Consider the following 112748-nt stretch of genomic DNA (forward strand, 5'->3'; position numbering starts at 1 on the left):
TCAGCAGGCGCACGCTCGCGTGCCCGTCCGCGTAGTACGCGACCTCCGACACCCCCGCCGGCGACAGCTCCATCCGGTACAGCGACTCCGGCGGCGCGCCCAGCGCCAGCCGGACCAGCGTCTTGATCGGCGTCACATGCGACACGAGGAGCACCGTGCGGCCCGCGTACCGCGCGAGGAGCTTGTCGCGCGCGACCGCGACGCGGCGGCTGACCTCGGCGAAGGACTCCCCGCCGCCGCTCGGCGCGGCCTTCGTGGAACGCAGCCAGGCGGCGAGGTCGTCGGGGTGGCGCTCCCGTACCTCCGCGAACGTCAGCCCCTCCCAGGCGCCGAAGTCCGCCTCGCGCAGTCCGTCCTCGACCCTGATCTCCAGCCCGAGCCGCACGGCCGCCGCCTCCGCGGTCTCGCGGCAGCGGCGCAGCGGGGAGCTGACCACGGCCCGGACGGTGCCGCGGGCGGCGAGGAGCCCGGCGGCGGCCGCGGCCTGGCCGCGGCCGGTGGCGGAGAGCGCGGGGTCGCCGCCGCCGGTGCCGGAGAACCGTTTCTGGGGGGTGAGGGCGGTCTCGCCGTGCCGGAGGAGGAGGAACGTGGTGGGCGCCCCGAGGTCGGTGCCCCAACCCACCGCCGGGGTCGCGGTCCTGCCGGCCTCCCCGGCCCGTACGCCGCCCTCGGCCCGCGTGCCGGAACCCTCGCCCCGCGCCTCCGAGCCCTCCCGCGACCCGGCGGCGCCGGTCCCCGCGCCCAGTTCCGCCCGCGACGCCTCCGCGCTCCACCGTTCGCCGCGCCTGCCCGCGTCCATCGCCTCGTTCGCGAGCCGGTCCGCGTGCTTGTTCTGCTCCCGCGGAATCCACTCGTACGACACCCGCCCCGGCGGGAAGACCTCGCGCGCCTCCGCGGCCAGTTCGCGCATCCCGGGGTGCTTGATCTTCCAGCGCCCCGACATCTGCTCGACGACGAGCTTGGAGTCCATCCGCACCCGGACCTCCGCGTCCGGGTCGAGCCCGCGCGCCGCCCGCAGCCCGGCGATCAGCCCGCGGTACTCGGCGACGTTGTTGCTCGCCACCCCCACGTACGCCGCGTCCTCCGCCAGCACCCCGCCGTCCGCATCGCGCACCACGGCGCCGTACCCCGCGGGCCCCGGATTCCCCCGCGAGCCGCCGTCCGCCTCGACGGTGAACACGCGCCGGGCCGGTCCTGCCATCAGACGCCGGATTCGGGTGTACGGACCAGGATCCGGCGGCAGTTCTCGCACCGTACGACGGTGTCGGGGGCCGCGGCCCGTACCTCGTTGATCTCCGTGATGTTCAGCTCCAGCCGGCAGCCCTCGCAGCGCCGCTGGTACAGCCGGGCCGCGCCGACGCCGCCCTGCTGCTCGCGCAGCTTGTCGTACAGCTTCAGCAGGTCCGCCGGGATCTCGCCCGCGGCGGCCGCGCGCTCCTTGGCGACCGCGCCGGCCTCGGCGTCGATCTCGCCGACCGTCGCGTCGCGCCGCGCCGTGGCGTCCGCGATCTTGGCCTGAACCGACTCGACCCGGCCGGTCAGCTCCGCCACCCGCTCCTGCACGGTCTCGCGGCGCTCCATGACCTCCAGGACCACGTCCTCCAGGTCGCTCTGCCGCCGGGCCAGCGAGGCGATCTCGCTCTGCAGGTTCTCCAGGTCCTTCGGCGAGGTCACCGCGCCGGAGTCCAGCCGCTGCTGGTCGCGCGCGGCGCGCTGGCGCACCTGGTCGACGTCCTTCTCGGCCTTGACCTGCTCGCGTTCGGTGTCGCTCTCCTCGGTCTGCGCGGCGACGAGCAGGTCGCGGTGCTGCGCGAGGTCGGCCTCCAGTCCCGCGACCTCCTCGTGTTCCGGGAGGGTGCGGCGGCGGTGCTGGAGCTGGGTGAGGCGGACGTCGAGGGCCTGGACGTCCAGCAGGCGGATCTGGTCGGCGGGCGCTGCGTTCAAGCTGGCTGCTCCGGGCTCGTAGGGGCAAGGCTGGCGTGGGATGCGGGGGATCCCGCGGTGCCCGCGGACGGTGCGGCAGAGGTGGATCGTGCCGCAGGTGCGGGCGCGTGCGTGGTCCAGGGGTCGGTCACGATACGCGACACGCGCGTGCGCAGACCCCATGCGTTCCGGTCCGAGATCGCGTCCAACTGCGCGGCGGCCTGCTCGCACCAGGGCCACTCGCTGGCCCAGTGGCCCGCGTCGATCAGGTACGGGCGGCCGCCGGCGGCGAGCGCGGCGTGCTGCTGCGCCTCGGAGACCGGGTGGTGGCGCAGGTCGGCGGTGACGTAGACGTCGACGCCCGCGGCGCGCACCGCGTCGAAGAGCCCGTCGCCGGAGCCGCCGCAGACGGCGGCCGTACGGACCTCGCCCTCCGGGTCGCCGGCGACGCGCAGTCCGGTGGCGGTACGGGGCAGGGCCGCGGCGGCGCGGTCGGCGAACTCCCGCAGCGGCACCGGGGCGTCCAGCTCGCCGAGGCGGCCGAGGCCGCGGCGGCCCGCGGGGTCGTCGGCGTCGGGCACCAGGGGCCCGGTGACGCGCAGGCCGAGGGCGCCGGCGAGGGCGTCGGAGACGCCGGGGTCGGCGCGGTCGGCGTTGGTGTGAGCGACGTGCAGCGCGACGTCGTTCTTGATGAGGGTGTGCACGACGCGGCCCTTGAACGTGCCGGCCGAGACGGTCGACGTACCGCGCAGGTAGAGGGGGTGGTGCGTGACGAGCAGGTCGGCGCTCCACTCGACGGCCTCGTCGACGACCTCGCGGACCGGGTCGACGGCGAACAGCACGCGCTCCACGCGGGCGTCCGGGTCGCCGCACACCGTGCCGACCGCGTCCCACGGCTCGGCGCGGCCGGCGGGCCAGAGGGCTTCGAGCGCGGCGACGACGTCGGCAAGTGCAGGCACGGGGCAAGGCTACCTCCGCCGGCAGGGCCCCGGTGCGGCGCCCACCGGCAAGCACAGGGGGCGGCGCGGCGAAGCGGAACGGCGGATCCGCCACCCGTATGTGTGAAGTGACCGGCGCCGCGCCGATTGCTGTGACGTGCGAAAACTACCTTCACGTGCGGAGGTGAGGGAACCGGATGAGGCCCATTGCAGAATCGATTCCTTCAGTGACGACGGGGACGGCGGCGACGCCCGCCCCGACGACGGCCCCGACGACAGCGGCGGCGGACGCGACGCGGGCGCCGGATGCGGTACCGGGTCGGGACGCGGCGGCCGCGGGTGCGGAGACGGGCGCGGCGGCCGCCGGGGCGGCGGCGGACCAGGGACCGCCGACGCCTGCGGGAGCGCGGGCCGTTGCGCGCCGGCCCGGCGCCGCGGACCCGGCACCCCGAGCGGGGACGGGACCCGCCGCGGGAGCGGGGACCGCCGCACCGGCCACTGCGGGGAACGCCGCCGCTATGGTCGCGGTCACCGCGACGTCGCCCCCGCGACTCCCCGCATCCCCCGGGCGCCACGCCGCCCCGCCGACCGCCGCTCCCCCGGCCGCCGCCCCCGGCCGCCCCGTGGGACGGGCCGGATTCACCCTCACCGCCGACGGCACGTACGGCGCCTGCCTCGCCGCCGACGCGGACGGCAACTGGTTCCCCGAACGGTGGACCCTGCACGGCCCGGAGGCGTATACGGTTCCCCTCCCCTGCGCGCAGCCGGAGGAGCCGGGGACCACGGTCCTGCCGCTGGCCGACGGCCGCGTGCTGGTCCGCCGGCTCGTCGGCGGCGCCGACCACACGTTCTCCCTTCTGCACCCCTCCGGGCCCGACACCACCGAGCAGACCCTCGGCTCGGTGACGGCGCCCCGGCTCGCGCTCGTGCCGCCCGCGCCGGAGAGCGCGGAGGTGTACGCGCTGGCGCCCCCGGAGCCCGGCGGCGAGACCACCGCCGTGTGGCGGGTGTACGGGGGCGGGTTCGCCGGCGCCGGCACGGCGCACCCGGAGCGGGTCGGCGAACTCCCCGGCCGGTGCGCGGGCCGCGGCTGGCTGGACCGTACCGGCCGGGCGCTCGCCGTCGACCAGGAACGTGACGGGCGGACGAAGGCCGTGACGGTCGGGCTGCACGGCGGGGTGGAGGTCAGCCCGCTGCTGATGCTCACCGAGGAGAGCAACGACCGTCTGCTGCTCGCCGATCCCGACAGCGGGCTGCTGCTCCTGCGCTCCGACGCCCCGGGCCGCGACCGGCTGGGGTGGGGGGTGCTGGGCAGCGGACGCCCGGTGCGGTTCCCGGACGCGCTGTGCCCGCGGGACACGGCGGTGACGCCGTTCGCGGTGCAGCCGGGGCAGGTGCTGACGCCGGAGCACTGCGGGGTGGCGCTGCGGCTCGAAGGACCGGGCGGCTGCCGGCTCGGCGTGTGGCGGCCGGCGGCGCGGCGGCTGGTCCAACTGCCGCCGCTGCCGGGGTGGATCACCGGCAGCGGGCTGTGGACGCAGTGGGGCGAGCTGCGGCTGCCGTACGCGACCCCCGCCCACCCCTGCGGCCTGGCCCGCCTGGCGATCCCCGACCCGTCGGCGGCCGAGTTGCTGAACGCACCGCCCCTGAGCGACCCGCCCCCCGACCGCGCACCGGACGAGACCGGCGAGCCGCCCCCCGAGGAGGACGCCCCCACCCGCCCCGTCCCCCTCCGGCACGCGCCGCTCTGAAGCCCCTTCCCCGCCCCGGCGGCGCATCCCCCGGGGCGGGGAAGGCTCAGTCGTGCTCGATGAGCGCGTCCGCCAGCACCGGGGACTCGTCCCGCTCCACGGCGCTCGCGGTCAGCCGGATCCGCCCGGTCCCCGCGGGCGCGCCCGCCTCCGGCCACAGCCGGATCCGCAGCGTCTCGCCCGGGTACACCACCCCCGCGAACCGCGTCGCGTACGACCGCACCCGCCCGGGGTCGCCGGCCAGGACCGTGTCCACCGCCGCCTTCAGCGCCATGCCGTACGAGCACAGCCCGTGCAGGATCGGCCGGTCGAAGCCGGCGAGGGCGGCGAACTCCGGGTCGGCGTGGAGCGGGTTCCAGTCGCCCGAGAGGCGGTAGAGCAGCGCCTGGTCCTCGCGGATGCCGCGGTCGGCGACGTGCGCCGGGGGGCCCTCGGGGGCGGGCAGGCGGGGCGACGGACCGCGGTCGCCGCCGAAGCCGCCTTCGCCGCGGACGTAGAGCTGGGTGTCGGAGGTCCACAGCGGGCCGTCCGCGTCGGCGGCCTCGGTACGCAGCACCAGCACGGCGGCCTTGCCCTTGTCGTGGACGGCGGCGATGCGCGAGGTGCGGGTCGCCTCGCCGGCGGGCGGCAGCGGGCGGTGGAGTCCGATGCGCTGGGCGCCGTGGAGTACGGCGGTGAGGTCGACGTCGACGCCGGGGGCACCGAGCCCCGCGCCCTCGCCGGCCACGCCGCCGTCGCCGGCGACGGTGACGAAGGCGGGCAGCACGCGCAGCCGGTCCTCCAGGACGTAGCGCAGTTCGGCCGGGTCGGTGGCGGGGCGTCCCGCGCCGATGCCGAGGTGGTAGAGGAGGACGTCCTTGCGGGTCCAGGCGATCCTGGTCTCGCGGGGTGCGGCGGCGAGGGCCCGGGCGGCGTCGATGGGCATGGTGGCACTGGCTCCTTCACCGGCCGCGGGGGCGCCCGCGGCCCGAGGTGTCGGCAAGGGGCCGCGGGCCCGGCGCGGCCGTGCGGACGGGGGTGCATGGGTACGCGGGCACGGCGGCCGAGAGCGCGAGAAGACCCCGGCGTGCCGTCCGCACCAGTCGGCACGCCGGGGTCGCTCTCGGGGCGCGGCCGGAACCGTGCAACAAGAACACGTTCTCGCCGCCGGATACATGTATAACGCAGTCCCCGGCGGTTGGGAAGACCGTAAAGCCCCTTTGCTGATACTCCGTCAGCATTCGAGCACACGGGCAGTCGACGAGGCATGCGCGCGATCCCGGGCGGCCGTTCGGGGGACAGCTCCGGCAAGGCTTCTTGTATGCCTTATCCCGCTCCTGTGCATTCGACACATGCGCGGATATAAAAGGACTAGTACGACCGCTACGGCACTGGCGCTCGGCGCCGCCCTGCTCGCCACCGCCTGTGCCCGCGGTCCCGTCGGCACCACGTCCGACGACGGCAAGACCACCGGCAAGGAGGCGCGGGCGCCCTTCACCCTCGTCGCCACGGGCGACATCCTGCCGCACGACTCGGTGATCCAGCAGGCGAACCGGGACGCCGGCGGCAAGGGCCACGACTTCCGCCCCATGCTCGCCGGCGTGAAGCCCGTCATCTCCGCCGCCGACCTGGCGATCTGCCACATGGAGACGGTCTACGGTCCGGCCGGCGGCCCGTTCAGCGGCTACCCCTCCTTCGTCTCCCCGCCGCAACTCGCCGCCGCGGCCGGCGACACCGGCTACGACTCCTGCTCCACCGCCTCCAACCACACCCTCGACGCCGGCTCCCAGGGCATCGGCCACACCCTCGACGCCCTCGACGCCGCCGGCGTCGCCCACACCGGGTCGGCCCGCACCCCCGCCGAGGCGCACCGGCCCGCGCTGCTGGAGGCGGGCGGCGCGACGGTGGCCCAACTCGCGTACACCTACGGCACGAACGGCGTCGAGCCGCCGCAGGACCAGCCGTGGGCGGTCAACATCACCGACCCCGAGCGGATCGTCTCGGACGCGCGCCGGGCCCGCCGGGCGGGCGCCGACATCGTCGTGGTCAGCCTGCACTGGGGCACGGAATGGCAGGACGCGCCGGACGCGACGCAGCGGCAGCTCGCCCGCGCGCTGACCGGCTCGCGCTCGGCCGGGGCGCCGGACGTCGACCTGATCCTCGGCACGCACGCACACGTGCCGCAGGCGTACGAGAAGGTGAACGGCACCTGGGTGGTCTACGGTATGGGCGACCAGATCGCCGGCCGCATGATCAACAACGCCGGGGCCCGCGACCCGCGCGGCAACCAGGGCACCATCGCCCGCTTCACCTTCTCCCCGCCCGCGCCGGACAGCGCGCGCTGGCGGGTGACCAAGGCGGAGTACCTGCCGCAGCTCATGGACCACGACCGCGCGGGCCCGCCGCGGGTCGTCGACCTGAACGCCGAACTCGCCGCCGGCGACGCCCCGGAGCGCTACCAGCGCGTACGCGACCGCATCAGCGACGTCGTCCTCAGCCGCGGCGCGGCCGCGGACGGGCTGACCACACCCCGCTGACCCCCCGCCGCACACCCGCCGCCGGAAAGCCCCCGGCCGGCGCCCCCGCCGGAAACCCCGCCCGGCAGCGCCGTACACACACCCCTCGCCCCGCCCGGATCACGCCTTCGCCGGCCCCGGCACGGCGGCCGGGCGGGGCAGGGCTATGAGCATCAGCGCCGCGCAGCCCAGCAGGATCCCGACGCCCGTCTGGAACGCCAGCGAGTACCCCGAGGCCAGTGCCTCGGGCCCGGACCCGCCGCCGATGCGCGTGGCGGCCACCGTCGACAGCACCGCGAGGCCCAGCGAACCGCCCATCGTCCGCGACGTGTTCATCACCCCCGACACCACGCCCGCGTCCCCCGCGGGCGCCCCCGAGGTCGCCAGGTGGGCCAGCGGCGTGGCCATGAAGCCCACCCCGGCCATCATCAGGATCCCGGGCCCGGCGATGTCCGTGACGTACGTGCCGCCCGCGTCCGCCGTGCTCTGCCACAGATAGCCGCCGGCGGCCATCATCACGCCCGCGATCGCCAGCGCCTTCGCGCCCGTACGGGCCAGCACCCGCGGCGCCAGCTTGGACGCGGCCACGATCGTCAGCGAGTGCGGCACGAAGGCGAAGCCGGCCTCGATCGGCGAGTAGTCCAGGACGTTCTGCATGTAGAGCGAGAGGAAGTACCAGGACGAGAACATCGCCGCGCCGGTCACGAACATCGCCGTGTTGGCCGCCGACACCGACCGCAGCCGGAACAGCCCCAGCGGCATCAGCGGCGCCCGCGTCCTCGCCTCCACCACCAGGAACGCCCCGACCAGCGCCAGCCCGCCGCAGAGCGGCAGCAGCACTGCGGCCGCCGTCCACCCGTGGCTCTCGGTCTGCACGATCCCGTACGACACGGCGCCGATCCCGGCGGTGACCAGGGCCGCGCCCGGGATGTCGAGCCGCCGCCGCGGCCCGCCGCGGCTCTCCGCCAGCCACAGGGCCGCGCAGGTGAGGACCACGGCGCCGACCGGCACGTTGATCAGCAGCACCCAGCGCCACGACAGTGCGTCCGTGAGCACCCCGCCGACGAGCGAACCGGCCGCCCCGCCGCCCGCGCCGGCCGCCGTCCACGTCCCGATCGCGCGCACCCGCACCGGGCCCTCGGGCACGGACGAGGTGAGCAGCGTCAGCGTCGAGGGCGCCAGCACCGCGGCGCCGACGCCCTGCACGGCCCGCGCGACGAGCAGGTGCCACGGCTCCTGCGCGAGTCCCCCGGCGAGGCTGGCGGCGGTGAACACCGCGAGGCCCACGAGGAAGACGCGCTTGCGGCCGAAGATGTCCCCGGCCCGGCCGCCGAGCAGCATCAGGCCGGCGAAGGCCAGCGTGTACAGGTTCACCACCCACTGCAGTCCCGACGCGCTCATCCCCAGGTCCTCACGCATGGACGGCAGCGCGACATTGACGACGGAGACGTCGAGCACGACGAGGAACTGGCCCGCGCACGCCGTGAGCACGACGACCCACAGCGGTGCGGCGGAACGGCGCCCGGCCGCCTCGGGCAGCCGGGTACCGGGTGGTGACTGGTGCATGCCGCCATGGTCGCACCAGCCTCCGACACCGCGCACGGGCATATCGGTGTACGGACCATGCGACCGGGGTCCTACGCCCATGAGGCAGGATTCCGGCGGGTACGCGGCACCGGTGGCGCCTACCCGCCCGTACGCGGCACCGGTGGCGCCGCGCAGGACACGTCGCCCGCCGGCCGAGGAAAGGCACCGCCGATGGAGCTGCCCCCGCCCGCCCCCGCCCTGCTGTCCCCACCCGCCCCCGCCGTACTGGCCGCGTTCGAGGCCGCCCCCGGCTTCATGCCCCGCGACGAGGGCCTGGCGCTCCACGCCGCCGCAGCCGAAGCCGCCGGCCTCGGGCTCCCCCTGCTGGAGGTCGGCACGTACTGCGGCCGCTCCACGATCCTGCTCGCCGCCGCCGCCCGCGCGGCCGCCCGCCCCGGCGTCGTGGCCGTCACCGTCGACCACCACCGCGGCAGCGAGGAGCAGCAGCCCGGCTGGGAGTACCACGACCCCGCGCTCGTCGACCCCGCCACCGGCCTGATGGACACCCTGCCGGCGTTCCGCCGCACGCTGTACGCGGCCGGCCTCGAAGACCACGTCGTCGCGGTCGTCGGCCGGTCGCCGCAGATCGCCGCGCTCTGGAACCGGCCGCTCGGGCTGGCCTTCGTCGACGGCGGCCACACCGACGAGCACGCCACGGCCGACTACGAGGGCTGGGCCCCGCACGTCGCGCCGGGCGGGCTGCTGGCCGTGCACGACGTGTTCGCCGACCCGGCCGAGGGCGGGCAGGCACCGTACCGTATCTACCGGCGCGCGCTGGACTCCGGGGCGTTCACGGAGAGCGCCGCGCAAGGAAGCCTTAAGGTACTGCGCCGTACCGGCACCGGAATTTGACCGTCGGATTCTTCTGCTACGGTCGCACGGATGTCCAGCCAGAACCGGCGGCCTCTCCGCGCCTATCTCCTGCTCGCACCCGTGGCACCGCTGGCCTTCGCCGGCGTACTCGTGTGGCAGTCGGCGGACGGCGACGGTTCCGGCGGGAACGGGCGGGAACCCGGCGGGGCTCCGCCTGCGTCCTCCTCCCCGACCCGGCCCACCGCCGAGGATCCCGAGGATTCGAGCGACTCGAAGAATGCGAAGGACGCGAAGGACCCGGAGGTGGGCGTGATGCCGCTGGCCGGAAAGGTGATCGTGCTGGACCCCGGGCACAACCCGAACAACCGCGACCACGCTGCCGAAATCAACCGCCAAGTCGACATAGGCACCGTGCGCAAGGAGTGCGACACCACCGGCACCGCCACCAACGGCGGTTATGCCGAGGCGGACTTCACCCTGGACGTGGCCCGGCGCGCCCGCACCCTGCTGCGCGCACAGGGCGCGGAGGTGCGGCTCACGCAGGACGGCAAGCGGGAGTTCGGGCCGTGCATCGACGAACGCGCCGAGGCCGGCAACAAGGCCGGGGCCGACGCGGTCGTCTCCATCCACGCCGACGGCGGCGGACCGGGTTCGCGCGGGTTCCACGTGATCCTGCCGGGCGAGGTGAACGAGGGAAAGGCGGACACCACCGCCATCGTGAAGCCCTCGCGGAAGCTGGGCAAAGAGTTGAAGTCACACTTCGCGGAGGAAACCGGAAGTAAGCCCTCCAACTATGTGGGCAACGACACAGGCTTCACGGTCCGCACCGATCTGGGCGGACTGAACCTCTCGACTGTGCCCAAAGTCTTCATCGAATGCGGCAACATGCGGGACGCTAAGGACGCCGACCGGCTGACGGACGCCGCATGGCGGCAGCGGGCGGCGCACGGAATCACGAACGGCATCGGGGCTTTCCTGGCAGGGTAGGCGCAAGCCGTCGACAGACCGGGAAATGCACACCGGGGGAACAAGGGGGACTCGTGGCCAGGGGGCCCGATGTGGCCAAACTGCGGACCCGTACGATGGGGCCTCATTTCGCGCTCCGCAGCGTGGGGATCTGCACCAGCAACAGCGTCAACGACCAATACGTAAGGGACATTTCGTGAACATCCGCTCACTCACTCGGGGCGACGGCGTAGTGATCGGAGCAGCGCTGCTGCTGATTATCGCCTCGTTCCTCGGCAGCATCTCGGTGGACTGCCCCGGCGGGGCCGACTGCGGCGGGGACGTGCCGAATGGCTGGGACTCCGACCAGTTCCCCCTGCTGCCGTCCGTCTTCCTGACCGGCATCTTCGCAGCCGCGCTCATCTTCCTGGGCCGGGTGAAGACCGGCGACCGCGAGTTCGGCGGTCTCCGGCTCGACCAGTGGGGCACCGCGCTGTCGGCCGCCGCACTCCTCAGCTCGCTCTTCATGCTCTTCGGCGGCGCGCGCAACATGGCCAACGAAGCCGTGGGCCAGGACATCTTCGGCATGGGCGTCGGCCTGATCCTCGGGCTCATCGCCAACCTCGCGATGGCCGCGGGCGCGATCCTCGGGCAGACCGTCCCGGCGCTCAAGGCGAACCTGCTGAGCAGCCCCGGTGCCCCGGCGCCCGCCGCCCCGTACGGCGGCGGCCAGCCGCAGCCCGGCTACGGCTACCCCGGCGGCCAGCCCGGTCCCGGCGGCCCCGGCGGCCCGCAGGGCGGCGCCCCGTTCGGCGGCGGTCAGCAGGCTCCCTTCGGCGGCGGTCCCGGCGCGGGCGGCCCGCAGCCGGGCGGCCCGCAGGCCGGTGGACCGGCGGGCGCCAGGCCGCAGGCGCAGGCCGCGCCGCAGCCGGCGGCCGGCGGCTCGTTCGCGCCGTTCTGGTTCGCGGTGCCGGCGGCCCGGCCGCTGTTCGCGGAGGACGGCTCGTCGGCGCAGATCGCCGAGCTGACCCCGGGCATCTGGTACCTGGCGGTGGACCAGCGCGGTGCCGCGCTGGTCGCGCAGACCCAGGACGGCCGCCGCGGCGTGCTGCAGGACACCACGGGTATCCAGCGCGGCGCCTGACGCCCGCGCCTGGCGCATCCCCGACGGCCCCCGTCCGACGCTTCGGGCGGGGGCCGTCGCGTGCGCGCGGTGGAGCGACGGCCGCACGCGGTACGTCCCGCCAGCGCACTCGCCCCCAGGCCGTCGCCGCCAGCCAGGTGTCCAGCACCCCCGCCCCGCCCAGCACCTCCACCCGGCCGCTGTCCGGCGGCAGCCGCCGGCAGAAGACCCGGAGCACGTCCGCCAGCGGCCCGCGCAGCGCCACCGCCGCCTTCGCATGCGCCCTGCGACGAATGTGGGGGTAGCCACTCGCTCGGATCAGTCCACGCTCGCACGCCGTCGGTCAGAGACTCCCGGGAGCGGCGACCCATACAGCCTTCAGGTCAGTCGCATCCGCGACAGCCTCGAAGTCACGGTCGTAGTGCAGCAGGATCAGACCGGATAGCTCGGCGACGGCAGCCAGGGCCAGATCCACGGCGCCGGCGCTGCGATGCGTGCCCTTCTCCGTGAGCCTGAGCTGGACAGCGTGCGCACGGCCGAAGGTGGCATCCGGCGTCGGGGCCCCGTTGAACAGGGTGCGGATCTGCTCGTGCATGTGGAGCCGGTCAGCGAGGGAGCGCGCGGAATACAGCAGCTCAAGCTGGGTGATGTCACACATGGCGATGACGCCCTGAGCGAGGTGATCACGCCATCGTTGCCGTACGCCGGAGTCGGTCAGGATGCGCACCGCTGCTGAGGTATCGATCAGGTGGGTGACGGTCACCGGTAGTTCTTCTTGTCAAGGAGCAGCTCGATGTCGTAGGCACCGTCCTCGCCCATCTCGACCAGCCGGTCGAGGGCGCGCAGTCGGCTTCGGCGCTGGGTGATCTCCAGCAGCGCCGCGTTCACGGTGTCCTTCTTGGTCTTCGTGCCGAGAAGCTCGCCGGCTTCGGCGAGTATGGCGTCATCGACCTCTACAAGCAGCTTGGACATTGCCCGCCTCCAGCGATAGCCAATATATCCACTGCAACTATCTCACATATACCGAGCAGGTGGGGCGTGCCCTCGCGGCGGTCGTCATGGATGCCCGCCGACCGCCACTCAGGCATCAGGTCACCCAGCCGGCACGGGCGTCCGTTCCGGTGCCGTCGACCAGCCGGCAGACCGTCTCGATGTCGGTCCGCACCTGCGCGCTCGACGCGCGCCCCGACAGCCAGGTGATGAGCGCCGCGTGCCACGTGTGCTCGATCACCCGCGCCACCGACAACTGCTCCGGCGCCGGCCGGCCCTCGGCGCCCATCGCGTCCAGGATGATCGCCGACGTCAGCCGGGAGGCGACCTCGACCTCCGGGCTCGCCGACCGGTCGGCGAAGATCAGGGCACGCACCATCGCGTCCGCGAGCTGCGGCTCGCGCTGGAGCGCTCGGAAGGCGCGCAGCAGCGTCTGCGCCACCCGGGCGCCCGGCTCGGTGGCGGTCGGCGGGCGCTTGCGCAGCGTCTCGTGCAACTGCCGCAACTGGTCCTGGAGGGTGGCGACGAGCAGGTGCACCTTGGACGGGAAGTACCGGTACAGCGTGCCGAGCGCGACGCCCGCCCGCTCCGCGACCTCGCGCATCTGCACCGCGTCGAACCCGCCGCGGCCGGCCAGCTCCGCGGTGGCCTGGAGGATGCGGCGGCGGCGCGCCTCCTGCCGCTCGGTGAGCTGCGCCCTGCCCGCCCTCGATGTTGTCGTCATGTGTCCCGATCTGTGCCGTGCTTCCCCCGACGGCAGCTCCGGCGGGCAGCTCTCGCTACCAACCGGTAGATTCGAAGCCGCCGAACGTCTGCCTGAAACTTGTTCTAGATTAGCGCGAGCGGTTACGCTCCGGCGAAACTGCAGTGAGAAGGGGGCCGTACGTGACCGCCGAGGTGCCACTGCGCATCGCCCTGCTCAGCTACAAGGGCAACCCCTTCTGCGGCGGACAGGGTGTCTACGTCCGCCACCTCTCGCGTGAGCTGGCCCGCCTCGGCCACCGGGTCGAGGTGATCGGCGCCCAGCCCTACCCCGTGCTCGACCCCGGCGTCACCCTGACGGAGCTGCCCAGCCTCGACCTCTACCGGCAGCCCGACCCCTTCCGCACCCCCGCGCGCGGCGAGTACCGCGACTGGATCGACCTGCTCGAGGTCGGCACGATGTGGACCGGCGGCTTCCCCGAGCCGCTGACGTTCAGCCTCCGCGCCCGCCGCCATCTGGCCGCCCGCCGCGGCGAGTTCGACGTCGTCCACGACAACCAGACCCTGGGCTACGGCCTCCTCGGCGGCGCCCGCGCCCTCGGCGCCCCGCTCGTGACCACCGTGCACCACCCGATCACCGTCGACCGGGACCTGGAGCTGGCCGCCGCGCCCGACTGGCGGCGGCGCTACTCGGTGCGCCGCTGGTACGGGTTCACGCGCATGCAGCGCCGCGTCGCCCGCCGGCTGCCCGCGGTGCTGACGGTCTCCGGCTCGTCGCGTACACAGATAACGGCCCAGCTCGGGGCGCGCCCCGAGCGGGTGCACGTGGTGCCGATCGGCGCGGACACCGAGCTGTTCACACCCGACCCTTCCGTGCCGCGGGTGCCGGGCCGGATCGTCACGACGGCGAGCGCGGACGTGCCGCTGAAGGGTCTCGTGCACCTCGTCGAGGCGCTGGCCAAGATCCGTACGGAGCAGCCGGACGCGCACGTGGTCGTGGTCGGCAAGCGCGCGGAGGACGGGCCGGTCGCGCAGGCCGTCGAGCGCTTCGGGCTCGGCGGGGCGATCAGGTTCGTCACCGGCATCAGCGACGAGGAGTTGGTCGGCCTGCTGCGCAGCGCGCAGGTCGCGTGCGTGCCTTCGCTGTACGAGGGCTTCTCGCTGCCGGCCGCCGAGGCGATGGCGACGGGCACGCCCCTGGTCGCCACGACGGGCGGCGCGATCCCCGAGGTGGCGGGCCCGGACAACGAGACGAGCCTGGCGGTCCCCCCGGGAGACGCCGGCGCCCTGGCCGGCGCCCTCACCCGCCTGCTCGCCGACGCCCCGCTGCGGGCCCGTCTGGGCGCGGCGGGCCGCGAGCGGGTACTGGCCCGCTTCACCTGGGCCCAGGCGGCGAAGCAGACCGCGGAGCGCTACCGGGAGGCGATCGCGGCCGACGCGGCGACGGCCGCCCGCCCCCGGCCGAGGGGCGGCCCGGCGACGGCAAGGATGCGCGCGGCAGGCGGTGACCGCTGATGCCCCGCGGGGAGGGGGAGCGTGCCGACGCCTGCCCCACCCGCCGTCGCGAGCGGCCGCGCGCCGCGGCGCCGCACCGCCGCGCCCTCTTCCCCGCTCCCCCGCCCCGTGGCAACGACGCCCCGGACGCCCGCGCCCTCGCGCACTCCTCTCCCCCGCCCCTCCCCGCCCCCGTACGCCTCCCGCCCACCCCTCCGGAGGAGATTTGCTGACCGTCGACTTCACCCGCTTTCCGCTCGCGCCCGGCGACCGCGTGCTCGACCTCGGTTGCGGCGCCGGGCGGCACGCCTTCGAGTGCTACCGGCGCGGCGCCCGCGTCGTCGCCCTCGACCGCGACGGCGACGAGATCCGCGAAGTCGCCCGCTGGTTCGCGGCGATGAAGGAGGCGGGCGAGGCCCCGGCGGGTGCCGCCGCCACGGCCGTCGAAGGCGACGCCCTCGCGCTGCCGTTCCCCGACGACAGTTTCGACGTCGTCATCGTCTCCGAGGTGATGGAGCACATCCACGACGACAAGGGCGTGCTCGCCGAAATGGTGCGCGTGCTGCGCCCCGGCGGCCGGATCGCGGTCACGGTGCCGCGCTACGGCCCCGAGAAGGTCTGCTGGGCGCTCTCGGACGCGTACCACGAGGTCGAGGGCGGCCACATCCGCATCTACAAGGCGGACGAACTGGTCGGCAGGATCCGCGAGTCGGGCCTCAAGCCGTACGGACTGCACCACGCGCACGCGCTGCACTCGCCGTACTGGTGGATCAAGTGCGCCGTCGGCGTCGACAACGACACGTCGCCCGCGGTCCGCGCGTACCACAAGCTGCTGGTCTGGGACATCATGAAGAAGCCGCTCGCGACCCGCCTCGCCGAGCGGCTGCTCAACCCGGTCATGGGCAAGAGCGTCGTCGTCTACGCGACCAAGCCCCACGAGGGCGGCCGGTGACCAGCTCCGAGCGGACCGAGCACCTCGTCCTGCCCGGCGTGCTGGACGCCGCCGAGGTGGCGCAGACCGTCGCCGGGATCGCCGCGGTGCAGCGGGACGACGGGGCGATCCCGTGGTTCCGGGGGCACCACCTCGACCCGTGGGACCACACCGAGGCGGCGATGGCCCTGGACGCCGCGGGCGAGCACGCGCGCGCGGAGGCGGCGTACGAGTGGCTGCGCCGGCACCAGCTCGCGGACGGCTCCTGGTACGCGGCGTACGCGGACGGGGACGCCGCCCGGCCCACCGACCGCGGCCGGGAGACGAACTTCTGCGCGTACCCCGCGGTCGGCGTCTGGCACCACTATCTGGCCACCGGGGACGAGGCGTTCCTGCGCCGGATGTGGCCGGTGGTGCGGGGCGCGGTGGAGTTCGTGCTGCGGCTCCAGCAACCCGGCGGCCAGGTGGGCTGGAAGCGGGAGGCGGCGGACGGCGAGGTGCTCACCGACGCCCTGCTGACCGGCTCCTCGTCCGTGCACCAGGCGCTGCGCTGCGCGCTGGCCGCCGCCGAGCGGCTCGGCGAGCAGCAGCCCGGCTGGGAGCTGGCACTCGGCCGGCTCGGGCACGCGATCCGGCGGCATCCGGAGCGGTTCCTGGACAAGGACCGCTTCTCGATGGACTGGTACTACCCGGTGCTCGGCGGCGCGGTCACCGGCCCCGCGGCCACCGCGCGCATCGAGCGCGAGTGGGACCGCTTCGTCGTCCCGGGGCTCGGCGTGCGCTGCGTCGGCGACCGGCCGTGGGTGACCGGCGGCGAGAGCGCGGAGCTGGTGCTCGCGCTCTGGGCGGCGGGCGACGGCGACCGGGCGCTGGAGGTGCTGCGCTGGCTGAAGCACCTGCGGGCGGAGGACGGCATGTACTGGACCGGGTACGTCTTCGAGGACGACGCGATCTGGCCCGCGGAGCGCACGTCGTGGACGGCGGGGGCGCTGCTGCTCGCGCTGGCGGCGGTCGGCGGCGAGGAGGCGACGGGCGCGGTGTTCGGCGGGGCGGGGCTGCCGCGGGGGCTGGACCCGGACTGCTGCTGAGGGATACGGGACGGGGCGTTCGTACGGGCCCCGAAGGCCCGGTCCGTACGGGATCCGCACCGCAACCGCCCTCGTCAGCCGCCTCCCGGCCGGGACCGGCGCTGACCTCCGCGGGTACGGGCGGTAAGGTGAGCGGCGACAACTTCAACTGCGCCCCGCAGGGGAAGCCGGTGCGAAACCGGCGCTGACCCGCAACCGTGAGCGCGGCCGCCATGGCCGTGCGAGCCGGAGCACCCGCGGGGCGCGGCAGGCTCAAAGGGGCCCCGCCGGTACCGATGCCGGCCCGGGCCCCGTCCGTCGCGGTATGCGGAGCTGAGCCCGGTCCCCCGGCGCGCGTCGAGCGCGGACGGGCGGCCGCGGCCGGCTGTGCCGGCCGCCCCGTCCCGAAAGGCCCCCGCTCCGTCATGGCTCCGATAGGCCGGACCGCCGCCGCCCGCGGCACGCGCGCCGCACTCGCCGCCGCAGTGCTGCTGCCCCTCACCGTCGCCGGCCCGGCGTCGGCGGCCTCGGCCGCCACCGCGCCGCAGGCGGCACCGCGGGTCGCCGCGCAGGGCGCGCCCGCGCAGGCCGTACCCGCACAGAAGAAGCTGCCCGAGGGGCTTTACGGCACCGCGGACCCCGAGTTCGACGGCGTCTGGCGGCAGTCGCTGGCCCTTCTCGCCCAGCGCTCGCAGCAGTTGCGCCCGGCTCCGGCCGCGGTCGCCTTCCTCACCGGGCAGCAGTGCGCGGACGGCGGCTTCGCCGCGTACCGCGCGGATGTCGCGAAGCCCTGCGACGAGGCGGCCGAGGACACCAACGCGACCGCCGCCGCGGTGCAGGCGCTGAGCGCAGTGGGCGGGGAGCGCAAGGCCGTGGCCGAGGGCGTGGCCTGGCTGAAGGAGATCCAGAACGAGGACGGCGGCTGGGGCTTCAACCCCGGCGGCCCGACGGACGCCAACTCGACCGCGGTCGTGGTCGGTGCGCTCGCCGCGGTCGGCGAGGAGCCGGAGAAGACGACGGCGGGCGGCGGCAGCCCGTACGACGCGCTCGCGACGCTCCAACTCGGCTGCGACGCGAAGAAGGCGGAGCGGGGGGCGTACGCGTACCAGCCGGAGGACGACGGTGCGCTCTTCCCCAACGACTACGCGACCGCGGCGGCCGTGCTCGCGGGGACGGGCAGCGGCCTCGGTGCCGGCCTGGCGAAGGGGGGCGGCAAGGACGAGCCGGTCGAGGCGGGCGCCTGCACGGACGACCCGTCCCCCGCGGAGGCGGCGGACGCGGGTGCGGCATACCTGGCGCAGAAGCTGGCGGCCGGCGACGGGCACCTCCCGATGGTGACCGGCGAGGGCCCCGACCACAACGCGACCGCCGTCGCCGTGCTGGCGCTGGCCGCGGGCGGCCACGGCAGCGCGGCGCGCGAGCCGTACGGCTGGCTGGAGCGCGACAAGAGCACCCTGTCCTGGTCGAAGGAGAACCCGGCGGCCCTGGCCACCCTCATCCTCGCCGCCGACGCGGTGGACGCCGACCCGAGCGCCTTCGCGGGCGGTACGGACCTGGTGGCGAGCCTCAACGCCACGGGCCCGCAGCCGACGGCGGAGAAGCCGGCGACGGACCCGGCGGCGTCGGAGGAGTCGTCGGACGACGACGGCGGCGGCCCGGGTGTGGCGGTCTGGTCGCTGCTGGCGGTGGGCCTGGCGGCGGGCGCGGGCATCGGCCTGCTGGCGAGCGCCCGCAGAAAGAAGCGCGCATGACGAGCGGCGGGCAACCGCGCCGCGGGCGGAGGACGATACGGCAGGCGATACCACGGGTGCTCGTTGCCGTGGTCGGGGGTGCCCTGCTGGTGCTCGGGGCGGGTGCGCCGGGGGCGCAGGCCGCGGAGGGATACCGGTACTGGTCCTTCTGGGACCGGGACGGGGACTCCTGGGTCTACGCCACCAAGGGCCCCGGGCTCGAACGGCCCGCGGACGGGGACGTGCACGGCGTGCGGTTCGCCGTCAGCGAGGAGTCCGGCGGCGGCCCGCGCCCCCGCGGGGCCGCCGGCTTCGACGCCATCTGCGGCGGCACCCCGCCCGGCGACGGCGGCAAACGCGTCGCCCTCGTCCTGGACTTCGGCACCGCCGCGGACGCCCCCGGCGGCCGGACCCCGCCCCCGGCCCGTACGGAATGCGCCTCGGTCGCCGAGGACGCCACCCTCGGCGACGCGCTCGCCGCCGTCGCGGAGCCGCTGCGCTACGACTCCAACGGCCTGCTCTGCGCCATCGACGGATACCCGCGCAGCGGCTGCGCCGAGCCGGCGGCGTCCGACGACGGCGCCGGCGCCGGCGAGGCGCGCGACAAGGTCGACATCTCCACCGTCCCGGCGGACGAAGCCGACGACGGCGACTCCGGCCCGTCCACCGGCACGGTCGGCGGCCTCGTCATGGTCGCGGTCCTCGCCGGCCTCACGGTCTGGCAGTTGCGCCGCCGCCGCACATGACGCCCGAGGTTCCCCACCGCCCCGGCTCCCCGCGCACCGCCGAGGGGCGGAGCGCGCCCGTGCAGGCCGTGCGCGGGGGCGGCGTCCTCCGGCCGCCCCTCGCCGACCGGGCCAACGCCCTGCACGCCGGGGCCTGGTGGCTCTGGGCGCTCGGCCTCGCCACCGCCGCCTCCCGCACCACCAACCCCCTCCTCCTCGCCCTCCTGGTCGCCGTCGCCGGCTACGTCGTCGCCGCCCGCCGCACCGACGCGCCGTGGGCCCGCTCGTACGCCCTCTTCCTCAAGCTCGGCCTCCTCGTCATCGCCGTCCGGCTCCTCTTCGCCACCTTCCTCGGCTCCCCCATCCCCGGCACCCACACGCTCTTCACCCTCCCCGAGGTCCCCCTCCCCGAGTGGGCGCAGGGGGTGCGCCTCGGCGGCCGGGTCACCGCCGAGCAACTGACGTTCGCCTTCTACGACGGCATGAAGCTGGCCACCCTTCTCATCTGCGTCGGCGCCGCCAACGCCCTCGCCAACCCCGCCCGTCTGCTGAAGTCCCTGCCCGCCGCGCTGTACGAACTCGGCGTCGCCGTCGTCGTCGCGATGACCTTCGCCCCGCACTTCGTCGCCGATGTCGCCCGGCTGCGCCGCGCCCGCCGGCTGCGCGGCCGCGACGACCGCGGCCCGCGGGCCCTCGTCCAGGTCGGACTCCCGGTGCTGGAGGGCGCGTTGGAGCGTTCGGTGGCGCTGGCCGCGGCGATGGACGCGCGCGGCTACGGCCGTACGGCCCGGCTCCCCCGCGCCGTCAGGATCACCACCGCCGCGCTCACCCTCGGCGGGCTCCTCGGCATCTGCGCCGGCACATACGGGCTGCTCGCCGCTTCCGGCGCCGGCTACGGCCTGCCGGTGCTGGCGCTCGGCGCCGCCGCCGCGGCCTGCGGGCTGTGGCTCGGCGGACGCCGCGCGGTGCGCAGCCGCTACCGCCCCGACCGCTTCGGCCCGCGCGCCTGGCTCGTCGCCGCCTCCGGCGCGGCCGTCGGCGGTCTGATGATCTACGCCAACTCCTACGGACCCGACGCCCTGCACCCCACCGCCGTACCCCTGACCGCGCCGGAACTGCCGCTGTGGCCGGCCGCGAGCTGCCTGCTCGGCCTGCTGCCGGCGCTCGTCGCCCCCGTACCGCCGCGGCCGCGCGAACCACGCGCCCCGAGAACCACCGAGGAGACCGCCCAGTGATCCGTTTCGAGGACGTGTCCGTCGTCTACGACGGCGCCGCGAAGCCCGCGATCCGGGGCGTGGACCTCACCGTCCCCGAGGGCGAACTCGCCCTGCTCGTCGGCCCCTCCGGGGTCGGCAAGTCGACGCTGCTGAACGCCGTCTGCGGGCTCGTGCCGCACTTCACCGGCGGCACCCTGCGCGGCCGCGTCACCGTCGACGGCCGCGACACCCGTACGCACCCGCCGCGCGAACTGGCCGACGTCGTCGGCACGGTGGGCCAGGACCCGCTGGCGCACTTCGTCACGGACACGGTCGAGGACGAACTCGCCTACGGCATGGAGTCCCTGGGCCTGCCCCGCGACACGATGCGGCGGCGGGTGGAGGAGACGCTCGACCTGCTGGGCCTCGCCGAGCTGCGCGACCGGCCGATCGCCTCGCTCTCCGGCGGCCAGCAGCAGCGTGTGGCGATCGGCTCGGTGCTGACGCCGCACCCGCGGGTGCTGGTCCTGGACGAGCCGACGTCGGCGCTGGATCCGGCGGCGGCGGAGGAGGTGCTGGCGGTGCTCCAGCGGCTGGTGCACGACCTGGGCACGACGGTGCTGCTGGCGGAGCACCGGCTGGAGCGGGTGGTGCAGTACGCGGACCAGGTCATCGTCCTGCCGTCCCCGGGCGCGGCACCGGAGACGGGCGCGCCGGCGGAGATGATGGCGGTCTCGCCGGTACGCCCCCCGGTGGTCGCGCTGGGCCGGCTGGCGGGCTGGTCGCCGCTGCCGCTGACGGTACGGGACGCGCGCAGGCGCGCGGCGCCGCTGCGGGAACGGCTGGCGGGGCTGGCTCCGGGCGGCGGCGAGGGCGGACCGGACGGGCGGGCCGCCGGGCCCGTCGCCGTCGCGGAGCGGTTCACCGTGCGCCGCGGGCGGGCGGAGGTGCTGCGCGGGGTGTCGCTCTCCGTCGCCGCGGGCGAGACCGTCGCGGTCATGGGGCGCAACGGCGCGGGGAAGTCCACGCTGCTGGCCGGTTTCGTCGGCATGCACCGGCCGGCCGCCGGTTCCGTACGGCTCGGGGACCTCGCCCCGCACCGCACCCGCCCGGCCGAACTCCTGCGGCACGCCGGGCTCGTACCGCAGGATCCGCGGGATCTGCTGTACGCGGACACCGTCGCCGCGGAGTGCGCAGCCGCCGACGGCGACGCGGGGGCCGCGGCCGGCACCTGCCGGGCCCTGGTCGCCGGGCTGCTGCCCGGCGTACCGGACGAGGCGCACCCCCGCGACCTGTCGGAGGGTCAGCGGCTCGCGCTCGCCCTGGCCGTGATCCTCACCGCCCGCCCCCGGCTGCTGCTGCTCGACGAGCCGACCCGCGGCCTCGACTACGCCGCGAAGGCGCGGCTCGTCGGCGTGCTGCGCGGGCTCGCCGCGGCGGGCCACGCGATCGTGCTGGCGACGCACGACGTGGAGCTCGCCGCGGAACTGGCGCACCGGGTGGTGATCCTGGCGGACGGCGAGGTGGTCGCGGACGGGCCGACGGCGGAGGTCGTCGTCGCCTCGCCGTCGTTCGCGCCGCAGGTGGCGAAGATCCTCAGCCCGGCAGGCAGCGGCACGGCGGGCGGCACGGCGGCGGGGAGGACGTGGCTGACGGTCGCCCAGGTCCGGCACGCCCTGGAGGCGGCGGCATGACGGCGGAGGAGCCCGGAGCCGTACCCGGGACACCGGGCGGCGATGCGTACGCGAACCCCTCGGACACCCCGGGCACGACCGGCACGCCCGGCCCCGCCGACAGGCCCCCGGCTGCCGCCCCCGCCCGCACCCCCCGGCTCCGCGTGGTGCGTCTCGGCCCCGTCTCCGCCGCCGCCCTGCTGCTCGTCTCCGTCATCGGCGTCGCCGCCTTCGGCTGGCCGCTGCTCGCCGGGCCCGACTCCGGGCTCGCCCACTCCGGCGACGCCCCCTGGCTCTTCGCCGCCCTCCTGCCCCTCCTCGTCGCCGTGGTCGGCGCGACCATCGCCGACGCCGGGCTCGACGCCAAGGCCGTCGCGATGCTCGGCGTCCTCGCCGCCGTGGGCGCCGCGCTGCGGCCCCTCGGGGCGGGGACGGCGGGGATCGAACCGATGTTCTTCCTCATGGTGCTCTCCGGCCGGGTGCTGGGACCGGGCTTCGGGTTCGTGCTCGGGGCCGTGACGATGTTCGCGTCCGCCCTGCTCACGGGCGGGGTCGGGCCCTGGATGCCGTTCCAGATGCTGGCCATGGGCTGGGTCGCGATGGGCGCCGGGCTGCTGCCGGGGGCGGAGCGGCTGCGGGGGCGCCGGGAGTTGTGGCTGCTTGCCTCGTATGGAGCAATCGCTTCAGTTCTTTACGGCACGGTCATGAATCTCCAGGGGTGGCCGTATCTGAGCGGTATGTCTACGGGCGTGTCGTTCGTCGCGGGCGATCCGCTGCCGGAGAACCTGGCCCGTTTCGTCGCGTACTGCCTCGCCACGTCCCTGGGTTGGGATCTGCCGCGCGCGGCGGTGACGGCGGTGTGCACGCTGACCCTCGGCCGGGCCGTGCTCGCCGCGCTGCGCCGCGCCACCCGAAAGGCCGCATTCAGCACTCCGGTGACATTCGAGACGCGAAACCCCTGAATGCGCGGGCATCTCATATGTGAGATAGCGTCCAAGTCATGGCAGACGACTACCTCGTGCGCATCGGCAGGCTCATCCGTGACGCCCGGCAGCACCGCGGATGGTCGCAGAGCCAGCTCGCCGCCGCGCTGGGCACCAGTCAGAGCGCCGTCAACCGCATCGAGCGCGGCCATCAGAACATCAGCCTGGAGATGATCGCCCGCATCGGCGAGGCACTGGACAGCGAGATCGTCGCCCTGGGCACCGCGGGCCCGATGCACCTGCGGGTGAGCGGCGGCCGCCGGCTGTCCGGCGCGATCGACGTGAAGACCAGCAAGAACGCCTGCGTCGCGCTGCTCTGCGCCACGCTGCTGAACTCCGGCCGCACGGTGCTGCGCCGGGTGGCGCGGATCGAGGAGGTCTTCCGCATCCTGGAGGTGCTGAACAGCATCGGGGTGCGGACCCGCTGGATCAACGACGCCGCCGACCTGGAGGTCGTCCCCCCGGCGGAGCTGGACCTGGACTCCATGGACAACGCGGCGGCGCGCCGCACCCGCAGCGTGATCATGTTCCTCGGCCCGCTGCTGCACCGGGTGGAGCGCTTCAAACTCCCGTACGCGGGCGGCTGCGACCTCGGCACCAGGACCGTACAGCCGCACATGGCCGTGCTGCGCCGCTTCGGCCTGGACGTGACGGCCACCGAGGGCGTCTACCACTGCGAGGTCGTCTCGGACGTCGGCCCCGACCGGGCCATCGTGCTGACCGAGCGCGGCGACACCGTGACCGAGAACGCGCTGCTGGCCGCCGCCCGGCACGACGGCGTGACCGAGATCCGCAACGCCAGCTCCAACTACATGGTCCAGGACCTGTGCTTCTTCCTGGAGCACCTGGGCGTGCGCGTGGACGGCGTGGGCTCGACCACGCTGCGGGTGCACGGCGTGCCGTACATCGACAGGGACGTCGACTTCTCCCCGTCCGAGGACCCGGTGGAGGCGATGAGCCTGCTGGCGGCGGCGGTCGTCACGTCGTCGGAGCTGACGGTGCGGCGGGCGCCGGTGGAGTTCCTGGAGATCGAGCTGTCGGTGCTGGAGGAGATGGGCCTCGACCTCGACCGCACCCCGGAGTACGCGGCCGACAACGGCCGTACCCGGCTGGTGGATCTGACCGTTCGCCCGTCGAAGCTCCAGGCGCCGATCGACAAGATCCACCCGATGCCGTTTCCCGGCGTCAACATCGACAACGTGCCGTTCTTCGCGGCCATCGCCGCCTCCGCGCAGGGCTCGACCCTCATCCACGACTGGGTCTACGACAACCGCGCCATCTACCTCACGGAACTGACCCGCCTGGGCGCCGGCGTGAAACTCCTCGACCCGCACCGCGTGCTGGTCGAGGGCCCGACGCGGTGGCGCGAGACGGAGATGATGTGCCCGCCCGCGCTGCGCCCCGCGGTGGTGGTGCTGCTGGGCATGATGGCGGCGGAGGGCACGTCGGTGCTCCGCAACGTCTATGTCATCAACCGGGGTTACGAGTCCCTGGCCGACCGCCTCAACTCGGTGGGCGCCCGCATCGAGACCTTCCGCGATATCTGACATACAGATGCGCGCGGGTCGCCTCGGCTCTCGTACCCGGCCCGCCCTCCTGCCGCGGCGTCGCGCCACTTGCGTACTCGTGCCGTCAGTTCACTCCTGCTGCGACGGCCTCGCCCCCACCGCCCCCGGACCCCTTCACCGGCTGAGGCAACGCCTGCGGCGCAGGACCCGCCGACGCCGGCGCCGTACTCCGCGCCCTCGTTCTGCGCGCCGCCGAAGCGGACCCCGCCGCCGGTCCGCGGGTGGCCTGACGGCCCGCCTCGCCGATCACGTCCGTTTGGCGGATTACGGCGGGTACGGCCGCTCCGCCCGTTCTAGATTGGCAGGGGGGTGGCAGGTCGGCATTCTTCCGGGGGTGGAAAGGGCTGGTATGGACCTGTGACCTCGCAGATCGACTACGAAGCGCTGTTCACGGCCGCGCCCGATCCGAACCTGGTACTGGGCCCTGATCTGGTGATCGTCGACGTCAACGAGGCATACCTGCGGGCGACCGGCCGGACCCGGGATGACCTGATCGGCAGGTATCTGTTCGACGCCTTCCCCCACAATCCCGCAGACCCGCACTCCACCGGGATGCAGGACCTGGAAGCCTCGCTGCACCGGGCCCTGCGCACGAAGCAGCCGGACACCCTGGCGCTGACGAAGTACGACATCCCCCGCCCCGGCCGGCCGGGGACGTTCGACGAGCGGTGGTGGTCTCCCGTCAACACCCCCGTCCTCGGGCCGGACGGACAGGTCGCCTGGATCATCCACCGCGTGGAGGACGTGACCTCGTTCATCCTGGCCCGCGCAGCCCAGCCGGCCGAGAACGGCGACCAGGACCGGGCCCTGAGCGAACGGGAAGCGATGGACGCCGAGCTGTACGTGCGGGCGCGAGAGCTGCAGCGGCTCAACGAGGAACTGCGCCGTGCCCACGCCCGGGAACGGCAGGTCGCCGTCACCTTGCAGGAGACCATGCTCCGCTCACCGGACCTGGCACACCACCCGCACATCACCGTGCGCTACCTGCCCGCTTCCGGCTCCCTGAACGTGTGCGGCGACTGGTACGACGTCATCGATCTCCCGGACAACGGCTTCGCCGTCGCCGTCGGCGACGTCGTCGGCCACGGCCTGCAAGCCGCGGCCACCATGGGCATGCTGCGCAGCGCACTGTCCGCCGGGGTCCGGGCACTCCGCGAACCGGGCAGGGCGCTGGATCTCCTGGACCTGTACTCCTACGCCGTGGAAGGGGCGACGGCCACCACCGCCGTCAAGGCCGTCATCGACCCCGACGGCCGCCGGATCACCTACAGCAGCGCCGGCCACCTCCCGCCGATCCTGCTCCACCCCGACGGCACCTGCGATCTGCTGGACAAGTCCACCGACCCACCGCTGGGCACACGCCCCCGGCACATCCCACGCCCCCACGCCAGCCTGCCCTACCGCACCGGCGACACCCTCGTCCTGTACACCGACGGGCTCATCGAGCGACGCGGCGAAGACATCGACGCCGGCCTGCACCGGCTGACGGACACACTCGCCCGCTACGGCACGCTCGGCACCGAACGCCTCGCCGACACCCTCCTCGCCCGCCTCGGCGTGGCCGGCGGCGCCCCCGACGACATCGCCCTGATCATCGTCCGCCTGTGAGGGGGCTCCCACGAGCCCTCCGAGGGCGTCGCCGGGGACCGGAGGCTACGTTGCTGGCGGAACACCGCCTACGGCTTCGCAGACGCCCAGACCTCCTACGACGAGAGCCTGCGCTACCGAGAAACCGGCCCGGCAACCGAGCCCGATCACTGCCACTGAGCTTTACGGCGGTGTCCTCGCCGACGTGGTGGCCGACCCGGATCGACACGCCTCCGCGCCCACGCTGCGGCCGGATCGTCATCGAGGGGCGGGCGTCAGCGTCCGGGAGGCGTCCAGCCGGGGTCGCGGCCGCTGAGCCCCGCCACCCGGTCCAGCAGCGGCGCGTCCTCCGGCACGGCGACGACCGGCCCGAACATTCCTTCCCGCGCGGGCCCGCCGGGGGTGGCCGCCAGCAGGTCGTAGGAGACGCGCAGGGCTTCGTCGTCCGGCTCGTACGGCCGGCCGGTGGCGCGGGCGAGGTCCCAGCCGTGCAGGACCAGCTCGTTGAGGGCGACCCGGCCGGCCACCGCGGCCGGGAGCGCGACGCCGCCGGCCTGGGTGTCGCCCTCCCAGGCCGCCGGGTCGTGCCACGCCTCGGCGAGCTCGGGGAGCCGCCGGGCCAGTTCCTCGCGCCAGCCGGGGCCGATGTCGGGGCGCGGCGCGGAGTTCGGGTCGGTGCCGGTGGTGGGGCCGAGGTCCTTGCGGCCCGCGTCGCGGAACGCGACCGTCAGGCCGGCCAGGTGGCCCAGCAGGTGGCGGACGGCCATGCCCTCGCACGGCGTGGGGTCCTCCAGCCGGTCGTCGGGGACGCCGGCGGCGAGCCGGGCGACGACTCTGGTCTGCGGGCCGAGGTCCGGGTGGGCGGCCGGTGCGGCGGGGTTTGCGTCGGTCATGCGGAGTTCCTTCCGTGGCGTACTGCCTCCACCGATCATGACTCGTGCAGGACGCGAAACTCATCGCCGAACCGCCCCGCCCTCCCACTCGCGCCGGACTCGCCGCCGCCCCCAGCGCGCTATCGCCGTACGGCGTGGGCGAATTCGCCCGGGGTGATGCCGTAGGTGCGGACGAACCAGCGGTGCAGGTGGCTCTGGTCCGCGAACCCCGACGCCGCCGCGGCCCCGGCCGCGCTCTCCCCCGCCGTCAGCCGGTGGCGGGCGTCGCGGAGGCGGAAGAGGCGCTGGAGGTCGCTCGGGGGCATGCCGTACTCCGTCTGGAACGCCCGGTACAGCGCGTAGCGGCTGCAGCCCGCCGCCGCGGCCAGCTCCGCCGCCGGGATCTCCTCCGCGAACCGCTCCCGGAGCACCGCCCGCGCCCGCCGGGCGGCGCCGGCCTGCGGGCCGCCGGGGCGCAGCGTGCGGGCGCGCGGCGGGGCCGTCGAGGCGCGGTGGACCATCGCCGTCACGGCGGCGGTGAGCCGTTCGTCGCGTACCAGCGGGCCCGCGCCCTCCGTGAGCGCCGCGTGCAGCCGCAGCAGCGCGCGCCACAGCGGCGGGTCGCGGTGCACGGGGTCGGCGAAGAGCGGGAGGGCGGCGGCGCCGCCGGGAGCGCCGGCGTCGGCGAGGACGTCCCGTACGACGTCGGGGCCGATGTGCACCATCCGGTAGGTGAACCCCAGCTCGGCCGCCGACTCGCCGTCGTGCGGGTCGTCGGGGTTGAAGGCCATGACGAGGCCCGCGGCGGAGGTGTGCGAGCCGCCGCGGCAGACGAAGCGCTGGGCTCCGCTCTCGGTGAGGCCGAAGGAGTAGGCGTCGTGGCTGTGGCGGTGGAAGACGTGCTCCTCGAAGTGGGCGCGCATGGCCTCCACCGGCCGCTGCGCGTCCCGCCAGTAGGAGACCCAGTCGCTCACGCCTTCCATGGTGCCGCACCAGGTGAGCGCACCGCGGTGCCGCACCAGCGTTCAAGACCGCCGCCGCCCGCGGGGGCCAGGCTGGCGGCATGCGCTTCGAGACCAAGATCGCCGTGGTCGTCCGGCAGGACCTGGCCGCCTGGCAGCGGCTGAACGTCACCGCCTTCCTGTGCAGCGGCGTCGCCCACGCCGCCGACGACATCATGGGCAAGCCGTACGAGGACGGCAGCGGCAACCGGTACCTGCCGATGTTCCGCGAGCCCGTCCTCGTCTTCGCCGCCGACGCCGCGGGCCTGACCCGTACCCACGCCCGGGCGCTGTCCCGCGGTCTGGCCACCGCCGTCTACACCGACGAGCTCTTCGCCACCGGCAACGACGACGACAACCGCGCCGCCGTCCGCGACGTCCCCGCCGCCGACCTGACCCTGGCGGGCCTCGCTCTCTACGGGCCGAGGAACGCCGTCGACCGTACGGTCAAGGGCCTGTCACTGCACACCTGAGCCGCGTCTGCCCAGCGTGCCCCAGCCGCCCTCCGGCGCCTGCCCCACCTCCAGGCCGCGCAGCGCCCGCAGGGTCCGCGGGTCCTGCGCGTCGAGCCAGTCGGCGAGCTGCCGGAAGGACACGCAGCGCACGTCCTCGCGGGGGCAGACCTCCTTGATGGTCTCCTCGACCGCGCGCATGTACGCGCCGTCGTGCCAGGTCTCGAAGTGGTTGCCGACGATGAGCGGAGCGCGGTTGCCCGTGTACGCGCGCCGGAAGCCGGCGAGCAGCCCGTCACGCATCTGCGACTGGGCGTTGGCGGGGGTGGTGAGGGGGTTGACCTTGAAGTTGTAGTCCATGGTCAGCTCTTCGCGGTCGCTGCCGGGGTACGGCACGAGCTGCATCGACAGGTCCCACAGGCCGTCCTCCTTCGCCGGCCACACCTGTTCGCTCACGCCGCTCGTGTCGTACCGCCAGCCCAGTTCGCGGGCGGCGGCGCGGAGGTTGTCGGCCCCTTCGAGGCAGGGGGTCCGGGCGCCGGTCAGCTCCTTGTCGTAGTCGAAGGGCAGCGGCGCGGCGTCGCGCATTCCGGTGTGCGTCTTCCACCGCTTGACGAACTGCTTGGCCTGCGCGATCTCGCTCTTCCACTCCTCCTTCGACCAGCTCGCGACGCCGGTGGGGCCGCAGAAGTGGCCGTTGAAGTGGGTGCCGATCTCGCTGCCGTCGAGCCAGGCGCCGCGGACCTGGTCGACGGTCTCCTCGATGTGCGCGTCGCTGAGCAGCCCGATGTCGGAGGCGCCGGGGGCGTGGCCGGGGGGCTCGTACAGCGAGCGCTTGGACTCGGGCAGGAGGTAGATGCCGGAGAGGAAGTACGTCATGGCGGCGTCGTACCTCCGCCCGATCTCCCGGAAGTGCTGGAAGAGGCCGTCGCCGGTCTCACCCGCGCCGTCCCAGGAGAAGACGACGAACTGCGGCGGCTTCTCGCCCGGGGCGAGTGTGCGCACCCGCGGCTGCGCGGGCTGCGCGCCGGTCCAGGCGGTGGAGCCGTCGCCGATGAGGTGGGCGCTCGTGCTCTTCCGGGCGGCGGCGCGGGCGTCTGTCCTGGCGTCCGCGTGCTCGCTGCCCTTCTCCCCGGCCTTGCCGCCGCCGTCCCCCGGCCCCGCCGTGCACCCGGCCGCCGCCACCGGCGCCAGCACCGCCGCCGCGCACGCGCCGACCACCGCACGCCTCGCCCTGCCCATGGGTCACCTCTCTCCCGCGCCGATTCGCTGGAGTGATAACCCGAAAAACATACAAATACCGGATGCTCACCCGGATGCCCGAGCACGTAGACCGCCCGGACGACGGACCTGGGCCTGATGCGCTACGCGGCCGGGGCGGCGGCGCCTCAGAGTCGGCCCCAGCCGGCGCGGGCGCCCTGGCCGTGGTCCGTGATCGCGAAGCGGTGTTCCTCCGCCCAGCGCTGGGCCGCGTACCCGAGCCGCGGGGAACCGCTGTTGAGGTAGTCCTCGGCGATCTCGCGGTCCCCGCGGCGCCCCAGCTCCTCCTCCAGCACGGCGAGGAAGTCCGGGCGGCCGAGCCGGATGGCGGTGCGGAGCACCGCGCGCAGCGGCTCGCCGTCCCCGGTCCTGGCGAGGACGTTGGTCAGCGCCGCAGGATAGACGGGGGCGCGGTGGTACGGGCGCAGCTCTTCGGCCAGCTCCGCGGCCCGGGCGGTCGCTTCACCGTCGTACCGGCGGAGGAGGTCGACGAGTTCCTCGATGCGCAGCTCCGCCTCGGCCACCTCGGCGAGCTGGTGCGGCAGCAGCCCGTCGCGGTTGTACGACTCCTCGCGCGCGCCGAGGGCGAGCAGCGTCTGGACGAGTTCGTGGTCGCCCGCGTAGTAGGCATAGTGCAGCGCCGTGTCGCCCCGGGCGTCGGAGATGCCGAGGCCGTAGCCCCGGTCCACCAGCGCGCGCACCTCGGCGGGGTCCCCGCGCAGGACGGCACCGAGGAACGCGGTGCCGCGGCGGCGCCGCCGGAAGCGGGACACGGCGAGGACGAGACACGTCACGAGTGCGATCAGCAGACCCAGCACGGGGCCCTCCACTTCTCCGCGGTCGGGAGTGGAGGCAGTGTCGCCCGGTCGCCCCGGGACCGCTCCCGGGGCCGGAGCGGTCCCGGGGAGCCCGCCGATCTACAGGGTCAGCAGCCGCTCCGCGAGGTCGCGTGAGTCACGGAGGGCGAGGCGGAGCCGCTCGGTCTGCGCGTTCGCCTCGCCGTCGGTGGTCCTGGCCTGGCGGGTCAGGTCCCGGGAGGCGTCGCGGCGCTCCGCGAGCAGCGCGGCGATGCGCTCGCCGAGATCGCCGAGGACGGCGCAGGCGTCATCGACGGCCCCCGGCGGATCGTCGACGAAGCGACCCGTCGCCCGGTGCAGCCGGTCACCCCACTCGTCCCGCTCGGACGGCGGCAGGAGGGGGCCGTCCGGCCGGCGGCCGTGGCCGGGCGCGGAGGGGGGCGCCGCGGGTGCGGGGGCCACGGGGTCCGCGACCGCCACCGGGTCGGCGGCCACGTGGCCGGCGGTCGCGACGGGATCGGTGGTCGCGGGGCCGCCCTTCGCCGGGCCTGCCCGGTCCGCCGCCGGGGCGGCCGGTACGAGGACACCGGGGGACCCGGCGCGGGACGGCTCTCCGGCCGCCGCGGCACCGGACCCTTCGGGCGCACTCTCGCCGGAACCGCTCCCCGGCGCCACGACTCCTCGCGCAGCCGCCCCGGTGTCCTCGCCTTCCCTGTCGCCGGAGTTGCCCGCCGGCTTGCCCGCCGTCTCGTCGCGTTCCCCCGCGCCGGTCACGAAGCGCTCCCGCCCCGGCCGTCGCCGCGGCGCATCGCCCACGGCGTGGGCACGCGGCCCGCCAGCCGGCGCCCGCCGCCGCCCTCGCGGGCCGGGGCCGCCTTCTCGTTCTCCGGGGTCCCGGGCGCTTCCGGCGCCTTCGGGAGGGTGGCGGAGGTGCCGGGCCGGCCCGCCAGCTCCGTGTACAACTCCCGGGTGCGGAGCAGCGCCGTGCGGGCCTCCTCCGTGGGCGGCTCCCCGCCCGCCCGGCCGGGTTCGCGCTGGGCGAGCCCGTGCAGCCGGCGGTAGTCGCCGATGTGGCGCGGGTAGTGGACGGAAAGGGCGGAGACCCGCTCGTCGTACTCCTCGGCGGGGTAGCCGAGTTCGCCCGCGAGCCGGGCGATCAGCGCGTCCGCCTCCGCGGCGGCACGCACGGGCGAGTCGACGAAGTGCTGCTGGATCAGGCTCCATTCGGCGTCGTAGCGCCCGCGGGCCGCGGGGTCGAGCCGTACGGTCCGCAGCTTGCCGTACGCGCGGACGCGCCGGGCCAGTTCCTTCTCGGCGGCCTTGCGGTCGCCGTCGTGGCGCTCGACCGTCCGGTCGTACTCCGGTCCGAAGCGCCGCCGCAGCCCTCGCGGCCCGCCGGGCAGGCCGAGGGCGGCGATACCGCCACGGGTGCGCATCAGTAACAGGGCCGCTGCTGCGACGGCGGCCACGACCACGATGATGATCAGCCACACAGTCATAGTTGGCGGCTAGCCCGTATCGTCCGCCGCAAACACGGCCGTACGGCTGCGGGCCGGACGTGCACGGTACGACCGGGTGACGGGCCGGTGGCGTGCGAACCGCGGTGCGCGGCACGGGAGTTCCGCGCCGCGCCCGCGTGCCGCCGGACTGCGGGACCGGGCCCTCGGGCCCTCGGAGCGCAGCCCTTCGGGCCCGTCAGCAGCCGGAGAGGACGGACTCCAGCTTCGCCTTCTCGGCGTCGTCGGCGGTCAGGTCGTACGTGTGCTTGACCCACACCCACATGCTCGCGTAGGTGCAGTGGTAGCCGGTCGACGGCGGCATCCACTCCGCCGGGTCCTTGTCGCCCTTCGACTGGTTGACGTTGTCGGTCACCGCGAGCAGTTGCGCGATCTCGAGGTCGTTGGCGAACTGCTCGCGCTCGCCGGTGCTCCACGCGCTCGCGCCGGAGCGCCAGGCTTCGGCGAGCGGCACCATGTGGTCGATGTCGACGTCGGAGGACTGGGTCCAGGTCGCGCCGTCGTACGGCGAGTACCACGAACCGCCCACCGCGGCGCAGCTCGCGTCCTGCTCGACGTTGTCGCCGTCCCGTTCGAGGACGACCTCGCGGGTGTTGCAGGCCCCGGACTGGGTGCTCCAGTGCGGGAAGAGGTCGCGGTCGTAGCCGTCGGAGGAGCCCTCGGGCGCGGTGGTGATCTCCGCGAGGTAGCCGAGGGCGGTGTCGGCGCCGGGCGGGGCGGGCGGCTCGGCCTGGGCGCTGGGCGCCGCGGTCAGCAGCAGCGCCGCCGCCGCGAGCGGCGCGGCGAGGTGACGCGCGTAGACCTTCAGCCGCGCGAGCGGCCGCTGAGAAATGCCGGACATACGAACTCCCGGAACTATGGGGGGTGTTGTGCATGTGCACGTGATGCTGACGCCGCGAAGTGTCGTTTCTGCAGGCGCCAGGTAACACCTTGAGGACATGGCCATGTCATCCGCAAGACCGCCTACCGGGTTTGCCCTCGCCACGCCCCCGGGGCCGCCGCCCCCGACCGGACTGCGCTCGGCTGGTGTTGCCCGTCAACGTCACCCGCGCGGCCGTGCTCACCGCCCTGTCGGCCGCCGCCGTCACCGTCGCCGCGGTGGCCCGGCTCGGCGAGGGGAACGAGCAGCGGCAGAGCGGAGAAGGCGGCGCAGGCGGCGGGAACGAGGGGGCGGGAAGAGCCGGATAACCCCCGGGGGCTCACCACACACGCGCGCGCCATCGCCCCCGCCGGGCTGCGCGCCGCCGCCCGACTCACCACCGCCCCGGTCGTCATCGGCTACGTCGTACGCGCCGTACCCCTGCTCCTCGCCTTCGTGGCCCTGATGTTCGCCGTCGGCGCCTGGACGGCGGGCCGCCGCATCACCCACAACCGCACCTGGCGCCGGGCCGCCGTCCCCATCGCCGCCGGGGGCACCGCGGTCGCTGCGACACTGCCGCTCACCGGCCTCGTCAGGGTCGACGACATCGCCCTCACCCCGGTCAGCGGCATCCTCATCGGCGGCGCACTGACCGGCACCGTACTCGCCGGCCGCCGCGCGCTGGACGAGTTGACCGCCCGGCGCGGCGAGGTGGAGGCGGCGCTCGCGCCCGGCTTCCTGGAGCACGAGGCGCGCCTGGAGATAGCCCGCCCGGCCGCCTCCGACGCCCTGATCCCGGGCCTCGACCAGACCCGCACCGTGAGCCTCGTCACACTCCCGGCGCGTACGTCGGCTTGCTCATGGGCGGCGCGTCCCCCGTAGCGGCCGGTGCGGTACAGCTCTTCGTGCTGGTCGCGCTCATAGCGGTGCAGGCGGTGGCGGTCGCGGTGGTGCTGGAGCTGATCGCCCCGGGGCCGGGTGCATCGCCTAGACTCGGGGACGTCTGAAGGGGAGTAGCCCTCAGCCGGTGTCGTCGACATACTGCCCAGCCCGCTGGGCCGGCGCCCGGAGCGCGGAACCGCACGGCCGGCAGGCCGCGGGATCTCCGCGCCGGCGAGACCTTCGGCCGCAGTGTCCGTTGACGCTGCCGTGCCGAGGTCTGCCATGCGCTTACGCTCTCGGTACGGCGCCCGACCGAGAGTAGGCACCTTGCTCAGCCTCAGCACCGTCGCGATCGTCTTCGGCGTCGTCTTCCTCGCCGAACTCCCCGACAAGACCGCGCTCGCGGGACTCATGCTCGGCACCCGCTACCGCGCCTCCTACGTCTTCGCCGGCGTCGCCGCCGCCTTCGTCGTCCACGTGAGCCTCGCGATCGCTGCGGGCAGCCTGCTCGCACAGCTCCCCCAGCGTCCGGTGCAGGGGATCGTCGGCGCGCTGTTCCTGGCCGGTGCGCTGGTCCTGCTGCTGAAGAAGGACGACGACGAGGAAGAGGTCAAGGCCCCCGCCGACCAGAGCTTCCTGAAGGTGGCGGGGGCGGGCTTCATGCTGATCCTGGTCGCCGAGTTCGGCGACCTGACGCAGATCATGACGGCGAACCTGGCCGCGCGCTTCGACGACTGGCTGTCGGTCGGCATCGGCGCGGTGCTGGCGCTGTGGGCGGTGGCGGCGATAGGGATCCTGGGCGGCAGGACGCTGATGCGGTACGTACCGCTGAAGCTGATCACGAAGGTGGCGGCGGGCGTGATGCTGGTCCTGGCGGGCTTCAGCATCTACGAGGCCATCACGGGCTGAGGAGGGACGCCGGGGCGGGGGCGGGCCGACCTGTCGGTGCGTGCGCGCCGTGGGGCGGAAGTCGGGCTCCGGGGCCCGTTTTGGGCCGGATCCCGGGGTATTACCGCGGGTTACGACACGCTTTCTCCGGTCGGGGACTGCGGGGGCCGGCGGCTGGGCGTCGGAGCAGCCGCGTGTGCGCGGATGGGCGAAAGTCGGCCGCCCGGGGGTCGTTTGTCCTGATGTGAGCGAGGGTCACGGCGAGTCTTGTCTCGGCGGCACGCGTGGCGTGGGCTGGGCACGCGCGGGGAGGCAAGTTGGACGCAGCAGGAACCGACGCGGAAGGCTGCGACAACAGGGCCTCCCGGGGCAGCTCTTGGCTTCGACAGCCTCTGAGCCACCGAGAGGCCCTGCTTTCATGCACGATCCCGACAAGATCACCCATCCCGAACGCCACTGTCGATCACACCGCACTCAAGATCGATAGAACAACGGCTTCTCACTCTCATTCCTCCTCCAGTTCCTCCTTCGTCTCCTTCTTCTTCAGCTTGCGCGTGTCGCGGGGCTCGGCGTAGGGCTCCGCCTCCGGGGGGTGACCCGTCTCCAGGGCGCGCCCGCGCTCCAGCTCGGCATTCAGCTCCAGGCCGAGCAGCGCCGCGATGTTGGAGATCCACAACCAGATCAGGAAGATGATGATGGCGGCGAAGCTGCCGTAGGTCTTGTTGTAGCTGCCGAAGTTGGCCACGTAGAGCCCGAACGCCGCCGAGGCGAGCAGCCAGATGAGGACGGCCAGCAGGCTCCCCGGCGTCACCCAGCGGAAGGAGTGGCGGATGTTGGGGGCCGCCCAGTACAGCACCGCAATGACGAGGCTGACCAGGATGACCAGCACGGGCCATTTGGCCCAGTTCCACACCGTGACGGCCGTGTCGCTCAGCCCCAGCACGTCGCCCGCCCGGCGGGCGAGCGTGCCGGTGAAGACGACGCCGACGGAGATGAGCCCCGTCAGGAGCACCAGGACGACGGTGATGGCCAGCCGGGTGGGCATGGTTTTCCACACTGGGCGGCCCTCGGGAACGTCGTAGACGGTGTTGGCCGCCCGCATGAATCCGGCCACGTAGCCGGAGGCAGACCACAGGGCGAGCGCGACGCTGATGATCAGCGCGATCCCGGCCTCGCCCTGCTTGTCCTTCAACTGCTCCAGCATGGTGGTGAGAATGTCCTGGGTCGCCCCGGGTGCCAGCGTGGCCACGTTGTCGATCAGCGGGTCGATGGCAGAGTCGCCGATCAGGCCCACGATCGACACCAGTGCGAGCAGCCCGGGGAAGATCGCCAGCACCCCGTAGTAGGTGAGCGCGGCCGCCCAGTCGCTGAGGCCGTCGTCCTTGTACTCCTTGGGCGTCCGCTTGACGGCAGCCCACCACGACCCTCCGGACAGGTCGGTCGGTCCCTTGGCAGGGGGCCGCTCTCTGGGCCGCTCCTCCGGTCTGTCCTCCGGCGGTGGCCCGGGGCCCCCGGCCCGCGACGGCTCCTCGGTGTCGTCGCTCCTCGTCATCGCCGCTCCTCTCCGGTCCGTTCCTTGACCTCCCGGGCGGCCTCCTTGGCCGTCTGCGTGGCGTCCTCCTTCATCCGTTGCGCGGACTCGCGCGCGACGTCCTTCACCGGCCCGGCGAACTCCCCGGCCCGGTCCGCCATCTGGGCGGCGGCCCGTTCCTCGGCCGGGGACTCCGGGATCATCGACGCGGCCAGCATCCCGGCGCCGAACGCCACCAGGCCGGCCGCTAGCGGGTTGCCCTGCGTCTGCCGCGCGAGCCGCTCCGGCGCCTGCCTGGCCGCCTCGCCCGCTGCCTCGGTGGCTTGCCGGGTGCGTTCCCTGGCCTGCTCGGTGCTCTCGGTGGCGCTGCCCATGACGCGCTCGCGAAGCCCCGTGGCGGCGCCGCGCACGCGCTCGCCCTGGCGGCCGGCCGCTGCGCGAGGGCTGACGCGCTCGGCCAGGCGGTCCAGGTCGGCGGTGAGCCTGGAACGGGTGTCCTCGATCTCGGCCCTCAGCTTCTCCGGGGATGCCGTGCCCATTGTGCGTCCTCCTTCAGGGTTGCCATGGTCTGGTCAGGTGTGGGCGACACGCTCCGCATCCCGGAGCGGGCCCGTGCGAAGAGGATCAGGCCGATCAACGCCCATACACCGGTGATGATCAGCGCGGCCCAGGCGGCGTCCATCACGTTGTTCAGCGCGGCCACACCCGCCAGCGAGAGGAAGACGGCCACCATGTAGCCGGCGAACCCGGCGCCGCCGAACATGCCGGCGGCCTTCCCGGCCTTGACGGCCTCCTGCCGCATCTCGGCCTTGGCGAGTTCCATCTCCTGGCGGAAGAGGGTCTGCGCGTCCGAGGTCACCGCCGACACCAGCTCGCCCACCGAGCCGTCGGCGCCGGAGGGCTCCTGGGCACCCGCCTCGGCGGGCTGCTCGGCCCGCTCCTCGGCGGCCTGCCGTTCGGTCGTCGCCATCTCACGCCTCCCTTCGCTCTTCTCTCTGTTCTGGCTGTCCGGGGCCCGCCTCCCCGGCCCGCGCCTGGACGCGGCCGGCCTGGGAGCCGCCCGCCTTGGCCAGCCGCCCGACGGCGAAGCCGGCCAGCGCCGCTCCGCCGAGGAACGCCGTCGGCCGCTCACGGGCGAATCCCTGCACGTCGTCGGTGACCCCTCGGGGGCCACGTTCCTCCAGGTACTCGGCGACACGGTGCCCGCCGTCGGCGGCGCGGGCCACGAGCCCGCGCGTCGGCGAGTCATCCGGAGCCCGCTCCGCCATGCGGGCCAGGTCGTCCGCCCACTGGCGCACGGTGCCGGCGGTCTGCAGTGCCTGCCGCTCCGCCTGCTGCTGTGCCTGCTCCTTGGCCTGCCCGGCCTTGTCCTGAACCGTGTCCTGGACCTGCTGCCCGGCCTCGGTGGCGGCAGATGTCCGCCGCTCGGGAGTCTCGGTCATCGTCGTGTCCCTCTTCTGTCGCTGTCTGTCGCTCTCCGTTGACCTGTCGTCTTCCGTCTGCTCACCCCGCCAGAGCCGGGTAGCCACCGATAATGGGAGTGAAACACCATTACGGATATTTATGGGCAAAGTAGCCAGAAAAACGGACAACCCTGCACTGCGTCAGCGGAAGGAGCCGCCATGCCCGACCCCGATGACCAACGCGACGCGAACGCCAAGCGCGAGCAGCCGTACAGCTGCGACATCAGGGCCCCCTGGCACTCGAGTGGTCGCAAACCCGAGCTACCAAGGGGCCCTGTACTCATGCATCCATCCGACCGAGATCACCCGGCCAAGGACCGCGTTCGATCAGAACCGTCCACGTGATCGATAGAGATACGGCTTCTCAGCTTCAGACCAGGCGCATACCCTTGGGCGAGCGTGAGGGGACGTACCGGCGCGAGCGAACGCCTCAGACCAGCCGCTCGCCCTCGCGCCGGACCCAGCGAAAACCCGCCCCCGCCCCCGCCTACCCCACCGTCAAGCGCAGCGCGCCCCCGCCCAGAGGCCGGACCCGCACCCCCGCCAGCGACTCCACGTGGACGTCCGTCCCCTCCCCCGCCGCTCGCGGGCCGACCCCCACGACGCGCATCCCCGCCGCCCGTGCCGCCGCGATGCCCGCCGCCGCGTCCTCGAACACGACGCACTCCGAAGGCGCGAATCCCAGGTCGGCCGCCCCCTTCAGGAACCCCTCCGGGTCCGGCTTGCTCGCGCTCACGCACTCCGCCGTGATGGAGATCGCCGGCACCGGCAGCCCCGCCGCCGCCATCCGCGCCTGCGACAGCGCCCGGTCCGCCGACGTGACGAGCGCGTGCGGCAGCCCGGCCAGACCCGCCATGAACTCCGGCGCACCCGGCACCGGCACGATGCCGTCCGTGTCCGCGGTCTCCCAGGCGAGCATGCGCGCATTGTCCGCGAGGTTCTGCTCGACGGGCCGCTCGGGGAAGAGGTGCGCCATGGTGGCGTGCGCCTGCCGGCCGTGGGCGTGGCGCAGGATCTCCTCGGGGTCCTTCCCGTTTTCCGCTGCCCAGCGGCGCCAGATGCGCTCGACGACGGCGTCGGAGTTGAGGAGCGTCCCGTCCATGTCGAGGAGCAGTGCCTTGAAGACACCTATGTCCGTGGGCCTGCCCATACGTAACCCCCAGGGGTGGAGAACCGATTTTGTTTCCCTACGATACAAAACGCCGCACCCACCGCCAAGAGCCACCTGAGCCCCGCTCACCCCCAGAGGCCCGCCAGGTGCGCATGCAGCACCTCGTGCGCCTCGTGCGGGGTGAGATGGCCGACGAGGACGTGGACGGTCAGGCCGTCGGCGAGCGCGAGGAGCGTACGGGCCTCGCGCTCCGGATCGCGGGGCTCCGCCCCCTCGGGTGCCGGGTCCCCGGACTCCTCCCGCCCCGCACCCCCACGCGCCTCCGCCACGAGCCGGGCGAACACCTCGTGCAGGCCCGCGTAGTTCGCCCGCAGCGTCCCGGCGAGCGCTTCACTGACCGCCGCCTGGGCGACGAAGGCGAGCCAGACCCTGGCTTCGGCGCGGTGCTCGTCCCCGAGCAGTGACACCTCGGCGGCGGCGTGCCCCAGCGCCGTGCCCGCCGACTGGGCCGGGCTCCGGACGAGACGGGCCCGTACGCGCTCGCCGATGCGCTCGCCCACGTACCCGAGCGCGAACACCAGCATCTCTTCCTTGGTACGGAAGCACCGCTGCACGGCCCCCATGGACACCTCCGCACGGGCGGCGACGTCGCGCAGGGTCACGCCCTCCAGGCCGCGTTCGTCGGCGAGACGGCAGACGGCCTCTGCGATGGTGCGGCGCCGGCTCTCGTGATCCACCTGTCTGGGCATGCTCCCGGCCGCCTCCTTATTCGATGCGCGCGTATCGGATCCAGGGTACGGTGACCGTTCCGATGCGGATGCATCGGAACGGTCACCGAAAAAAGAGAGGAACCAGAAAGGCCATGCCCGACGACCTCTGGAAGTTGCCGGCCGCCGCACAGGCGGAAGCCGTACGCGGCGCACACGTCTCCGCCGTCGAACTGGTCGACAGCCACCTCGACCGCATCGCCGAGATCAACCCGCAGGTGAACGCGGTCACCCAGCTCCTCGCGGAGCGCGCACGCGAGGCCGCGGCCAGGACCGACCGCCTCCGGTCCGCCGGGGTGGCGCTCGGACCGCTGGCGGGTGTGCCTTTCACGGTGAAGGAGAGCACCCCCGTCGAGGGGGTGGCGACCACGTTCGGGGTGCCGCGCTTCCGCGATCTCGTGGCCGCCGCCGACGCGCCTCCCGTGGCGCGGCTGCGCGCGGCCGGGGCCATCCCGATCGGGCACGCCAACATCCCCACCCTGATCCTCGCGGGGATGCACACGCGCAGCGAACTCTTCGGCGGCACCGTCAACCCCTGGGACAGCAGCCGCACCCCCGGCGGGTCCAGCGGCGGCGACGCGGTCGCCGTGGCCACGGGCATGGCGGCGCTGGGGCTCGGCAACGACTCCGGAGGCTCGGTGCGGATACCGGCCCAGTTCTGCGGGATCGCCGGGCTGAAGCCGTCCACGGGCAGGTTCCCGGCCGACCACCGCGTGCTCGGCCCCGACGACCCGGGCCCGGCATCCCAATTGCTCGTCACCGAAGGACCGCTGGCCCGGACGGTGGCCGACCTGCGGCTCGCGTACGAGGCGCTGGCCGGGACCGACCCGCGCGACCCCAGGGCCGTACCGGTGCCGCTGTACGGCGAGGCGATCCCCGGGCCGCTGACGGTCGCGGTCGTGGCCGACCCGGGCGGCCACGGCGTCCACCCCGCGGTCCGCGGGGCCGTCGAGACCGCGGCCGACGCGCTCCGCGACGCGGGGTACGCCGTGCGCGAGGTGGCGGACGTGCCGCGGCTGGACGAGGTGCTGGAGGCGTACGGGCGCCTGACCGTCACCGAGTTCGCGCCGACCTGGCCGGCGGTGCGGACGCTGCTCGGCGAGGGTGGGGACCGCTACATCGCGATGGCGATGGAGCGGACCCCGCCCGCGACCGCGGACGAGTTGGTGAAGCTCATGGGCACGTGGATGTCCCTCCGCCGCTCGTGGGCCGAATTCCTCGACTCCTACCCGCTGTTGCTGGGCCCGTCGTTCACCGAACCACCCGTCGAACCGGGGCTGGAGTCCCGCGACCGGGCGGGCCTGGACCGGGTCACCTCGGCGATGCGGCTGTGCAGCGCGACGAGCTTCGTGGGGGTGCCGGGCGTGGCGGTACCGACCGGTGTCGTGGACGGCCTGCCCGTCGGGGTGCAGATCATCGGGCGGGCGTTCCGGGAGGACCTGTGCCTGGAGGCGGCGCAGGCGGTCGAGGACCGGCTCGGGGTGCTGACGCCGATCGAGCCGGAGGCCGGACGGGGCGGGGGAAAACGACTTTCGGGCGGGCCGGGGGACGCGGTACGTGTACGGGACGACACCGGCACCACGACGGGATGGAACGCTCCATGAACGCCGCCTCCAACGCCGCCGCCTCCGACGCCGCCTCCGCCGAGGACTCCTCCGCCGAGGACTCCTCCGCCGACGCCTCCGCCCCCGCGGGCCACCCGCCCTCCTGCCGCGACCTCGTCGGCCTCCTCGCCCAGACCGACCGCCGCGCCGCCTACGCCGCCCTCGCCCTCGGCGCCACCTCGGTGACCGACGTCGCCACCCGCACCGGGCTCCGCCCCCCGGCCGCCGCGGCGGCGCTCCAGAAGCTCACGGCGGGCGGGATCGCCGCCTTCGACGCCGCCACCCGCGCGTACACCCTGCGCGACGACGCCTTCCGGCTCGCGGTCCAGGCCGAGGTCCGGCTCACCGGCCGGGGAGGCGGCGACGGCGCGGGCGGGTACTTCCGCCGCGGCCGGCTGACGTCGATCCCGGGCAACGCGGAGGTACGGAGCCGGGTGCTGGCGGTGGTGAAGGACTCGTTCGAGCCCGGTACCACGTACTCCGAGGCGAAGGTGAACGCGATCTGCGGCGAATGGCTCGACGACTGGGTGACCCTGCGCCGCGCCCTGGTCGACGAGGGCCTGCTGCGGCGGAACGAGTCCGGCACCGCGTACGAACGCGCGTGACGGGCGGCCGGTGACCGGCGGGCGCCCCGCCGCCGGACGGCCGCCGGCGGTGGGGCGCTTGCGGTCCTGCGGTTCCGTTACCGGCCGTACTCCCCGCCCCGCACGGCGGCGACGAAGGCACGCCAGGCGTCGGGGGCGAACGTCAGCACCGGTCCTGAGGGGTCCTTGCTGTCACGCGCGGCCACGACGCCGTCGGCGACCGCCACCTCGATGCAATCGCGCTGTCCGTCGCTGTAGCTCGACTTGTACCAGTGCACACCTGCGAGATCAGACCTGTCCATGACTCCCTGCCGTGTCTGCGATCAGGCGCTGTGACACCTGCTCATCGGGCGATGATTCCCAGACGTCGTCGAACACCTCCTGGTAGCTCTGCACCTCGCTCGCCTTGTCGAGGTACAGGCTCCCGGTGAAGCCGTCCGAGTAGACGGTCGGGGGCTCCGTTTCCGTGCCGTCGCCGTTCACCGGGAAGCGAAGGACGACGAAGGACCCCGACAGCATGCCCAGATGCAGCCCCGTGGCGAAAGGTGCCACCCGGATCGCGATGTTGGAGCGCTCGGCCGCCTCCGCGAGGTACGTCAACTGCCCTGCCATGACCTCCGGTCCGCCCACGGGCCGCGCCAGCACCGCCTCGTTGAGCACCAGCCGCAGGGACGGGGGCGCGGTCGCCCGGGTGAGAAGCGATTGCCGTTCGATACGCAGCCGGACCCGACGGTCGATCTCCGCTTCCGTCTCGTCCGGATTGTGGTGACGGATGACCGCCCGCGCGTAGCCTTCCGTCTGCAGCAGTCCCGGCACCAGATCGCTCTGGTACGAGGTGAGACTCGACGCCGCCTCCTGAAGCCCGATGTACACGTCGAAGCCCTCCGGAATGACGTCACCGTAAGCGTGCCACCACCCCTTCGCCTTCGTCTCCTTCGCGAGCCCCATGAGGGCCTCGGTGATATCAGCCGGCGCCCCGTACACCTTGCACATGGTCTCCACGTCGAAGCTGCGCAGCGACGACTGCCCCGTCTCGATGCGCCACATCTTCGCTTCCGACCACTCCAGTCGGTGCGCCGCCGAGCGCACCGTGAGCCGTGCCTGATTCCGCAGGTCACGTAAGTACCGGCCGAGTTGCCTCCGCGGCACCGTCGATCCCGTCGCCCGTTCCGCCATACGTTTTCCCCTTCCCCATGTCATTCAAAGTGAAGGACTTCCGACGCTCGAAATGAAAGCACCGGGGTCCCCGAATTCACAATGAACTTCACTCGTTCGAGTGCCCGGCTCAGATTCTCGGAATCCAGTCTTGCAGAATTCAAAAGGCGGCGGCACTCTAGTCTTCCGATAGCTCAGCGTGTCAAGCCCGCCGCGTAGAACGCTACTTGAACCCCTACTTTTTCGTACGCCTACGGCCACGCGCGGAAGACGAGGAGACGTGCCCATGGCCGCAGAAGAACCGGTTATTCCCAAGTGCCACCACGAAACGCACGGTTCGCCGGGCGCCTGGCCCGCCGACGCCCACGCGGCGCTGCCGCACCGCATCCGCGGCGCCGGCATCCGGTATCGCGCCTGCCGCACCGGCCGGTGCACCGGCAGCCCCGGAGGCGGCCACCACCCCGCCCGTAGCGGCGGGCGATCGCAGCCCGCTTCCCGGGCCCGGCGGCCGATCCCGCTGGAGCCCGTGCACAAGCGGCAGTTCGCCCGCGACGCGGGTGAGGTCGGCCGGGCGCGCGACTTCGTCGCGGCGGCGCTCGGCGGCATCGCGTGCGCCGAGCTGCTCGCCGACATCCGGCTCTGCACCTCGGAGCTGGCCACCAACGCCGTCCGGTACGGGCCGGCCGGCCGGGATTTCCTGGTCCGCGTCGTCACGCTGCACGACACGGTGCGGGTCGAGGTGCACGACACCGGCGACGGATGTCCGCGTACGCGCGCGCCGCGACACGACGACGACCACGGGCGGGGGCTCCTCGTCGTCGCCGCGCTCGCCGACGAGTGGGGCGTGGCCGAGCGGTCGGGACCCGGGAAAGCCGTCTGGGCCGAGTTCGTCCTTCGGTGAGGCCGCGGCGCTGTCCGCGCGGGGACCCCACCCGGGCGGGCGGCGGTGGAAACGCCGTCATGACCACAGCGGCGTGTGCGGACGGAAGCTGCACGGTCGTGGTGCAGAAGGGCACCGGGATCCCGGCGGTTCCCGGTCTCCGGCGGGACCGTTCCAGGTGACCGGCGTGGGCGCCGAGGGCGTGGACCTGACGTCCACCGACGCGACGGGATTCACCTCCAGCCTCCTCGGCCAGCACCCCGACCAGGGCGGAGCCTCCACCATCAACGAGTTGTCCATTGAGGTCGTCACCCTCACCGGGGACACCGCGAGGCTGCGGCTCTTCCCGGCGGAGCAGGCAGCGCGCGTGCGCGACCGCCGCGGGGTCAGCCGGCGCCGTCCCGTCGGCGCCGCGCTCGCGCGTGGTCGGCGAGGATCAGCGGGACCGCGCACGTGGCGAGCGCGGCGCCGATCAGGCAGACCGCGGTGAGGTCCGCTCCCCGGTTGAGCACGGCTGCCGCGAGGACCGGCGTGCCGCTGATGCCCAGTTGGAAGGCCGAGACCGTGGTCGCACCGGCGAGGGTCGGCGCGTCCGCGGCGATCGCGAAGACGCGGCCGTAGACGGCGGGGTTGAGGACGAACGCCGCGACGCCGAGGACGAACACGACGGGAGTCACCGCCCAGGCGTGCCGTACCGCGACGGTCATCGCGAGCGACAGCACCGCGATCGCCGCGGTGCCGGTGAGCAGCGCGCGGTGGGGCCGCCGGTCCGAGATGCGGCCGCCGATCGAGAGGCCGGTGAAGGCGCCGACGCCGAAGAGGGCGAGGACGGCGGGGATCCAGACCTCCGACAGGGCGGTGATCTCGGTGAGCATGGCCGCGAGGTAGTTGAACGTGATCATGTACGCGGCGGTGGTCAGGATCGTGATCGCGTAGATGCCCCACAGGTGCGGGTTGCGGATCGTGGCCAACTCCCGGGACACGCCCGGCCGGACGTCCGCCGCCCCCGGGCCCGGCCGGGGGGCGGCGGGTATGCCGGCGAAGCAGCCGGCCATCCCCGCCAGCGTGAGGACGACGACGACCCAGAAGCCGCCCCGCCACTCGATGAAGTGGCTGAGCAGCGTCCCGGCAGGACCGCCGGCGATCATCGCCACGCTGAGCCCGCTGACCACGACGCCCGACGCGCGGGCGTTGCGGTCCGGGGTGACCAGGCCGATCGCGGTCACCGACGCCACGGCGAAGAAGCCCGCGTAGGCGATGCCGGAGACCACCCGGGTCAGCAGCAGGACCTCGTAGCCGCCCAGCAGCCCGACGGTGATCCCGGCGGCGAAGACGCCCTGCGTCGCCAGCAGCGCGGTACGCCGCGGCCAGCGGAGGCTGAGCACCGCGAACGGCGGCCCGCCGAGCACGACGCCGAGGGCGAAAGCGGTGATCAGGAAGCCCGCCGAGGAGAGCGTGACGTCCAGGTCCGCGGCGACCGCGGGCAGCACGCCCGCGAGCAGGAACTCCGCGGTCCCCATGGCGAACAGGCTGAAGGCGAGCAGATACACCCCGGCGGGCAGCCGGTCCGGCCGCCCGCTCCCGGCGGCCGCCTCGTCCGCACGCCCCGGCCCCCGGCCGCCCCGCGCCTTCCCGGGACCTCCGGCCCCGGTGAATCCGTCGTCCTGCGCCGTCCGCATGTCGACCACCTCCGCGGGCAGCGTCCGGGCAGCAGTGCGGAAACGACAACTTCCGTTGCCGATTCCGGGACACGTTGGTTGACTGGGCCCATGGACGACCAGCCCAGCGTCGGCGCCGTCATCGACCAGATCGCCCCCCGGCTGCGCCGCGCGCGCGAGACCAAGGGCGTCAGTCTCGCCACCCTCGCGCGCACCACCGGCATCTCGACCAGCACGCTGTCCCGGCTGGAGTCGGGCCGGCGCAAGCCGAGCCTCGAACTGCTCCTGCCGGTCACCGCGGCCCTCGGCGTCCCGCTCGACGAGATCGTCGCAGCACCCCGCATCGTCGACCCGCGGGTGCGCCAGCAGCCCACCACGCGGGACGGCCGGGTGCTGATCCCGCTCTCCCGGCAGCAGGGCGAGCCACGCGCCTACAAGATGACCATCCCGGCACACGACAAGGAACCCCATCTACGGACGCACGCCGGCCACGAATGGCTGTACGTGCTGCGCGGGCGCCTGCGGGTACGGCTCGCGGAGCGCGACTTCGTCATGACCGCCGGCGAAGCCGCCGAGTTCGACTGCCGGATCCCGCACTGGTTCGGCGCCGCGGGCCGCGGCCCCGTCGACGTACTGAGCCTCTTCGGCAAGTCCGGCGAGCGCATCCACCTCCGCACCGGCGGGGGCCGGAGGACCTAGGCCGAAGGTCTCGTTCCCCTGCCCGGCCCGCGTGTGATGGTGTCGACGTACCGATCACAGCAGGGCGGCAGGGCAGCACGGACACTCCAGGGGCGGCAGGCAACCACATGACCTTCGCAGGGCAACGCGTCGTCATCACCGGTGCGTCCCGGGACTTCGGCCGGACTCTCGCCATCCGTTTCGCCCGGCGGGGTGCCGAGGTCTTCGTCTCCTCCCGCAGCCTGGCGGCGTCGCGACGGGTGGCGGACGAGATCCGCGACCTGGGCCACACCCAGGTGCACGCCCTCGTCTGCGACCTGTCGGACCCCGCCTCGGTCCGCCGGTTCGCCGCCGACGTGGCGCAGCGCACCGACCGGGTGGACGTGCTGGTGAACAACGGCGCACGCTGGCTGGGCGGTCCTGATCTCCTCTCCGCCACCGACGAGGACGTGATCGACACCGTCGCCGCCGGGGCGACCGGCACGATCCTCGTCGTCAAGCGCCTGCTGCCGCTGCTGCTCGCGTCCGACAGGCCGGACATCGTCAACATGATCTCCGCCGCCGGGCTCCCGGCCCACCAGCGCTCCGACGCGCACGACGCCTTCTACGCCGCCAAGAGCGCACAGGCCGGCTTCGCCGACATCCTCTCCACCCGGCTACGGCCCCGGGGGGTGCGGGTCATCTCGCTCTACCCGCCGGACTTCAGCAACCCGGACCCGCTGTCCCCGGAGTGGGAGAGCACGCCGCGCGGCTCCGGCGACATGCTGACGGCCCACTCGGTGGCGGAGTGCGTCTTCTTCGCCCTCGGACAGCCCCGGGACTGCTTCATCAAGGCGTTCCACTTCGAACAGGCATGCGGCTGAAGGGCCGTCCGCCTCGGCCCTGTAGTCCCACCTCGGACACCCGGGAGCAAGTAACCCGTCGGTAGCTTTCAGGGCTTCGCGGCGGTGGTCTTCTTCGGCTGGCGGGGGACAGTCTTGGTCTTGTCGAGGTGGCCGTACACCGTCGACCGGGGCACGCCGAACATGTCGGCGATCTGCTGGACGGTCTTCTCCCGCTCATCGTAGAGCCGTTGGGCGAGTGCGGCCTGGTCCTCGGTGAGCTTCGGCCGGCGCCCGCCGACCCGGCCTCGGGCCCGCGCGGAGGCAAGCCCGTCGTTGGTGTTCGCCACAATCAGTTCGCGCTGGAGCTCGGCGAGGACGGAGAGCATGCCGAACATCGCGCGGCCCTCCATGGTGGAGGTGTCGATGCCCTGCTCGATGACGTGCAGGCCGATGCCGCGCTCGCGCAGATCGGCGCCGAGGGTCACCAGGTGGAGGACGGAGCGGGAGAGCCGGTCAAGCCGGGTGACCTTGAGAGTGTCGCCCTCGCGCAGCAGCTGCATGACGAGATCGAGCTTCGGGCGGGACGCCTTCGCGCCGCTCGCGGAGTCGACGTGGATGTGGTCGCGGTCGACGCCGGCCCGCAGCAGGGCATCGATCTGGTGATCGGGGTTCTGGTCGGCGGTCGAGACCCGCGCGTAGCCGATGAGCATGTGTCGGAATCTATCGTCCGGACCGTCTGTCGACACTCAGGGAGTCGATCACGAACCCGCGGGTGAGCACTGTCGGAAACTCGCGTCGGAAATCAACGTCGGTGAACGGTCGTTTGCCGACACTCCGGTTGGGCCTTGCAGGCTGTTCGCCGCCGCACGTGTGAAGGTCAGGTTGTGGCCTGGGTCCCGCAGTCTTCCGGCAGTAGGGCCAGGAGCTGCTGCGTGTGGCCGGGCAGCTCGACTTCTGCGAGGCCGGTGATGAGGTCCCTCAGGGGTACGGGCTGGTCGACCAGGACTTTGCCGTTGGACAGGAGCAGGGCGGGCACCAGAGTGTCGAGTTCGGTCTCGCTGAGCATCGGTCCGCCGAGTGCGCACAGGGCGTCTGCCTGGAGACGGATGCGGTCGCGGAGCCCTGCGTTGCCGCCGGCGAGCGTGATGACGCGGTCGAGTGTCCAGGTGTCCTGCGCTGTGCGGTTGTCGTACGTCGTGGTTGCTCCCGTGGCGGCGGAGGAGACGGCGGTGATGGTGGCGGCGTTGACGAGGGCGACGTGCGCCAGGATCTGGTCGGCGTTCCACTCGCCGGCCGGTGGGGCGGGGCTCGTATCACCGGATTCGGCCACGGTGGTGGCAGCGTTCAGCAGTGCTCGGTAGGCGTCACGGAGCGGGGTGGTGTCCATCATGGTCTTCTTCCTTCTGCGGGTGTGTGCGGAGTGGATACGGAACAGGTATGGCGGATGCCGGTTCAGGCGGGCGCACGGTAGATCTACCTTGGCGCCTGCGGGAGGCTCGTGTCACTCGCAGTGCCCGGTCGCGTAGCGGACGGCGCGCGTGTCCTGCGGACGAGGCGCGTCAAGCGGGCGCAGCGCCCTGCCAGATGCTGCTCTTCGGCGTCTGTCAGTGGCAACGGTGGGGCGGATCCGGTGGTGGCTCTGGGGTGCCGAGGTCGTCGGAGCGTCCGGCTTGGAGTCGCGGCCACTGGGCGGCGGGGCGTCCGCCCGGCCACGTCGGCACGGGTGGCCATTCGGGCGAGCCGCTGTTGGTCCTGGTGTTGGAGCACTGCTGCGGCCAGTTGGGGGGTGAGTCCTCCCATGGCTCCTGGCGTCCGTACACGGTGAGGTCCATGAGCGCGTAACTATAGTCCTTCGCCTCGACGCCGCGGCGGGTCGTCCAGTAGGTCTCGAAGATGCGGTTGCCGTCGCGGAGGTAGCACACCAGGTGGAACAAGCCGATCTTGCGCCCGACCAGGAGTGGGTCGAGGGACGGTAGCGCCGAGTACCACGGCATGCGCCAGTCCATGAACTCGCGGTAGCGGAGGCTCTGGTCGTAGGACGCCTGGGGCTCGACCTCCTCGACGGCGTCGTTGCGGCCCTGGCAGAAGACGGCGTAGGTGATGTCGCGGGAATGGAGGTAGGACAGCTCGGCGACCTGGGTGGTGTAGAACGTGCAGCCTACGCACTGCTCGGCCGCGGGCCGTCGGGGGTCCCGCATGAAGTAGTAGGCGATGAGCTGCTGGCGTCCTTCGAACGCGTCGAGCAAGGTCACCGGCCCGAGTGGCCCGAGCAGCTCAAGGTCGGCGTCCACCTCGACCATGGGCAGGCGCCGTCGGGCCGCGGCGATCGCGTCGGCTTCCCGGGTGTGCGCCTTCTCCCGTGCGCGCAGCCGGTCCAGTTCGGCCTGGAAGCTGCGGCGGTCGACCACGGTAGGCATGACAGGCGCGGCGGGGGAGTGAGGTGCGTGGGCGCCTTCCCGATTACTCATGGTCACTCCGTGAAAGGGGATTGCCGGAAGGGTTACTGCGCGTCCCGCTCGGCCGCCTCCGCGATGCGCTTGATCCTTGCCAGTCGGCGATCCCAGTCGGATGCGAGCGCGGCCATCCAGCGGGCCGTGGCATCCAGCGCCTCGGAGCGCACCGCATACCGCACCTCACGTCCGACCTTCACGCTGCCGACCAGCCCGGCCGCATCGAGAACAGCCAGGTGCTTGACCACCGCCTGACGCGAGATCGGAAGCCCGCCGGCGAGCGTGGTCGCGGTGGCCTGGCCACGTGCGGAGAGCAGGTCCAACATCTGACGACGGGTCGGGTCGGCCAGGGCGGCCAGGACGCTGTCGACGACCTCACCGTCCGCGGGAGGTTGATCCACCACGGTGGGGTCACTCAGCCCGGGCGGTGAGAGCCGCGAGGCATTGCTCCCATCCGGCGGTGTGGTCGTTGATCACGTTGCGACGGTTGTCCTCCGACGTCGGCAGAGCGGCGAACCCGCTCTCCACGACGCGCAGCCGGGTGCCGTCGCCCTCAGGCGTCAGGGTGAACTCCACGAGCGTGGAGTTGTCCTCGCGCAGTTCCTCGCCGGGGAACGCACTCACCCACCGATACGCCAGATACTTCGGCGGATCGGCCTTCTCCACGCGCATCGGGAAGTCGCCGTGTTCCGAGTGCCGGGCCACCAGGGATTGGCCTGCCGCGGCCTGCGTGCCACGGATGCTCTCATCGTCGGTTGCCCAGAACCCGGGCTCGGCCACCAGCGGCCAGACCTTCTCCGGCGCTGCCGCGATCACGATCTCACGCTCGATGCGGTCACCAGTCATGGCGTACTCCTTCGTTTCTGCGGATCCAATGTGCAACTTTAGAGTTGCACAGCAGTGAGGTGCTGCGCAACCCCAGAGTTGCACTTTCTTGAATCAGAAGCCGCTCCGGCACGCCTCGGCGGGCCGGTCTCGTGCCCGCGGCCATCGAGCAACAGTGGCCACCGGCTGGCAACCATCGGCCCGCATGTCCCTCCGTCAATCGAGAATGCGGCAAGACACCACGACACCACCTGCGGCGGCAGCCTTCTGGGCTGGCTCATTGCCTCATTGGCAGTTGACCGTCAGCGGCCTGTCGTGGGCCGGGCACGGGCAGCAGGTCGAGGCGCTTGTCCATGTCGAGCCGGAAGGTTCCGTACGGGTTGATGTTCGACCAGAACAGCGCGGTCAGGCCGCGACGGTCCTCCTCCGAGAGCTTCTTGGCCCAGGTCTGTGCGGCGAGGACCTGCTGGAGCAACAGGGTGTTGATGTGGACGAGGCTCGATTGGAGCAGGTGCAGGGCGAGCATCGACGTCTCGGCGTGCTCCTTGTCCGGGCCGGTAAGAGCGCCGTCTTTGCCGTAGTGCAGGACGCTGTTCGCGCTGTTCCAGCTCTCCACGACCTGGAGCCCGCCGTGGATCTCGCGGCGCAGGTCGGGGCTGGCCAGGTAGTCGCACGCGAAGATCGTGCGGACGGCCCGGCCGAGTTCTTCCAGCGCGGCGGAGGTGGGGTTCTTCGGTCCGCCGCGGGTGAAGCGCCGCAGCACCTGCTCGGCCTCGGCGGTGCCCAGGCGCAGAGCGGTGGCGTACTTGACCATCTGGTCGTACTGCTGCTCGATCAGGTCCCACTTGACGGCCTGGGCCAGCGAGCTCCCGAGGGCCGGCCAGCCGGGCGGGTCGTCGTCGGGCCGGTGCAGGCGGATGCTGCCGATGTTCTTCAACCGGGGCAGCAGCCTGAAGTTGAGCAGCTCGGTGAAGGCGAAGCCCACCACCGAGGCGCCGTGGGTGTCCACGTAGTTGGACTCGATCTCCGCGTCGGTGCAGTGCTGCAGCAGCCCTTCGATCATCGCCGCGACCTCGGACGACGAGCAGCTCTTGAGCTGGGAGTAGATGCAGACGTTCTTCTTCTCGACGTGCCAGTAGATCATCACGTCGTTGCCGCCGTAGCGGGCGTGATACTCGGTCATGAAATTCGAGGACCGCGAGCCGAACTTCTTCGAGTCCGACGCGCACGCGTTTCCCTACCCCCACCAGGCCGTATCGCGGGCGGCGAAGGTGGCGTTCACCAGTGTGGTGACCGCGGCCCGCAGGTTGTCGACGGTGATGAAGTGCCGGCGTACATGCCGCAGCGCGGCCTCGCTCTCCCCGTGCTCGCCGGTCGCCACGATCGCGCGGATGCCCATATTCGTGCCCAGCCCGAAGAGCGCGAGCAACAGGCGGCGCTGGAGGGTGGCGCGGTCGATGCGCTCGTACGCGGCCACGGAGGCGAACTCGTCGGTGAAGCCGGTCGCGAAGTCGGCGTTCTTCAGCACGTCCAGGAGATCGAGGACGCCCCAGCGTCGTACGACCTCTTCCTTCAGGGCCGCCAGGCCGGTGGGCTCGTCCAGCTTCTCCAGCTTCGCACGGTGATCCACGGCTCGCCCTTGCGGGTGGTGACCTTCACCCCGCCCGCCGAACCGTCCGCGAGCGCGGCGGACACCCGGTCCAGGCCATCCGTCATCCGCCGCTTAAGGCTCTGGATGAATGCCTTGGGGTCCAAGGGCTGGCGGATCGCGGCATAGTGCACAGCGCGGGTGGCCTCGAAGTCGCCAGGTAGGTCGTCTTCCGGGTTACGCCAGCGCAGCCCGCCCTCGACGTAGATCTCGCGGCGCCGGATCGCTTCCCGCAGCGCGACCATGACGCACAGCTCGTACGGGATGCGCTCGACCCTGCCCTTGTCGTCCACGACTGCCTCGCGCCAGTCCTTGCGTACGACGCCGTCCATCGGCACCGCGTCGGCGGTGTCGTAGAAGCGGGTCTTGCCGTCGACCTCCGCGTACTTCTCCAGTAGCTTCATCGCGTCCATCACCGGCCGGTAGGCGGTGTTGTTACACTTGAAGCCCAGTGTCCGCAGCGGCGGCAGCAGCATCTGCCGGTAGTACGAGCTGTAGGAAGAGCGCAGGGTGGTGCGGACCTTGGCCTTGAAGACCTTCTCGTTCGCCTTGGCCTCTCCCACCAGGTCGCGCAGCGTCTTCTCTCCGACCACCGGGTACAGCGCTATGCGCACCGCCTCGTCCGTCTTGCCGATCGCCGCGTCGGCGAGCTTGAAGAGGATGCCCTCCTTGCCACGGACCTTCTTCAGCTCCGCCGTCAGCCGCTGATCCACCCGCCGCTCGGCACGGGCGTTGATCTTGTGGACCAGAGCCACCAGCAGCTCCACCAGCGCGTCTGTGATCTCCGCCTGGCGGGAGGAGCACAGCGCCGCGAGCAGCGTGATCCGTGCGTCCTCGGCGGTGTCGCGGAAGTCCGAGGGGTACATCTTGATTGCCCGTGCCCGCCACGCAGCCACCATCTTCTCCGAGCAGTCCGCGAACAGCCCCTCGGGAAGGCCGAGTTTGCGCACGTCGTTCAGCTTGGTGATCTCGGTCAGCAGCGAGTCCAGGTTGACCGCGCCCGGGTCGCGCTTGAGTGCGGCCAGCAGGGCGGCGCCGTCCTCGTTGTCCTCCGTCACCAGCGCCAGCAGGCGGGCCACCCCGACGTCGCCCAGGCGCTCGATGGTCCACGTGCAGAACGCCCGCTCCCACCGGTTGCGGGCCGCCACCAGCACCTTCTCCACACGGGTACGGCCCGGCGGCTCGATCCGCTCAACACGGCACTGCACGAGCAGGGCCTCCCGCGGCCGGTCCTCGACCAGCTCGACCGGGCAGACCTCCGTCGACAGCCACTCCGTCAGCCGTTCCTCGTCCGCCACGGTTGATGGCCGGAACCCCAGTGCCTCGCGGATCTGCTTCCGGTGCCGCTTCGCGCCCGGCCGGGTCGTACTTCGTGAGCTCGGCCGCCGACACCTTGACCAGACCGGCTACGTACTCGACAGCGGGCTGCGGGAACTCGTCGATAAACTCCGGGAACCGGCCCTTGATCTCGAAGAACTTGAGCATCAGGCAGAACCCGAGCCTGGTCGGGCCGGATTTGTTGGCCACCAGGTCCCAGTCGCCATCCACCAGCGTCCAGCACGCCACCACGTCTTCCGGCGACCACTCCTGTCGCACAACCGCCCCTTGCCGTCAAACCGTCGGTTCATCCGATCAGCCCAACGAGGCGCCCCAGCGGCAGGAAACGGCAGGCCCATACCCCAACCTACCGGCGGGTTACTTGCTCCCTGGTGTCCGAGCTAGGACTACAGGGCCACCTCTCCTGCCCGCGTCCGGGCCGTCACGTTCCCACGAAGGTCACCGTCTCCGCCGGGTCCGCCCGGTCCGTACGCAGCGGCGGCACGCCCGCCTTCGCGTGGCCGACCGCGACACCGCACAGCAGCACGAGCCCGTCACCGGCCCCGACCGCCTCGGCGACGGTCCGCCGGTACATCGTCCACATCACCTGGGGGCAACTGTGCAGCCCCTCCGCCCGCAGCAGCAGCATGACCGTCTGCAGATACATCCCCGCGTCCGCCCACTGCCCAGGACCCATCGCCCGATCGAGATAGCAGAAGAGGACGACCGGGGCCCCGAACGCCCCCGCGTTCAGGGCGGCGATCTTCCGCGGCCTCCCGGGGTCGTCGCGCTCGATGCCCAGCGCCGCGTACCGCTGGGCCGCCGCCGCGGTGAACCGGTCCCGGTACGGCGGGCCGAGGTCGGCCGGGTACATCGGGTACTCCCGCTCGTCGCCCGGGTCCCCGGCCAGCGCCCTGGCCGTCGCGCGCTTCTTCAGGCCGGCCAGCGGTTCCCCGGTGACCACGTACAGGTGCCACGGCTGGAGGTTTCCGCTCGACGGGGCGCGGGCGGCCGCGGACAGCACCCGCTGGAGGACCTCCACGGGTACGGGCTCGTCGCCGAACGCCCGCACGGCCCGGCGGGTGTCCACGGCCTCGTACACGTCCATGCTCAGGGCTCCTTCGTCATCGACTCCAGCGCGCGGCGCGTCTCCGGGCCGTAGACGCCGCGTTCGTCGCCGTCGATGTCGTTGTCCCGCTGGAAGCGCTCGACCCCCCGTCGCGTGAAGAAGCCGTACTGGCCGTCCGCGTCCGACAGGAAGTTGTCGTACCCCGCATCGATGAGCCGCTTCTGCAACTCGACGACCTCCGGGCCCGTATCGCCCTCCCGCAGCGTGGGCGGCGGCGGGGGCGGGTCCGGGTCCTCGGGGGTGGTGCCGGGGTCGGGGTCACCCGGCGTGCTGGGGCCGGAGTCGGGCGGCGCGGCGGTGACCTGGCCGGCCTCGGTGCGCTCGGTGGGTGCATCGTCCGGGCCGGCCGAAGCGGAACCGGTGCGGTCGGATTCGCCGGCGCTGGGCTCCGCCGGGTCGTCGCCGTCCGCGGGGGCGGTGGGGGCGCCGCTGTGCGCGTCGTCGGGACCGGGCTTCGTGCCGCCGCCGGTGGGGACCGCGGTGATGGTGTCCGGCTTCGGCAGGGCGCGGTCGTCCGCCCCGTCGTCCGAGAAGAGCCCGGAGCCCAGCAGCCCGACGCTGAGCGCGGCCACGACGCCGCCGACCGTGAGGACCAGCGTCAGCCGGCGGCGCCGGCGGGCGGCGAGGCGGTCGCCGCGGCGGCGCGGGTCGTACGGGTCGCGGGGGTCGTCCGCGTCGTACGGGTCCCGGGCGGCGCGCGGCGCGGCCGGGTCGTCGGCGAAGAGGCCGAGGTCGGCGTCCGCGGGCCCCTCCGGCGCGGCGCCGATGGGGCCGTAGGGGGCGGCGAAGGTGCTGTCGGGAGCGGCGAGGGAGCCGTCGGGGGACGGTGCCCCCGGCCCGTAGCCCTCCGGCGTGCCGCCGTGGGGCGGCGCTGCCTCCGTGCCGTAGCCCTCCGCCGCACCGCCGGCCCCGGCCCCCTCGCCGTCGCCGTCCCATCCCCCGACCGGACCCGGCGCCTTCATGACGTACGGCCGCAGCAGCGGTCTGTCGGGCTCCCGCCGGCCCTCCGTGCCCGCCTCGGCGCCGTCCTCCGCACCGCTCTCCGCGCCGCAGGCGCAGCCTCGCCCGCCGTCCTCCCGGGGCGGCTCGCCGCAGGTGCGGCATGCGCGAGGTATCACCGTGCTCCCCCTCCTGTGGGCTGGAGGCGATTATGCAGACCCCGCGGAACCCTGCGCACCGCACCCCGGCCGCAACCCGGCCCGAGCGGACCGCCCCGGCGGGCCGTATCGACGCATCCGGGCGACTATGAGGCAAACGCCCCGCGCATCACCGGCACCACGAGGCTCAAAAGCACCACCCGCCGCACGGTCACACCACCAGAGGGGAGCCGCGTATGTCCCGGACCGCCGGCGCCCCGCCCGCCCCCGAGGTCCCCGGGCAGGGCCTGCCCCGGCGGGCCGTCCTGGTGTCCATGGGCGCCCTGCTCTCCGGGATGCTCCTCGCGGCACTCGACCAGACCATCGTCGCCACCGCCCTGCCCACCATCGTCAGCGACCTCGGCGGGCTGGAGCACCTGTCCTGGGTGGTGACCGCCTATCTCCTCGCCGCCACCGCCGGCACCCCCCTCTGGGGCAAGCTGGGCGACCAGTACGGCCGGAAGAAGCTCTTCCAGACCGCCATCGTCATCTTCCTCGTCGGCTCCGCGCTCTGCGGCATCGCGCAGGACATGGGCCAGCTCATCGGCTTCCGCGCCCTCCAGGGCATCGGCGGCGGCGGGCTCATGTCGCTGGCCATGGCGATCGTCGGCGACATCGTGCCGCCGCGCGAACGCGGCCGCTACCAGGGTCTGTTCGGCGCCGTCTTCGGCACCACCAGTGTCCTCGGCCCGCTCCTCGGCGGCATCTTCACCCAGCACCTGAGCTGGCGCTGGGTCTTCTACATCAACCTGCCCATCGGCCTCGCCGCCCTCGTCGTCATCGCCGTCGTCCTGCACATTCCGCGCCGCGCCACCAGGCACCGCATCGACTACCTCGGCACCGCCCTCATCGCCTCGTTCGCCATCTGCCTCGTCGGCGTCACCTCCCTCGGCGGTACGACCTGGGCGTGGGGCTCCTGGGAGGTCGTCGTGGCCGGGCTGCTGGCGGTCTCGCTGCTCACCGCGTTCATCCGGGTCGAGCGGCGGGCGGCGGAGCCGGTCATCCCGCCGAAGCTCTTCGCCATCCGCACCTTCACGCTCTGCTCGGTCATCGGGTTCGTCGTCGGCTTCGCGATGTTCGGCGCCATGACGTACCTGCCGACGTTCCTCCAGGTCGTCCGCGGCGTCTCCCCGACCACCTCCGGCGTCCACATGCTGCCGATGGTCGCGGGCATGCTCATCGCCTCCACCGGCTCCGGGCAGCTCATCAGCCGCACCGGCCGCTGGAAGGTCTTCCCCGTCCTGGGCACCGCCGTCACCACCGTCGGTCTCCTCCTGCTCCACCGGCTGCACCAGGGCAGCAACAACTGGGAGCTGAGCGGCTACTTCTTCGTCTTCGGCTTCGGCCTCGGCCTCGTCATGCAGGTCCTCGTGCTCGCCGTGCAGAACGCCGTCTCCTACGGTGACCTCGGCGTCGCCACCTCCGGCGCCACCTTCTTCCGCTCCATCGGCGCGTCCTTCGGCGTCGCCGTCTTCGGCACCGTCTTCACCAGCCGGCTGCGGCACAAGCTGGAGGCGGAGCTGAGCGGCGTGTCCCTGCCCGGCGGGATCAGCATGAAGACGCTGGAGTCCGACCCCCGCTCGATCGTCCGGCTCCCCGCCTCCCTGCGGCAGGAAGTGGTGAACGCCTACTCCACCTCCATCACCGACGTCTTCCTCTACGCCGCCCCCGTCGCCTTCCTCGCCTTCCTCATCGCGCTCCTCCTGCGCGAGGACCCGCTGCGCGGCACCGTCACCGTCCCCGACGGCAGCGAGACCGTCGCCACCAACCCCGTCGAGCGCTCCCCCCACGACGAGGTGTGCCGCGCGCTCAGCGCGCTCAGCACCCGGGAGGGGCGGCGGGAGTTGTACGAGGACATCACCCGCCGCGCCGGCCTCGGCCTGCGGCCCGCGTCGAGCTGGCTGCTGCTGCGCGTCCAGCGGTACGAGTGCACCGAGCCGGTGGCGCTCGCCGAGCGCACCGGGCTGCCGCTCGACGTGGTCCTCGGCGCGGCACAGGAGTTGGAGGAGCAGGGCCTGACCCGCCGGGAGGGGCTGCCGGTGCTCTGTACGGAGGAGGGCACCCGGGCCGCGAAGCGGCTCTCGGCGGCGCGGCAGGCGGCGCTGGGCGAGATGCTCGGCGACTGGTGGACGCCCGACCGGCCCACGGACCTCACCGAACTGGTGGAGCAGTTGTCCGCCGAGCTGTGCGGCTCCGACCACGAGGCGCCGCCCGGCGAGGCCGTGGAGAAATGGCGGCCGGACCCGGACTCCCCGCCGAAACCCCCCGCTTGAGCGGCACTCCGTGCCGTACGGCATCCGAGTGACAGCAGATGCGCGGGCCCTCAGGAGTGATGCAGGTTACATCTGGTCCCCCCGTGCGAATTCCGGCGACGCGCCAGGCGTACGCTGTGATCCGCCCGGCGCTCTCGTCCGCGGCGGAAAATCACCGGATGGCCACCGGGACACGGGGAGCAGGGGAACAGTGGAGTTTGTGGGGTCACTGAGCGGTACCCCGTGGATGTACGCCATCGTCGCCACCTCCGTCCTCCTCGACGTCTTCCTGCCGCTGCTGCCCAGCGGCGCGCTCGTCATAATGGCCGCCACCGCCGCCGCCGGCACCACCACCGCGGCCGACGCCGTACGCAACGGCGCCACCCTGCCCGCCGCCGACCACCTCGCCGAGCTGCTGGCGCTCCTGCTCTGCGCCGCCACCGCCTCGGTCCTCGGCGACATGCTCGCCTTCCGGCTCGCCAGCAGGGGCCGCGAGAAGTTCGCCAACTCCCGCCTCCTGGTCCGCGCGCAGGAGCGCCTCGGCCACCACCTCAGCGGCCGGCGGGGCGGCGGGATCGTCGTCCTGGCCCGGTTCGCGCCCGCGGGGCGCAGCGTGGTGATGCTCGGCGCGGGCGCGATGCACCGGCAGGTGCGGGAGTTCCTGCCGTGGTCCGTGCTCGCCGGGCTGCTGTGGGCGGCGTACGGCGTGACGCTCGGGTACTTCGGCAGCCGCTGGCTGGGCGCCGGGTGGCTGGCGACGGGTGTGTCGGTGCTGGCGCTCTTCGTCGGCGGGCTCGGCGCGGCGTACCTGGTGCGCAGGCCGCGCCCGCAGCCGGCCGCCTCCGACTGACCGCCCGCCCCGCGCGCGTACGGGGGCGTCAGCCGCGCAGATAGGCGTCGACCTCGTCCTCGATCGCCCGCGTGTAGCGCTCCAGACCCGGGGACTTGGCCGGACACGGCCGCCCGCCCTCCGGGGTCGGCGCGAGGCAGAAGTGCAACGGGTCGTCGTCGCGGTGCAGTCGGGCGGTGCCGCCGGGGCCGGTGCAGTAGCCGGCGGTGCGCTGCTCGTAGTCGTTGCACGGCAGGTACTGCGTCCACTTCCCGTCACCGTCGCGCAGTTCGCGGCCGCCGTCGGCCAGCAGGTCGCCCGACGCGGCGGACTGCCGCTCGTACAGGTCGTTGACCTGCTCGATCCGGTCGGGGTGCAGCGCGTCGGGCGGCTGCTGCACCCAGACGATCCGGGGCCGCGGGACGTCCGCTTCGCGTGCGGCGTCGGTGATCTGCCCGGTGAGGGCGCGCAGGTCTTCCGCGTAGCGCTCGTAGTACGCGGGCGTCCCCCACTCGACGCCCTCCATGCAGGGCGTGTAGCCCCAGGTGTTGCCCCAGAACTGCAGCACGATCACGCCCGGTTCGCGCTTCCTCACCAGGGCGGCGGCCTTGTCCTCGTCCGGGACGAGGGAACGTCCCGGACGGCCCTGGAGGTAGTCGCAGACGGTGACGCCGGCGACGGGCTCACTGCTGTACGAGCCGACGCGGGCGGAGCGTTCGAGCCGGCTGCCGAGGATGTCCTGGGCCTCCATGGCGAGGGAGTCGCCGAGGTAGAGCACGTCCTGCGGGGCGCGCGGGGGCGCGCCGGGATCGGCCGGGGCGGAGCCGGAGGCGCCGGGCCCCGGGGTGGCGGGGTCGGGGGGCGTGAAGCGGGAGCGGTCGGGCGCCTGGTCGCGTACCGCGCTGTCCACCGTGTCGCCACCCGCCTCGCCGTCGCCGGAATGCGACACCGCGCCCCAGCCGATGGCCACGGCCGCCAACGCCACGGCGAGCACGGGCCCGGCCCAGCGCTTCGTCTCCATCAGGTCCTCCGGCACGCGGTGACAACTGGCCAGTAGGGTAGGGAGTCGACCGCCTCCGGGTCGAGGCCGTTCGGCCCTTTCCGGCAACGGGCGGCAGACTCAGGCCGGATGCCGCCCGGCCACCGCCTCGTACGCCGCCGGTCTCGCCCGTGACGTACGAAATGCCTCTGAGGATCAGGCCCATGACGGCCATGAGGGCAAGAGGGGTGCCTCGCGGTCAGCGGTCCAGTGGGGCGGAAGTGGCCGCGGACCGGGGTGGGTGCGGGGTCGTAGCGTACGGAACGTGGTCGGCGTACGGCGCGTCGCCGCAGGTCGCGGCGGGGTTGGCCGCCGTCCCGCGGGCGTCGCCCGCCGGCCGCCGCCCGCCGTACGCCCCAGGAGGCCCCCCGTGCACCCCGCCCTCGCCGCCGACCTCGACCGCTTCGACCGGCTCCTCGACGCCGCCCGCGCCCGCGCCGTCGCCGCCCTCCGCGGCCTCGCCGACCGCCCGGTCGCCGCCCCCGCGCCGCACGCCCCCGGCCCGTACGAGCCGCTGCCCGAGCGCGGCGCCGGGGGTGCGGCGGCGCTCGCGCGCTTCGGGGAGCGCTGGGAGCCGGGTCTTTCGGGCAGCGCGGGGCCGCGCTACCTCGGGTTCGTGACCGGCGGCGCGACGCCGGCGGCGGTGGCGGGCGACTGGCTGGTGGGTGCGTACGACCAGAACGTGGTCGCCACGGGCGACTCCGCCGCGACGGACCTGGAGCGCGAGACAGTGGGCTGGCTGCGCGAGCTGTTCGGTCTTGGCGAGGCGCACGCCGGCGCGTTCGTGTCCGGGGCGACGATGTCGAACGCCGCGGGTCTGGCCGTCGCCCGGGAGTGGCTGGGCGAACGGCTCGGGATCTCGGTCGCGGACGCCGGGGCGGGGGCGCTGGGCGAGGTCGCGGTCCTGTCGGGCGCGGCGCACTCCAGCGTCCCCAAGGCGCTGTCCCTCCTCGGACTCGGCCGCGACGCGCTGCGCGCGGTGCCGCTGCTGCCGGGGCGCGAGGCCGTGGACGTGGACCGGCTGGCCGCCGAACTGGCTGCTCTGGACGGCAGGCCGGCGATCGTGGTGGCGAACAGCGGCACGGTGAACACCGTGGACTTCGACGACCTGCGCGCGATCGCCGCGCTGCGGGAGCGGTATCCGTTCTGGCTGCACGTGGACGCGGCGTTCGGCGCGTTCGCGGCGCTGTCGCCGGAGCACGCGCACCTGGTGGCGGGGCTGGACGCGGCGGACTCCGTCTGCGTGGACCTGCACAAGTGGCTGAACGTCCCGTACGACGCGGCGGTGCAGTTCACCCGCCGCCGGGACCTCCAGGTCCGCGTCTTCCGCAACGCCGCCGCATACATGGCACAGCCGGGCGACGACCCCGACTTCGTCCACCTCACCCCGGAGAACTCCCGCCGCCTGCGCGCCCTGCCGGCGTGGCTGACGCTGGCGGCGTACGGGCGCGAGGGCCACCGGGAGGTGGTGGAGCGCAACGCGGCGCTGGCGCGTCGCTTCGGCTCGGGGGTCGCGGGCGGCTCCGGGGGCGGGCTGCGGCTGCTGGCGCCGGTGCGGCTGAACGTCGTGTGCTTCACGCTCGCGGCGGAGCCGACACGGGAGCGGGTGGCGGCGCTGGCGGCGGCGGTGGCGGCGAGCGGGGAGGCGGTGGTCACGCCGACGGTGTACGGGGGGACGCACGGCCTGAGGGCGGCGTTCAGCAACTGGCGTACGGGACCGGAGGATGCGGACCGCGCGGTGACGGCGGTGCTTACCGCGGCCCGGAGCGTGTAGCGGACGCCCGGGGGCGGCACTGCGGTCGCCGGTCGGCCCTCTCACTCCGCCCCGAATTCCACCACCGTCCCCGGCCGCGCCACCCCCGCCTCCCCGCCGAACCCCCGGCGCGCCGCGGCGATCGCCGCGGCCTCGTCCCCGCCGGGCCACAGGTGCGTGAGCAGCAGCCGCTCCGCGCCCGCGCGGGCCGCGTGTTCGCCGGCCTGGCGGGCGCTCGACAGGTACGGCGCGTCCTCCTCCGGCACCTCCTCCGGGTACGTGGCCTCCGCGAGGAACAGGTCCGCCGCGGCAGCGAGTTCCGCGAGCGCCGGGCTCGGGCCGGTGTCACCCGTGTACGCGAGCACCCGGCCCGCCGCCGTCAGCCGCAGCCCGGCGTTGGGGACGTGGTGCGGAAGCGAGCGGGTCTGGACGCGGAACGGGCCGGAGGTGAACTCCGGCTCCGTCGCCGGGTCGAACGCGCGCAGCTCGTACGAGCCGCGCAGCATCCCCGGCCGGTCCAGCGCCAGCACCGCGTCGAGCGCACCGGCAGGGGCGTAGACCGGCAGCGCGGGCCACGGCCGGTCGGCGAGCGCGCGGGCGCGGAGGAGGGGGTTGAGGTCGGCGCAGTGGTCGGGGTGCCCGTGGGTGACGACGACGGCGTCGACGTCACCGGGCCGCAGGTGCCGGAGGAGCTGCGGCATCACCGCGTACCCGGGGTCGAGCAGCAGCCGGTGCCCGTCGTGCTCGACGAGGTAGCCGCTGCAGGCGGCGTCCGCGGTCGGCCAGGCGCCGCGGCCGCCGAGCACGGTGAGCTTCATGCCGTTCCTCCGGTACGCGCACGGAGGCGGATCCGCCTCCGTGCGCCACGGTAGCGGTGGGCCGCCCTCCGTGCCCGCGTGGGGCCGGTCACCAGGCGATGTGCACCAGGAACCAGCCCGCGAAGCCCACCCAGGCCGCGACGAAGACCGCCTTGCCCACCGGCGTGCGCACCCGGAACCACGCCCGGGTCCGCTCCGAGAGGGTGTCGCCCTTCTTCGGGGTCCACAGCGCGACGACCTCCACTACCGCGCCGAGGGCGAGCAGTCCGCCCCAGATCCAGTCGGACCCGCTCACGCCGGCCGCCCCTCGGCGTCGGGCGGCGGTACGGCGGCCACCGGCGCCGCGGACTGCCGCGCGCCCGACGCCCGCGCCGGGTACTCCGGCGGTCGCGCCCAGCCCAGCAGCACGCCCGCGACGAGCCGCAGCGGCTTCCAGTCCCGCTTCGCCGCCCACTCCTCCAGCGCCCGGAACACCGCGTAGTACACGGCGGTGACCAGCGCGGTGACCCCGGCGGTCACGGTCGTGGAGCCGGCGTCGACGCCGAAGGCACCGGCCGCGGTCACGACCCAGCCGACGAACAGCGGCACCAGGGTACGTAAGACAGAGATGTAGAGATTCATGGTCAGATCCCCCGATCCGCGGCCACCTAGGGTAAAGCGGCCTTCTCACACGGGAGATGCCCGCACAGCGGCCCCCTGAACCACAACCTGAACCTCCTCTTCCGCATCGAACTTCCCCCGGCGGCGCCGCCCCTTGGGCGCGCACACCGCGAACGCGCGATTGGACGACGGCGCTTGCGCGGCGCCCGCAGCGGGGATGAGGGGAGAAACGCACGAGACGGCAAGGACGGCAAAGAACGCGAAAGACAGCGCGAGGGATTTGGCCACCGTCCCGTCCCGACCCCCACTCGAAAGGGACGAGTGATGACCATCAAGGGCATCGACGTCAGTTCACACCAGTCAGGCAACTACTCCACACGAGGCATGGACTTCGTCTTCGTCAAGGCGTCGGAAGGCCGCAGCTACGTCAACCCCAAGCAGGGCGACCAGGCCGCACACGGCCGCGAGGCGGGCCTGGTGCTGGGGTTCTACCACTTCCTCTGGCCGGGCAACATCAAGGCACAGGCCCAGTACTTCGTCGACAAGGCGAAGGAGAAGCCGGGCGACATGCTCGCCTGCGACTGGGAGCACACGAGCGAGGGCACCGCGGCGAGCAACAAGGAGAAGGACGCCTTCATCAAGGAGGTGAAGCGGCTGCGCCCGCGCCACAAGGTGCTCCTCTACTGCAACCGCGACTTCTGGCTCAACCGCGACACCACCAGCTACGCCGGCGACGGCCTCTGGATCGCCCAGTACAACGGCAAGCCCGGCAAGCCGGACATCCAGGCGTCGTGGCGGTTCCACCAGTACACGTCGTCGCCGATCGACACGAACGTGGGCCGCTTCAGCTCGCGTTCGGCGCTGCGCTCGTGGGCGCGGGAGCGGTTCGACGCGAAGCTCACGGCGGACGGGACGGAGGCCGGCGAGCCGGCCGGGACCGCGGCCGGCGGAGGAGCCGAGGACCGGGAATGAGGGTGCGGCGGACCCGGGCCGTCTCTTCCGGATCTTGGGTTGGGGCCGGCGTGCTCAGTCAGGGACCGCGAGGTTGTCGGCGGCGCCCCCGCGCCACTCGATCATGAAAAGGGTGGCGTCGTCGCTGGTGCGCCCGCCCCGTTGCTTCTTCAGCGTGTGGGAGAGCCGGCGCAGATCTGCCCGCAGACTCTGTGACCGCTCTTCCCGCAGGCGGTTGACGCAACCGATGAGACGTTCCTCGCCGAACTGTTCCTCGTGTTCGACGTGTTCCTCAATGATGCCGTCGGTGTAGCACAGGACCCGGTCGCCCGGCTGGAGCGTGTGCTCTCTGACCTTGGGCTCCTCGCCGCCGAAGCCGACGGGCAGTGTCGTCGCGCTCTCCAGTCGCCGTACAACCTTGCCTTCGCGGATCAGCAAGGGTGCGGGGTGGCCGGCATTGACCAGCTCCATCTGGCCGGTGGCGATGTTGACGTGCATGAGCTGCGCCGTGACGAAATGGTCGGGCCCGAACTGCTGGGAAATGGCGGCGTCCATGAACGCGTACTTCTCCGCGAGGCTGACGAACACGCGCCGGGCATGGCGGTAGGCGCCGATGGCCACGGTCGCCATGGTGGCGGCGTCCAGGCCGTGGCCCATCGCGTCGATCACCGCGATGTGCAGGATGTTGTCGTTGAGGGCGTAGTCGAAGCTGTCGCCGGCGACGCGGTAGGCGGGCTCCAGTACCCCCGCCACCGAAACCTGCGGCACCGTCATCGCCAGCGGCGGCAGCAGGTTCCACTGGATCTCCGCGGACACGCTCATCGGCTCCCTGCGCCGGGCCAGGAAGAACTGGTCGGTGTAGGCGCTCGTGGTGACCAGCATGTCGGCCACCAAGCCGGCGAGTCGGCGCAGCAGGCGCCGGATGTCGTCGCCGACGGCGTCCAGGGTCAGGGCCATCACACCCACCTGATCGCTGCCGTCCTGCAAGGGCAGATACACCCGGACGCCGCCACCGGCCTGTGGTGCCTCGACGGGAGCCGCGCGCAGGAAGGCCTGGCCGGCCTGGGAGTCACTGATCGCCTGAGCCTCGCTGACGTGCAGCTTCTTGCCCGGCAACGGCACCAACCGCTCCTGCGCGTAGTCCTGGAGCAGGATGGAGACGTCACGGCCACCGATCCTGGCGACCTCATCCGCAATCAGCGGGGCGATCAGCTGCGGCGGCAACAGCCGCGCCCTGTCCAGCAGCAGGCCCAGCAGCCGCTCGCCGAAACCCTCCGATCGGTCCACGAAGTCCTCGCCCATGGCCCGGTTCGCCACGCCCTTCCTGTCACCACGGTCACCGTCCGGGTACAAGGTGGCCTGCCCAACGGCCCGAGAGGCTCATTACGCCAATGCAGGGCATGTCGGCCCGCGCCGTCTGAGGTGGTGGAATCCGCTGTTCGGCGCCTGGCCCGGTGAGGCGGTCAAGGTGCCGGAAGACGAGCACCGTCATGACCGGCGCCCCGGTCCGGGCCGCGGTCGTACGCCTTCCACACGGCCGCCGGAATCGGCCCCCGCACGCGTGTCCGCGCGCCAACAGGGCTGTGAGCAGCGGCTTTAGTCCCGTCCATGGACTGCTTTGGATACTCGGCCGGGCGCGGGCACGTCCGGGGCCACCTGTTCCGGATCCGGCTCCGGCCGTCCTCCCGCGCGCGCACCCGGGCTGAGCACTCCCGGGAGCCGGGCGCAGCAGTCCGTCCGTACGTCTGGAAGGGAAAAGCGTGACAGGTGCGACGACACCGGCCCAGGCCGGCACCCCCCAGGTGCCCTGCTTCGCCCAGGCGACGGCCCTCAGACCGCCACGGACCTCCTCCGCGTTCAGCCGCCCGGTCTGCGGCTCGGTCCTGATATCCCCCACCGGCCGCAGGCCACTGGCTGCCTGACGGCCTGGAAGCAGAGGTATCTCATGAGCGAGACCCTGCAAGAAGGACGGGCGGCGCCGCCAGGGAAGAGGCTGAGCGCCTTCGTCAGTCTGGCGAAGCTGTCGTTCTTCGACTACTACCTGTCCGCGTTCGTGGTGTGGACGATGCTGCCACCCGGCACCCGGGACGACCTGGGCACCGTGTGGACGCTGGCCGTGCTCACCCTGGGCTGGGTGGGCGTGTGTGCGGCGACCGTCGCGTTCGACGACGTCACGGGCTTCCGGGACGGCAGCGACCAGTTCAACTACGACCCCGGGCAGGGGCAGTTGCGCAGCCGCAAGCGCAAGCCGCTCCTGGACGGGCGGCTGACCGAGCGGGAGGCCGTGCGGTTCGGCTACGCCGCGCTGCTCACCGGCCTCGTCTGGCTGGGGCTCGCGGTGCTGACCTCGCCGCACCGGCCGGTCTGGGCGCTGCTGCTCACCGTCTTCCTCGTCTTCATCAGCGTGCAGTACTCGTACGGCCTGCGGCTGAGCTACCGGGGCGGGCAGGAGCTGGTGCTGCTGCTGAGCACCGGTCTGGTGGTGCTGATCCCCTACGGCCTAACCCACGGGGAGCTGACCGGCATCGTGGCCCTGGAGGCGTACCTCTTCGGCCTCTGGAGCCTGCTGGTCTCGGTCTACTCCAACATCAACGACGTCGAGGGGGACCGGGCCGCGGGCCGCAGGAACCTCGCGATCATGCTCCCTGCCCCGGTGTACCGCGGGGTCATCGCCCTGCTGAGCCTCTCCGAGACCGCCGTCATCGTGCTCGCCTGCGCTCTCGGTGCGGTGCCGTGGTGGTTCGGGTTCTTCCTCGCCCCGCTGGTCGCGGTGCGCGTCGTCCAGATGGCGACCGGCCTGGTCCGGCACGACCCTCTGAAAGCCCGGAAGCTCGGCGGTCAGGCGCATCGGCTCGGTGTCGTCCTGATCATCGTCGCCAACCTGTTCGCCGTCTGACCCACGTCGGGGAAAGCAAGGTGGATCATGAAGAAAGCACCACGTCCGAAGAACCTCGGCGGCCTGCTCGAGTCCTATGCCGGCGCAGAGACGCCGCAGTGGAACCTCGACCGTCCCTTCGACATCGCGCCCGACGGCGGCCGGGAGTACGACGTCTCGGGGCTGGCGCGGCTGGTGGCCGACATGTCGGGGCGGCTCCGGGAGGCGGGCCTGCGGCGCGGTGACCGGCTGGCCATCGTCAAGGAGAACCACCACGACGTCGTGCTGCTGGCGGCGGCCGCGGCCCGTATCGGCGCCCTGCCGGCGATGATCTCCACGTCCATCGCGCCCGCGACGCTCGCCACCATGATGGAGCGCTTCGACCCCCGGGTCTTCATCGCCTCGGACTCGGTGCTCGCCGCCGCCGCGGCCGCGGACGTGACGATGACCGGCGAGAAGACCCAGGTGGTCGCGATCGAGGGCGACACCTCGCTCGCGCCGGGATCCCTCGCCCTCGCGGATCTCGCCGGCGCCGACGTGCCCCCGATGGATCTGCGCGCCGACGACGAGCCCATGATCTGCACGCACACCTCCGGCACCACCGGCGTGCCCAAGCTCGTCGCGCACTCGGCCAACACCCTGATCGGCGTCCTCACCAAGCTGGAGACGCTGCCCATACCGGGCCTCGCGGTGCGTAAGGACGACGTGTTCGCGTCGTGCATCGCGTTCGTCCACGGGCGGGCCATCACCTGGACGTACGCCCAGCTCGCCCGGCCGCCCAAGAAGGTGGTCGTCCTCGGCGGCTCGGAACCGCGGCTCGTCGCCGAGACGCTGAAGGAGCACCGGCCCACGGTCCTGGAGACCTGCCCCAACCTCTACCAGCGCTGGGAGCCGCTCACCGAGAGCGACCCGGAGGCGTTCAGCCGGATCCGGGCCTACCTCAACACCTTCGACGCCATCCACCCCTCCACGGTGCGCAAGTTCATGGAGGCCAGCCGCCGCAGCCGGCCCGTGTGGGGGCAGGTGTGGGGCCAGAGCGAGACCGGTCCCGTGGCCATGGCGCTCTACTCGCGGAACAAGATCCGCAAGAACGCGGGCGCGCTGAACCCGGTGACCAGCAACGTGGGCAGGCCCGTTCCGTTCGTGACCCGGATCAAGCTGGCCGACCCGGAGACCCGCAAGCCGGTGGCCCGCGGGGAACAGGGGCTCGTCCTGGTGCGTACCAAGGGCCTGTGCCTCACCTACCTCGGCGAGGACGAGCGGCACCGGGAGAAGAAGTGGGACGGGTGGTGGAACACCGGCGACATCGGCGTGCGGTCGCGTACCGGGCTGCTGCGCATCCTCGACCGTGAGGTGGACGTCATCCCGGGGACGAGCGGCATCGAGCTGGAGAGCATCCTGCTGGAGCGGCTGAAGAGGTCCACCGAGGTGATCGTGCTCGGCAACCCCGGCGGCCTGCCGGTCCCGGTGATCAGCCTCTCCGGCGGCAGCACGCTCGGCAAGGAGGAGTGGAGTGAGGCCACCGAGGGACTTCCCGAGCTCGCCGAGCCGAAGATCATCGACTGGGACGAGTTCCCCCGCACCGGCACCTGGAAGGTCCGGCGGTTCGATCTGCGCCAGCAAGTGCTCGGCTCCCAGGCCACGTACGGCTCCGGCCGCTGGACCTGAGCGGACCGCCACCTCAACCGCCACCAGAGAACGGACCAGGCGATGAAGAAGATCGTCATCATGGGCCAGGGCTACGTCGGTCTCCCGCTCGCCATGCTGGCTGCGGAAGCGGGCGACACGGTCGTCGGCTTCGACGTCAGCGAGGAGCGGGTCAAGAGGTTGTGCGCCGGGGAGTCCTTCGTCGAGGACATCGCACCGGAGCGGCTGGCCAGCGCGCTGGCGTCGGGCAACTACCGGCCCACCACCGACGAGAAGCAGATCGGCGGGTTCGACGTCGCGGTCATCAGCGTCCCCACGCCGCTGCGCGAGGGGGCGCCGGACCTCCGGCACATCGAGTCGGCGACGGACACGGTGGGGCGTTTCCTGCGGCCGGGCGCCACCGTCGTGCTGGAGTCCACCACGTACCCGGGGACCACCGAGGAACTGGTCGCCCCCATCCTCGAAGAGCGCTCGGGACTGACCGCGGGCGAGGACTTCCAGCTCGGCTACAGCCCGGAGCGGATCGACCCGGGCAACCGCACCTGGACCCTGGACCGTACGCCCAAGGTCGTCTCCGGAGTGAACGAGAAGTCGCTGGCGGCCGTCGACGACTTCTACGGCGGGCTCATCGAGACCACCGTCCCGGTCGGCTCCACCCGGGTCGCCGAGCTGACCAAGCTGGTGGAGAACACCTTTCGCCACGTCAACATCGCCCTGGTGAACGAACTGGCGATCTACGCGCGGGAACTCGGGATCGACGTGTGGGAGGCCATCGACACGGCCTCGACCAAGCCCTTCGGCTTCATGCGGTTCACCCCGGGGCCCGGAGTCGGCGGGCACTGCCTGCCGGTCGACCCGGTCTATCTGTCCTGGCGGGTGAACAGGGCCCTGGGGCAGCGCTTCCGCTTCGTGGAGCTGGCCAACGACGTCAACGACCACATGCCCGGCTACGTGGTCCAGCGGCTGATCTCCGCGCTCAACGAGCGGCGGATGTCGGTCAACGGCGCCCGCGTCCTGGTGCTGGGACTCGCGTACAAGCCGGACACGGGCGACGCCCGGGAGTCGCCGGCGGTGCGGGTCATCGAGGCCATGCTGCGGATGGGCGCGAAGGTGCGCGCGGTGGATCCGCACGTGGTCGAGCCGATCACCATCGACGACCGGGTGATGCGCGCCGAGCTGGTCCCCGAGGAGATCGCGCAGGCCGACGCCGTGCTGCTGATCACCGATCACTCCTCGTTCGACTACGAACTGGTCGTCGAGCACGCCCCGTACGTCCTGGACTGCCGGCGCCGGCTGCCCGCGGGCCCGACGGTGGAGCACCTGTGAGCGGGCCGCCGCAGCGCATCCTGGTCACCGGCGCGACCGGCTTCGTCGGCGGCGCGGTGACCCGGGCGCTGCTCGCCGCGGGCCGCGAGGTGACGGCGCTGGTACGCGACACGTCCCGGGCGGAAGGGCTCGCCGAGGCCGGCGCCAACCTGCACACCGGCGACATGCTGCGCCCGGAGACGTACGTGCCGCTGGTGGACGGCGTGGACGCCGTGGTGCACGCGGCCCAGCTCCGCGTCGGCGGACGGATGTCGAAGGCCGTGCTCGCCCGCATGCACGAGGCGGACCGCGTGATGTCCGACGCCCTGGCCCAGGCGTGTCTGAAGGCCGGGAACAGGCTGCTCTACGCCGCCGGAACGTTCGTGTACGGGGACCACGGCGCCGAATGGATCGACGAGTCCACCCCGCACACCCCCGCCCCGCTGGGCGCCGGCCACGCGGACGGCGCCGCCCGGCTGCGCGCCCTGACGGCGCGGGGCCTGGACTCCGTGGTCCTCTACGCCGGCTTCGTCTACGGTCCCGGCGGCAACTTCAAGGCCGCGTTCTACGACCAGGGGCGCGCCGGCCGGCTGCGCCACCCCGGTGACGGCCGGAACCACTGGAGCTGCGTCCACCTCTCCGACCTGGCTGCCGGCTACCTGGCCGCGCTGGACCGGGCCCCGGCGGGCAGCGGCTACAACCTGGTCGACGACGAGCCGCTGCCGCTCGCCGAGTTCACCCGCGCCATCGCCCGCGAGATGGGCGTGTCCCGGGTGTCGCGGGTGCCGGGATTCGCCGCCTCCCTGGCGCTGGGCCGCCCGGTGGCCGCCTCGCTCATGACGTCGTACCGCGTGTCCAACCGCCGCGCCCGCGCGGACCTCGGCTGGGCGCCGGCCCACCCCACCGTGGCCGAGGGCCTGCCCGGAACCCTGGAGGCCCTCGCGGCCGGCGCGGCGGCAATACCACCACACGGCTCCTCCACGAAGCAGCGCGGAAGGTGAGGCAGATGAGTAGGAACCTGAGCGGCACGCGGGACGGTGCGGGCCACGCCATCGTGATCGGCTCCAGCCTCGCCGGGCTCACCGCTGCCGCCGTGCTGGCCCGTCACATGGAGCGGGTCACCGTGATCGAGCGGGACCGGCTGCCGAGCGACGCGCAGTGGCGTCCCGGAGTCGCGCAGTCGCGGCACGCGCACAACCTGATGGCCGCCGGGCACCAGGGCCTGGGCAAGCTGTTCCCCGGGATCCAGCAGGAGCTGCTCGACGCGCAGATGGTGTCGGTCCGGGTGCCCGAGGACATGCTCATGCTCGCCCCGGGCGGCTGGATACCCCGGTTCGAGACCGGCATGACGATGATGACGGGCACCCGCGACATCGTCGACGCGGTCGTCCGGGACCGGCTGCGTGCCGAGCCGAAGGTGACCTTCCTCCAGGAGCACGAGGTGGTCGGGCTGCAGGGCGGCCCCGGCGACTCGGTCAGCGGTGTCCGCGTACGCGCCAAGGACAAGGACGCCAAGGGCGGCTGGGGCGAACCGGAGCCGATGGCCGCGGAGTTCGTCGTCGACGCCGCGGGTCGCAAGTCCCGCGCACCGCAGTGGCTCGGCGAACTGGGCTACGACAAGCCCGCCGAGAGCGTGGTGGACGCCAAGACCGCCTACGGCACCACCGTCTACGAGCCGCCCGCGGGACACGCCGCCGACTGGAAGTGCATCCTGCTGCTGGCCACCCCCGAGAACCCCCGGCAGGGCATCCTCAACCCCATCGAGGACGGGCGCTGGATGGTCTCGGTCTCCGCCAGCGGCGGCAACCGCCCGCCCACGGACCAGGAGGGGATGCTGGAGGGCGCCAAGTCGCTGCGCCACCCCGTGGTGTACGAGGCCATCAAGGACGCGACTCCCGTCGGCCCGGTGTACGGCTCCGGCCGCACCGAGAACCGCTGGCGCCACTTCGAGAAGCTGCGCCGCTGGCCCGACCGGTTCCTGGTCATCGGCGACGCACTCGCGGCCTTCAACCCCTCGTACGGGCAGGGGATGTCCGTCGCGGTGCAGAGCGCGCTGCTCCTCGACAGGATGCTGGAAAGCCGCGGGACGAACGGGGGCGGCACCCACCGGCTCCGCCGCGCGCTGGCCAAGCAGGTCGCCGTGGCCTGGCAGTTGGCCACCGCCATCGACCTGCACTACCCCTGGGCCGCCGAAGCGAGCCCGCCCGACCTGCCGACCCGGCTCGGCATGCGCTACGTCGACCGCGTCGGCGCCGCCGCGCCGACCGACCACGACGCGGCCCGGGTGGTCCTGGAGCTGGCCCAGCTCCTGGCCGCACCGACCGCGGTGTTCCGGCCGCGCGTGCTCAGGTCGGCGCTGCGCGGGCCCCGCGGGCCCGTGTCCACCGACCCCCCGCGCGCGCCGCACGGCGCCCCGACCGCTCCCGGAGCGGACGTCCGGGCGATCTCGTCGCCCTCCAACCGGAAAACAAGGAGTAGCTGATGTCGACTCAGTCCACAGACAAGGCGCCGGATATGACATCGGGTGGGGGATCGGAAACCGGCCACATTACCGAGGATCTGACGTTCCGTATCCGGACGAGCGCCGACCCGGAGAACGAATGGGAACTCAGCGCTCAGCTCGTCATACCCGAGGGCGGCGCCGACACCGTCCAGGTGCTGCTGCCCGGTCTCACGTACGACAGGCGCTACTGGCAGGTGCCGGGCGAGTACGACTACTGTGACCATATGCTCCGAGCCGGATACGCGGTGTTGCTGCTTGACCGGGTGGGAACGGGAGCGAGCAGCAGGCCCCCGGCGACACAACTCCACGCGGACAGCCACGTCGAGACCATCCATCACGTGATACAGCAGCTCCGCTCCGGCACCCCGTCCGGGCACTCCTTCGGCAAGATCGTCTCGGTCGGGCACTCCTACGGCGCGGGCATCGCCATCATGGAAGCGGCCGCACACGCCGACATCGACGCGCTCGTGGTCACCGGCATGCTGCACACCACCTCGCCGCTCTACGACGAGGTGATCAACTTCTTCCACCCGGGCTCCCAGGACCCGGTCCTGAACGATGCCTCCCTGCCGCAGTGGTACATGACCCAACGCCCCGGTCTGCGCGCCCGGATGCTCGAGCACGCCGACGGCATGGACCCCGAGCTCTCCGCCCATAACGAAAAGATCAAGTCCACCGCCACCATCGGCGAGGGTGAGAGCCTGCCAAAGACCTATCTGCCCGAACATTCCCGTGCGGTCAAGGTCCCGGTCTTGTTGGTGGTGGGAGAGCATGACGCCTTGTTCAGCAGTGCGGATGTGGACTTCGCGGCAACGGGCGAGGCCGTACTCGCCTTTGAAGCGGACTTCTACGCGGCGGAGTCGGAGCTGGAGGCACACGTCATCCCAGGCGCGGGCCATTCCCTGAACGTTCACCGAAATGCCACCGACAGCTACGCCATCGTCCGGGACTGGGTGGACCGGAAGCTCTCCGGGTAGTTCCCGTGGCGGAGTTGATGATGCGAAAGGTAAGTGATGTTTGATCGACTGACGCGCATGGCGCTCACGTCACCGAAGAAGGTGGTGGGACTGACCTTACTGGTCGTCTTCCTCTTCGGTGGGGCTTCGGCGGGGTTGCAGGACCGGCTGACCATGGGCGGGTACGAGTCCACGGGCACCGAGTCGTACAAGGCGGCCCAGGAACTGGAGAAGACGTTCGAGCAGGGGGAGCCCAACCTCGCGCTCGTCGTCGAGGACGCCCGTGGCGTGGACGACCCGGAGGTGGCGGCGGCCGGCGGCCGGCTCACCGAGAAGCTGGCGGACGAAGCGGACGTCACCAACGTGGTGTCCTACTGGTCTTCGGACCAGGCGCCCGCGCTGCGCGGGGAGTCGGGCGAACAGGCCCTCGTCCTCGGTCGGATCACCGGTGACTTCGACGACGTCATCGACCGGGTGGAGAAGCTGGACGAGGACTACACCGGCAAGGTGGACGGCCTTGAGGTGACCACCGGCGGCTCCGCCATGATGTGGCTGGAGAACACCACCAAGGCCGCCGAGGACGCGACCAAGGCCGAGTTCATGGTCTTCCCGCTCGTCCTGCTCGTTCTCATCATCATCTTCGGCGGCGTCGTGGCCGCCCTGCTGCCGCTCTCCGTGGCGATATGCGCGATGCTGACGTCGATGGGTGTCCTCTTCGGCATCACGTTCGCCATGGACACCTCCAACGTGGTGGTGAACACGACCACGTTCCTGGGCATCGGCCTCGGCATCGACTACAGCCTGCTCTTCGTCACCCGGTACCGCGAGGAGCTGCGCCGCGGCAAGGAGATCGGCGAGGCGATCAGCACCACCCTGCACACCGCGGGCCGGACGGTGCTCTTCTCCGCGTTCACCGTCGCCGCCGCCTTCCTGGGGCTGCTGGTGCTGCCGTTCACCATGATGAGGTCGCTGGCCATCGGCTGCATCGTCACCTCACTGCTGGCCGCGTTCCTCACGGTGGTGCTCCTGCCGGGGCTGCTGAAGTGGCTCGGCCCGCGGATCGAGAAGTGGCGTCTGATCCGGCGCAAGTCCGACCCGTCCGAGGACGGCGGCGGTTCCTGGCACAAGCTGGCGACCGGCGTGATGCGCCGCCCCATCGCGGTGACGGTGCTGGTCCTCGCCATCGTCATCCCCCTCGGCCTGCCCGCGCTCAACATGAACCTGCGGCTTCCGGACGAGAGCGTGCTCGCCACGGACGCCCAGTCGGCCGAGGTCGCCTCGGTGCTGCGCGAGGACTTCGACTCGCGTGAGCAGCAGCCGGTCCAGATCGTCGCGACGAACACGGGCGCACCGGACCAGCAGACCGGGGAGATCGACGACTACGCCAAGCGGCTGTCCGAACTACCCGGCGCCACCCGGGTGGACACCCTCACCGGCACGTACCAGGACGGGCAGCTCGCCGCCGAACCCGGCCCGGCGTCCGCCCGGTTCGCCGTGGACGACGGCGTGTACTTCTCGATGATCCCCGCCGCGGACCCGTACTCGGACGCCGGCACCGACCTGGTCGAGGACGTCCGGGCGGAGAAGGCACCGTTCGACGTGCAGGTCGGCGGGCAGGCGGCCGTGAGCACGGACACCTTCGACACGCTGGTGGACCGGCTGCCGATCGCCGGCGCGATCCTCTTCGTGATCATGTTCATCCTGCTGTTCCTGCTCACCGGGAGCATCCTGCTGCCGCTCAAGGCGATGGTGCTCACCGCGCTGAGCCTGACCGCCACCTTCGGCGCGCTCGTGTTCATCTTCCAGGACGGCAACCTGATGTGGCTGGTCGGCGACTTCGTCGAAACCGGCGGCATCACCTGGACGGCACCGATCATGATCTTCGCCATGGCCTTCGCCCTCTCCATGGACTACGAGGTCTTCATGATCTCCCGCATCAAGGAGGAGTACGACCGCACCGGTGACAACGAACTGGCGGTCGCCTCCGGCCTGGAGCGGGTCGGCAAGGTGGTGACCTACGCCGCGCTGCTGCTCTCGCTGGTCTTCCTGGTCCTGCTCACCTCGGGCATCAGCTACATGAAGGCCATCGGCATCGGCATGGCGCTGGCGATCGTCATGGACGCCACGCTCATCCGGGGCGGCCTGCTGCCGGCGTTCATGAAGCTCATGGGCAGCGCCAACTGGTGGGCACCCAAGCCCCTCAAGGCGCTGCACACCCGCTTCGGCATCAGGGAGGGGGAGGAGATGGGCCCGACGCCGGCCGCCACCGGCACCGACGCCTCCTTGGCCGCGCAGAAGCAGTAGCACCACCTCGTACGGCCGCTCACCGCGCCGCCCGGCTCCCTGGGGAACCGCGGTGCCCGGCGGCGCGGGTGGGGCGCCTCACGCCCCACCCGGGCCGCCGCCCCGGCACCTCGTGCCGGCCCATGCCCACGTTTCCTCTACGAAGCGGGATTCCGCGATGCCAAAGAACCCACGTCCCAAGAACATCGGGCTGCTCTTCGAGCACTACGCCGGGGCTCCGGCGCCGGAATGGCACCTGGACATACCGTTCTCCATCGCGCCGGACACCAGGACCCACGACGCCACGTCGCTGGCGAACCTGGTATCCGACATGTCGGGACGGCTGAAGGCGGCCGGGCTGCGTCGCGGTGACCGGGTCGCCCTCGTCAAGAACAACCACCTCGACACCATCGTCCTGGCCGCCGCGGTGGCCAGGCTCGGCGCCCTGCCGGCCATGATCACCTCGACGTTCGACTCGGAGACGCTGGCCAGGATGATGCCGCGGCTCGAACCGAAGCTGCTGGTCGCCTCCGAGGAGGTGCTCGGCGCCGCGGACCGGGCGGGCATCAAGCTGGTGGACAAGTCCACCCGCGTCGTCTGCGTCGACGGTGCCCCCGACAGCCCGTCCGGGGTGACGCCGCTGGCCGAGTTCGCCGGCGCGGACGTCCCGCAGCCGGACATCGTGGACAACAGCGAGCCGATGCTGTGCACGCACACCTCCGGGACCACCGGCGTGCCCAAGTTCGTCGCGCACTCCGCGAACACGCTCCTCGGGGTGCTCTCCAAGCTGGAGACCCTCAGGATCCCGTTCCTCTCCACGCGCCCGGACGACACCATCGCCTCGTGCATCGCCTTCGTGCACTCGCGCGCGGTCACCTGGACCTTCGCCCAGTTCGCGCTCCCGCCGGCGAAGGCCGTGGTGCTCAGCCAGGCGGACCCGTCGACGGTCGTGGAGACGCTGAGCAAGCACCGTCCGACGACGCTGGAAGCGTGCCCCAACATCTACCAGTTGTGGGAGCACCTGATCCGGACGAACCCCGAGCTGTTCACGCACATACGGGCGTACCTCAGCACCTTCGACGCCATCCACCCCAGCACCGTCCGCGCCTTCATGGCGGCCACCAAGCGCCGCGGCGCGGTGTGGGGGCAGAGCTGGGGCCAGAGCGAGATCGGGCCCGCGACCCTGGCCGTCTACCCGAAGCGCAAGGTGATGCGCTCCGAGGGCAGCCGCGGCGGGCCGATCACCAACAACGTCGGCCGCCCCATCCCCTTCGTCACCCGCATCCGGGTCGTCGACCCCGAGACGCGCAAGCCGAAGCGGCGCGGCCAGCGGGGGCTCGTGCTCATCCGTACCAAGGGCCGCTGCCTCACCTACCTCGGCGAGCCCGAGCGGCACCGGGAGAAGGACTGGGACGGCTGGTGGAACACCGGGGACATCGGCGTCCACACCCGGACCGGCAGCCTGGAGATCCTCGACCGGGAGGTCGACAGCATCCCCGGCATGAGCAGCCTCGAACTGGAGAGCCTGCTGATCGAGCGCCTCGACCCGGTCACCGAGGCCATCGTCCTGGGCAACCCGAACGGGCTGCCCCTCCCCGTGATCAGCACCTACGACGGGTCCCCCCTCGACCCGCAGGAGTGGCGGCGGGCCACCGCGGACCTGCCGGAGCTCGACGAACCGCGGGTCATCCCGTGGGAGGACTTCCCGCGGACCGGCACCTGGAAGGTCCGCAGGCCCCAACTGCGCAACCGGATGCTCAACAGCGAGGAGACCTTCGGCACCGGCCGCTGGACCTGAGACGACGGCCCGGAGCCGGGGGAGACAGGCCGTCTTTCCGTGATGAGGCGTGCCCACAGGTCGGCAAGAACCTGAACTCGGAACGCAGGGGAGAGAATCGGATGACTGACATATCCACCGGAGCGAGGGGCGGGCGCGCCATCGTCATCGGCGGAGGGCTGACCGGCATGCTGGCCGCCTGGGCCCTCGCCGAGGTGATGGACGAAGTCACCGTGCTGGAACGGGACCGGGAGCCGACCGGTCCCGACTTCCGGCCGGGCGTACCCCAGGGCCGGCACGCGCACGCCTTCATGGAGGGCGGCCAGCGGGCCCTCGAAGAGCTGCTCCCCGGCATCATCGACGAACTCGTCGAGGCCGGCGCGACCCGGACGAAGCTGCCCGCCGAACTGCTCTGGCTGGACTACGCCGGCTGGAACGACCGCGGCACCGCCATCCGCGGCGGCGCGGGCTCCTTCCTCACCTGTACGCGGCCGATGCTCGACTGGATCGTGCGCTCGCGGGTCCTCAAGAGCCCGCGCATCACCGTCCGCCACGGCGTGACGGTCTCCGCGCTGCTCTGCTCCGAGGACGCGGTGCGCGGTGTCGTCGCGCAGGAGAAGGGCGGCGAGCCGGAGGAGCTGAAGGCCCCGCTGGTCGTCGACGCGAGCGGGCGTGGTTCGAACGCGCCGCGCTGGCTCCGCGAGCTGGGGTATCCGGAGCCGAAGGAAGAGCTGATCGACTCCGGGATGGCGTACGCCTCGCGGCTGCTGCACCGTACGCCGGAGTCGGAGAAGGAGTCGTTCAATGTCGTGATGATCCAGCCGGTGCTCTCCACTCCGCGCTTCGGGCTCCTCATCCCGGTGGAGGACAACCGCTGGCTGGTCGCCCTCGGCGGGCTGCGCGGCTACGAGCCGCCGACGGAGTCCGACGACTGGACGCAGTTCGCGAAGGAACTGCGCAGCCCCATGATCTACAAGATGATCGAGAACGCGGAGCCCGCCACCAACGTGTTCGGCTTCCGCAACACGCAGAACCGGCGGCGCTACTACGAGAAGCTCAGCCGGCGCCCGGACGGCTTCCTGGTGCTCGGCGACGCCGCGTGCACCTTCAACCCGGTCTACGGGCAGGGCATGTCGGTGGCCTGCTTCGAGGGGCTCGCCCTGCGCAAGCTGCTGGCCAAGCACGGCGCGGGGAAGGGCATGACCCGCAAGGCGCAGAAGATGGTCGCGCGGACGATCCGCAACCCCTGGACCATGGCCACGAGCGAGGACCGCCGCTACCCGACGACGGTCGGCGGCGGCCGCCCCAACGCCCTGGAGCGGATGCTGGACTGGTACGTCAAGCGCGTCAGCGCGGAGGCGCTGGTGAACCCCGTGGCGGGCAAGGCGTTCTTCAGCGTGGTGATGCTCCTCGAACCACCGACCCACCTCTTCCGCCCCGGGGTCGTGCTGGCCGCCCTCCGGCGCCGCGGCGCCTCGATCACGGTGCCGGAACCCGTACTCGCGGGGGCGCAGACCGACGACGAAGGGCCGGGCGTCCCCAGCGGCAACCGCTGAACCCGGCGGGCACGGCGCCGGGCCGCCGGCGCCGTGCACCAGCCGCGTGCGGGGAGGCCAGCGCCCCGTAGCCAAACGGCAGATCCTTGCCATACCTGGATCGCTGCTGCCCGAGAAAGTCGAACTCTAGACTCGGCCCATGACTGAGCGACAGGTTGCGGTGGCGGAGCCGTCCCCCGGTGCGCGGCAGGACTTCTTGCGGGCTGTGGTGAAACTGTGCCGGGAGCGGGTGTACGAGGACATACAACCGGCCGACGTCGCCAAGCTGGCCGGCCATGACGAACAGCAACTGCGGGCGATATGGCCCACGAAGAGTCTGATGGTCGTCGAGGCGCTGTTCGGCGAGGTCGCCCCCCGGCTGGTGTTCCCGGACACCGGCGACTTCGAGGCCGATCTGCGGTCGCAGTTGACGTCCATCGCGGAGGCGTTCGGAGACCCCGGTGTGGGTCCCCACATCGCGGCCCTCGCCGCCGAGGCCAACACCGACCGGATGCTCGCGAAGGTCTTTCTGGACCGGGTCTTCACCCCCAACCGCGCGGCCGCCTCGAAGCGCTTCCGCGCTGCTCAGGAGGCGGGTCAGGTCCGGCGGGACCTCGATCTGGACGCCGCGATCGACATGGTCTTCGGCCCGATCTGGTTCCGTCTGCTCCTCGGCACCGGAACGCTCACCGCCGAACTCGGCGCCTCCCTCGCCGACCACGCCGTGGGCGGCCTGGCGTCGCGCCCGGACCGTACCGACTGAGGGGCAAGGAGATCAGTGGAGTTCAGAATACTGGGCCCGCTGGAAGTGCACGCGCGGCGGGCCGGCGGGGGCGACCTGACCCCCCGGGCCGCCAAGCTCCGTGTCGTACTCGCGACGCTGCTCGTCCGGGCGAACAAGGTCGTCTCGATCGACAGGCTGATCGACGAGCTGTGGGGTGACGAGCCGCCGCGTACCGCGATGACCACGCTGCAGGTGTACGTCTCCCAGCTCCGCAAGGTCCTCCAGGAGGCCGACGCCGAAGGCGGCCGGAAGGCCCTGGTGACCCGCGCGCCCGGATACATGCTGCTGCTGAACGACGCGCAACTGGACCTGGTGAGGTTCGAGGAGCTGTACGGGCAGGGCCGCAAGGCCATGGACCGCGGGGACTACGAGCTGGCCGCGGAGCTGCAGCGCAGCGCACTGGAGCTGTGGCGGGGCCCGCTGCTCTCCGACATCCCCCACGGCCCCCTGCTCAACAGCACGGCCGTCCGCCTGGGCGAGGCCCGTATCTCCGCCCTGGAACAGCGCATCAGCGCCGCGCTGCACCTGAACCGGCACCACGAGGTGGTCGGCGACCTGCAGACCCTGGTCACCGAACTGCCCATGCACGAGCAGTTCCACGCCCATCTGATGGTCGCCCTGTACCGGATGGGCCGCCAGGCCGACGCGCTGAGCACCTTCGCCAAGCTGCGCGCGACGCTGGTGAAGGAGCTGGCCATCGAACCCGGCATCCAGATGCAGCAGTTGCACCGCCGCGTCCTCAACGGCGATCTGCTGCTCCTGCACCCGTCGGCATGGCGAGCGGAACACCCCGAGAACACCGGCTCCCTCCCGCACGGAGCCGCCCGAGCGGGCTAGACCCGGGGTCGGTCCTTCCACCCACGGAACGACCCCGCCGCCCGGGCCGGCCGCCCACCACCGGCGGCCGCCCGGGCCACCGCCGCCCTCCTGCCGGCGGTGGCCGCGAAGAGGCCCTGCGGTGATCAAGTGAGCGCGGGCGGATCCACACGGCCGCTGACCTGCCCGCACTCCTTTCTCCCGCTCCCCGCCCGCACGTCACCGACTGCGCGCACGGAACGGCCCCGGCCGCGCCGCCGTCCCGCATCGAGAACGCTCGCACTGCCCCCTCGGACGCCGACGTGCGCGCCTGGTGTGCGGCTTGCGACGCCGAGGAACGATCCTCGCGAACGAGGCCCGGCGCGGGCAAATGGCGCGCTGCCGGTGGGGGAAACCCGGCGCGGCTGGTGGAGATGACGTCGGGAAGGCGGCCCAAGGGCGTGCTGTGGAGCGACGAGCACGTGCGCCGGTGGCAGGAGACCGGGGAGCAGCCGAGGCCGGTCATGGTGTGGCCGCCGCAGATGGTCGGTGCGTTCCTCGACCACGCGGCCGGCGACCGCCTGTATGCGCTGTTCCACCTGATCACGTTCCGGGGGCTGCGGCGTGGCGAGGCATGCGGGCAGCGGTGGACGGACGTCGATCTCGACGGCGGGCTGCTGACGGTGGCGCGGCAGATCGTGCAGGACGGGTGGACGTGTACGAGGACGAGCCGAAGACGTCGGCAGGCGCACGGACGATCGCCCTCGGCTCCGGGACCATCGCGGTACTTCAGGAGCACCGGAAGCGGCAGGAGGAGGAGCGCGCGCCTCGGCAGCGCCTGGGCCGACTCGGGCCGGATCTGCACCCAGGAGGATGGGAGTTGGCTCCGGCCGTCGAAGGTGAGGCGGCGGCCGTCGTCCCGCTGCAGCGGGACGGCCTGCCGACGGACCCGAAGGAGAAGATCGCCAGTGGTGATGCTCGCGCAACGGCCCCGGAGCGGTGGTCCGGGGCCGATGGTGAGCGGGAGAATGCGGGCTCCCCTGGTGGGCGCGGACGGGTTCGAACCGCCGACATCTGCCTTGTAAGGGCAGCGCTCTACCGCTGAGCTACGCGCCCGGATGCGGGGACAGCGTATCGTGCCCCGCCGGCGGCGATCGACCTGCGGGGGCCGCGGGGATCGTCGTGGGCCGTGTGTTCGTTCACCCCTGGTGGGAGAATGAGTCTCCAGGGGAACGCAGGGCACGGAAAGGGGTCTCGTGGCATTCGGCGGAGGCGGAGGCGGCACCCGGCGGTGGGGCTGGGGAGACCGGGGTGACGGGGCTCGGGCCGAGGCGCAGGCGGCCAAGGACGCCGCCGCGACCGCGTTCTACGAGCTGGATACCGCGGAACGAGACCTGCGCATCTCCGTGGAGACGATCGCCGCCGTCGACGACTCGCCCGCCGCCCGCAAGGCGACCGCGGACTTCGCCGCCCTGGGCCGGCGGATCGACGAGGTCAGCCACACGTACATCAGCGCCGTCGACTCCTACGACCTCGACCGCGACGACCTCGACCACGGCACCGCCTCCCGCGCCCGGCACGAGTTGCAGCAGGCCACCAACGGGCTGGAGAAGGTCCGCTCCGACCTCAACCACTTCGCGCACGGCCTCGGCCCCCTCCTCGACCAGGCCGAGAGCCAGCTCGCCCGGCTCGCGCCCGCCGTGGAGCGGGCCCGGCAGGCGCTGCTGGCGGCGACGACGGCGCTGGACGAGGTGCGCGCCAAGGGCTTCCGGGCCGACGACCTGGCCGCCCGCCTGGCCGGGCTCGGACCGGAGCTGACGAAGCTCAACGAGGGCGCCGGGCGGCACGGCGTGCAGGAGACCATCCACCGCGCCGTGGGCGTGCAGCGCGACGCGGAGGCGCTGCGCAGCGAGGCGGAGCAGTTGCCGCAGCGCGCCGAGGAGATCGACCGCCGCCTGGTCAGCCTCCGCACCCGCGCGCAGGCGCTGGCCACCCGCGCCGAGAAGGTCAAGCCGGTGCTCAGCGAGCTGCGCCGGCGCTTCGCGCTGGCCTGCTGGCGCGATCTGCAGGAGGTGCCCGACCGGGCCGCGCAGGCCGTCACCGAGGCGGAGGAGAAGATCGCCGACGCCTCCCGGGCCCGCCGCGAGCAGCGCTGGCCGGACGCGATCGCGCTGCTGGCGAGCGTACGGGCGCTGCTGAACCAGACCGACGAGGCCGTGGACGCCACCCGCGACCGGCTCCACCGCCTCGACGCGGTGGAGAAGGACCGCGCCTCGGAGGTGAACCGCACCCGCTTCGCCATCCGCGACGCGCAGCGCCTCGCGATGGCCGGCCGCGACCGCCCCGACCCCCGGCACGCGGGGCCGCTGGACGCGGCGGTCGAGCGCGTCGACCGGGCGGAGGCGGCCCTCACGGGGCGGCATCCCGACTACTGGAGCTTCCTGGAGGAGCTGGAGGCGGTCCGCGAGACGGTCGCCGAGGTGGTCCAGGCGATACGGGCAGAACGCGGCGCCGGCACCGCCCGCTGATCCCCGCCGCCGTTCCCGCCCTCCCCCGGCCGCCGTCGCGCCCTACGGCCCGTCCCGTACCGGCGATATGCTGTCCGCCATGCCGCGATACGAGTACCGCTGCCGGTCCTGCGGGACGACCTTCGAGGTCAGCCGCCCCATGGCCGAGTCCTCCGCCCCCGCGGACTGCCCGCAGGGCCACGACGACACCGTCAAGCTGCTCTCCACCGTCGCCGTCGGCGGCGCCGCCACCGGCGCCGGAGCCGCGCCGCAGGGCGGCGGCGGTGGCGGCGGGGGCGGGTGCTGCGGCGGCGGTTGCTGCGCGTAGTCGCGGGGCGCCGTAGCGTACGGTGCCCGACCTGGGCGACTTGCCCCTGAATGCGCACAGGGTTGATCCTGGATTACGGCACTGCAGCACGACCGCCGTAAGGAGGTCCGCCATGGCCGAGCAGGATCACGTCATGGAGTCCCTGCCGCATCCCCTCGCCGAACCGCCCAAGGAGCACGTGCCGGGCAGCCGCGAAGCCCTCAAGGACCGCGTCAACGTCGGGCATCCCGCGCACCAGCACACCAAGCTCGACGAGCACCTGCCCGTCGATCACCACCTCAGCAACGTCTACCGCGTCGGCGCCGGCCTCGCCGGCCTCTTCCTGCTGGTGTTCGGCATCCTCGGCCTCATCGACCGCATCGGGTTCTTCGACACCGGCGGCCACCAGACCCTCGGGCTGAACAGCAACGGCGCGCTGAGCGTCCTGTCCATCGTCGCCGGCGTGGTGCTGCTCTACGGCATGGTCCGCGGGGGCAACTTCGCCTCGACGCTCAACATGGTCCTCGGCGGGCTGTTCGTCCTCAGCGGCTTCGTCAACCTCGCCGTTCTGGACACCAGTTGGAACTTCTTCGCCTTCAGGATACAGAACGTGCTCTTCAGCTTCATCCTCGGGGTGGTCCTGGCGATGTTCGGGATGTACGGGCGCGTGAGCGGCCGGCTCCCCCACGACAACCCGTACTGGCGCACCCGCAACGCGGAGGAGGCCGCCGCGGAGGACGAGGAAACCGCGGAGGACGAGGAAACCGCGGAGGACGAGGAGGCCAGAGCCGCTACCGGCGCCGCGCGACGGTGAGGCCGTCCGCGACCGTCAGCAGCACCGAGTCCATCCGGTCGTCCGCGACCACGTGGTCGTTGAACGTCCGGATCGCCGCCGCCCCGCCGGTGGCGTCCGGGTCGACGACCCGGCCGTGGAAGAGCACGTTGTCCGCGACGATCAGCCCGCCGGGCCGCATCCGCGGCACCAGCTCCTCCCAGTACCCGACGTAGCCGCCCTTGTCCGCGTCGAGGTACGCCAGGTCGATGTGCGGCTCCGCGGGCATCGCCCGCAGCGAGTCCGCCGCGGGCCCGATCCGCAGCTCCACCCGGTCCGCGACGCCGCCCTTCTCCCACGCCTCGCGCGCGTACGCCGTCCACTCCTCGGAGACATCGAGCGCCACCAGCTTCCCGTCGGCGGGCAGCGCCTGCGCCATGGAGAGCGACGAGAACCCGGTGAACGTGCCGACCTCCACGATGTGCCGGGCACCGACGAGACGTACCAGGAACGCCAGCAGCGGACCCTGCTCCTGCGCGGACTGCATGCTCGCGGAGTCCGGGAAGCGGCTGTGCGTCAGCTCCACCAGGTCGCGCTGCACGGCGTCCAGCGGCGGGTTGTGCTCCAGCACGTACCGGTACAGCTCCGGCGTCTGGTCAGGTCGCTTGTCCCGGTCCGCGGGAGAGGGAGAGGTCATGGGAGGCATCCTGCCATCTGCCGCAGAATCTCCTCGCCCGCGGCCACCCCGCGCTCGTCGAGCGCCGTGACGTGCGGCGCGGTCCAGCCGCGGGTGGCCAGCTCGCCGTGCCCCGGGCGCCAGGCGCGGTCGGCGGCGAGGAGGAGATCCGTGTCCAGCAGGGAGTCCCCGGCGGCGAGCACGCCGTCCGCCGCCGGCGCCCCCACCCGCCGTACGACCTCCGCGACCGCCGCGCTCTTCGTCAGCGGGCGCGGCACCGCGTAGACCTTCCGTCCCTGCGCGGAGACGGACCACCCCCGGCCCTCCGCCCACTCACCCAGTTCCTTCAGCCACTCCTCCGGCACCGCGGCCCGCTCCACCACCAGGTACGCGAACAGGTCCTCCGCCGTCCGCAGCTTCCGCAGCCACGCCGGGTCCGCCGCCCGCTCCAGATGCGCGCGGACCTCCGCCAGCGGCGCGCTCCCCACCGCCAGCTCCCGGCCCACCCGCGCCCGCCACCCGGCGTCGGCCTCGCCGTCGACCAGCAGGTGGCCGCCGTTGGCGCAGATCGCGTACCGCGGCGGCGGCCCGGGCAGCCGGACGCGGCCGTACTGCTCGCGGGTGCGCGTCGTCACCGGTACGAAGTGGACCCGGCCGGCGAGGTCCGCGAGCAGCGCGGCGGCGGTCTCGGTCAGGAACGACAGCGGCCTGCCCTCGTAGACCTCGACGCACAGCAGGCGCGGCGCGGCGGCGTCGGGCACGGCGAGGGCGAGGGCCGCCGGGGAGTAGATGAGGGTGCGGTCGAGGTCGCTGGCGATGATGGTCACGGGGCAGGCGCTCCAGGGACGTCGGGGAGGGCGGCGCCCGGGGCCGCCGCGGCTGCGGTGCCGTCCGCGCCGGTCGCCCCGCGGGTGTACCGGGGGTGGATGAGCCCCACGCAGGTGTACGGCAGATCGTCCGTCTCCTCCACCGGCACCCCCCGCTGCTCCGCGAGCAGTCGTACGTGGTCCAGGTCGGCCCCCGCGCCGCGCCGCGCCAGCACGCGCCACGGCACCCGGCGCAGCATCACGCGCGTCGTCTCGCCGACGCCGGGCTTGACGAGGTTCACGTCCCCGATGCCGTACGCCTCGCTGATCCGCTCGACCGCGGCCCAGCCCGCCCAGGTCGGCTCGCGCTCGGCGGCGGCCGGCATGGGGCGGACGGCGGCGGGGGCGGGGAAGCGGGCGGTGACGGCGTCGAGGAAGTGTCCCGAGAGGTCGTCACCGGCCAGCTCGCGGTAGAACTTCGCGCCGTGGTAGTCGGCGGGGCCGATGAGGTCGGCGCGGAGCACGGTGCGGGATATGAGACCGGAGACCGTGGAGTTGAGGCAGGCGGAGGGGATGAGGAAGTCCTCGCGGGTGCCGTACGTGTCCACGCAGCGGCCCGGGTCGGCGAGGACGGCGAGCCGCGGGTCGAAGCCGGGGAAGTCGCGGAGGGCGGCGGCGAGTTCGCGGGCGATGGCGCCCTTGCCGGTCCAGCCGTCGACGAACACCACGTCAGCGGGGTCGTGGTGGGCGGCGAGCCGGCGCAGGGCGGCGGTGTCGATGCCGCGGCCGCGGACGATGGAGACGGCGTAGTGCGGCAGGTCGAGCCCGTGGGCGTGCCGGGCCCAGCGGCGCATCAGGATCCCGACGGGGGTGCCGGCGCGGGCGAGGGAGACAAGCACGGGTGCGGGCGACCGCTCGGCGAGCACGGTCTCGGTGACGGTGGCGACGGCGTCCGCGATGCGGCCCGCGGTGGCGTCGAGGGCGGAGTGGAAGAGGCGTACGTAGTCGGGGCTGGGCTGGTACTCGACGGGCAGCGACTCGGCGTAGTGGGCGCCGCCGCGCTGGATGGCCTCCTCGCGCTCCTCGGTGGGGGCTTCGAGGGCGACGTCGGAGAGGTCCTTGAGAAGCCAGCCGACCTCGTCGGGGGCGTAGGAGGAGAACGCGGGTCCGCGCAGGGGCTCGGCCGGGGCGGCGGCCCCGGGCCCGGCCCCGGCCTCGGTCCCGGACTCGGCGGGGGGTGCGTAGGAGGGGATCACGGCGAGGAGTACCCGGTCGGTGTGCGCGGCGAGCACGTCGAGGAGCCCCCCGGGGGCGTGCAGGGCGGGGGTGTCGGCGGCGGAGTCGGTGACGACGACGACGGCGTCGTAGGCGTCGTCACCGGTGACGTTGTAGGCGTAGCGGGTGCCGCCGTGGGCGCCGGGGGTGTCGTGGGTGTCGTGGGCGGGGAAGGTGAGCCGGCTGCGGATGGCGTAGCCGGGGTGGTCGACGGGCAGCACTGGCGAGCGGGTGGTGGAGGAGAACCGCACGTCGGCGCCGGGGAGAAGGTCTTCCAGCGCGGTGGCGAGCCGGAGGGGTGCGTACATCAGCTCCTCGGTCCCGAGCACGAGGAGGCGCGGCGGCTCCGCCGGGGCCGCGGGGAGGCCGAGGGCACCGGCGACACGGCCGGCCATGCCGGGCAGCGCGGATTCCAGCCGCGTACGGTGCCCGCTGCCGAACCCGTGCCGCCCCCCGTCGGGCAGCCCGGCAGGCCACCCCAGCGCAACGCGGCGCACCGCGGCGGCAATTGTTCCCCGACCCCGCCCCTTCCCGAAACCCGGGCGCTCCGCCCCCGAGCCCCCCGCGCCGCCGGAGGCGGAAGAGGAGCCGGAGGCGGAAGAGGAGCCGGAGGCGGAAGAGGAGCCCGAGGCGGAAGAGGAGCCGGCCGGCGGGGGCGCGGAGCGCCCGGCCGCCTGGCCGCCGACGGCGCCGGGCGCTGCCATACCTGCCGCCCGCCCTTCGGCGTCGGCCGGGCCGGGCCGGGCAACTTCCGCGGGCCCCGTCGCCGCCGGGTCCCACGCGGCGGGCACCGCCTCCGCCACAGGCGCCTCGTGCTCCTGACCAGCGGCACCAGCCGACCCGGTCACCGGACCACGGCCACCCGCCGCCCCCGCCACGACCGCACCACCCGACGAACCCCCCGGAGCCGCACCCTCGCGACCACCCGGACAAGTCACCCGACTCGGCCCCCGGCCGACCCCCGCCGCATCCGACCCGCCCGCCGCAGGCCCCTCGCACTCCTGACCAGCGGCACCAGCCGACCCGGTCACCGGACCACGGCCACCCGCCGCCCCCGCCACGACCGCACCACCCGACGAACCCCCCGGAACGTCCCCCGCCGCATCCGGCCCGCCCCCCGCCGGCCCCGCCGTGCCCGCGGCAGGCGGCTCGTGCTGCGCCACCAGCTCCGCGCCCCGCCTCAGTACGTCCGGCGGCAGGCGTACCGTTCCCGACGTCAGCGACACCACGTCCACCCGCGTGCCCAGGTCCGCCGCCGACTTCTCCAGGGCCCTGCGGTCCTCCTCCGAGCGCATGTCCGTCAGGGCCGCCACCACGTACCGGGCCCGGGGGCGGGCCGCGTGCAGGGCCGCGATCGTGTTGCGCAGGGTGCGGCCCGTCGACAGTTCGTCGTCCACCAGCACCAGCGGGCCCTCCCCCGTCAGCAGCCCCGGGTCCGCCGGGAGCAGCAGGTGCTCCGTCGCGTGGCTGTGCTCCTCCTCGAAGCCCGCCGCCCGCCGTACTCCCGGGACCGCCCGCCGGGTGGAGTGCAGGTACGCGCTCGCCCCCAGGCCGTCCGCCACGCAGTGGCCCAGGCCCGTCGCCGTCTCGGCGTAGCCCAGGACCACCGCCCGGGCCGCGGCCCCGGGGCCCAGCAGGTCCCGGGCGAGGCCGCCGAGGCGCAGGCCCGCCCCGTGGATGCGGCTCGGGCGCTGCGGGACGTGCTTGCCCAGCACCGTGGAGACCAGCAGGTGCGCCCGGCGCGGGTTGCGGCGCAGCGCCAGCCCGACCAAGTCCCGTAGCTCCGCGGGGCCCGACAGCTCCACCCCGAGCCGGCTCTCCACCCACTCCCCCGGCCACACCCCGGAACCGGCACCCGGCCCAGCCCCGGAAGCCGGACCCGTGCCCGCGCCCGCGCCCGCGTCCCCGGCCATCAGCTCTCCCCCCGTCCCGCCGCCGCCAGCAGCTCCACGAACGTCGTGTCCTCGCGCGCCACCCCGAACATCCGCGCCCGCCGCAGCGTCCGCTCCGCCCACGCGCGGTGCGGCTTCGCCTCGTTCATCTTGTTCGTGTACGCCGACCGCATCACCCCGCCGCCCGCACCGGACTTGCGCACGATGTCCGTCGCGTCCACGTACTCCTCGTGGCTCACCACCGACAGCGCGTGCACGGGTGCCACATGGCTCGGGTGGATGCACGTCTTGCCCTGCAGCCCGTTCGCGCGGTCCAGCGAGATCTCCCGCAGCAGGCCGTCCATGTCGTGCTCGATGAGCGCGGCCCGCAGCTCCTCCGCCCGCCCCGCCGCGAACGGGCTGCTCCGCAACTGCGGCTTGAACAATCGTTCCTGCTGGCGGAAGTACTCCCACACCGGACCCGTGACCGTGAAGCCGCTGCCGTCGGCCCGCCCGAAGACGTTCACCACGTCTCCGATCGCCGCCGCCACCAACTGCACATCGTACGCCGTCATGTCCGGCGACCGCCGCAGCCCGTACGCGGCGCAGAAGTCCGTGACCCCGAGGCGTACCGCGAGCACCCGCTCCCGGTACTGCTCCAGCACCCGCGCGATCCCCCGCAGCGCCGCCGCCCGCGACTCCAGGTGCAGCACCTCCGGCGACTCCACCACCGGCATCGCGTACAGCCGCCGCCCGCCCGGCGGCAGCACCTGCTCCGCCTTGATCACCGCCTCCAGGAAGGCCACCCCCTGCACCGCCGTGAACTTCGGCAGCACGAACCCCGACAGCAGCCGCGCCGCGGGCCCCAGCCGGGCCACCAGATCGGGGATCTGGCCCGCCTCCCGGGTGCGGACGAACAGCAGCGGCAGGGCACTGCCGGCGCCCTGCCGCTCCAGCTCCCTGAGCTGCCGTACGACGTTGGCCTCCGCCTCCGGCACCTCGTCGTCCGCTATGGAGTCCTCCAGGCACAGCACCATCGACACCACCCCCCGCGCCGCCTGGACGCGGATGTCGCGGGCGAGCTGCGAGCGGGTGGCGGGGCTGTAGAGGGTCGCGCCGAGGGCCATGGCCAGCTCGGCGGGCGGGGCCTCAGCGGTGAACTCGGCCGGCTCGCGGTGGAACAGCCCGGCACGCACGTCCGGGGAGACGTGCCCGAAGTGGCGCATGCGGTGCTCCCAAGGGTCGACGCGGCCGGGGCGGGGGCCGGCGTGGGTGGGGGAAGACGGGGTGGGGAGGCGGACGGGGTGAGGCGGGTAAAGGAAGGTCGAGGGAAGGCGATGATTCGGTAAAAGGGACGTCCGGGAGCCCTCCACCGTTCCCCGATCGCCCCGCATTGTGGCCGCCGCGGGCGACAGGGCAGGATAGCCCGCATGACGCACGCCATGGCGCAGGGATCCGACATGTCCGTATCCGTGCCTGCGGTACGGGCCGTGCTGCGCTGGACCCCGGGGGCCGGCGTCCCCGACGTCGACGCCTGCGTCATCCTCCTCGACGACGGCGGCCGGGTGCGCTCCGACGCCGACTTCGTCTTCTACAACCAGCCCCGGCACCCCTCGGGGCTCGCCCGCAAGCTGCCGAAGAAGCGGCAGGGCGAGGGCCTGACCGACTCCGTCGAGGCGCAGCTCACCCGGCAGGACCCGTCGGTCGACCGCATGGTGCTGATCGCCTCGGCCGACGGCGGCACCCTCGGGCGGGTGCGGAACCTGCGGGTCGAGCTGCACGATGCCGGGAGCGGCGACGCGGCGGGCGGGGAGCCCTTCGCGTACGTGGACATCCAGCCCGACGGCGGCGCGTCGTCGGCGCTGATCTGCGGCGAGCTGCGGCGGGCCGGCGGCGGCTGGCAGTTCCGGGCGGTGACGAAGGGGTACGCCACGGGCCTGGTCGGCGTCGCCGGCGAGTTCGGCATCTCGGTGGACGAGACGGACACCGGGCACCACCCGACGCCCGACTCCGGGAACGAGCCGGCCTCCGAAGGCCGGCCCGCGCCGGGCGCCGCGCAGGCGGCACAGGCCCAGCAAGCCGCGCAGGCTCCGCAGAGCCCCCAGCCGGCCGCCGCCCAGCCGCAGCCCGCGCCCCCCATCGCGTACGGCTACCCTCCGGCGTTCACCCTCCCGCCCCAGGGCCCGCAGTTCATCGGCCGCTGACCGCCGCGCGGGCGCTCACGTCTTCGTCTTGTAACCGCGCCCCCACACCAGTCCCCAGCCGTACAGCCGGTCCAGCTCCGACTGGAACCCGTACACGTAGCGCACCTCGCGCCGCACCGTGAGCTCGCCCTTCTTGTTCTCGATCAGCAGCACCGCGCACGACCGCGCCTCCGGCGCCCGCTCGTCGAGCGCGATCTCCACCCGCGGCCCGCTGGACGGGTACAGCGTGACGACGGCCTGCGTCCGGTCGAACGCCGGGGTGCCGTCGTAGATGTAGACGAAGACCAGCAGCCGCCGGAACGCCTCCTTGTGGTCGAGGTTGACGTACACCGTCTCGCCCGAACCCGAGCCGAACCTGTCGTCGCCGCTGAGCTTGATGTAGGGCGGGTCGTTGATGTCGCCGAGGAGGTTGCCCAGCGGCTGCACCACGCCCTTGGTGCCGTCCTCCAGCTCGTACATGCACGCCAGGTCGAGGTCGACGTTGACGACGGCCGGCCCCTGCGCCTGCACGATCTCCGGCCGGAACAGCTTCGCCGGGTGCAGCAGCGTCCCGCCGCTCCTGCGGGAGCGGCCGCCGAGGTCGGAGGTGCGCATCCGCCAGGACAGGTTGATGCGCAGGTTGCCGGTGTCGGATCCCTGCCGGCTCAGCGAGAGCAGCGGCTTGCGCTTGGTGAGCTGCACCGAGTACGACGCACCGGCGCTGTCGAACTGCGGCACCCCCTCCCGCCGCCAGTTGCCCCAGAACGACACCTCGTACCCCCAGACGTGGAAAACCCCTCGGGCCCGGTCGGTCGACCGGCCCCGAGGGGAATCCTTCCGCATCCCGGACCGCGCGGAACCTACACGCGGGAGGGAAGCTCCTTTTCGGCCGGTTCGTCATCTCCGCCGCCGCCCTCATGTGCGATGCGCCGGTTGCGGCGGATGGAGGAGTAGAGGGAGAGGCCGATGAAGGCGACGCCGATGACGCCGGTGATGACCTCGTGGATGTGCCACTTGATCGTGATCAGCAGGATGGTCGCCAGGGCGCCGATCGCGTAGTGCGCGCCGTGCTCCAGGTACACGTACTCGTCGAGCGTGCCCTGCCGCACCAGGTAGACCGTGAGCGACCGGACGTACATCGCGCCGATGCCCAGGCCCAGCGCCATCCAGAAGATGTGGTTGGTGATGGCGAAGGCGCCGATGACGCCGTCGAAGGAGAACGACGCGTCCAGGACCTCCAGGTAGAGGAACATGAAGAACGCGGCCTTGCCCGCCAGCCCGACGGCGGACTGCTGCTGGCCGGAGCGCTTCGCCGCCTCCTCCGCTTCGTGTTCCCGCTCCTCTTCCTCTTCGAGTTTGTTCTCGAAGTGCCCGGAGAGGCCGCCGACGATGAGGTATGTGATGAGACCGGCGATGCCCGCGGACATGACTGTGCCTGATTTGTCCACATGTCCGCCGCCGTGCTGGATCGCGCTGGTGGCGATCGTCATCGCGGTGGTGAGCAGCACGATCAGGGCGATGCACACGGAGATCGCGTCGATCCGGCCGACCTTCGACAGCGGCTTCTCGATGAACGGGATCCACTTGTGCTCCCGCTCGTCGAAGAGGAACTCCAGGAAGATCATCAGCAGGAACATCCCGCCGAAGGCGGCGATCGACGGATGCGCGTCCGTGACGAGCTGCTCGTAGTGGTCGGGGTCGTCCACGGCCAGTTCGATCGCCTCGATCGGCCCGACCTTGGCGGTGATCGCGACGATCACCACGGGGAAGACCAGGCGCATGCCGAAGACGGCGATGAGGATGCCGACGGTGAGGAAGATCTTCTGCCAGAAGGCGTTCATCTTCTTCAGCACGCCGGCGTTGACGACCGCGTTGTCGAAGGAGAGCGAGATCTCCAGGATGGAGAGGATCGCCACCAGGACGAACGCCTCCCACCCCCAGAAGATCGCGGCACAGGCGAGGCCCGCGGCGGTCACCGCGAAAGACCAGCCGAAGGTTTTCAGCACCACTGGCAGTCGTCCATTCTCATCGTGTGTCCGTCCGTCTCCGGGACGCTGCACGCCACCGGGCTTTCGTCACCGTACCCGCACGGTTCTCCCGCACCCGGCACGTACGTCGTGACCCCATCTTCCCCGGCGGTGTCAAGTCCCCACACTTCCCGGGTCCGGAAGCGTCAGGAGCCGCGCCACTGCCGGATAGTGCAGGATTCCGGCCACACACGTCCACCCTGCCGAACACCCGAACGAACGCGGCGTAGCCCGGCCGCGGGACGTCAGGCGGGGGCGAGCGCCTTCAGCGCCGCCACGTACTCGTCGAGGTCCCGGGCGTCCGGCAGGTCGTTGACGACCGTCCACCGGACCGTGCCCGCGGTGTCGATGATGAAGGTGCCGCGGACCGCGCAGCCCTTCTCCCTGTCGAAGACGCCGTACGCCCGCGCCGTGGCGCCGTGCGGCCAGAAATCGCTGAGCAGCGGATAGCCGAAGCCTTCCCGGTCGGCGAAGACGCGCAGGGCGAAGGGCGTATCGCAGGAGACGGCGAGGAGCTGGACCTCGTCGTTGACGAAGGCGGGCAGCCGGTCGCGCAGCGCGCACAGCTCGCCCGTGCAGACGCCGGTGAAGGCGTACGGGAAGAAGAGCAGGACGACCGCCTTCTCGCCGCGGTAGTCCGAGAGCCGCACGGTCTCGCCGTGCTCGTTGCGCAGCGCGAAGTCCGGCGCCCCGGCGCCGGGCGCCAGCGCCTCGATCCCGTCCAGTGCCATATCCGTGACCTCCGGTCTCCCGGTCCAGCGAACCTCTGCCGGGTCACGAGCGTACGGGCGTGGCGGGTGCCGCTCCGCGCCGGGATGCCGCCGCGCCGGCCGGGAGCCCGGCCGCGCAGCACCGCGGGAGCGCCCGCGCAGAAGTGCGGGACCGCACGGGCAGTCCCGGTGAAAAGACGTGTCAGCGCTTGGTCGAGCGGGCCCCCTTCGGGGTGACCAACCGGCTGCCGCTCCAGTCCGTACCCGCGTTGATGCTCTTGGTCTGGGCCAGACCGGCGGTCTGCGCCGCCTCGCCGATGTCGCTGGGCTCGACGTAGCCGTCACGGCCGGTCTTGGGCGTCATGAGCCAGACCGGGGCGCCTTCGTCGATCATGGTGGTGGCGTCCACCAGCGCATCCGTCAGATCGCCGTCGTCCTCGCGGAACCAGAGCACGACGGCGTCCGCGACGTCGTCGTAGTCCTCGTCGACGAGGTTCTGCCCGGTGATCGATTCGATGGCCTCGCGAAGCTCCTGATCGGTGTCGTCGTCGTAACCGATCTCCTGGACCACCTCTCCGGCCTGGAAACCCAGCCTGGTGGCGGGGTTGGTCCGCTCCTCCGCGTGGTCCGCGGTCGCGCTCACGGATTGCCTCCTGCTCGTGTCCGTCGATCTTCCGAAATCAGCCATCGCGCTCGCGCGCACGCGAGGCGATGGGCGTAGTCCACACGTGCCGGGCGAATCGCGCAAGTACCCGGCGGCCGATCCCGCCCTATGGAGGGCACCCCTCGACCAGGGGGCGCAGTCGCCCGGGTTGCCTGCGGGTACGCTGGCGATCAGCCCGTACGGCCCCTCCACGGCCGTGTCGGTCGAGCCCCGGTGGAACGAATACAGGGTTACCAAACAGTAGAGATGACGTGGCCGCAACCGCGGTAGACGATGGGAATCAGCGCGAGACCTCTCATCTGCGAGCAGTCCGATTACCGATACGTACAGCGAAGGAACAGCGTGGCTTCCGGATCCGATCGCAACCCGATCATCATTGGCGGCCTTCCCAGCCAGGTCCCGGATTTCGATCCCGAGGAGACCCAGGAGTGGCTCGACTCGCTCGACGCGGCCGTCGACGAGCGGGGCCGGGAACGAGCCCGCTATCTCATGCTCCGCCTCATCGAACGCGCCCGCGAGAAGCGCGTGGCAGTGCCCGAGATGCGGAGCACGGACTACGTCAACACCATCGCGACCAAGGACGAGCCGTTCTTCCCCGGCAACGAGGAGATCGAGCGCAAGGTCCTCAACGCGACCCGCTGGAACGCGGCCGTGATGGTCTCCCGGGCCCAGCGCCCCGGCATCGGCGTCGGCGGGCACATCGCCACCTTCGCCTCGTCCGCGTCGCTCTACGACGTGGGCTTCAACCACTTCTTCCGCGGCAAGGACCACGGCGACGGCGGTGACCAGGTCTTCTTCCAGGGCCACGCCTCGCCCGGCATCTACGCCCGCGCCTTCCTCCTCGACCGCCTCAGCGAAGCCCAGCTCGACGGCTTCCGGCAGGAGCACTCCAAGGCGCCCAACGGCCTCTCCAGCTACCCGCACCCGCGGAACATGCCGGACTTCTGGGAGTTCCCCACGGTCTCCATGGGCCTCGGCCCGCTGGGCGCCATCCACCAGGCCCGGATGAACCGCTACATGCAGGCCCGCGGCATCGCCGACACCTCGAACTCGCACGTGTGGGCGTTCCTCGGCGACGGCGAGATGGACGAGCCGGAGTCGCTGGGCCAGCTGTCCCTGCCCGCCCGCGAAGGGCTGGACAACCTCACCTTCGTCGTGAACTGCAACCTCCAGCGGCTCGACGGCCCCGTCCGCGGCAACGGGAAGATCATCCAGGAGCTGGAGTCGTACTTCCGCGGCGCCGGCTGGAACGTGATCAAGCTGGTCTGGGACCGCTCCTGGGACCCGCTGCTCGCGCAGGACCGCGACGGCGCCCTGGTCAACAAGCTGAACACGACGCCGGACGGCCAGTTCCAGACGTACGCCACCGAATCCGGCGCGTACATCCGCGAGCACTTCTTCGGCGACGACCTGCGGCTGCGCAAGATGGTCGAGGACATGACCGACGACCAGCTCCTGCACCTCGGCCGCGGCGGCCACGACCACCGCAAGGTCTACGCCGCCTTCGAGGCCGCCGTCGCGCACAAGGGCCAGCCGACCGTCATCCTCGCCCAGACCATCAAGGGCTGGACCCTCGGCCCGAACTTCGAGGGCCGCAACGCCACGCACCAGATGAAGAAGCTCACGGTCGAGGACCTCAAGCGCTTCCGCGACCGGCTGCACCTCCCCATCCCGGACAAGGACCTGGAAGACGGCCTTCCGCCGTACTACCACCCGGGCCGGGACTCCGAGGAGATCCAGTACATGCACGACCGCCGGCAGGCCCTCGGCGGCTACGTGCCGACGCGCGTGGTGCGCTCCCAGCCGCTGAAGCTGCCGGACGACAAGACCTACGCGGCCGTCAAGAAGGGCTCCGGCAGCCAGGCGATCGCCACCACGATGGCGTTCGTGCGGCTGCTCAAGGACCTGATGCGGGACAAGGAGATCGGCAAGCGGTTCGTGCCGATCGCGCCGGACGAGTACCGCACGTTCGGCATGGACTCCTTCTTCCCGAGCGCCAAGATCTACAACCCGCTGGGCCAGACGTACGAGTCCGTGGACCGCGAGCTGCTCCTCGCCTACAAGGAGTCGCCCACCGGGCAGCTCCTGCACGACGGCATCTCCGAGGCCGGCTGTACGGCCGCGCTGACCGCCGCCGGCACCGCGTACGCGACCCACGGCGAGCCGCTGATCCCGGTCTACGTCTTCTACTCGATGTTCGGCTTCCAGCGCACGGGCGACCAGTTCTGGGCCATGGCCGACCAGCTCGGCCGCGGCTTCGTCATCGGCGCCACCGCCGGCCGCACCACGCTCACCGGCGAGGGCCTCCAGCACGCCGACGGCCACTCCCAGCTCCTGGCGTCGACGAACCCGGCGGCCGTGGCGTACGACCCGGCGTTCGGCTTCGAGATCGCGCACATCGTGCAGGACGGCCTGCGGCGGATGTACGGCTCGTCGCCCGAGCACCCGCACGGCGAGGACGTCTTCTACTACCTGACCGTGTACAACGAGCCGATCGTCCACCCGGCCGAGCCGGAGAACGTCGACGTCGAGGGCATCGTCAGGGGCATCCACAAGCTGTCCCCCGGGGCCGCGGGCCGGATCCCGGCGCAGATCATGGCGTCCGGCGTGGCCGTGCCGTGGGCGCTGGAGGCGCAGCGGATCCTCGCTGAGGAGTGGGACGTACGCGCCGACGTGTGGTCCGCCACCTCGTGGAACGAGCTGCGCCGCGAGGCCGTGGAGACCGAGCGGCACAACCTGCTGCACCCGGAGGAGGAGCAGCGGGTGCCGTGGGTGACGCGGAAGCTCGCCGGGGCCGAGGGGCCGTTCGTGGCGGTGTCGGACTGGATGCGGTCCGTACCCGACCAGATCGCGCGGTGGGTGCCGGGCACATACCAGTCGCTGGGCGCGGACGGCTTCGGCTTCGCGGACACCCGCGGCGGGGCGCGGCGCTTCTTCCACATCGACGCGCAGTCGATCGTGGTGGGGGTGCTCACGGAGCTGGCGAAGGAGGGGAAGGTGGACCGGTCCGTGCTGAAGCAGGCGATCGACCGGTACCGGCTTCTCGACGTGGCGGCGGCCGACCCGGGAGCGGCGGGCGGCGACGCCTGACGCCTCGCGCCGGGGGCGGCGGGCCCGGCGGGGCGTGGCCGCTCGGCCGGGCCGCGGGCCACGGGGTCTCCGTAGCATCAGGCCATGCTCAGTAAACCGGACACTATCCCCGACCACGCTGACCCCGGTGCCGCCGCCCCGGCCGAGGCACCCGCGGCGCAGGCGCGGCTGGCGCGGTGGGAGCGGCGCACACGGCGTCCGCTGCTCGGGCTCGCGCTGGTCTTCGCCACCGCGTACGCCATGCCCATCGTGGATCCCGGCATGCCGGGTGCGCTGCACACGGCATGCCGGGCCGCGACGTGGGCCGTGTGGGCCGTCTTCGCCGCGGACTACGCCTGGCGGCTGCGACTGGCGGAGGACCGGTGGAGGTTCGTACGCACCCACGCCCTCGACCTCTGCGCGGTGCTGCTGCCGCTGATCCGCCCGCTGCGGCTGCTCCAGCTCGTCTCGGCGCTGCTGCTCACCGGCCGGCTCGCGACGGCCGCCGCCCAGGTGCGGCTGACGACGCACGTGGTGGGCTCGGTCCTGGTGCTGTGGTTGTTCGGCGCGCTCGCGGTGCTGGAGGTGGAGCGAGGAGAGCCCGGCGCCAACATCCACACGCTCGGCGACGCCGTCTGGTGGGCGTTCACGACGATGACCACGGTCGGGTACGGGGACCTCGCCCCGACGACGGGCCTGGGGCGGCTGCTGGCGATCGGGCTGATGGTATCCGGGATCGCGCTGCTGGGTCTGGTCACGGCGAACATCGCGGCGTGGTTCATCTCGCAGGTGCGGCAGGAGAGCGAGCACGAGGAGAAGCAGACGGCGGCGCTGCGGGAGCTGACGCGGGAGGTGGCGTCGCTGCGCGCCGAGGTCACGGCCCTGCGGCAGGCGGGGGTGGAAGCGGCAGCGGCCCCGGCGGGCGGGGCCGTGCCGGGGCCGGCGGCTCCTGGGGAGTGACGGCCGGGGGCCCGTCCCGCACGGCCGGCCCGCGGCCCCCGCGGCGGCCCCCCTCCGCGCCGCCGCCCTCGCTACTCCCGGCCCGCGGACGTGAAGGTGACGTCCGCGTACCGCGGCCCCGCGACCTGCTCGGCCAGCGGCTCCAGCAGCGCGCGCTCCGCCTCCGTCAGCTCGATCACCGTCGCCGCGGCGTTCTCCTCCACCCGCGACGGCTTCCGCGTCCCCGGGATCGGCACGACCGTCATCCCGCGCAGTGCCGCCTGCCCGTGCACCCACGCGAGCGCGATCTGCGCCGGCGTCGCCCCGTGCGCCTCGGCGATCTGCCGCAGCGGCGCGAGCAGTTCGGCGTTCTTCGCGCCGTTGCCGCCGGTGAAGCGCGGCATCGTGCGGCGGAAGTCGTCGGCGGTCAGATCCTTCTCGGCGTTGACGAAGGCCCCGGTGAGGAAGCCCCGGCCGAGCGGCGAGTACGGCACGAAGGCGACGCCCAGCTCCTGCGCGGCGGGCACCGCCGTCCGCTCCACGTCCCGGCTGAAGACCGACCACTCCGACTGCACCGCGGCGATCGGGTGCACCGCATGGGCCGCGCGCAGCTCCGCGCCGGTGACCTCGCTCAGCCCGAGGTGCCGTACTTTGCCCTCCTGGACCAGCTCGGCCATGAATCCGACCGTGTCCTCGATCGGGACGCGCAGGTCGCGCCGGTGCATGTAGTAGAGGTCGATGGTCTCCACGCCGAGGCGGCGCAGGCTGCCCTCGATGCAGGAGCGCAGATAGGGCCGGTCGTTGCGGATCACCCGCTTCTGCGGCTCCTCCGGGTCGATCGAGATCGAGAACTTGGACGCGAGAGTGACGGCGTCCCGGTTGGCGCGGATGAAGGGGGCGATGAACTTCTCGTTCTCGCCGTCGCCGTACATGTCGGCGGTGTCGTACAGGGTGATGCCGAGTTCGAGGGCGCGGTCGAGGGTGGCCCGGGCGGCGTCCGCGTCGGTGGGCCCGTACGCGAAGCTCATACCCATGCAGCCGAGGCCCTGGACCCCGACCCGGGGCCCGTCGGTGCCGAGGGGGACGGTGGCGACGGGGGTGTTCATGGAGTGCATCCGGAAGCTGCTCCCTCGTAGAATTCGATCTTGAAGTCGAGGACGGCGAGCGTCGTCTGAAGGTTGGCGATCTGCTGCCGGACCACCTCGCGGTGTTCCCGGAAGAGCTGGGTGCGCTCGGGCATGGTCTGGTCCCCGGCCCGTACCAGCTCGGCGTAGCGGACCATGTCGGCCACCGGCATCCCGGTGAGCCGCAGCTTGCCGATGAGGTCGAGCCAGTCGAGGTCGCCGTCGGTGTAGAGGCGCTGCCCGGTGTGCGAGCGGTGTACGCCGTTGAGCAGCCCGATGCGCTCGTACCAGCGCAGGGTGTGCGCGCTCAGTCCCGTGTACGAGGCGACCTCGCTGATGGAGTAGTGATCTTGGCCCACGGGGCGCACCCGGGCCGCTGTGGTCAGGCTCATTACCGGCTCCCCACTCTCGACGCGTCGACGCTACTGACTTGGAGTGCACTCCAAGCAACAAGATATGCGCGCGTTAGGCTCGGCGCATGGACAGCCTGCTTGTGATCGACTCGTGGCCCGTCGGTACGGCGGCGGCCGCGGCCCTGCGCGCCGACGGCTCGCTCGCCGGGTCGCACGGCCCGGCGGACCATCGCTTCTATCTGGCGTCGGTGACGAAGCCCCTGGTGGCGTACGCCGTGCTGGTGGGCGTCGAGGAGGGCGCGATCGAGCTGGACGAGCCGGCGGGTCCCGAGGGCTCGACCGTACGCCACCTGCTGGCGCACACCTCCGGGCTGGGTTTCGACGAGCACCGGGTGATGGCCGCGCCGGGCACCCGCAGGCTGTACTCGAACGCCGGCTTCGAGGTCCTGGGCGACCATCTCGCGAAGGCCACGGACATACCGCTGGCGGAGTACGTCCGGGACGCTGTCTTCGCACCGCTGGGCATGACCGCAACGAGCCTGGACGGGTCACCCGCGTATGCGGCGACGTCGACGGTGGCGGACCTGGCGCGGTTCGCGGGCGAGCTGCTGGTGCCGCGGCTGATCTCGGACGAGACGCATGCGGAGGCGACGTCGGTCTGCTTCCCCGGCCTGAAGGGCGTGCTGCCCGGCTACGGGCATCAGAGCCCGAACGACTGGGGTCTGGGCTTCGAGATCCGCGACGGCAAGTCCCCGCACTGGACGGGGTCGTCGTCCTCGCCGCAGACGTACGGCCACTTCGGCCAGTCGGGCACCTTCCTGTGGATCGACCCGGAGGCGCCCACGGCGGCGGGCCACGGGGCCGCGTGCGTGGCGCTGACGGACCGGCAGTTCGGCGAGTGGGCAGCAGAGGTGTGGCCGCCGTTCACGGACGGGGTACTGGGGGAGCTGGCCGGAGGGAAGTGACCTCTGTCACCGGTCGGCGCTAGTCTGGCGAGCAGTTGACGGTGAGGGGGGAGAAGCGATGCTTTTCGGATTCGGCAGCGCGTTAGAGAAGTTGGTCACGGTCGCGGGGGTGGTGGTCGCGGCGGTGGCGGTGGTGAAGCTGGCCGAGGAGACGGACCCGGCGGACGCGGCGGCGGACGCCCCGCCCGCGGACCCCGGCCCCGAGGACGCCCGCCCCGCAGAGGCGTGAGGGGCGTACGGGACGGCTGCCCCGGGCATCCGTGACCGCGGTGGCCGGGGCCGGGGCGGTCAAGGTGTGCAAGTCCGGTCGGCCGGGGGCAGGGGGCCGCCGGCGAGGTAGGTGTTGACTGCCCTGTCGGCGCATCGGATGGGCCGGTTGCCGCTGATGGCGTTGGTGTAGACGCCGTGGCTGCGGATGTCGGCCGTCAGGAGGCGGGAGCCGCCGAGCGCGCGGTGCAGGGCGACGCCGCCCGGCACGGGGCTGAGGGCGAGGGGGTAATCGAGTCCGGGCCCGCCGGGCCCGCCGGGGTTGGCGAGGAGGATGCCGCGGCGCTGGGAGGGCTCGGCGGTGGCGCGCGGATGCGCGAGACGGCGATGTCGGTGGTGCGGCCGTGGGGAGCGGCGTAGTCGAGGGGCACGGAGAGCCGCCCGCACTCGGCTCCGGCTTCCACCAGGCCCCTGTACACGCACCTCGCCCCCCGGCTCCGGCTCCCGCGTCCTCGGTACGCACCTGCCCGCCCCGGACATGACCGCCGAGCAGGCCCTCGCCGCCGGCATGCCGCCGATGGGCGTCACGCACGAGTGGCTGAACACCGCCGGCCAGCCCGGCCGCCCCCGGTACGCCACGGAACCCGGCATCCCGCTCACCACCTTCGAGCAGTGGGCCCGCGACCACCTGCCGGCCGGCCGCTGACGCAAGGCGCTCCCCCGGGCCGCCGTCCGCTGCCCGGTGACCCGCCCGGCGGGTGCGTGGCCGGAACAACACCGTTGCCCGCCGGGCGCCTTCGGGCCCCATGGGGGCATGAGTAACCCCGCCTCCTTACCGCCCGTCGCCGCCGCCGGGCAGGCGCCGCTCATGCGGCTCGATTCCGACCGGCACTTCGACGCCGGCGTCAACCTGTCCACCTGGGCCATCGCCCGCCGGCTGCCCCGGACCCTCGCAGAAGCCGGGCGGCTCGGGTGGCGGACGGACCGGCGGGCCCTGGCGGCGCTGCTCGGGTGCCAGGCCGGGGCTCCCCCTGGCGGCAGCGACTCGGTGCCTTCGGGAACGGTGGCTCTTCGACGGGGAGATCAGCCTGCCAGAGGCCGCGGCTCCGTTTCATGAGCGACATGACCCATAGGAATGAAGCAGGGCAGGTCGCTTCCCGGCATGAAGCGCCCGCACCGGAGGCCCTATTCCCCGGCCGGCTGCATCTCCCACACCAGCGCCGTCGCCGGCTCCTCGGCCGTCAGGTCCAGTCCCTCGCAGCCGGCGATACGGGCCGCGTCCCCCGGCCCCGCCGCCGGGGACCCGCCGCCGACGCGGACCGCGCCGCGGACCACGTGCACGTACACCCACGGCGCGTCCGGCAGCGCCGTCCGCTCCCCCGGGCGCAGCCGGCGCACGTGCAGGACCGACGCCGCCCGCTCGACCGCCAGCGGCGTGCCGTCGGCGATGCCGCGGACCACCTCGTACGAGGGCTCGCCGCCCGGCGCCGCCGGCATGAACCACATCTGGAGGAACGCCAGCGGCGCCGGGCCCGCGTTGCGCTCCACGTGCCGGATGCCCGTGCCCGCGGAGAGCCGCGCGACGTCCCCGGGGCGGACGGTCTCGGTGCGTCCTGCGGAGTCCTCGTGGGTCAGCTCGCCGTCGAGGACCCAGGTGACGATCTCCATGTCGCGGTGCGGGTGTTCGGCGAAGCCCGCGCCGGGCCGCAGCCGCTCCTCGTTGCAGGCGACGAGCGCGCCGAAGCGGACGTTGTCCGGGTCGTAGAAGCCGCCGAAGGAGAACGCGTGCAGCGTCTCGATTCCGGCGCCCGCGTCCCCGCCGCGGTAGCGCGCCCGCCCCCGCCGTAGCTGAATCACCCCGCCACCGTACGCCGCCCGAAGCCGCCCGAAGCCCCGCGAAGCGGCCGGAGTCCCCGCGGAAAGACGCCGCTTTCGTCCGACGCGACCCGGATAGGGCAGGCTAGACCCGTGCCTGAACCGACCGAGACACCCGAGCCGCCCGACCGTGACGCCGCTCGGTTGCAGCATCCGCACACCGCGACCCTGCGCCGGCTGGAGAAGTCGTCCGGGGAACTGGCCGCCGCCGCCATCGCCCGGATGGATGAGCAGTTGCCCTGGTACCGGGCCATGCCTCCGGAGCACCGCTCGTGGATCGGGCTGGTCGCGCAGGCGGGCATCGCGGCCTTCACGGAATGGTTCCGGCACCCCGAGACGCCGCAGGCCATCTCGACCGACGTGTTCGGCACGGCGCCGCGGGAGCTGACCCGGGCGATCACGCTGCGGCAGACCGTGGAGATGGTGCGTACGACGATCGAGGTGATGGAGTCCGCGATCGAGGACGTCGCCGCGCCCGGCGACGAGTCCGCGCTCCGCGAGGCGCTGCTCGTCTACGCCCGCGAGATCGCCTTCGCCACCGCCCAGGTCTACGCGCAGGCCGCGGAGGCCCGCGGCGCGTGGGACGCCCGGCTGGAGTCGCTGGTGGTGAACGCGGTGCTGTCCGGCGAGGCCGACGAGGGCGCCGTGTCCCGCGCGGCGGCGCTCGGCTGGAGCTCGCCCGACCACGTGTGCGTGGTGCTGGGCACCGCGCCGGACGGCGACAGCGAGCTGACCGTGGAGGCGATCAGGCGGGCGGCGCGGCACGCGAAGCTCCAGGTGCTGACGGGGGTGCTGGGCACGCGGCTCGTCGTCATCGCGGGCGGCAGCGCGGAGCCGCTGAAGGCGGCGAAGGCGCTGATCGGCCCGTTCGCGCAGGGTCCGGTGGTGGCCGGCCCGGTCGTCGGCGACCTGCTGGCCGCCACGCGCTCCGCGCAGGCCGCGGCGGCGGGGCTGAAGGCGTGCTCGGCCTGGGAGGACGCGCCGCGGCCCGTGCTGGCGGACGACCTGCTGCCGGAGCGGGCGATCGCCGGCGATCCGGCGGCGCGTGAACAACTGGTGGAGGAGATCTACAGTCCTCTGGCGGAGGCCGGCTCCGCGCTGCTGGAGACGCTCAGCGTCTACCTGGAGCAGGCGTCGAGCCTCGAAGGCGCCGCACGGATGTTGTTCGTTCACCCCAACACCGTTCGCTACCGGCTGCGACGTGTGACCGATGTCACGGGGTGGTCCCCGTCCGATGTCCGTTCGGCGTTTACTCTGCGTATCGCACTGATCCTCGGCCGGCTGACGGAGACGGAACCCCAGCCGTAGTCATTTGTTCGGACTCAACAAATCCCTCCGGTGTTCTTCGTCCCCGTCCCCACGGGCGGCAGACACCCCCGACAAGAGAAGGTTGAAGGGTGCTCGTACTCGTAGCTCCCGGCCAGGGCGCCCAGACGCCCGGCTTCCTCACCCCCTGGCTCGACCTCCCCGGCGTCGCCGAGCGGCTGTCGGCCTGGTCGGACGTCGCCGGGCTCGACCTGGTCCGCGCCGGCACCGAGGCGGACGAGGACGAGATCCGCGACACCGCGGTGGCGCAGCCGCTGCTGGTCGCCGCCGCCCTCGTCAGCGCGTACGCGCTCTTCGAGGGCCCCGGGCCGCTGCACCGGCAGGTCGGCATGGTCGCGGGGCACAGCGTCGGCGAGCTGACCGCCGCCGCGCTCGCCGGGGTGATCACGGACGAGGAGGCCATCGCGCTGGTACGGGCCAGGGGCCTGGCCATGGCCGAGGCCGCCGCCGTCACGGAGACCGGCATGTCCGCCGTGCTCGGCGGCGAGCAGGACACCGTGCTCGCGCACCTGGACCGCCTCGGCCTCACCCCCGCCAACGTCAACGGCGCCGGGCAGATCGTCGCCGCCGGCACCGCCGCGCAGCTCGCCGAGCTGGCCGAGGAGAAGCCGGAGGGCGCGCGCCGCGTCGTGCCGCTGAAGGTCGCCGGCGCCTTCCACACCGAGCACATGAAGTCCGCCGTGGCCGCGCTGGCGGCGAAGACCGGGCAGCTCACGCCCGCGGACCCGCGTATCCCCTACGTGTCCAACGGCGACGGCCGGGTCGTGGCCTCGGGCGCGGAGGTCGTCGAGCGGCTGGTCGCGCAGGTCGCCAGCCCGGTGCGCTGGGACGCGTGCATGGAGACCTTCGCGGCGCACGGCGCGACCGCACTGGTGGAAGCCGCCCCGGGCGGCACGCTCACGGGACTCGCCAAGCGCGCGCTGAAGGGCGTGGCGGCGGTGCCGCTGAAGACCCCCGAGGACATCGAGAAGGCCCGTGCCGCCGTCGCCGGGACGGCCGCCGCCGCGGAGGAGAGCACATGACCGCGAAGATCCGCCCCACCAAGGGTGCTCCGTACGCCCGCATCATGGGCGTCGGCGGCTACCGCCCGACCCGCGTCGTGCCCAACGAGGAGATCCTGCAGTACATCGACTCCTCCGACGAGTGGATCCGCAGCCGCTCGGGCATCACCGCCCGGCACTGGGCAGGGCCCGACGAGACCGTCGCGCAGATGTCCGTTGAGGCCGCCGGCAAGGCGCTCGCTGCGGCGGGCGTGACGGCCGAGCAGGTCGACGCCGTGATCATCTCGACCGTCTCGCACTTCATGCAGACGCCGTCGGTGGCCACCGAGATCGCGCATCTGCTGGGCGCCGGCAAGCCGGCCGCGTTCGACATCTCCGCCGCCTGCGCCGGCTTCGGGTACGGGCTGACGCTGGCCAAGGGCCTGATCGTGGAGGGCAGCGCGGAGCACGTGCTCGTCGTCGGCGTCGAGCGGCTCTCCGACCTCACCGACAAGTCCGACCGGACCACCGCCTTCCTCTTCGGCGACGGCGCCGGCGCGGTCGTCGTCGGCCCCGCGGACGAGCCGGGCATCGGCCCCTCGGTGTGGGGCTCGGAGGGCGACAAGCACGAGACCATCAAGCAGACCCTGCCGTGGGACCGCTTCCGCGTCGGCGACCTGGGGCAACTGCCCCTGGACGAGAACGGCGACGTGAAGTTCCCCGCGCTCACCCAGGAGGGCCAGACGGTCTTCCGCTGGGCGGTCTACGAGATGGCCAAGGTCGCCCAGGAGGCCCTGGACGCCGCCGGCATCACGCCGGACGAGCTGGACGTCTTCATCCCGCACCAGGCCAACATGCGGATCATCGACTCGATGGTGAAGACCCTCAAGCTGCCGGAGCATGTCGCGGTCGCCCGCGACATCGAGACCACCGGCAACACCTCGGCCGCCTCCATCCCGCTGGCCATGGAGCGGATGCTGGCGACCGGGCAGGCGAAGAGCGGGGACACCGCCCTCGTCATCGGGTTCGGGGCCGGACTGGTCTACGCCGCCACGGTCGTGACCCTGCCCTGACCCGCGGCCGGGCCCGCCCCGGCCGCCGCGCAGCTCACTCCCATGAGAACCCTCAAGGAACGGAAAGAAGGAGTCCCCAAGATGGCCGCCACTCAGGAAGAGATCGTCGCCGGTCTCGCGGAGATCGTGAACGAGATCGCCGGCATCCCGGTCGAGGACGTCCAGCCGGACAAGTCGTTCACCGACGACCTGGACGTCGACTCGCTCTCCATGGTCGAGGTCGTCGTCGCCGCCGAGGAGCGCTTCGACGTCAAGATCCCGGACGACGACGTCAAGGCGCTCAGGACCGTCGGCGACGCCACGGACTACATCCTCAAGCACCAGAGCTGACCGCCCGGCTCTCCCGCTGTCGCCACCCCCTCCCCCGCGCCCCCCGGCGCGGGCGGCGGCCCGCGGTGGTGCCGTAGGAACACCTCAACCTTCGGAGTGAGCATCGACGTGAACGCGACCGATCGCACCGTGGTCGTCACCGGAATCGGCGCCACCACACCGCTGGGTGGCGACAGCGCCTCCACCTGGGACGGCCTGGTGGCCGGCCGTTCCGGCATCGCCGACCTGGCCCACGACTGGGCCGCGGAACTGCCCGTGCACTTCGCGGGCGAGGTCGCGGTGGAGCCCACCGAGATCATCCCGCGGCCGCAGGCCCGCAAGCTGGACCGGGCGGCGCAGTTCGCGCTCGTCGCCACCCGGGAGGCGTGGGCGGACGCCGGGTTCACCGCCAAGGCGGGCGAGGACGCGGCGGTCGACCCCGACCGGCTGGGCGCGGTCGTCGCCTCCGGTATCGGCGGCGTGACGACGCTGCTGGAGCAGTACGACAACCTCCGGGACAAGGGCGCCCGGCGGGTCTCCCCGCACACCGTGCCGATGCTCATGCCCAACAGCCCGGCGGCCAACGTCGGCCTGCAGATCAACGCCCGGGCCGGCGTGCACACGCCGGTCAGCGCCTGCGCCTCCGGCGGGGAGGCGATCGGGTACGCGATGGAGATGATCCGCACCGGCCGCGCCGACGTCGTCGTGGCCGGCGGCACGGAGGCGGCGATCCACCCGCTGCCCATCGCGGCGTTCGCCAACATGATGGCGATGTCGAAGAAGAACGACGACCCGCAGGGCGCCTCCCGCCCGTACGACAAGGCGCGCGACGGCTTCGTCCTCGGCGAGGGCGCGGGCGTGCTGGTGCTGGAGTCCGCGGAGCACGCGAAGCGGCGCGGGGCGAAGGTCTACTGCGAGGCGGTCGGCCAGGGGCTGTCGGCGGACGCGCACCACATCGCGCAGCCGGAGCCGAGCGGCCGCGGCATCGCGGCGGCGCTGGAGAACCTCTTCGCGCACAACGACCTGACGCCCGCCGAGGTCGTCCACGTCAACGCGCACGCGACGTCGACGCCGCAGGGCGACGTGGCGGAGATCAAGGCCATGGAGAAGGTCTTCGGCGACGAGCTGGGGCACGTCCTGGTCTCCGGTACGAAGTCGATGACCGGCCATCTGCTGGGCGGCGCCGGCGGCATCGAGTCGGTGGCGGCGGTGCTGGCGGTGAAGCACCGCGTCGCGCCGCCGACGATCAACGTCGAGGACCTGGACGACGAGGTCGACCCGGCGCTGATCGCCGTGCGGGCGACGCCGCTGCCGGCCGAGGGACCGATCGTGGCGCTGAACAACTCGTTCGGCTTCGGCGGCCACAACGTGGTGCTGGCGTTCCGCTCGGTCTGACGCCGCGGCCCGGCCCGTCCCTGCGTGTCTTCACCGTGAGCCGGTGGGCCCGACGGCCCGCCGGGTCATACCACTTGGTGCAGCCAGCGGACGGGTGCGCCCTCGCCCGCGTGGCGGAAGGGTTCCAGCTCGTCGTCCCACGGCTTGCCCAGCAGCTTGGCGATCTCCGCCTCCAACTGCGTCTCACCGCGCTGCGCCCGGGCCAGCGCCGCGCGCAGCCGGTCCTCGGGGATGAGGATGTCGCCGTGCACGCCGGTGACGGCGTGGAAGATGCCGAGGTCGGGGGTGGAGCTGTAGCGCTCGCCTTCCGCGGTGGCGTACGGCTCGGCGGTGACCTCGAAGCGCAGCAGGTGCCAGCCGCGCAGCGCGGAGGCGAGCCGGGAGGCGGTGTCGGGCTCGCCCTGCCAGGAGAACTCGGCGCGCCAGGTGCCGGGCGAGGCGGGCTGGGGGATCCAGTCGAGGCTGATCCGGCCGCCGAGGACGCCGGCGACCGCCCACTCGATGTGCGGGCAGAGCGCCCGCGGGGCAGAGTGGACGAACAGAACTCCACGTGTCGTCACCGGGGGCCTCCATCCGCGGGCTCGAAGTTGCCTAGAGTAAACACCACGGGTCGCCTTTCCGGGTAAACAGGACACTCCGTTACCGGGTGCGATCCCGCCGCGATACGGCCCGTTGAGCCTCAGCCAAGCTACCGTGCCGTCGCACCACGCGCGTGCCGTACGGTCGGTCCTGGGCATGCTGACCTACGTTCGGAGGAGGACCTCGGGGGCGGGAGGGAGCGCAGGGATGCGCAAAGGGGCGGCACTCGTCTTCACGGGGGCGGTCGCGATGTCACTGGTCCTCGCCGGCTGCACCGGCGAGGGCGCGACACAGGGGAAGGACAAGGGATCTGCCGCGCCGTCAGGCGGCGCGGAGGAGGCGGGTGCGCCCTCGCGGGAGGCCCGGGCGGCGCCCCGGCCGCCGACGTCGGTGGCCGCCCTCGGCGACTCCATCACCCGCGGGTTCCACGCCTGCGAGCCGCTCACCGACTGCCCGGAGAAGTCCTGGTCGACGGGTGATTCGAAGGACGTGGAGAGCCTCGCGCGGCGGCTGCTGGACAAGCCGTCGGGGCACACGTGGAATTTCGCCCGTTCGGGCGCGCAAGTGGCGGATCTGCCGGTCCAGACGGGCGAGGCCATCGCCCGCAGGCCGGATCTCGTGACGATACTCATGGGGGCCAACGACGCCTGTACGGAGAGCGCGGAGGAAATGACTCCGGTGGCGGACTACCGCACGGCGGTGGCGGACTCGCTGGACCGGCTGGAGGCCGACCTGCCGCGGACGCAGGTGTACGTGTCCAGCGTGCCGAGCCTCATGCGGCTGTGGGAGGTGGGCCGGGGCAGCGTGGTGACCCGGCAGGTCTGGTCGCTGGGCATCTGCCAGTCGATGCTCGCGGACCCCTCGGACCTCGGCACGACGGCCAGCGGCCGGCGCGAGGAGGTGCAGGACCGGGTGGTGGCGTACAACGCGGTGCTGGCGGAGGAGTGCGGGAAGCATCCGCTGTGCGTGTACGACGACGGGGCGGCGTTCCGGTACGCCTTCACCGGCGACCACCTGAGCCGCTGGGACTCCTTCCACCCGGACGAGGACGGCCAGAACGCCCTGGCGGAGATCGCGTACGAGAAGCTCCGGGAGGCCCGGGAGGGGTAGGCGAGCGGCCGGCGGGCGGCGGTCTGGGGGACGGTCCGGAGGGCCGCATAGGGTTTTGTCATGGCCGAGACTCCCCTGCCCCCGCCCGGCGCCGTGCCGGCGCCCTCCGTGACCGCCGAGCCCTTCGGGAAGCTCGCCGACGGCACGCCCGTCGAGCGGTGGACGCTGGTCGCGGGCGGCACCCGGGTGCGGGTGCTGTCGTACGGCGGGATCGTGCAGTCCGTGGAGGTGCCGGACCGGGCGGGGCGGTACGCGAACGTCGTGCTGGGGCTGGCGACCGTGGACGAGTACGTGGAGCATCCGGACCCGTACTTCGGCGCGCTCATCGGGCGGTACGCGAACCGCATCGCCGGCGCCTCCTTCACTCTCGGCGACCGCACCTACCCGCTGCCCGCCAACGACGGCCCCAACTGCCTGCACGGCGGCGCCCGCGGCTTCGACAAGCGGGTATGGGCCGCCGCCGCGGCGCCGGCCGCGCCCGGGTCCGCCGCGCTGCTGCTGTCGCGGACGAGCCCGGACGGCGAGGAGGGCTTCCCCGGCACGCTCGACGTGCGGGCCACGTACACCGTGACCGCGGAGGGCGCGCTGCGCTTCGACTACGAGGCGACCACCGACGCGCCGACCGTGGTGAGCCTGACGAACCACTCGTACGTCAACCTCGACGGCGAGGGCAGCGGCAGCATCGAGGACCACCGGCTGCGCGTCGCCGCGAGCCGGTTCACCGTCAACTCCCCCACCTCGGCGCCGACCGGCGAGATCGCGGACGTGGCGGGCACGCCGTTCGACTTCCGCACCGCGCGTCCGGTGGGCGCGGAACTGCGCTCCGGGCACCCCCAGTTGCTGATCGGACTCGGGTACGACCAGAACCTCGTGCTCGACAAGGGCGTCACCGCCACGCCCGAGCCGGTCGCCGAGGTCTCCTCGCCCGCCTCGGGGCGTTCGCTGCGGGTGCTGACCACCGAGCCGGGACTACAGCTCTACACCGCGAACTTCGTCTTCCCGTCGTTCACCGGGCCGTCCGGGCGGGCCTACCGCCCCGGCGACGGACTCGCCCTGGAGACCCAGCACTTCGCCGACTCCCCGCACCACCCGCACTTCCCCTCGACCGTGTTGCGGCCCGGCGAGCATTACCGTTCGGCCACGGTCTACGAGTTCGCCGTGCGCTGACCGTTGACACCTGCCGCCCGCCTCCTTACCGTCACGCCTGTATTTCGAACGCCTGACGAAATCTCGAACGCGGTGAAGGAGCCACCAGCCGTGCGCATCACGGGAATCAGCACGCACGTCGTCGGTACCCCCTGGCGGAACCTGACCTATGTCCAGGTGCACACCGACGCGGGCCTCACCGGGGTCGGCGAGACCCGGATGCTGGGCCGCACCGACGCCCTGGTCGGCTATCTCCGCGAAGCGGAGGTGAACCACATCGCGGGCTCCGACCCGTTCGCGATCGAGGATCTGGTCCGCCGGATGAAGTACGGCGACTTCGGCCGGGCGGGCGAGATCGTGATGTCGGGGATCGCGTGCGTGGAAACGGCCTGCTGGGACATCAAGGGCAAGGCGCTGGGCGTGCCGGTGTGGCAGTTGCTCGGCGGGGCGGTGACCGACCGGGTCAAGGCGTACGCCAACGGCTGGTACACCACCGAGCGCACGCCCGAGGCGTACCACGAGGCCGCCCGCCGGGTGGTCGAGCGCGGCTACCGGGCGCTGAAGATCGACCCGTTCGGTGCGGGCCGCCTGGAGCTGGACCACGCCGAGTCCCGCTACGCGGTCTCCCTCATCGAGGCCGTACGCGACGCCGTCGGCGACGAGACGGAGCTGATGCTGGAGATGCACGGCCGCTTCTCCCCGGCCACGGCGGTGCGGCTGGCGCGGGAGATGGCGCCGTTCCGGCCGGCGTGGCTGGAGGAGCCGGTGCCGCCGGAGAACCTCAAGGCGCTGGCGAAGGTGGCCGGGCGGGTGGACGTGCCGGTGGCGACAGGTGAGCGGATCCACGACCGGATCGAGTTCCGGGAGCTCTTCGAGAGCCAGGCCGCGGACATCGTGCAGCCGGACGTGGGGCACGTCGGCGGCATCCTGGAGACCCGCAAACTCGCCGCCACCGCCGAGACCCACTACGTGCTGCTCGCGCCGCACAACGTCGGCGGCCCGGTGCTGACCGCCGCCTCCCTGCACGTCGGCTTCTGCACCCCCAACTTCAAGGTCCTGGAGCACTTCAACGACTTCGCCGACGCGGAGATCAAGAAAGTGGTCAAGGGCGCGCCCGAGGTGGTCGACGGCTACTTCACGCGCTCCGAGGCACCGGGCCTGGGAGTGGAGCTGGACACCGACGCGGCGGCGGAGTTCCCCCAGCAGCGGGCGCACTTCGATCTGTGGGCGGACGGCTGGGAGAAGAGGAACCCCGATGGCTGAGTCCCACCGCGCGGTCGTGCTGCACGAACCGGGGCGGGCGCGGGTCGGAAGCGTGGCGTCGTCGCCGCCGGGGCCTGGCGAGGTGCGGGTGCGGGTGTACGCGGCCGGGGTGTGCGGCAGCGACCGCGAGGTGTACGACGGCACCCGCCCGGCCGGTTACGTCACCTACCCGCTGACGCCCGGCCACGAGTGGTCGGGCACGGTGGCGGAGGTCGGGCCCGGCGCCGACGCGGCGCTGGCCGGGCGGCGGGTGGTGGCGGAGGGGTTCCGCTGCTGCCAGGTGTGCGCCCGCTGCCGGTCCGGCGAGACGAACCTGTGCGCCGGGCCGTACGACGAGACGGGGTTCACCCGCGCCGGGGCGTTCGCGGAGACGGTCACGGTGCCGGCGCGGCTGCTGCACGTCCTGGACGACGACGCCGACCTGCGCGCCGCCGCGCTGCTGGAGCCGGCGGCCGTCGCCGCGGCGGCGGTGCTGCGCGGGGCGCCGCTGCCGGGTGAGCGGGTGGCCGTCGTGGGGGGCGGGACGCTGGGGCTGCTGGCGGTGCAGTTGCTCGCGGGGTACGCGCCGGCGGAGCTGCTGGTGGTGGAGCCGCGGGCGGAACGGGCCGAGGCGGCGCGGGGGTTCGGCGCGCGGGCGGTGGCGCCCGGCGCTGCCGGGGGCCTGGCGGGGGCGTACGACATGGTCGTGGAGACGGCGGGGGCGGAGCGTTCCGCGGCGGCCGCGGTGGAGCTGGTACGGCGCGGGGGGCGGGTCGTCGTCGCGGGCATCCCGCCGGGCGGGGCCGCGGGGGTCGACCCGGTGGCCCTGGCGATGCGGCAGATCGCCGTGTACGGGGTCTTCGGCGCCTCGTCGGCGGCGTGGTCGTACGCGGTGCGGGCGTTCGGCGCCGGGCAGCTGGACCCGGCGGCACTGATCACGCACGAACTGCCGCTGGACGCCTACGAGAAGGCCGTCGGCCTGGTCGGCGGCGGGGATCCGGCGGTGGGCAAGGTGCTGCTGCGGCCGTAGGTGCGCGTGCGGCCCGC

At 72.9% G+C, this 112748-nt stretch carries 108 protein-coding genes, 1 tRNA gene and 2 pseudogenes (1 of these 111 only partly in view); 58 read left to right on the forward strand and 53 right to left on the reverse strand.

Annotated features, from left to right (window positions below):
- The 3 genes in view from FB457_RS11375 to FB457_RS11385 are tightly spaced (each overlapping or abutting the next) and all read right to left on the reverse strand, a layout consistent with a single transcriptional unit that may run on beyond the window.
- Positions 1 to 1201 carry the 5' portion of a bifunctional RNase H/acid phosphatase gene (locus FB457_RS11375; protein ID WP_047015484.1) on the reverse strand. It extends 23 nt beyond the left edge of the window, so 1201 of the gene's 1224 nt are visible here — the first part of the coding sequence; it begins with the start codon at positions 1199 to 1201; its stop codon lies off the left edge, out of view.
- A complete protein-coding gene (locus tag FB457_RS11380; RefSeq protein WP_047015485.1) occupies positions 1201 to 1944 on the reverse strand; it encodes a zinc ribbon domain-containing protein in 744 nt (247 codons plus the stop codon). The genes FB457_RS11375 and FB457_RS11380 overlap by 1 nt, the downstream gene beginning before the upstream one ends.
- Positions 1941 to 2882, reverse strand: coding sequence for a Nif3-like dinuclear metal center hexameric protein (locus tag FB457_RS11385; RefSeq protein ID WP_047015486.1), 942 nt, complete (start codon positions 2880 to 2882; stop codon positions 1941 to 1943). The genes FB457_RS11380 and FB457_RS11385 overlap by 4 nt, the downstream gene beginning before the upstream one ends.
- A 497-nt stretch (positions 2883 to 3379) precedes the next feature.
- Here FB457_RS11385 and FB457_RS11395 point away from each other — a divergent pair, with 497 nt between their 5' ends.
- Positions 3380 to 4612, forward strand: a complete 1233-nt coding sequence (locus FB457_RS11395) for a hypothetical protein (RefSeq protein WP_347614051.1) — start codon at positions 3380 to 3382, stop codon at positions 4610 to 4612.
- A gap of 46 nt (positions 4613 to 4658) precedes the next feature.
- On the opposite strand, the gene FB457_RS11400 is transcribed toward FB457_RS11395, so the two are convergent.
- Entirely contained in the window at positions 4659 to 5537 is an 879-nt protein-coding gene (locus tag FB457_RS11400) for a MaoC/PaaZ C-terminal domain-containing protein (protein ID WP_047015488.1), read from the reverse strand.
- Between the two features lie 406 nt (positions 5538 to 5943).
- On the opposite strand from FB457_RS11400, the gene FB457_RS11405 reads away from it, so the two are divergent.
- Positions 5944 to 7128, forward strand: a complete 1185-nt coding sequence (locus FB457_RS11405) for a CapA family protein (protein WP_047015489.1) — start codon at positions 5944 to 5946, stop codon at positions 7126 to 7128.
- A 99-nt stretch (positions 7129 to 7227) separates the two neighbouring features.
- On the opposite strand, the gene FB457_RS11410 is transcribed toward FB457_RS11405, so the two are convergent.
- Positions 7228 to 8673 carry an MFS transporter gene (locus FB457_RS11410; protein ID WP_047015490.1) on the reverse strand — a complete coding sequence of 482 codons (1446 nt, stop codon included), beginning with the start codon at positions 8671 to 8673 and terminating at the stop codon, positions 7228 to 7230.
- A 192-nt stretch (positions 8674 to 8865) separates the two neighbouring features.
- On the opposite strand from FB457_RS11410, the gene FB457_RS11415 reads away from it, so the two are divergent.
- The 3 genes from FB457_RS11415 to FB457_RS11425 all read left to right on the forward strand — a co-directional run bounded on the left by FB457_RS11415 (position 8866) and on the right by FB457_RS11425 (position 11596).
- Complete coding sequence (locus FB457_RS11415) at positions 8866 to 9546, forward strand: class I SAM-dependent methyltransferase (RefSeq protein WP_047015491.1); 681 nt, start codon at positions 8866 to 8868, stop codon at positions 9544 to 9546.
- Between the two features lie 30 nt (positions 9547 to 9576).
- Positions 9577 to 10494 (forward strand): N-acetylmuramoyl-L-alanine amidase, encoded by a 918-nt coding sequence (locus tag FB457_RS11420; RefSeq protein WP_047015492.1) that lies wholly within the window; start codon positions 9577 to 9579, stop codon positions 10492 to 10494.
- 175 nt (positions 10495 to 10669) lie between these two features.
- Positions 10670 to 11596: a hypothetical protein gene (locus FB457_RS11425; protein ID WP_486588991.1), complete on the forward strand. Its 927-nt coding sequence runs from the start codon at positions 10670 to 10672 to the stop codon at positions 11594 to 11596.
- A gap of 322 nt (positions 11597 to 11918) precedes the next feature.
- Here FB457_RS11425 and FB457_RS11430 read toward each other — a convergent pair whose 3' ends face one another.
- The 3 genes from FB457_RS11430 to FB457_RS11440 form a co-directional block, all read right to left on the reverse strand.
- Positions 11919 to 12338, reverse strand: coding sequence for a PIN domain-containing protein (locus tag FB457_RS11430; protein WP_047015494.1), 420 nt, complete (start codon positions 12336 to 12338; stop codon positions 11919 to 11921).
- Positions 12335 to 12547, reverse strand: a complete 213-nt coding sequence (locus FB457_RS11435) for a type II toxin-antitoxin system VapB family antitoxin (RefSeq protein WP_047015495.1) — start codon at positions 12545 to 12547, stop codon at positions 12335 to 12337. Before FB457_RS11435 ends, FB457_RS11430 begins: the two co-directional genes overlap by 4 nt.
- Before the next feature lie 115 nt (positions 12548 to 12662).
- Positions 12663 to 13289 carry a TetR family transcriptional regulator gene (locus FB457_RS11440; protein WP_047015496.1) on the reverse strand — a complete coding sequence of 209 codons (627 nt, stop codon included), beginning with the start codon at positions 13287 to 13289 and terminating at the stop codon, positions 12663 to 12665.
- A gap of 161 nt (positions 13290 to 13450) precedes the next feature.
- Here FB457_RS11440 and FB457_RS11445 point away from each other — a divergent pair, with 161 nt between their 5' ends.
- The 10 genes from FB457_RS11445 to FB457_RS11490 all read left to right on the forward strand — a co-directional run bounded on the left by FB457_RS11445 (position 13451) and on the right by FB457_RS11490 (position 26242).
- Positions 13451 to 14782 (forward strand): glycosyltransferase family 4 protein, encoded by a 1332-nt coding sequence (locus tag FB457_RS11445; protein WP_047015497.1) that lies wholly within the window; start codon positions 13451 to 13453, stop codon positions 14780 to 14782.
- 205 nt (positions 14783 to 14987) lie between these two features.
- Entirely contained in the window at positions 14988 to 15713 is a 726-nt protein-coding gene (locus FB457_RS11450) for a class I SAM-dependent methyltransferase (RefSeq protein ID WP_047015498.1), read from the forward strand.
- Positions 15710 to 16780, forward strand: coding sequence for a prenyltransferase/squalene oxidase repeat-containing protein (locus tag FB457_RS11455; RefSeq protein ID WP_047015499.1), 1071 nt, complete (start codon positions 15710 to 15712; stop codon positions 16778 to 16780). The genes FB457_RS11450 and FB457_RS11455 overlap by 4 nt, the downstream gene beginning before the upstream one ends.
- A 404-nt stretch (positions 16781 to 17184) precedes the next feature.
- On the forward strand, positions 17185 to 18510 hold the full coding sequence (locus FB457_RS11460; RefSeq protein ID WP_145781744.1) for an SCO2321 family membrane protein: 1326 nt from the start codon (positions 17185 to 17187) through the stop codon (positions 18508 to 18510).
- Entirely contained in the window at positions 18507 to 19235 is a 729-nt protein-coding gene (locus tag FB457_RS11465) for an SCO2322 family protein (protein ID WP_047015501.1), read from the forward strand. The genes FB457_RS11460 and FB457_RS11465 overlap by 4 nt, the downstream gene beginning before the upstream one ends.
- A complete protein-coding gene (locus tag FB457_RS11470; RefSeq protein ID WP_145781745.1) occupies positions 19232 to 20449 on the forward strand; it encodes a CbiQ family ECF transporter T component in 1218 nt (405 codons plus the stop codon). Before FB457_RS11465 ends, FB457_RS11470 begins: the two co-directional genes overlap by 4 nt.
- Positions 20446 to 22104 carry an ATP-binding cassette domain-containing protein gene (locus tag FB457_RS11475; protein WP_145781747.1) on the forward strand — a complete coding sequence of 553 codons (1659 nt, stop codon included), beginning with the start codon at positions 20446 to 20448 and terminating at the stop codon, positions 22102 to 22104. Before FB457_RS11470 ends, FB457_RS11475 begins: the two co-directional genes overlap by 4 nt.
- A complete protein-coding gene (locus tag FB457_RS11480; protein WP_486588992.1) occupies positions 22101 to 23045 on the forward strand; it encodes an ECF transporter S component in 945 nt (314 codons plus the stop codon). The genes FB457_RS11475 and FB457_RS11480 overlap by 4 nt, the downstream gene beginning before the upstream one ends.
- 38 nt (positions 23046 to 23083) lie before the next feature.
- Positions 23084 to 24613, forward strand: coding sequence for a UDP-N-acetylglucosamine 1-carboxyvinyltransferase (locus FB457_RS11485; protein WP_047015505.1), 1530 nt, complete (start codon positions 23084 to 23086; stop codon positions 24611 to 24613).
- A 378-nt stretch (positions 24614 to 24991) separates the two neighbouring features.
- Positions 24992 to 26242: a SpoIIE family protein phosphatase gene (locus FB457_RS11490; protein ID WP_145781748.1), complete on the forward strand. Its 1251-nt coding sequence runs from the start codon at positions 24992 to 24994 to the stop codon at positions 26240 to 26242.
- A 254-nt stretch (positions 26243 to 26496) separates the two neighbouring features.
- Here FB457_RS11490 and FB457_RS11495 read toward each other — a convergent pair whose 3' ends face one another.
- Together FB457_RS11495 and FB457_RS11500 are read right to left on the reverse strand one after the other, a co-directional pair.
- A complete protein-coding gene (locus tag FB457_RS11495; protein ID WP_047015507.1) occupies positions 26497 to 27114 on the reverse strand; it encodes a TIGR03086 family metal-binding protein in 618 nt (205 codons plus the stop codon).
- Positions 27115 to 27233: 119 nt separating this feature from the next.
- Positions 27234 to 28076 carry an AraC family transcriptional regulator gene (locus FB457_RS11500; protein WP_047019845.1) on the reverse strand — a complete coding sequence of 281 codons (843 nt, stop codon included), beginning with the start codon at positions 28074 to 28076 and terminating at the stop codon, positions 27234 to 27236.
- Positions 28077 to 28156: 80 nt separating this feature from the next.
- On the opposite strand from FB457_RS11500, the gene FB457_RS11505 reads away from it, so the two are divergent.
- On the forward strand, positions 28157 to 28567 hold the full coding sequence (locus FB457_RS11505) for a DUF2000 domain-containing protein (protein ID WP_047015508.1): 411 nt from the start codon (positions 28157 to 28159) through the stop codon (positions 28565 to 28567).
- Here the strand turns inward: FB457_RS11505 and FB457_RS11510 are convergent.
- From FB457_RS11510 to FB457_RS11530, 5 genes are all read right to left on the reverse strand, one after another.
- Positions 28553 to 29788, reverse strand: a complete 1236-nt coding sequence (locus tag FB457_RS11510) for a polysaccharide deacetylase family protein (protein ID WP_486588993.1) — start codon at positions 29786 to 29788, stop codon at positions 28553 to 28555. The genes FB457_RS11505 and FB457_RS11510 overlap by 15 nt on opposite strands.
- Positions 29789 to 29934: 146 nt before the next feature.
- Entirely contained in the window at positions 29935 to 30624 is a 690-nt protein-coding gene (locus FB457_RS11515; protein WP_145781750.1) for an ankyrin repeat domain-containing protein, read from the reverse strand.
- Positions 30625 to 30723: 99 nt separating this feature from the next.
- Positions 30724 to 31377: a hypothetical protein gene (locus FB457_RS11520; RefSeq protein ID WP_486588994.1), complete on the reverse strand. Its 654-nt coding sequence runs from the start codon at positions 31375 to 31377 to the stop codon at positions 30724 to 30726.
- Positions 31374 to 32102, reverse strand: coding sequence for a hypothetical protein (locus FB457_RS11525; protein WP_486588995.1), 729 nt, complete (start codon positions 32100 to 32102; stop codon positions 31374 to 31376). Before FB457_RS11525 ends, FB457_RS11520 begins: the two co-directional genes overlap by 4 nt.
- A 196-nt stretch (positions 32103 to 32298) precedes the next feature.
- Positions 32299 to 32961: a GmrSD restriction endonuclease domain-containing protein gene (locus FB457_RS11530; protein WP_145781753.1), complete on the reverse strand. Its 663-nt coding sequence runs from the start codon at positions 32959 to 32961 to the stop codon at positions 32299 to 32301.
- Between the two features lie 185 nt (positions 32962 to 33146).
- Here FB457_RS11530 and FB457_RS35180 point away from each other — a divergent pair, with 185 nt between their 5' ends.
- From FB457_RS35180 to FB457_RS11540, 3 genes and pseudogenes are all read left to right on the forward strand, one after another.
- A complete protein-coding gene (locus tag FB457_RS35180; protein ID WP_164492518.1) occupies positions 33147 to 33308 on the forward strand; it encodes a hypothetical protein in 162 nt (53 codons plus the stop codon).
- Positions 33309 to 33321: 13 nt separating this feature from the next.
- Positions 33322 to 33986 (forward strand): annotated as a pseudogene (locus FB457_RS11535) (ABC transporter permease); the annotation flags it as partial.
- A gap of 202 nt (positions 33987 to 34188) precedes the next feature.
- Positions 34189 to 34770, forward strand: a complete 582-nt coding sequence (locus FB457_RS11540; protein ID WP_047015513.1) for a TMEM165/GDT1 family protein — start codon at positions 34189 to 34191, stop codon at positions 34768 to 34770.
- A gap of 484 nt (positions 34771 to 35254) precedes the next feature.
- Here FB457_RS11540 and FB457_RS11545 read toward each other — a convergent pair whose 3' ends face one another.
- From FB457_RS11545 to FB457_RS11570, 6 genes are all read right to left on the reverse strand, one after another.
- Entirely contained in the window at positions 35255 to 36301 is a 1047-nt protein-coding gene (locus FB457_RS11545; RefSeq protein WP_078898194.1) for a YihY/virulence factor BrkB family protein, read from the reverse strand.
- Positions 36298 to 36819 carry a DUF3618 domain-containing protein gene (locus FB457_RS11550; RefSeq protein WP_047015514.1) on the reverse strand — a complete coding sequence of 174 codons (522 nt, stop codon included), beginning with the start codon at positions 36817 to 36819 and terminating at the stop codon, positions 36298 to 36300. Before FB457_RS11550 ends, FB457_RS11545 begins: the two co-directional genes overlap by 4 nt.
- Positions 36792 to 37250, reverse strand: a complete 459-nt coding sequence (locus FB457_RS11555) for a phage holin family protein (protein ID WP_047015515.1) — start codon at positions 37248 to 37250, stop codon at positions 36792 to 36794. Before FB457_RS11555 ends, FB457_RS11550 begins: the two co-directional genes overlap by 28 nt.
- Before the next feature lies 1 nt (position 37251).
- Positions 37252 to 37722 (reverse strand): hypothetical protein, encoded by a 471-nt coding sequence (locus FB457_RS11560; RefSeq protein WP_145781755.1) that lies wholly within the window; start codon positions 37720 to 37722, stop codon positions 37252 to 37254.
- Positions 37723 to 38230: 508 nt separating this feature from the next.
- Positions 38231 to 38893 carry an HAD-IA family hydrolase gene (locus FB457_RS11565; protein ID WP_145781757.1) on the reverse strand — a complete coding sequence of 221 codons (663 nt, stop codon included), beginning with the start codon at positions 38891 to 38893 and terminating at the stop codon, positions 38231 to 38233.
- Between the two features lie 86 nt (positions 38894 to 38979).
- Positions 38980 to 39603 carry a TetR/AcrR family transcriptional regulator gene (locus tag FB457_RS11570; RefSeq protein WP_145781759.1) on the reverse strand — a complete coding sequence of 208 codons (624 nt, stop codon included), beginning with the start codon at positions 39601 to 39603 and terminating at the stop codon, positions 38980 to 38982.
- 113 nt (positions 39604 to 39716) lie between these two features.
- On the opposite strand from FB457_RS11570, the gene FB457_RS11575 reads away from it, so the two are divergent.
- Together FB457_RS11575 and FB457_RS11580 are read left to right on the forward strand one after the other, a co-directional pair.
- A complete protein-coding gene (locus FB457_RS11575; protein WP_253911188.1) occupies positions 39717 to 41225 on the forward strand; it encodes an amidase in 1509 nt (502 codons plus the stop codon).
- Positions 41210 to 41830, forward strand: a complete 621-nt coding sequence (locus FB457_RS11580; protein WP_047019850.1) for a DUF2087 domain-containing protein — start codon at positions 41210 to 41212, stop codon at positions 41828 to 41830. The genes FB457_RS11575 and FB457_RS11580 overlap by 16 nt, the downstream gene beginning before the upstream one ends.
- Positions 41831 to 41907: 77 nt before the next feature.
- Here the strand turns inward: FB457_RS11580 and FB457_RS11585 are convergent, their stop codons facing one another.
- Complete coding sequence (locus FB457_RS11585; RefSeq protein ID WP_047015519.1) at positions 41908 to 42111, reverse strand: DUF397 domain-containing protein; 204 nt, start codon at positions 42109 to 42111, stop codon at positions 41908 to 41910.
- Entirely contained in the window at positions 42098 to 42985 is an 888-nt protein-coding gene (locus tag FB457_RS11590; protein ID WP_047015520.1) for a helix-turn-helix domain-containing protein, read from the reverse strand. Before FB457_RS11590 ends, FB457_RS11585 begins: the two co-directional genes overlap by 14 nt.
- 265 nt (positions 42986 to 43250) lie before the next feature.
- Here FB457_RS11590 and FB457_RS11595 point away from each other — a divergent pair, with 265 nt between their 5' ends.
- On the forward strand, positions 43251 to 43865 hold the full coding sequence (locus FB457_RS11595; RefSeq protein ID WP_145781761.1) for an ATP-binding protein: 615 nt from the start codon (positions 43251 to 43253) through the stop codon (positions 43863 to 43865).
- 365 nt (positions 43866 to 44230) lie between these two features.
- On the opposite strand, the gene FB457_RS11600 is transcribed toward FB457_RS11595, so the two are convergent.
- On the reverse strand, positions 44231 to 45523 hold the full coding sequence (locus FB457_RS11600) for an MFS transporter (protein WP_145781763.1): 1293 nt from the start codon (positions 45521 to 45523) through the stop codon (positions 44231 to 44233).
- Between the two features lie 90 nt (positions 45524 to 45613).
- Here FB457_RS11600 and FB457_RS11605 point away from each other — a divergent pair, with 90 nt between their 5' ends.
- The gene (locus FB457_RS11605; RefSeq protein WP_047015521.1) at positions 45614 to 46201 is read left to right on the forward strand and encodes a helix-turn-helix domain-containing protein; all 588 of its coding nucleotides are present in this window, start codon (positions 45614 to 45616) and stop codon (positions 46199 to 46201) included.
- 107 nt (positions 46202 to 46308) lie between these two features.
- Positions 46309 to 47043 (forward strand): SDR family oxidoreductase, encoded by a 735-nt coding sequence (locus FB457_RS11610; RefSeq protein ID WP_047015522.1) that lies wholly within the window; start codon positions 46309 to 46311, stop codon positions 47041 to 47043.
- A gap of 68 nt (positions 47044 to 47111) precedes the next feature.
- Here the strand turns inward: FB457_RS11610 and FB457_RS11615 are convergent, their stop codons facing one another.
- The 10 genes and pseudogenes from FB457_RS11615 to FB457_RS11650 form a co-directional block, all read right to left on the reverse strand.
- Positions 47112 to 47714, reverse strand: a complete 603-nt coding sequence (locus FB457_RS11615; protein ID WP_047015523.1) for a recombinase family protein — start codon at positions 47712 to 47714, stop codon at positions 47112 to 47114.
- Positions 47715 to 47881: 167 nt separating this feature from the next.
- On the reverse strand, positions 47882 to 48394 hold the full coding sequence (locus FB457_RS11620; protein WP_047015524.1) for a hypothetical protein: 513 nt from the start codon (positions 48392 to 48394) through the stop codon (positions 47882 to 47884).
- Between the two features lie 214 nt (positions 48395 to 48608).
- Complete coding sequence (locus FB457_RS11625) at positions 48609 to 49421, reverse strand: DUF899 family protein (RefSeq protein ID WP_078898196.1); 813 nt, start codon at positions 49419 to 49421, stop codon at positions 48609 to 48611.
- Positions 49422 to 49504: 83 nt separating this feature from the next.
- The gene (locus tag FB457_RS11630) at positions 49505 to 49855 is read right to left on the reverse strand and encodes an ArsR/SmtB family transcription factor (RefSeq protein WP_486588996.1); all 351 of its coding nucleotides are present in this window, start codon (positions 49853 to 49855) and stop codon (positions 49505 to 49507) included.
- A gap of 10 nt (positions 49856 to 49865) precedes the next feature.
- A complete protein-coding gene (locus FB457_RS11635; protein ID WP_047015527.1) occupies positions 49866 to 50300 on the reverse strand; it encodes an SRPBCC domain-containing protein in 435 nt (144 codons plus the stop codon).
- A 256-nt stretch (positions 50301 to 50556) separates the two neighbouring features.
- Positions 50557 to 51909, reverse strand: a pseudogene (locus FB457_RS35640) (transposase).
- Positions 51852 to 53225: a hypothetical protein gene (locus FB457_RS35650; protein ID WP_216725705.1), complete on the reverse strand. Its 1374-nt coding sequence runs from the start codon at positions 53223 to 53225 to the stop codon at positions 51852 to 51854. The pseudogene FB457_RS35640 and the gene FB457_RS35650 overlap by 58 nt, the downstream one beginning before the upstream one ends.
- Entirely contained in the window at positions 53119 to 53523 is a 405-nt protein-coding gene (locus tag FB457_RS35655; RefSeq protein WP_216725706.1) for a DUF4158 domain-containing protein, read from the reverse strand. The genes FB457_RS35650 and FB457_RS35655 overlap by 107 nt, the downstream gene beginning before the upstream one ends.
- 163 nt (positions 53524 to 53686) lie before the next feature.
- On the reverse strand, positions 53687 to 54352 hold the full coding sequence (locus tag FB457_RS11645; RefSeq protein ID WP_047015528.1) for a nitroreductase: 666 nt from the start codon (positions 54350 to 54352) through the stop codon (positions 53687 to 53689).
- Between the two features lie 2 nt (positions 54353 to 54354).
- Positions 54355 to 55491, reverse strand: a complete 1137-nt coding sequence (locus tag FB457_RS11650) for a peptidoglycan-binding protein (protein ID WP_145781765.1) — start codon at positions 55489 to 55491, stop codon at positions 54355 to 54357.
- Between the two features lie 215 nt (positions 55492 to 55706).
- Between FB457_RS11650 and FB457_RS11655 the strand changes: the two genes are divergently transcribed.
- Positions 55707 to 57782, forward strand: coding sequence for an MDR family MFS transporter (locus FB457_RS11655; RefSeq protein ID WP_047015530.1), 2076 nt, complete (start codon positions 55707 to 55709; stop codon positions 57780 to 57782).
- A 226-nt stretch (positions 57783 to 58008) separates the two neighbouring features.
- A complete protein-coding gene (locus tag FB457_RS11660) occupies positions 58009 to 58611 on the forward strand; it encodes a DedA family protein (RefSeq protein ID WP_047015531.1) in 603 nt (200 codons plus the stop codon).
- Between the two features lie 28 nt (positions 58612 to 58639).
- Here FB457_RS11660 and FB457_RS11665 read toward each other — a convergent pair whose 3' ends face one another.
- Positions 58640 to 59611 (reverse strand): hypothetical protein, encoded by a 972-nt coding sequence (locus FB457_RS11665; protein ID WP_145781767.1) that lies wholly within the window; start codon positions 59609 to 59611, stop codon positions 58640 to 58642.
- A gap of 388 nt (positions 59612 to 59999) precedes the next feature.
- Between FB457_RS11665 and FB457_RS11670 the strand changes: the two genes are divergently transcribed.
- The gene (locus tag FB457_RS11670) at positions 60000 to 61403 is read left to right on the forward strand and encodes a pyridoxal-dependent decarboxylase (RefSeq protein ID WP_145781769.1); all 1404 of its coding nucleotides are present in this window, start codon (positions 60000 to 60002) and stop codon (positions 61401 to 61403) included.
- Between the two features lie 41 nt (positions 61404 to 61444).
- Here FB457_RS11670 and FB457_RS11675 read toward each other — a convergent pair whose 3' ends face one another.
- The 3 genes from FB457_RS11675 to FB457_RS11685 all read right to left on the reverse strand — a co-directional run bounded on the left by FB457_RS11675 (position 61445) and on the right by FB457_RS11685 (position 62821).
- Entirely contained in the window at positions 61445 to 62200 is a 756-nt protein-coding gene (locus FB457_RS11675) for an MBL fold metallo-hydrolase (RefSeq protein WP_047015534.1), read from the reverse strand.
- A gap of 88 nt (positions 62201 to 62288) precedes the next feature.
- Complete coding sequence (locus FB457_RS11680; RefSeq protein ID WP_047015535.1) at positions 62289 to 62495, reverse strand: hypothetical protein; 207 nt, start codon at positions 62493 to 62495, stop codon at positions 62289 to 62291.
- Positions 62492 to 62821, reverse strand: a complete 330-nt coding sequence (locus FB457_RS11685; RefSeq protein WP_486588997.1) for a hypothetical protein — start codon at positions 62819 to 62821, stop codon at positions 62492 to 62494. Before FB457_RS11685 ends, FB457_RS11680 begins: the two co-directional genes overlap by 4 nt.
- Positions 62822 to 63124: 303 nt before the next feature.
- On the opposite strand from FB457_RS11685, the gene FB457_RS11690 reads away from it, so the two are divergent.
- A complete protein-coding gene (locus tag FB457_RS11690; RefSeq protein ID WP_145781771.1) occupies positions 63125 to 63772 on the forward strand; it encodes a GH25 family lysozyme in 648 nt (215 codons plus the stop codon).
- A gap of 54 nt (positions 63773 to 63826) precedes the next feature.
- On the opposite strand, the gene FB457_RS11695 is transcribed toward FB457_RS11690, so the two are convergent.
- Entirely contained in the window at positions 63827 to 65053 is a 1227-nt protein-coding gene (locus FB457_RS11695; RefSeq protein ID WP_145781818.1) for a PP2C family protein-serine/threonine phosphatase, read from the reverse strand.
- Between the two features lie 643 nt (positions 65054 to 65696).
- Here FB457_RS11695 and FB457_RS11700 point away from each other — a divergent pair.
- The 11 genes from FB457_RS11700 (at position 65697) to FB457_RS11750 (ending at position 80253) form a co-directional block, all read left to right on the forward strand.
- Positions 65697 to 66647, forward strand: coding sequence for a UbiA family prenyltransferase (locus tag FB457_RS11700; protein ID WP_047015537.1), 951 nt, complete (start codon positions 65697 to 65699; stop codon positions 66645 to 66647).
- A gap of 27 nt (positions 66648 to 66674) precedes the next feature.
- Positions 66675 to 68294 (forward strand): class I adenylate-forming enzyme family protein, encoded by a 1620-nt coding sequence (locus FB457_RS11705; protein WP_047015538.1) that lies wholly within the window; start codon positions 66675 to 66677, stop codon positions 68292 to 68294.
- Positions 68295 to 68336: 42 nt separating this feature from the next.
- A complete protein-coding gene (locus tag FB457_RS11710) occupies positions 68337 to 69599 on the forward strand; it encodes a nucleotide sugar dehydrogenase (RefSeq protein ID WP_047015539.1) in 1263 nt (420 codons plus the stop codon).
- Positions 69596 to 70579 (forward strand): NAD-dependent epimerase/dehydratase family protein, encoded by a 984-nt coding sequence (locus FB457_RS35185; RefSeq protein ID WP_047015540.1) that lies wholly within the window; start codon positions 69596 to 69598, stop codon positions 70577 to 70579. The genes FB457_RS11710 and FB457_RS35185 overlap by 4 nt, the downstream gene beginning before the upstream one ends.
- A 5-nt stretch (positions 70580 to 70584) precedes the next feature.
- A complete protein-coding gene (locus tag FB457_RS11720; RefSeq protein WP_052770259.1) occupies positions 70585 to 72060 on the forward strand; it encodes an FAD-dependent oxidoreductase in 1476 nt (491 codons plus the stop codon).
- Positions 72060 to 73058, forward strand: a complete 999-nt coding sequence (locus FB457_RS11725; protein WP_047015541.1) for an alpha/beta hydrolase — start codon at positions 72060 to 72062, stop codon at positions 73056 to 73058. The genes FB457_RS11720 and FB457_RS11725 overlap by 1 nt, the downstream gene beginning before the upstream one ends.
- A 57-nt stretch (positions 73059 to 73115) precedes the next feature.
- Entirely contained in the window at positions 73116 to 75341 is a 2226-nt protein-coding gene (locus tag FB457_RS11730; RefSeq protein WP_186461961.1) for an MMPL family transporter, read from the forward strand.
- Between the two features lie 157 nt (positions 75342 to 75498).
- Entirely contained in the window at positions 75499 to 77118 is a 1620-nt protein-coding gene (locus FB457_RS11735; RefSeq protein ID WP_145781776.1) for an AMP-binding protein, read from the forward strand.
- Positions 77119 to 77219: 101 nt separating this feature from the next.
- On the forward strand, positions 77220 to 78653 hold the full coding sequence (locus FB457_RS11740) for an FAD-dependent oxidoreductase (RefSeq protein ID WP_047015543.1): 1434 nt from the start codon (positions 77220 to 77222) through the stop codon (positions 78651 to 78653).
- 139 nt (positions 78654 to 78792) lie between these two features.
- Positions 78793 to 79395 (forward strand): TetR-like C-terminal domain-containing protein, encoded by a 603-nt coding sequence (locus FB457_RS11745; protein WP_078898198.1) that lies wholly within the window; start codon positions 78793 to 78795, stop codon positions 79393 to 79395.
- A gap of 15 nt (positions 79396 to 79410) precedes the next feature.
- On the forward strand, positions 79411 to 80253 hold the full coding sequence (locus FB457_RS11750; RefSeq protein WP_052770263.1) for an AfsR/SARP family transcriptional regulator: 843 nt from the start codon (positions 79411 to 79413) through the stop codon (positions 80251 to 80253).
- Between the two features lie 999 nt (positions 80254 to 81252).
- Here FB457_RS11750 and FB457_RS11755 read toward each other — a convergent pair.
- Positions 81253 to 81327: transfer RNA gene (locus FB457_RS11755), tRNA-Val, on the reverse strand.
- A gap of 140 nt (positions 81328 to 81467) precedes the next feature.
- Between FB457_RS11755 and FB457_RS11760 the strand changes: the two genes are divergently transcribed.
- The 3 genes from FB457_RS11760 to FB457_RS11770 all read left to right on the forward strand — a co-directional run bounded on the left by FB457_RS11760 (position 81468) and on the right by FB457_RS11770 (position 83839).
- Positions 81468 to 82739 carry a coiled-coil domain-containing protein gene (locus FB457_RS11760; RefSeq protein ID WP_047015545.1) on the forward strand — a complete coding sequence of 424 codons (1272 nt, stop codon included), beginning with the start codon at positions 81468 to 81470 and terminating at the stop codon, positions 82737 to 82739.
- A gap of 79 nt (positions 82740 to 82818) precedes the next feature.
- Positions 82819 to 83046, forward strand: a complete 228-nt coding sequence (locus tag FB457_RS11765; RefSeq protein ID WP_047019858.1) for an FmdB family zinc ribbon protein — start codon at positions 82819 to 82821, stop codon at positions 83044 to 83046.
- Positions 83047 to 83158: 112 nt separating this feature from the next.
- The gene (locus FB457_RS11770; protein ID WP_145781778.1) at positions 83159 to 83839 is read left to right on the forward strand and encodes a DUF4383 domain-containing protein; all 681 of its coding nucleotides are present in this window, start codon (positions 83159 to 83161) and stop codon (positions 83837 to 83839) included.
- Here the strand turns inward: FB457_RS11770 and FB457_RS11775 are convergent.
- The 4 genes from FB457_RS11775 to FB457_RS11790 form a co-directional block, all read right to left on the reverse strand.
- Positions 83817 to 84494, reverse strand: a complete 678-nt coding sequence (locus FB457_RS11775; RefSeq protein ID WP_047015547.1) for an O-methyltransferase — start codon at positions 84492 to 84494, stop codon at positions 83817 to 83819. The two genes, FB457_RS11770 and FB457_RS11775, sit on opposite strands and share 23 nt — an antisense overlap.
- Positions 84491 to 85300, reverse strand: coding sequence for an HAD family hydrolase (locus FB457_RS11780; RefSeq protein ID WP_145781780.1), 810 nt, complete (start codon positions 85298 to 85300; stop codon positions 84491 to 84493). The genes FB457_RS11775 and FB457_RS11780 overlap by 4 nt, the downstream gene beginning before the upstream one ends.
- Positions 85297 to 88377: a phosphoribosyltransferase gene (locus FB457_RS11785; protein ID WP_145781820.1), complete on the reverse strand. Its 3081-nt coding sequence runs from the start codon at positions 88375 to 88377 to the stop codon at positions 85297 to 85299. The genes FB457_RS11780 and FB457_RS11785 overlap by 4 nt, the downstream gene beginning before the upstream one ends.
- An 89-nt stretch (positions 88378 to 88466) precedes the next feature.
- Complete coding sequence (locus FB457_RS11790; RefSeq protein WP_047015550.1) at positions 88467 to 89651, reverse strand: HpcH/HpaI aldolase/citrate lyase family protein; 1185 nt, start codon at positions 89649 to 89651, stop codon at positions 88467 to 88469.
- Positions 89652 to 89855: 204 nt separating this feature from the next.
- Here FB457_RS11790 and FB457_RS11795 point away from each other — a divergent pair, with 204 nt between their 5' ends.
- Positions 89856 to 90629 (forward strand): TerD family protein, encoded by a 774-nt coding sequence (locus FB457_RS11795; protein WP_145781782.1) that lies wholly within the window; start codon positions 89856 to 89858, stop codon positions 90627 to 90629.
- Between the two features lie 15 nt (positions 90630 to 90644).
- Here FB457_RS11795 and FB457_RS11800 read toward each other — a convergent pair whose 3' ends face one another.
- The 4 genes from FB457_RS11800 to FB457_RS11815 form a co-directional block, all read right to left on the reverse strand.
- Positions 90645 to 91379 carry a TerD family protein gene (locus FB457_RS11800; protein ID WP_047015552.1) on the reverse strand — a complete coding sequence of 245 codons (735 nt, stop codon included), beginning with the start codon at positions 91377 to 91379 and terminating at the stop codon, positions 90645 to 90647.
- An 89-nt stretch (positions 91380 to 91468) separates the two neighbouring features.
- Positions 91469 to 92617, reverse strand: coding sequence for a DUF475 domain-containing protein (locus FB457_RS11805; RefSeq protein ID WP_047015553.1), 1149 nt, complete (start codon positions 92615 to 92617; stop codon positions 91469 to 91471).
- Between the two features lie 263 nt (positions 92618 to 92880).
- Positions 92881 to 93366 (reverse strand): peroxiredoxin, encoded by a 486-nt coding sequence (locus FB457_RS11810; protein ID WP_145781783.1) that lies wholly within the window; start codon positions 93364 to 93366, stop codon positions 92881 to 92883.
- Between the two features lie 181 nt (positions 93367 to 93547).
- The gene (locus FB457_RS11815; protein ID WP_047015555.1) at positions 93548 to 93988 is read right to left on the reverse strand and encodes a DUF3052 domain-containing protein; all 441 of its coding nucleotides are present in this window, start codon (positions 93986 to 93988) and stop codon (positions 93548 to 93550) included.
- Positions 93989 to 94351: 363 nt separating this feature from the next.
- Between FB457_RS11815 and aceE the strand changes: the two genes are divergently transcribed.
- The gene (gene aceE, locus FB457_RS11820) at positions 94352 to 97099 is read left to right on the forward strand and encodes a pyruvate dehydrogenase (acetyl-transferring), homodimeric type (RefSeq protein ID WP_047015556.1); all 2748 of its coding nucleotides are present in this window, start codon (positions 94352 to 94354) and stop codon (positions 97097 to 97099) included.
- An 84-nt stretch (positions 97100 to 97183) separates the two neighbouring features.
- The gene (locus FB457_RS11825) at positions 97184 to 98038 is read left to right on the forward strand and encodes a potassium channel family protein (RefSeq protein ID WP_145781785.1); all 855 of its coding nucleotides are present in this window, start codon (positions 97184 to 97186) and stop codon (positions 98036 to 98038) included.
- 71 nt (positions 98039 to 98109) lie between these two features.
- On the opposite strand, the gene FB457_RS11830 is transcribed toward FB457_RS11825, so the two are convergent.
- Positions 98110 to 99132, reverse strand: coding sequence for an aldo/keto reductase (locus FB457_RS11830; RefSeq protein ID WP_145781786.1), 1023 nt, complete (start codon positions 99130 to 99132; stop codon positions 98110 to 98112).
- Positions 99120 to 99533 carry a MerR family transcriptional regulator gene (locus tag FB457_RS11835; protein WP_047015558.1) on the reverse strand — a complete coding sequence of 138 codons (414 nt, stop codon included), beginning with the start codon at positions 99531 to 99533 and terminating at the stop codon, positions 99120 to 99122. Before FB457_RS11835 ends, FB457_RS11830 begins: the two co-directional genes overlap by 13 nt.
- An 86-nt stretch (positions 99534 to 99619) precedes the next feature.
- On the opposite strand from FB457_RS11835, the gene FB457_RS11840 reads away from it, so the two are divergent.
- A complete protein-coding gene (locus FB457_RS11840; protein ID WP_145781788.1) occupies positions 99620 to 100459 on the forward strand; it encodes a serine hydrolase domain-containing protein in 840 nt (279 codons plus the stop codon).
- Positions 100460 to 100517: 58 nt separating this feature from the next.
- Positions 100518 to 100688, forward strand: coding sequence for a hypothetical protein (locus FB457_RS35190; RefSeq protein WP_164492519.1), 171 nt, complete (start codon positions 100518 to 100520; stop codon positions 100686 to 100688).
- Between the two features lie 59 nt (positions 100689 to 100747).
- Here the strand turns inward: FB457_RS35190 and FB457_RS36065 are convergent, their stop codons facing one another.
- Positions 100748 to 100936 (reverse strand): alpha/beta hydrolase, encoded by a 189-nt coding sequence (locus tag FB457_RS36065; protein WP_347615198.1) that lies wholly within the window; start codon positions 100934 to 100936, stop codon positions 100748 to 100750.
- Between FB457_RS36065 and FB457_RS36070 the strand changes: the two genes are divergently transcribed.
- Together FB457_RS36070 and FB457_RS11850 are read left to right on the forward strand one after the other, a co-directional pair.
- Positions 100865 to 101086, forward strand: a complete 222-nt coding sequence (locus tag FB457_RS36070) for a hypothetical protein (protein WP_486589002.1) — start codon at positions 100865 to 100867, stop codon at positions 101084 to 101086. The genes FB457_RS36065 and FB457_RS36070 overlap by 72 nt on opposite strands.
- A gap of 118 nt (positions 101087 to 101204) precedes the next feature.
- Positions 101205 to 101372, forward strand: a complete 168-nt coding sequence (locus tag FB457_RS11850; RefSeq protein ID WP_486588998.1) for a hypothetical protein — start codon at positions 101205 to 101207, stop codon at positions 101370 to 101372.
- Between the two features lie 479 nt (positions 101373 to 101851).
- On the opposite strand, the gene FB457_RS11855 is transcribed toward FB457_RS11850, so the two are convergent.
- Positions 101852 to 102523, reverse strand: coding sequence for a pirin family protein (locus FB457_RS11855; RefSeq protein WP_078898201.1), 672 nt, complete (start codon positions 102521 to 102523; stop codon positions 101852 to 101854).
- Positions 102524 to 102634: 111 nt separating this feature from the next.
- On the opposite strand from FB457_RS11855, the gene FB457_RS11860 reads away from it, so the two are divergent.
- The 5 genes from FB457_RS11860 to fabF all read left to right on the forward strand — a co-directional run bounded on the left by FB457_RS11860 (position 102635) and on the right by fabF (position 107624).
- The gene (locus tag FB457_RS11860; protein ID WP_078898202.1) at positions 102635 to 103849 is read left to right on the forward strand and encodes a PucR family transcriptional regulator; all 1215 of its coding nucleotides are present in this window, start codon (positions 102635 to 102637) and stop codon (positions 103847 to 103849) included.
- An 89-nt stretch (positions 103850 to 103938) separates the two neighbouring features.
- Positions 103939 to 104889 carry an ACP S-malonyltransferase gene (locus tag FB457_RS11865; RefSeq protein WP_047015561.1) on the forward strand — a complete coding sequence of 317 codons (951 nt, stop codon included), beginning with the start codon at positions 103939 to 103941 and terminating at the stop codon, positions 104887 to 104889.
- A complete protein-coding gene (locus FB457_RS11870) occupies positions 104886 to 105920 on the forward strand; it encodes a ketoacyl-ACP synthase III (RefSeq protein WP_047015562.1) in 1035 nt (344 codons plus the stop codon). Before FB457_RS11865 ends, FB457_RS11870 begins: the two co-directional genes overlap by 4 nt.
- Positions 105921 to 106001: 81 nt before the next feature.
- Positions 106002 to 106250 (forward strand): acyl carrier protein, encoded by a 249-nt coding sequence (locus tag FB457_RS11875; protein WP_047015563.1) that lies wholly within the window; start codon positions 106002 to 106004, stop codon positions 106248 to 106250.
- Between the two features lie 108 nt (positions 106251 to 106358).
- A complete protein-coding gene (fabF, locus tag FB457_RS11880; protein ID WP_047019861.1) occupies positions 106359 to 107624 on the forward strand; it encodes a beta-ketoacyl-ACP synthase II in 1266 nt (421 codons plus the stop codon).
- 65 nt (positions 107625 to 107689) lie between these two features.
- On the opposite strand, the gene FB457_RS11885 is transcribed toward fabF, so the two are convergent.
- Entirely contained in the window at positions 107690 to 108184 is a 495-nt protein-coding gene (locus FB457_RS11885; RefSeq protein WP_047015564.1) for a DUF3145 domain-containing protein, read from the reverse strand.
- A gap of 226 nt (positions 108185 to 108410) precedes the next feature.
- Between FB457_RS11885 and FB457_RS11890 the strand changes: the two genes are divergently transcribed.
- From FB457_RS11890 to FB457_RS11905, 4 genes are all read left to right on the forward strand, one after another.
- Positions 108411 to 109313, forward strand: a complete 903-nt coding sequence (locus FB457_RS11890; RefSeq protein WP_047015565.1) for an SGNH/GDSL hydrolase family protein — start codon at positions 108411 to 108413, stop codon at positions 109311 to 109313.
- A gap of 60 nt (positions 109314 to 109373) precedes the next feature.
- Positions 109374 to 110480, forward strand: a complete 1107-nt coding sequence (locus FB457_RS11895) for an aldose epimerase family protein (RefSeq protein ID WP_047015566.1) — start codon at positions 109374 to 109376, stop codon at positions 110478 to 110480.
- Positions 110481 to 110570: 90 nt separating this feature from the next.
- On the forward strand, positions 110571 to 111722 hold the full coding sequence (locus FB457_RS11900) for a mandelate racemase/muconate lactonizing enzyme family protein (RefSeq protein WP_047015567.1): 1152 nt from the start codon (positions 110571 to 110573) through the stop codon (positions 111720 to 111722).
- Positions 111715 to 112731 (forward strand): zinc-dependent alcohol dehydrogenase, encoded by a 1017-nt coding sequence (locus FB457_RS11905; RefSeq protein ID WP_047015568.1) that lies wholly within the window; start codon positions 111715 to 111717, stop codon positions 112729 to 112731. Before FB457_RS11900 ends, FB457_RS11905 begins: the two co-directional genes overlap by 8 nt.
- Positions 112732 to 112748: the final 17 nt, after the last annotated feature.

The organism is Streptomyces sp. CNZ287 (assembly GCF_007827615.1).

What these genes read in the sequence shown, in the direction of transcription:
- FB457_RS11875 (WP_047015563.1), top strand. Translation starts at nt 106,002, where the DNA reads ATGGCCGCCACTCAGGAAGAGATCGTCGCCGGTCTCGCGGAGATCGTG.
- FB457_RS11675 (WP_047015534.1), bottom strand. Translation starts at nt 62,200, where the DNA reads ATGAAGCTCACCGTGCTCGGCGGCCGCGGCGCCTGGCCGACCGCGGAC.
- FB457_RS11505 (WP_047015508.1), top strand. Translation starts at nt 28,157, where the DNA reads ATGCGCTTCGAGACCAAGATCGCCGTGGTCGTCCGGCAGGACCTGGCC.
- FB457_RS11825 (WP_145781785.1), top strand. Translation starts at nt 97,184, where the DNA reads ATGCTCAGTAAACCGGACACTATCCCCGACCACGCTGACCCCGGTGCC.
- FB457_RS11905 (WP_047015568.1), top strand. Translation starts at nt 111,715, where the DNA reads ATGGCTGAGTCCCACCGCGCGGTCGTGCTGCACGAACCGGGGCGGGCG.
- FB457_RS11620 (WP_047015524.1), bottom strand. Translation starts at nt 48,394, where the DNA reads ATGATGGACACCACCCCGCTCCGTGACGCCTACCGAGCACTGCTGAAC.
- FB457_RS11405 (WP_047015489.1), top strand. Translation starts at nt 5,944, where the DNA reads ATGCGCGGATATAAAAGGACTAGTACGACCGCTACGGCACTGGCGCTC.
- FB457_RS11725 (WP_047015541.1), top strand. Translation starts at nt 72,060, where the DNA reads ATGTCGACTCAGTCCACAGACAAGGCGCCGGATATGACATCGGGTGGG.
- FB457_RS11735 (WP_145781776.1), top strand. Translation starts at nt 75,499, where the DNA reads ATGCCAAAGAACCCACGTCCCAAGAACATCGGGCTGCTCTTCGAGCAC.
- FB457_RS11655 (WP_047015530.1), top strand. Translation starts at nt 55,707, where the DNA reads ATGTCCCGGACCGCCGGCGCCCCGCCCGCCCCCGAGGTCCCCGGGCAG.
- FB457_RS11600 (WP_145781763.1), bottom strand. Translation starts at nt 45,523, where the DNA reads ATGCGGACGGCGCAGGACGACGGATTCACCGGGGCCGGAGGTCCCGGG.
- FB457_RS11700 (WP_047015537.1), top strand. Translation starts at nt 65,697, where the DNA reads ATGAGCGAGACCCTGCAAGAAGGACGGGCGGCGCCGCCAGGGAAGAGG.
- FB457_RS11415 (WP_047015491.1), top strand. Translation starts at nt 8,866, where the DNA reads ATGGAGCTGCCCCCGCCCGCCCCCGCCCTGCTGTCCCCACCCGCCCCC.
- FB457_RS11410 (WP_047015490.1), bottom strand. Translation starts at nt 8,673, where the DNA reads ATGCACCAGTCACCACCCGGTACCCGGCTGCCCGAGGCGGCCGGGCGC.
- FB457_RS11660 (WP_047015531.1), top strand. Translation starts at nt 58,009, where the DNA reads ATGTACGCCATCGTCGCCACCTCCGTCCTCCTCGACGTCTTCCTGCCG.
- FB457_RS11575 (WP_253911188.1), top strand. Translation starts at nt 39,717, where the DNA reads ATGCCCGACGACCTCTGGAAGTTGCCGGCCGCCGCACAGGCGGAAGCC.
- FB457_RS11560 (WP_145781755.1), bottom strand. Translation starts at nt 37,722, where the DNA reads ATGACCGAGACTCCCGAGCGGCGGACATCTGCCGCCACCGAGGCCGGG.
- FB457_RS11765 (WP_047019858.1), top strand. Translation starts at nt 82,819, where the DNA reads ATGCCGCGATACGAGTACCGCTGCCGGTCCTGCGGGACGACCTTCGAG.
- FB457_RS11440 (WP_047015496.1), bottom strand. Translation starts at nt 13,289, where the DNA reads ATGACGACAACATCGAGGGCGGGCAGGGCGCAGCTCACCGAGCGGCAG.
- FB457_RS11525 (WP_486588995.1), bottom strand. Translation starts at nt 32,102, where the DNA reads ATGACTGTGTGGCTGATCATCATCGTGGTCGTGGCCGCCGTCGCAGCA.
- FB457_RS11840 (WP_145781788.1), top strand. Translation starts at nt 99,620, where the DNA reads ATGGACAGCCTGCTTGTGATCGACTCGTGGCCCGTCGGTACGGCGGCG.
- FB457_RS11605 (WP_047015521.1), top strand. Translation starts at nt 45,614, where the DNA reads ATGGACGACCAGCCCAGCGTCGGCGCCGTCATCGACCAGATCGCCCCC.
- FB457_RS11795 (WP_145781782.1), top strand. Translation starts at nt 89,856, where the DNA reads ATGACGCACGCCATGGCGCAGGGATCCGACATGTCCGTATCCGTGCCT.
- FB457_RS11580 (WP_047019850.1), top strand. Translation starts at nt 41,210, where the DNA reads ATGGAACGCTCCATGAACGCCGCCTCCAACGCCGCCGCCTCCGACGCC.
- FB457_RS11745 (WP_078898198.1), top strand. Translation starts at nt 78,793, where the DNA reads ATGACTGAGCGACAGGTTGCGGTGGCGGAGCCGTCCCCCGGTGCGCGG.
- FB457_RS11500 (WP_047019845.1), bottom strand. Translation starts at nt 28,076, where the DNA reads ATGGAAGGCGTGAGCGACTGGGTCTCCTACTGGCGGGACGCGCAGCGG.
- FB457_RS11550 (WP_047015514.1), bottom strand. Translation starts at nt 36,819, where the DNA reads ATGGGCACGGCATCCCCGGAGAAGCTGAGGGCCGAGATCGAGGACACC.
- FB457_RS11720 (WP_052770259.1), top strand. Translation starts at nt 70,585, where the DNA reads ATGAGTAGGAACCTGAGCGGCACGCGGGACGGTGCGGGCCACGCCATC.
- FB457_RS11495 (WP_047015507.1), bottom strand. Translation starts at nt 27,114, where the DNA reads ATGACCGACGCAAACCCCGCCGCACCGGCCGCCCACCCGGACCTCGGC.
- FB457_RS11690 (WP_145781771.1), top strand. Translation starts at nt 63,125, where the DNA reads ATGACCATCAAGGGCATCGACGTCAGTTCACACCAGTCAGGCAACTAC.
- FB457_RS11870 (WP_047015562.1), top strand. Translation starts at nt 104,886, where the DNA reads ATGACCGCGAAGATCCGCCCCACCAAGGGTGCTCCGTACGCCCGCATC.
- FB457_RS35190 (WP_164492519.1), top strand. Translation starts at nt 100,518, where the DNA reads ATGCTTTTCGGATTCGGCAGCGCGTTAGAGAAGTTGGTCACGGTCGCG.
- FB457_RS11770 (WP_145781778.1), top strand. Translation starts at nt 83,159, where the DNA reads ATGGCCGAGCAGGATCACGTCATGGAGTCCCTGCCGCATCCCCTCGCC.
- FB457_RS11530 (WP_145781753.1), bottom strand. Translation starts at nt 32,961, where the DNA reads ATGTCCGGCATTTCTCAGCGGCCGCTCGCGCGGCTGAAGGTCTACGCG.
- FB457_RS11710 (WP_047015539.1), top strand. Translation starts at nt 68,337, where the DNA reads ATGAAGAAGATCGTCATCATGGGCCAGGGCTACGTCGGTCTCCCGCTC.
- FB457_RS11850 (WP_486588998.1), top strand. Translation starts at nt 101,205, where the DNA reads ATGACCGCCGAGCAGGCCCTCGCCGCCGGCATGCCGCCGATGGGCGTC.
- FB457_RS11890 (WP_047015565.1), top strand. Translation starts at nt 108,411, where the DNA reads ATGCGCAAAGGGGCGGCACTCGTCTTCACGGGGGCGGTCGCGATGTCA.
- FB457_RS11790 (WP_047015550.1), bottom strand. Translation starts at nt 89,651, where the DNA reads ATGCGCCACTTCGGGCACGTCTCCCCGGACGTGCGTGCCGGGCTGTTC.
- FB457_RS11480 (WP_486588992.1), top strand. Translation starts at nt 22,101, where the DNA reads ATGACGGCGGAGGAGCCCGGAGCCGTACCCGGGACACCGGGCGGCGAT.
- FB457_RS11585 (WP_047015519.1), bottom strand. Translation starts at nt 42,111, where the DNA reads ATGGACAGGTCTGATCTCGCAGGTGTGCACTGGTACAAGTCGAGCTAC.
- FB457_RS11590 (WP_047015520.1), bottom strand. Translation starts at nt 42,985, where the DNA reads ATGGCGGAACGGGCGACGGGATCGACGGTGCCGCGGAGGCAACTCGGC.
- FB457_RS11830 (WP_145781786.1), bottom strand. Translation starts at nt 99,132, where the DNA reads ATGCACTCCATGAACACCCCCGTCGCCACCGTCCCCCTCGGCACCGAC.
- FB457_RS11740 (WP_047015543.1), top strand. Translation starts at nt 77,220, where the DNA reads ATGACTGACATATCCACCGGAGCGAGGGGCGGGCGCGCCATCGTCATC.
- FB457_RS11695 (WP_145781818.1), bottom strand. Translation starts at nt 65,053, where the DNA reads ATGGGCGAGGACTTCGTGGACCGATCGGAGGGTTTCGGCGAGCGGCTG.
- FB457_RS11810 (WP_145781783.1), bottom strand. Translation starts at nt 93,366, where the DNA reads ATGGCACTGGACGGGATCGAGGCGCTGGCGCCCGGCGCCGGGGCGCCG.
- FB457_RS11555 (WP_047015515.1), bottom strand. Translation starts at nt 37,250, where the DNA reads ATGGCGACGACCGAACGGCAGGCCGCCGAGGAGCGGGCCGAGCAGCCC.
- FB457_RS11665 (WP_145781767.1), bottom strand. Translation starts at nt 59,611, where the DNA reads ATGGAGACGAAGCGCTGGGCCGGGCCCGTGCTCGCCGTGGCGTTGGCG.
- FB457_RS11635 (WP_047015527.1), bottom strand. Translation starts at nt 50,300, where the DNA reads ATGACTGGTGACCGCATCGAGCGTGAGATCGTGATCGCGGCAGCGCCG.
- FB457_RS11545 (WP_078898194.1), bottom strand. Translation starts at nt 36,301, where the DNA reads ATGACGAGGAGCGACGACACCGAGGAGCCGTCGCGGGCCGGGGGCCCC.
- FB457_RS11460 (WP_145781744.1), top strand. Translation starts at nt 17,185, where the DNA reads ATGGCTCCGATAGGCCGGACCGCCGCCGCCCGCGGCACGCGCGCCGCA.
- FB457_RS11610 (WP_047015522.1), top strand. Translation starts at nt 46,309, where the DNA reads ATGACCTTCGCAGGGCAACGCGTCGTCATCACCGGTGCGTCCCGGGAC.
- FB457_RS11685 (WP_486588997.1), bottom strand. Translation starts at nt 62,821, where the DNA reads ATGAATCTCTACATCTCTGTCTTACGTACCCTGGTGCCGCTGTTCGTC.
- FB457_RS11420 (WP_047015492.1), top strand. Translation starts at nt 9,577, where the DNA reads ATGTCCAGCCAGAACCGGCGGCCTCTCCGCGCCTATCTCCTGCTCGCA.
- FB457_RS11895 (WP_047015566.1), top strand. Translation starts at nt 109,374, where the DNA reads ATGGCCGAGACTCCCCTGCCCCCGCCCGGCGCCGTGCCGGCGCCCTCC.
- FB457_RS11625 (WP_078898196.1), bottom strand. Translation starts at nt 49,421, where the DNA reads ATGCCTACCGTGGTCGACCGCCGCAGCTTCCAGGCCGAACTGGACCGG.
- FB457_RS11510 (WP_486588993.1), bottom strand. Translation starts at nt 29,788, where the DNA reads ATGGGCAGGGCGAGGCGTGCGGTGGTCGGCGCGTGCGCGGCGGCGGTG.
- FB457_RS11775 (WP_047015547.1), bottom strand. Translation starts at nt 84,494, where the DNA reads ATGACCTCTCCCTCTCCCGCGGACCGGGACAAGCGACCTGACCAGACG.
- FB457_RS11595 (WP_145781761.1), top strand. Translation starts at nt 43,251, where the DNA reads ATGGCCGCAGAAGAACCGGTTATTCCCAAGTGCCACCACGAAACGCAC.
- FB457_RS11835 (WP_047015558.1), bottom strand. Translation starts at nt 99,533, where the DNA reads ATGAGCCTGACCACAGCGGCCCGGGTGCGCCCCGTGGGCCAAGATCAC.
- FB457_RS11565 (WP_145781757.1), bottom strand. Translation starts at nt 38,893, where the DNA reads ATGGGCAGGCCCACGGACATAGGTGTCTTCAAGGCACTGCTCCTCGAC.
- FB457_RS11615 (WP_047015523.1), bottom strand. Translation starts at nt 47,714, where the DNA reads ATGCTCATCGGCTACGCGCGGGTCTCGACCGCCGACCAGAACCCCGAT.
- FB457_RS11730 (WP_186461961.1), top strand. Translation starts at nt 73,116, where the DNA reads ATGGCGCTCACGTCACCGAAGAAGGTGGTGGGACTGACCTTACTGGTC.
- FB457_RS11485 (WP_047015505.1), top strand. Translation starts at nt 23,084, where the DNA reads ATGGCAGACGACTACCTCGTGCGCATCGGCAGGCTCATCCGTGACGCC.
- FB457_RS11400 (WP_047015488.1), bottom strand. Translation starts at nt 5,537, where the DNA reads ATGCCCATCGACGCCGCCCGGGCCCTCGCCGCCGCACCCCGCGAGACC.
- FB457_RS11705 (WP_047015538.1), top strand. Translation starts at nt 66,675, where the DNA reads ATGAAGAAAGCACCACGTCCGAAGAACCTCGGCGGCCTGCTCGAGTCC.
- FB457_RS11465 (WP_047015501.1), top strand. Translation starts at nt 18,507, where the DNA reads ATGACGAGCGGCGGGCAACCGCGCCGCGGGCGGAGGACGATACGGCAG.
- FB457_RS11570 (WP_145781759.1), bottom strand. Translation starts at nt 39,603, where the DNA reads ATGCCCAGACAGGTGGATCACGAGAGCCGGCGCCGCACCATCGCAGAG.
- FB457_RS11645 (WP_047015528.1), bottom strand. Translation starts at nt 54,352, where the DNA reads ATGGACGTGTACGAGGCCGTGGACACCCGCCGGGCCGTGCGGGCGTTC.
- FB457_RS11395 (WP_347614051.1), top strand. Translation starts at nt 3,380, where the DNA reads ATGGTCGCGGTCACCGCGACGTCGCCCCCGCGACTCCCCGCATCCCCC.
- FB457_RS11435 (WP_047015495.1), bottom strand. Translation starts at nt 12,547, where the DNA reads ATGTCCAAGCTGCTTGTAGAGGTCGATGACGCCATACTCGCCGAAGCC.
- FB457_RS11470 (WP_145781745.1), top strand. Translation starts at nt 19,232, where the DNA reads ATGACGCCCGAGGTTCCCCACCGCCCCGGCTCCCCGCGCACCGCCGAG.